A 115343-nucleotide genomic window follows, 5' to 3' on the forward strand; every position below is an offset into this window, starting at 1 on the left:
TTAAGTTTTGACCTGTCCAAGCAAAAACTTGGCTTTGTCTTTTTTTAAATCATCGATTTTAAAATTTGGATTTTACAATCCGATTTACCTCGCGCGTTCTTATTTGCATGTGTTAAATAAGAATTTTTGAAAATTTATTTTAGAATTTTCAGGGTTGTTTTACTGTTCAATTATCAAGGTTCAAGGTCTTTGTCCGACCTTTGTAACTAACAACTCGTTGTTAGTTTTTACTGACTTGCTGTTTGCATCAGCGATATATATCTTATCACTTTGTTTTCAGCTTGTCAAGAACTTTTTTATTTTATTTTTTGAAGTTTTTCAAAAAATAAAACTTAGAAATCTTTAAGATTTCCTGCTTTCGCATCCAATAAGAAAACTCTTGCTTCCAAGCTTTGTTCTCTCATCGCTTTATGCGACAGCGATTTTTATCTTACAACATCTTTTCGACATTGTCAAGAACTTTTTTTATTTCATTTTGCTTTGAAACAAAACTGAAATAGTTTTTTATTATCTAATCTCTCGATTGCGACAACGTATTAAATGATATCATATACTCAACTTCATGTCAAGAACTTTTTTCTTTTAATTTGATTGAACATATAATAATATAGTCTTTGCTATCTGCACGAGCTCTCACTTTCCAGTCGTCTCCTGTGCGACAGCGAAGACTATATTATCACACCATATATGCTATGTCAAGTTTATTTTGCAATTTATTTTTATTTTTGGTAACAGTTCAGCCACTATTTTTTATTTGCCAGTTATACTTATACATATAATAACTTTTATTTCTCTACTACTGCCTTATACTGCTCATCTGATACAGGTTCACACCACTCATTTGAACAATCTTCCCCAGCTACCTCTACTGCCAGATGTGAGAACCATTCATCATGTGCTGCACCATGCCAATGTTTTACCTCCGGCGGAATATTAACGCAATCGCCCGGTTTCATTTCTATTGCTTCTTTTCCTTCTTCCTGATAATATCCACGTCCTGCAACGCATACAAGTATCTGTCCACCGCCATTCTTCGCATGATGAATATGCCAGTTATTTCTGCATCCCGGCTCAAATGTCACATTAAATATTCCCACCTGCTCTTTTGATACAGGTGCAAGATAGCTTTTTCCTATAAAATATTTTGCAAACGCATCGTTTGGCTCACCGATAGGAAATACCATTGATTTAGCATGTGCTCTCATAGCTTCTTCCTCATATGGCAAATCACCTTCATTTACAGCCCATACTTCTTTTGCCAGATTAAATACAGCCCATGCATTAGGCCATCCTGCGTAAAATGCAGTATGGGTAATTATTGCAGCTATTTCTTTTTGTGTCACTCCATGAGCTTTTGCATTTTCAAGATGGAATTTAAGTGATGAATCAGTAATCCCCTGTGACATCAATGCTACAACTGTTATAATACTTCTTGTCTTAACATCTATATCTGTATTGTTCCAATTTTCACCGAAAAGAATATCATCATTAAAATGTGCAAATTGAGGTGCAAATTCTCCAAGTGCATTTCTGCCCGCTGTCTGTACAATTTTAGCCATAGTAAATATCCTCCTATATTGTTTTAAACAATTATATTGTCTTTAACCAGTTCTCTATTTCCTGCTTGTTTGCGTTATTAAGTAATTTTCCTTCAACTATATCAGCATTAGGCGCAGACGGTTTAAGTTCACTTACCGTATTTCCAAATCCACTTCCACCTGATGTTGCAAATAAAGTAATCTTTTTGCCTGAAAAATCATATACCTCTAAAAATGTGTTTATAATAGTAGGCGCAACATACCACCAAATCGGAAAACCAAGTATAATTTCATCATAGTCTGACATTTCTATATCTTTTGTAATAATCTCAGGTCTGAACTTTTTATCTTTCATTTCCACACTGCTTCTTGAATTTTTATCCATCCAGTTTAAGTCAGCCTTTGTATATGCCTGTTTAGGCTTAATCTCATAAAGTTCATATCCTGAAACCTCTGAAATCATCTCAGCGACTTTTTTTGTCACACCACTCGCACTAAAATATGCAACTAATTTTTTTGCCATTAATCACACCTCCTAAATTTTAATATAATCTCTAAGTTTTCTGCTTTATAGATATTTAACTTCTATAAAACAAATGCACAGAATATTTTCTTAATATACCCTGTGCATCTATTATATTATTTTTTATTTTTGTATGTCTAATACTTATATTACATTATTTTCTATGCTTAAAAAGCATATATGTATATTTTTGACAAGTTGCTGCGCATAATACAAATAGTCAACTTATTTCCGATCATATCATTTTTCAAAAGCATTTATTTCTTCAATAAACTTATTGACTGCTCTTGAATAAGGAATGTTTCTGCGCCATGCCAGCACTGTACTCGAATTTATCTCGGGATAAAGTTTCTTTTGTACAAGCAGTTCCCTGCTCCAATATCTTGCTGCTCCCTCTATCGATACCGGATAGCCAAGTCCATGCAATGCCATAACACCCGCATTTGTTCCGAGATTGCTTGTAAATGCCACATGAAGTTTGTCTACATCTTTCCCAAACCAGTTTGCAAGTTCACTCTGAACACCTGCACGCTCCGGCAAAATAAGAGGAACATCCAGCAAATCGTTTTTTGTTATGTATTCTTTTTTGGCAAGCTCATCACCCGGTCTTACTCCCACTACCCAATGGTCACTGTCCTGAATACGAATATATTCCAAACCTTCTGTATTAATCGGCTCCATAAATAATCCTATATCTACCAGCCCTTTATTCATCATCTCCTGTATAATGTCCGCCGTGCCCGTATGTATCGCAATCTGAACCATAGGATACTTTTTCCTATACCTCCCGCATATCTCAGCCATCGTCTCAACAGCCGCAAATTCACCACACCCAATGGTTATTTTGCCCTCTACCACATCATTGCTGCCTTTGAATTCATCTATTATCTTATCTTCAAGGTCTATTATCTCCAAAGCTCGCCTTTTAAGCAGGATTCCCTCATCTGTAAGGGTAATAGTGCGCCCGCCCCTGTCAAAAAGAACCGTCCCCAATTCACCTTCAAGAGCTGCAAGCTGTCTTGAAAGCGTAGGCTGTGTTATATGCAGTTGTGCAGCAGCTCTTGTAAAGCTCTGTTCTTTAGCCACTGTCAAAAAATAATGTAATACTCTTAAATCCATACGCGCTTACCTTTATTCATTGTTTTGTTTTTCATTCACTTTACATAATGATAATAAATATCTCACATATGTTTTCTCGTATCTTTTCACATATAACTTTATACTTATATTTTAATATAAATATTATTAACAACATTATTTTCATTGTTTTATTCAATTATAAACAGCTAAAAAGAACTATTTACTTTTTTGCTATATCTCCCTTTTATATACTCAAATCCATATACAAACAATATAATCAAAGATATCCACTGTGCTGTTGATACTCCCCCATATATTCCCCTTATTTTATCTCCACGCAAAAATTCATCAGCAAAACGAATAACAGCATATATTACAAGATAAATTCTTAATAAATCTATGTCCCTATTTTTTTTGCTCAATATAAAAAGCACGATAAAAAGAATAAACTCTGCCATTGATTCTATAATCTGTACAGGTATCCTGGCAAATTCTATCGTACCAATAACTATCGGTGTAGATAATTTTTTTCCATAACAACAACCTGCCAAAAAACAGCCTATTCTTCCAAATGCATGAAATAATGGCATTGCTGGAACTGATATTTCAAATACCTTTTTTCTCATATCTGCATCATTTCTTGTCAAAAACATCAACGTAAATATAACGCCAAACAATCCTCCATAAAACACAAAGCCACTCTGCGGAATAAGTAATATCATATTTTCTATCGAAAAATGTTTTATCAGCCATGGTATCTGTGTTATTGCAAAAAGGACTTTGCTTCCGACTACTCCACCTATCATACACAATAAAAACATTTTAATAAAATCAGTAAAAAGTATTTCATATTTATCAATGCGCGAAAATATAAAACACACTGCAAAGAAACCGCCAATCAATGCCATAACCATATATGACGGTAATATTATATGAATATATGGATACATATTAATCTACTCCCATTAAATATTCTAATTCGTATATGGTATCTATATTTGTTCTATTATCGCCGCTACATCCAATACCAACACAACCATTAGAACAGCCTATACTAATTTCTTTTATATTACTTTCGTCTTTTGTATGTCCAAAAACCATTACAGTGTGTTTTTCATTATTATTTTTACTTTTCACACAAGCACTATAACAACTCTTTTTAGTTTGGCTGCAACCTATACATCCAAAACAACCACCACCGTAATATCTTACATCACACGCTTTCATACTCATATAATTATCCGCCTTTTTGTCATCTTTACTTGATATACATTTTATAGACTGCGCCCAAAGAGGAAAATTACAGCCCCTTCCCGATGTCAAAATTCCACCACAACCTGGAATTGATATTCCAGAAATCTTTTCTTCATTACTGCATTTTATTTTTTCACATGAATTTCCGCCACAACCAAAACAGCCACCACAGCCTGTCAGACAAAACATTGCCATCAATGTCACAAACATTAATGTAATAATAAAAAGTTGCTCAATTTTTGATTTTTCATTTAATTTTTTCATCTTTAACTCCTCAATCATACATAATTACATTTTAAGATATATCAATTATACTTATTCTGTCTGAATAAGTCTTATGCTGTCAGCATAAAAGCGCAAAAAAGCTGACAGCCAATCAATTATCACTGGCTGTCAGCTTTTTTATATTATATTAGATGATGATTTTAAATTTTAATCGTCTAATTCAGTTGTTGTTGAAAATACAAGTTCTCCGTCATTGTCTGACTGGAGCATTGAGCCTGTTTCATCTTCCGCAGGCTCTGCCTCTCTCTCAACCGGCTTAGCTTTTTCTTTTGCCTTTTCTTTGGCTTCCTGCTCTGCCTCTTCCTGTTTGGCTCTGTTGCGTTCCTCAATCATTTTCTCTGCTGACTCATCGCAATCAAGCTTAACTTCACGGTAGCACTTCATTCCTGTTCCTGCAGGTATAAGTTTACCAAGGATAACATTTTCTTTAAGTCCAACGAGTGGGTCAATCTTACCCTTGATAGCGGCATCTGTAAGAACCTTAGTTGTCTCCTGGAATGATGCTGCTGAGAGGAATGAGTTTGTTGCAAGTGATGCTTTTGTAATACCAAGCATACACTGCTGTCCTGTAGGAGCTTCTTTTCCTTCTTCTGTAAGTCTCTCAACTTCATCCTCAAATTCAAGTGCATCTACCATTACACCCGGTAAGAATTCAGAATCTCCTGCTGTCTCGATACGAATCTTCTTGAGCATCTGACGAACGATAACCTCGATATGCTTATCGTTGATTTCAACACCCTGAAGACGATAAACTCTCTGTACTTCACGAATCATGTAATCCTGAACGGCACGAACACCCTTTATTGCAAGGATGTCATGTGGGTTTACACTACCTTCTGTAAGTTCATCACCTGCTTCGAGAATTTCACCTTCTGTTACTTTTATACGAGAACCGTAAGGTATAAGATATGCTCTCTCATCCTTCAATTCATCATTTGTTATTACAACTTCACGTTTTTTCTTTGTATCACGGATAGAAACTCTACCGCCAATCTCTGCAATAATTGCAAGTCCCTTTGGCTTACGAGCCTCGAAAAGCTCCTCGACACGAGGAAGACCCTGTGTGATATCATCTCCGGCTACACCACCACTATGGAAAGTACGCATAGTAAGCTGTGTACCAGGCTCACCGATTGACTGTGCTGCTATGATACCTACTGCTTCACCTACCTGAACAGGCTCACCTGTTGCAAGGTTGGCACCGTAACACTTAGCACAAACACCGACATGTGATTTACATGTAAGTATTGTACGGATTTTAACTTTTGCTTTTGCTCTGTTTTCAGCAATTTCTTTACGCTGGCATACAAGTGCTGCACGCTTTGGTGTAATCATATGGTTTGCTTTTACAATAAGCTCTCCATCATCACTGTATATATCTTCGCAGGCAAAACGTCCTGTAATTCTCTCCTGAAGTTCCTCGATTACATCTTTTCCGTCTGTAACCGCTGAAATCTCCATACCGGAAATTTCTTTTCTGTTTGTACAGCAGTCGATTTCACGGATAATAAGATCCTGTGATACATCGACAAGACGACGTGTAAGGTATCCTGAATCGGCTGTACGAAGGGCTGTATCTGACATACCTTTTCTGGCACCATGTGCAGAAATGAAGTACTCCAATACGTCAAGTCCTTCACGGAAGTTTGACTTGATAGGAAGTTCGATAGTACGTCCTGATGTATCCGCCATAAGTCCACGCATACCGGCAAGCTGTTTAATCTGCTTATCAGAACCACGGGCTCCGGAATCCGCCATCATGAAGATATTGTTGTATGCATCAAGTCCTGTAAGAAGGGCTTTTGTAATCTCATCATCGGCCTGCTGCCAAACTTTAATAACACCTTTATATCTCTCTTCCTCAGTAAGGAAACCACGGCGATATTTACGTGCTATCTGCTCTACTGTCTTTTCAGCCTCGGCAAGGATTGTCTTTTTCTCTTCCGGCACTGTCATGTCAGAAATAGAAACTGTCATTGCTGCACGAGTTGAATATTTATAACCAATTGCCTTAATGGCATCCATTGTCTCTGCCGTACCTGTTGCACCGTGTGCATTGATACATTTTTCAAGAATCTGTTTAAGCTGTTTCTTTCCTACATGGAAATCAACTTCAAGTTTAAGGAAGTTTGCAGGGTCACTTCTGTCTACAAATCCCATATCCTGCGGAAGAATTTCGTTAAAAATAAATCTTCCAAGTGTTGAACAGATAATTCTTGACTCTGTTTCTCCCTGAGCATTTATGCCTGTTCTGCGGACATTTATTCTCTCATGGAGACAGATTTCATGATTTTCGTAAGCTGTAATAGCTTCCTCTATAGATTTGTAAAATCTATAATATCTCTCCGGATGCTTATCTGCATCAGGATCATCTATATCTGCCGGCTTTGTTCTTGAAAGTTCCGGACGCTCCTGTGTAAGATAATAGATACCAAGTACCATATCCTGTGAAGGAACGGCTACCACACCACCGTCTGAAGGTTTCAGAAGGTTGTTTGGTGATAAAAGAAGGAAGCGGCACTCTGCCTGTGCTTCAACAGAAAGTGGAAGATGAACAGCCATCTGGTCACCGTCGAAATCGGCGTTGAACGCTGTACAAACGAGTGGATGAAGCTTAATAGCTTTACCCTCGACAAGTATAGGCTCAAATGCCTGAATACCAAGTCTGTGAAGTGTAGGGGCACGGTTAAGCATAACAGGATGCTCACGAATTACTTCTTCAAGTACATCCCAAACCTCTGTCTGAAGTTTCTCAACCATCTTCTTAGCCTGTTTGATGTTGTGTGCTGTTCCGTTGGCAACAAGTTCTTTCATAACGAATGGTTTGAAGAGCTCGATAGCCATCTCTTTTGGAAGACCACACTGATAAATCTTAAGTTCAGGTCCTACTACGATAACTGAACGTCCTGAATAGTCAACACGCTTACCGAGAAGGTTCTGACGGAAACGTCCCTGCTTACCTTTAAGCATATCTGAAAGGGATTTGAGCGGTCTGTTTCCAGGTCCTGTAACAGGACGTCCACGACGACCGTTGTCTATAAGAGCATCTACTGCTTCCTGAAGCATTCTCTTCTCGTTTCTTACGATAATATCAGGTGCTCCAAGTTCAAGAAGTCTCTTAAGACGGTTATTTCTATTTATAATACGACGATAAAGGTCGTTCATATCAGATGTTGCAAAACGTCCACCATCAAGCTGTACCATAGGACGAAGATCCGGTGGGATAACAGGAATAACCGTAAGAATCATCCACTCCGGTTTGTTTCCTGACTCTCTGAATGACTCGATAACTTCAAGTCTCTTGATGATACGTGCACGTTTCTGACCTGATGCGTTTTCAAGTTCCGCTTTAAGTGTTACGGACTCTTCCTCGAGGTCAATGTTCATGAGAAGTTCCATAATGGACTCTGCACCCATTCCTGCACGGAATGCATTACCGTATTTTGCTTTTGCTTCCTGATATTCAGCTTCCGATAAAATCTGTTTCTGCTGAATTCCTATATCAGGAGCTGTCTCAAGTACGATATATGACGCAAAATACAATACTCTCTCGAGGTTCTTTGGTGATACGTCAAGGATAAGTCCCATACGGCTTGGGATACCCTTGAAATACCAGATGTGTGACACAGGAGCTGCAAGTTCAATGTGTCCCATACGCTCACGACGAACGCTTGACTTTGTAACTTCAACACCACACTTATCACAAACTACACCCTTATAACGGATTTTCTTGTACTTACCACAATGACACTCCCAGTCCTTGCTAGGTCCAAAAATCTTTTCACAGAAAAGACCATCTTTTTCCGGTTTTAAGGTTCTATAATTTATTGTCTCAGGCTTCTTAACTTCACCACGCGACCACTCTCTGATCTTTTCAGGTGAAGCAAGACCAATCTTAATAGCATCATAAGTGATGTGCTTTTCTGCTTTATTAGTCTCTGACATAGTAACCTCCTTAGTCATCAAATACTGAATCTGTATCAACCATAGTTGCACCAAATGCATCTTCAAGTTCATCAGGAGTTCCCTCGATATAACCTGCTGATGCGTATGACTCACCATTGTCAAATGCGTCATATGTTTCATCATCATCAGTAAGTGATTTGATTGAATCATTTTCAGATTCGTCAACATCCTCACCAAGTTTTACTTCGTTGCCGTCCTCATCAAGTACAGTAACATCGAGAGCAAGTGCCTGTAATTCTTTAAGGAGAACCTTAAATGACTCAGGTATACCAGGCTCTGAAATATTGTCACCCTTAATGATAGCTTCGTAAGTCTTAACACGACCGATAACATCATCGGATTTAACAGTAAGAATTTCCTGAAGTGTATGTGCTGCTCCATATGCCTCGAGTGCCCAAACCTCCATCTCACCGAAACGCTGTCCACCGAACTGGGCTTTACCACCAAGTGGCTGCTGTGTTACTAATGAGTAAGGACCTGTTGAACGTGCATGAATCTTATCATCAACAAGATGATGGAGTTTGAGATAGTGCATGAAACCGATTGTAACAGCACCGTCAAAATACTCACCTGTACGACCATCACGAAGTCGAACTTTTCCGTCTCTGTTGATTGGAACACCTCTCCACTGAGCACGATATGCTTCATTTTCAACAAGATACTCCATAACATCAGGTGAAAGAATATCTTTATATTTATCCTCAAAAGGAACAATTTCCTTTAAGCGTGCAACCTCATTCTCGTCACCGTTTTCCTCTGCCTTTGCAAGCTGCTCGGCAAGTTCTTTCTGGTTAAGCGGTGTATTTGCATAATCATTTGCAAGTTCAAGAGTATCCATAATGTCTTTCTCGTTTGCACCGTCAAATACAGGTGTTGATACATTGAAGCCGAGAACTTTCGCTGCAAGACTTAAATGAATTTCGAGGACCTGACCGATATTCATTCGAGAAGGCACACCCAATGGATTAAGCACGATGTCAAGAGGACGGCCATTTGGAAGGAATGGCATATCTTCAACAGGGAGTACTCTTGAAACGACACCCTTGTTACCATGACGACCGGCCATCTTATCTCCAACCTGAATCTTACGTTTCTGTGCAATATATATGCGAACTGACTGATTTACTCCCGGTGGAAGTTCATCGCCGTTTTCTCTTGTAAATACTTTGGCATCAACGATAATACCGAACTCTCCATGAGGAACTTTAAGTGAAGTATCTCTTACCTCACGAGCCTTTTCTCCGAAGATTGCACGAAGAAGTCTTTCCTCTGCTGTAAGCTCTGTCTCTCCCTTAGGAGTAACTTTACCTACAAGGATATCTCCGGCACGAACCTCTGCACCAATACGGATAATTCCACGCTCATCAAGATTTTTAAGTGCATCATCACCTACACCCGGAACATCACGCGTAATTTCCTCGGCACCAAGCTTAGTATCTCTTGCTTCTGCCTCATACTCATTTATATGAACTGATGTGTATACATCTTCTTTTACAAGTCTTTCACTAAGAAGAACGGCATCCTCGTAATTGTAACCTTCCCATGTCATGAAACCGATAAGAGGGTTCTTACCGAGTGCTATCTCACCACCACATGTTGAAGGTCCGTCTGCGATAACCTGTCCTTTCTTAATCTCATCACCTTTTCTTACGATAGGCTTCTGATTCATGCTTGTTCCCTGATTGCTTCGCTGGAACTTAGAAAGTTTATATCTGTGGACATTTCCTGTTGCCGGTTTAATAATAACCTCATTTGATGCTGAACGCTCAACGATACCATCTTCCTCTGCTACAACACAGTTTCCTGAATCGACAGCAGCTTTCATTTCCATACCAGTACCAACTGCAGGTGCTTCAGTTATGAGAAGCGGAACTGCCTGACGCTGCATGTTTGAACCCATCAACGCTCTGTTGGCATCATCGTTCTGAAGGAACGGAATCATGGCTGTGGCTACTGAGAATACCATCTTAGGAGATACGTCCATAAGATCTATCTTACTCTTTGCAAACTCTGATGTTTCCTCACGGAAACGACCTGAAACATTGTTTCTTACAAAATGTCCATCCTCATCAAGCTGTTCGTTAGCCTGTGCAACTATATATTTGTCTTCTTCGTCAGCCGAGAGATATACAACCTCATCAGTTACGATAGGATTTGCCGGGTCAGTCTTGTCGAGTTTACGATAAGGTGCCTCGATAAATCCATATTCATTTATTCTCGCATAAGATGCAAGCGAGTTGATAAGACCGATATTTGGTCCTTCAGGTGTCTCTACAGGACACATACGGCCATAATGTGTATAATGTACATCTCGAACCTCGAATCCGGCTCTGTCTCGTGAAAGACCACCAGGTCCTAAGGCTGATAATCTTCTCTTGTGAGTAAGCTCACTAAGAGGATTGTTCTGATCCATGAACTGCGACAACTGCGAACTTCCAAAGAACTCCTTAACTGCAGCAGTTACAGGTTTGATATTTATAAGTGACTGTGCAGTAATGCTGTTGATGTCCTGTGTTGACATTCTCTCACGCACAACTCTTTCCATTCTTGAAAGTCCGATACGGTACTGGTTCTGTAAAAGCTCACCAACCGCACGAATACGACGATTTCCCAAGTGGTCGATATCGTCATCTGTTCCTACGCCATACTCAAGATGCATGTTGTAGTTGATAGAAGCAAAAATATCTTCTTTTGTGATATGCTTAGGAACAAGTTCAGCAATATTAAATCTGATAAGTTCCTTGATTTCTTCTATATCATCATTCTCGTCAAGAATCTGCTTTAAGAGTGGATAATAAACACTCTCATGTACTTCAACTTCAGCCGGGTCAACGTCCGGAAGATATGCTTTAAGGTCAACCATAAGGTTTGAAAGCACCTTTGTGACTTTCTCTTCTTTTTCAACCATTACATAAGGAACTGCTGCGTTCTGAAGTTCAGTTGCAAGTTCTTCTGTGATAGTTGTGCCGGCTTCATATACTTCGCCTGTTGCAGGGCTTACAGCATCCTCTGCAAGCTTGCAGCCTGTAATACGATTCTTAAAATGAAGTTTCTTATTAAACTTATATCTTCCTACCTTTGCAAGATCATATCTCTTAGGGTCAAAGAACATACCGTTTAATAAGTTTTCAGCACTGTCTACTGACAATGGCTCGCCCGGACGGAGTTTCTTATATAATTCAAGAAGACCATCCTGATAATTCTCTGTAGTATCTTTTTCAATACTTGCAAGAATCTTTGGCTCATCACCGAAAAGTTCTTTAATCTGCTCATTACTTCCAAGACCCATAGCTCTAAGGAATACAGTGATAGGAACTTTTCTGTTTCTATCTACACGAACATAAAATACATCATTGGAGTCAGTCTCGTATTCCAGCCATGCACCACGATTTGGAATTACAGTTGATGAATAAAGTTCCTTACCGAATTTATCATGTCCGATTGCATAATAAATACCCGGTGAACGAACCAACTGGCTAACTATAACTCGTTCAGCACCATTGATTACAAAGGTACCTGTCGCAGTCATCAAAGGAAGATCTCCCATAAAGATCTCATGCTCTTTAATTTCTTCTGTTTCCTTATTGTGTAACCTTACTTTCACCTTCAAAGGTGCTGCGTATGTTGCATCCCTTTCCTTACACTGATCGATGTCATACTTTGTCTCATCCCTGCATAAAACAAAATCTACAAATTCGAGACTGAGATGACCACCAAAATCAGAGATAGGCGAAATATCTCGGAAAACTTCTTTTAGTCCTTCGTCCAAGAACCACTGATAAGAATTAGTCTGTACCTCAATGAGATTTGGCATCTCCAGCACTTCCTGCTGTTTGGCATAACTCATTCTAACACCGTTACCTACTTTTACTGGGCGTATCCTGTTTTTCTCCATCGATGTTCACTCCTTAATTTTTTAGAGTATTTTGCAGTCTGACTATTTTTTTCATTAAGGACTTTTCTTTTTTAACGAACTGTGATATAATAAATAAGAAAAGTATAGTCAGCCACAATAGTGCATTTTTCATGTTAGCATTAAAGGACTGACTTGTCAAGAAATATTTTGAATTTTTGTTAAAATATGTATTTTATCAGAAGTATTGTTATTTGACAATACTTTTTTTATTTTTCATTCTCTGAATGTGAGTGTTATTGTAACTCCTTTTCCCACACTTCCCCTTATCGCCACGGCTCCGCCATGCCTCTGCATCACTTTTTTTACTATGGCAAGTCCTACTCCGCTGCCCTCAAACTCACTGCTACTGTGCAGTCTCTGAAACACATTAAAAAGTTTATCTGAATACTCTTCATCAAAGCCCGCACCATTGTCCGTTACCGAAATGCGCTTAAAAGGTTTGTCATATTCCATAGAGACACTTATAACCGCCGTATTACATTTCCTTGTATACTTTAAAGCATTACTAAGTATATTTTTTACAACCATGCGAATGAGGACCTCGTCTCCCGATATGGTTCCAAGCTCCCCATGAAAATAATTTATTTTTCTGTCTTTTTCCAATTTTTCAAGTTCTTCATACTCTGTGTCAAATATCTCATCCATATCAAGCTGCTGCATGTTCATTTTCGCATTGCACATTCTCGAAAACTCAAGCAGCCTTTTTATCATTGTATCAAGTTCACCGGCTTTTGTTGAAATCATATCTGATATTTTTATAACTTCTTCCTTGTTTTCATTTATAATCTCATCGTTAAGCGCATCTATCAGCATTCCTATAACCTGTAACGGCGAACGAAGGTCATGAGATACCGCACTGCAAAACATATTCAATTCTTCATTTGCATTTGTAAGCATTTTATTTTGTTGGTGTATTTTCAAATGAACCTGTACCCTCGCCAGATATTCTTCTCTTATATAAGGTTTGCAAATATAATCACTGCACCCCGCCTCAAAGCCTTTGCGTATAACTTCCGGGCTTTTTTCCGTTGTTAAAAATATAACTGGAATCTCCTTTGTATCCGGATTATTCTTTATTTTCCCACAAACCGTTATTCCGTCTATGTCTTCCATTTTTATATCAAGAACTATTAAATCAGGTTTTCTGGTTTCAAGAAAATTGAGTGCCCTTTTTCCGGATGTTGCAACATACACACGGTATCCGGCACTTTTTAATATTTCTCCTGCAAATCTTATCTGATCAGGCTGATCATCTACTATCAATATTTCTGCCACCCTCATAAAACTCTCCATATCTGAGTGCTTTGCCGCCACTCACTTTTAGCTTGTCATCATTTTCTGAACTTCTTCTTTCTCTGCATCTGCAGTCCTGTTTTTGTAAATTATCTCTCCCTTTTCCATAACATACAGATACGATGTATTTTCCATGACAAAGTCAAGATACTGTTCCACAAGCAAAACAGTTATGTGTTTCCACTCGTTTACTTTTTTTATCGCAACTCCTATGTCATGAATTATTGAAGGCTGTATTCCTTCTGTAGGTTCGTCAAGTATAAGTATTTTAGGTTCTGCTGCCAGTGCTCTCGCAATCGCAAGCTGCTGTTGCTGGCCTCCTGACAAATCGCCGCCTTTTCTTTTCGCAAATTCAGGAATTATTGGGAAAAGTTCATATATGTAATCAGAAATTTTTCCTTTTCCGCCTAACGGCTGTAATCCCATCTCAAGATTTTCCTGAACCGTCATATACGGAAATATATCCCTACCCTGTGGAACATATCCGATTCCCTTTTTTACCCTTTCATACGTCGGCATCTTTATAATATCATTTCCATCAAATATAATACTTCCACCGGTAGTTTTTATCAATCCCATAATACTTTTAAGCGTTGTACTTTTTCCAACACCGTTACGTCCTATCAATCCTACAATCTCCCCATCAGGAACAGATAATGAAAGCTCATTGAGCACACAGCTCTCTCCATAATAAGAATTTATATTCTGAATTTCTAACATACAACACCTCACATTTCCGGCTCGCCGCCTCTTCCAAGATACACCGACTGTACCGTCTTGTCGGCAAGTACACTGTCTATGTCACCCTCCATAAGCACTTTTCCTTCATGTAAAACAGTGACCACATCCGCCGTCTGCTTTACAAACTCCATATCATGCTCGATAACTATTACGGTGCAGTCTTTTTTTATTTCTTTAAGTATTTCCCCTGTCTTAAATGTTTCGGGTTTTCCCATTCCTGCTGCCGGTTCATCCAGCATAATTATCTCCGGTTTCTGCACAAGCTGCATACCTATCTCAAGCCACTGTTTCTGTCCATGTGCAAGAGCACCCGCACGAAGCTTTGCAGAGTCCTTAAGTCCTATTCTCTCAAGGATTTCATATATCCATTCCATCTCAGCTTTCGAGGGCTTACAAAAAATACAATCCCATATTCCCTTGTGTCCCTTTAAAGACAGTATCATGTTTTCTTCTACAGTCAGATTTACAAAAACTGACGGAACCTGAAACTTTCTTCCTACACCCGCATGTACAATTTTATATTCCTTCATTTTTGTGAGTTTCATGCTGTCACCATTTTTCGGATAAAAAATCACACTTCCCTGTGTAGGTCTTGTTTTTGCACAAATTATATCAAGCAGAGTTGTTTTACCTGCTCCATTTGGTCCGATAAAAAAATGAATACTGTTTCTTTTTACATTTGCATTGACATCTGTAAGTGCATAAAATCCATCAAAACATACTGAAATATTTTTTATTACTAATGCATTATCATTTACCATAATATTCCCCATTTCTGTGCGTATTTTCCGATTTCAATTAGTTTGTACCTGTCACTTTTTCACCCTTTTTCTTCAACAGTGCAGGTATGTGTTCTCTGATAACACCGACAATTCCGCCTTTAAAGAATATAATAGTAAGACAGAATATAGCTCCTATAATGTACTGCCATATCTCAACAAGACTTCCTGAGCTTAAATTGTATTCACAAAGATTTATCAAAAATGCTCCTATAACAGCTCCTATGATTGACGCTCTTCCGCCTACCGCAACCCAGATAACCATCGTGATTGAATATGCAATTGTCATCTGCGACGGTGTGATACTTCCGTTAAAATTAACAAATACAGCTCCTGCAATTCCTGCAAATACAGCAGACACAACATATATAAATGTCTTAAATTTGCTTACTTTGTAACCTGAAAAATAAGTTCTGTTTTCACCGTCACGAATTGCTATAAGAATTTTTCCAAACTTACTGTTTACAAGATATTTTGAAATTACATATATAACAACGAGTATAGCTACAGCCAGATAAAACAACATCTGCATATTATCTGCGTTTGCTTTTCCTTTAATGCTTCCAAAAATTGATTTTATTTCTGTTATTCCGACATTTCCATTTGTATATGGTGATAAAGCAATGAACATTGAATATGCCGCCCATGTTATCGCCTGCGATATAATCGAAAAATATACGCCCTTAACACGGCTTTTAAAAATAAAATATCCTATTATTCCGGCAACCACACCCGGCACAACTATTACAAGCACCAAAGACATTCCCAAAGGCTTACACATCTGCCATATAAGCGGAAGTTTTTTAAGACCCCCTACATGCATGAAGTCTGTAATATTTCCTCCCGTTTCCTGAAGTTTAAGATACATTGCCATGACATATGCACCAAGCCCGAAGTACAAACCGTGTCCGAGGCTTAGAATGCCTGTGTAGCCCCATATAAGGTCAAGGCCTATTGCAACGATTGAAAAAGCAATACATTTTCCAAGGAATAACACTGTCGAAGTATTCTGGATTATTCCTGCTCCGGATAAAATAGGAGTTAATGCCAATGCAATTACAATCAATATAAAACAAAGATTATCACCATGTTTTGTTATAATTTTCATACAAACCTCCTATTCATCCAATCCTCTGCTTTTTACAACGAAAAATCCCTGCGGTCTTTTCTGTAAAAATACGATAACAACAAGTAATACAATCGCCTTAGCTATTGTTGCTGATGTATATTTTTCAGTAAATATACTGCAAAATCCTATTACTGATGAGCCGAGTACGGTTCCTGCCAGTTTTCCTACTCCGCCAAGAACAATTGCCATAAATGAATTTACGATATAACTCTGACCTACTGTCGAATCGATGGAACCAAGAAGTGCAACCGAACATCCGGCTATACCGGCAAGTCCCGAACCGATACTGAAAGTAATTGTGTCCACTCTTTTTGAATTGATTCCCATGCACTGTGCCATAGGTCTGTTCTGCATTACTGCACGCATCTTTTTTCCAAATCCTGAACGATACATTATAAAATAAATAATCAGCAGGCAGACAAGAACCATTGTGATAATAAATATACGATTGTAAGAAAATGTACATCCTCCGATTTTTAAGCCGCCCTCCAAAAATGCCGGAACGTTTACGTTTACACCCTGTGTTCCGAATATGCTTCTCGCAGCCTGCTGCAAGATGAGACTTATTCCATATGTCGCAAGGAGACTGTCAATTTCACGACCATACAATCTTGATACTATAAGACGCTCCATTATGCTGCCAAGCAAAAATGTCACGCCAAATGCTGCCGGAATTGAAATTATATAATATATTCCCTGCATGGATGCCGGAACAATCCCGGCAACCACATTCTGAACAACATATGTTGTATACGCACCTATCATCACAAATTCACCATGCGCCATATTTATTATTTTCATCTGTCCAAATGTGATTGCCAGTCCTAAGGATGTCAATAAAATTATGGAACTGAGACTTAAACCGTTAAATAATGTAGTAATAAACTGCTCCATATTTTAACCCCCTGATTGTTTTTTCTTTTACTCTAAAGGCTGAATACCTGCTTTTACTGCCCAGTCATATGATTTCAAATATGGGTCCGGTTTTACAGGTTTGTCAGTTGCATAAATCTCGTTGATAAGACCTTTTTCATCCACTTCACCGATTCTGACAGGTTTTGTAAGATGCTGGTTGTCTCCGTCAATAGTTACTGTTCCCTCAGGAGCATCAAAGCTTATTTCTCCTGTATGTATTGCGTCAAGTACATCATCCACCTCAAAACTGTTTGCTTTCTCACAAGCTGCCTTCCAGAGATAAACTGCGTCATATCCTGCTTCTGCCGGGTCAGATGTCACTCTGTCCTCACCGTATTTCTTCTTGTAATTTGCAACAAACTCTTTATTTTTCTCTGTGTCTGTTGTCTGATAATAATTCCATGAAACCATGTGTCCCTTTAAGATGTCAGCACCAATTGTTGCAACTTCTTCTTCTGCAATTGAAAATGACATTGTCGGATAATCTTTGCTTGTATAATTCTTTTCTGACATCTGTTTGAAGAATGAGACATTTCCTGTACCGTTCAATGTATTGATAATAATATCAGGCTTTGCAGACTCAATTTTTGCAATTATTGAAGCAAAATCCGTCTGCTCCATGTCAGCATATTCCTCGCCGACAACCTTGCCACCTGCTGCCTTAACCTGAGCTTCGATTATCATGTTTGCTGTTCTTGGGAATACATAATCTGAACCCATAAGGAAGAATTTCTTATATCCCTTTTTGATAAGATACTCGATAGCCGGTACTATCTGCTGGTTTGGTGCAGCACCGCAATATACTATGTTGCTTGATGATTCCATTCCTTCATACTGAACCGGATACCAGAGAAGATTATCATAGTCTTCAAAGACAGATTTTACTGCTTTTCTTGAAGATGAAGTCCAGCAGCCAAATACTGTCGCAACGCCTTCACTGTCAACAAGTTTTTCTGCCTTTGTCGCAAATGTTGACGGTTCTGATGCACCATCTTCTTCTACATATTTAATCTTTTTGCCAAGTACACCGCCTGACGCATTGATTTCTTCTATAGCCATAACTTCTGCATCCCTAACCGACTTTTCACTGATTGCCATTGAGCCTGTAAGTGAATGTAAAATTCCTACTTTTACAGTGTCCGAATCTGAACCGCTGTCTGAAGATTTGCTTCCTCCGCAGCCTGTAGCACTCAAAATCAATGTTGCTCCTGTTAACACCGCTATTACTCTTTTCATTATTTTCTTCTTCATAGTCTGTCCTCCATTTCTGTACTGCTTTTCAGTTGTTTCCAATAAATCAAAAAAGAAGCCATATTTATTGATAAATATTGACTCCTTTGTCATTGTTTTAATGCACATATCATTTTAATTTAAGTACATCCTCTCCATATTTAATTTTCAGATAATCGATTATTACCTCGACACATCTTTCTCTTCCTATACGATAACTGTTTAATGTCATATCGTAAAGAACCGGATTTGTCCAATCCTCACCGCCTGAATAATACTTATAATAATCTGCACGATACCTGTCAGTCTGATAAATCATTTTGTTTGCTTCATCCTCTGTGACATCAAGCAAATCTACAACACTCTTTACGCAGGCTTTTCTCGGTGCTTCAATGTAAACACTGACTACATTTCCATAATCTTTCAAGATATGATTTGCACATTTTCCAATAATAATACATGATTGCCTGTTGGCAACATTCTTAATTATCTGTGCCTGGTAATTAAAAAGATTTACATCTGAGACAAATCCCTCCTCAGACGGCCCCACTATACTTGCGGAAGGTATTCCCGAAAGTTTTCTAAGAAAGCTGCTGCCTCTTAGTCTCTCATCCACTTCAACAAATTTGTTTTTATTTATTCCGCTTAGTTCAGATGCCATTTTCAAAATCTGGTCATCATAACACGGAATCCCCAAACGTTTTGAAAGTTCACGACCAATAACTCGTCCGCCGCTTCCATAACCTCTCGCAATTGTTATCACAAAATTTTTCACCTTTTACACCTCCTCATACTCTCAAAAACCTGTTTACCTTTGCCTTGCATATATACTAGCACAGGCTATAAATGAGCAAAACATGAAAAACAAGGTATTTTCCATAAAAAAGAAGTTATACTCCATATTTTTTAGGCGTAACTCCCATTGTCTCCGTAAAAATTCTGCTGAAATAATCGGGTGTCGAATATCCAAGTCTCTCACTCAGTTCATAAACTTTAATATTAGAATTGCATAAAAGATAACCTGCATACTCCATTTTTGTAATAGTCTGGATTTGTTTAAATGTAATATTGAACTTATTTTTGCACATCTTTCCGAAATAATCTTTGCTAAGTTCCATATACTCTGCCACATCTTCCATTGTTTTATTTTCAGTAACATATTTCATGATATATTCTAAAACCCTGCCAAGAAATATTTCATCTTCAATCTCTCCGCCATCAGCTACAATATGCTGTTTTATTTTTTCGAGCATGTCACTTTTCTGCGAATCTCCCTCAAACTGTTTTTTTGCACGCACAAGTGCATCCCCAAGTTCTTTTTCTTTCAACGGTTTCACAATAAAATCTGCCGCTCCGTATATCATTGCCTGTCTTGCATATTCAAACTCATCATATGAACTTAATATTATGGTATATATGTCAATTTTTTTCTCTGACATTTTTTTTAGAAGACCGATTCCATCAAGTACAGGCATTCTTATGTCTGTAACAACCATGTCAAACTCATCATTTTCAAGCATTTCCAATGCCTCTTTTCCATTTGATGCTATTTTTCTTATGCAAAAATCATTTTCACTCCATATTTTCATTTTCTTATAAACATAATGAAGTGCCATATCATCCTCTACCAATAAAATTTTATACATGTCAAGCCTCCAAAATTTCATTCATTTTTTCAAAATCATATTGCAACGCAGCATCCTGCAAATTCAAAAACTTATCCCTGTCCATATTTTTTGCAAACAATGTTTCATATTTCAAAAACATATCAACAGCCTGCATGTCATATTCACTGCTCATTTTTTTTATGTATGTTACAAGATTGTCAAAATCAATTTTTTCATTATTTTCTTCATCAGGCTGTTTATATTCTTTTATGTATTGCTCAAGTTCAAATCTTGTTTTTTTCCACAAAGCATCAAATTTTTCAAAATCAACCTGTTTTCCCGTTTTTAACTTCTGCTCTATATCAACAAGTTCTTCATACATTAAAGTCATGCACAAATTTCCTGTCATCCCTTTAAGGTCATGTATTATTCCTCTCGCATTTCCATAATTCCCATTTGATATATGTATTCTCATATAATCAACATTTTTGCTCTGTTTTTTCACAAAACTGTCTGCAAGTTCCCATAGTAATTTGCTGTTGTTATTCATATTTTTTAAACACTCGCTGACATTAAAATATAAAGAATTATTTTTACTGTTATTTTCATTTTCAACCGTTTCTTCATTCTTTAGATTTATTCCCGCATATTTTTCAATTACCTTTCTCATATCATACGGTTTAAAAGGCTTGATAACGTATTCCTGCATTCCCGATTTTTTTATTTTCTCGAAAACATCCTGTGCGGCATCGGCTGTCAGTGCAATAATGGCGGTATTATCACATATATGATTTTTCCTAATAAATTCTGCCACCTCATAACCATCCATTTCCGGCATTCTAAGGTCAAGCAGTATCAAATCCACTCCCTGTTTTTCAACAAATCTTACAGCAGATTTTCCCGAATCAGCCGTATAAACAGTAAGCCCAAAACTCTCAAGAATTTCCTTCTCAACAGCAAGATTTATTTCCGAATCATCTACAAGCAGTACATTAAATTTAAGTTCTTCCTCAATATCATTTTCTCTATCTGTATGCAAATCATTATTTTTCTTCTCTTCTTTTGAAATCTTCGCCGGTACACGAAAATAAAATCTTGAGCCCTCGCCTTTCTTTGATTCGAGATTGAGTGTCTGAGTATTTCCACTGTACAATTCAATCAATTGTTTTGATATTGCAAGTCCCAGTCCTGTTCCTCCATACTTCCTGTTTATTGACACATCATCCTGTACAAACGGTTCAAAAATTTCTTTCTTTTTCTCATCAGAAATTCCTATTCCGGTGTCTCTTACTTCATAATAGAGCACACAACTGTCATCGTTCCAATCCTCTACCCTCTGTTCTATTGTAACTGAACCTTTCTCGGTAAATTTAACTGCATTTCCTACTAAATTCATCAATATCTGATGAAGTCTTGCCGAATCCCCCACAACCATTTCAGGTATATCCTGTTTTATATCTATGTTTAATTTTATGTTTTTACGGCTCGCTTCATTTTCCATAACGACATAAACACGCTTCAAAAGTTCAATCGGAGAAAATGAGATTTCCTCAAATTCTATTTTTTCATTTTCTATTTTAGAAAAATCCAAAACTCCGTTTATCAGTTCAAGCAAATCTTCTGATGCAACCAATATACTGTTGCAATATTTTTCCTGCTTTGAGGAAAGCGTTCCTTTTCTCAGCAAATATATGTACCCAATAATAGCATTTAGCGGCGTTCTAAGTTCATGACTCATCCTTGCCATAAATTCACTCTTTGCCTTATTTGCTTCTATTGCCTCCTCTTTTGCTTTTTTCATTTCCGTCCATGCATCATGACTTTTTTTCATTTCCAATGCCAAAACATTTGCCATCCTGTTATATATTCTTCCAAATTCTCTAAGCTCCAGCGCCCCTTTAGGACGTATTCTCAATATCAGGTTTTCAGACAGAGTATTCAATTCGTTATCTTTTGTGTTTTTTTCTCTGTTTTTAAGCTGATTTGTGTAACTGTTAAGCGGCTTCACATAGTTTTTATATAATATTGTAAGAATAAATGCCACAAGCACGCCCGCTGCAATAAGACAGCCAACCAATACCACAAGCGCATTTCTGCACCCTTTTACCGCCGCTTTCACTTCATCATCCAGCCGGTGATTTAACCTCTTATTAAACAATTCAATCGGAGACATAATTCTTGATTTTATAACATCATAATTTTGATTGTACAACAGCTCTACAGCCATTTTTCTTTTTTCCTGACTGTTTAAATTCTCATATTTCTGTGGAATCTGATATTTAAGCACATATCTTATATATTCCCTTAACCTCCTATGGCTGCAAAAATCTTTTTCTGTTTTATTCTCCGCTTCAAGTACAAGCCGCATTGAACACGCTTCTGTTTTTATAAGCTCATCCGAATATTTTTTTGCACTTTTTAAATTTCTCTTTTCCTTTTTCTGTAAGTCCGCTTCTTTCAACTGCCCGATAACTTTATCTCTGGTTCTGCTTACCCTTACCTCGTACCAGTAATTATATAGATGAGATATATCCCCTGTCACGGCATATTTTCTTGCCTCATTCGTCAGAAAATCCGAAGTCTCTGCAAGATCATTACTCAACTTTGTAAATTTATATCTGTTATTTTGTGCCATAGATTCATTCTGTGTACATTCATTCATATATCTATAGCCGCAAATCACAATAGCACATACTGTTATAAACAATGTAACCGATACAATCATTATTTTTCTGTTGTCCCATACTCTCAAATATCTCATTTGTTTTTCCTTCCAGACAAATTCTAAATATAATTTATAATCATCAATTTTTAATTTGTTATCAGTAATTTTTAATTTGTGATTAGTACTTGTTTAAACATAATACTGCAACAAAAAAGAGACAAAGAAGCTTTTGTAAAATCAGACTTCTTTGTCTCTTTTATTTTTATATTTATGATATAAGGTTCAAAAAATATTTTAACATTTATATCATGTTTATTTGTATATTTTTGAAGCAATATTCTTTACTTTCACCGGTCCGAACTCTCTGCTGTCCTTGCTGTCTGCCCTGTTGTCACCCATGACGAAATACTCATCCTCTTCAAGTTTTATCGGTTTTTCGGCTACACCCGCATAGCCCATTTTATCTTTACGGTAATTTTCTTTGAGAATTTTTCCATTTATATAGATATCCTCACCTTTAACCTGAATTGTCTCACCCGGCAATGCAATTATTCTTTTTATATAATACTCATCTTTAGAACTCTGTGCCAATTTCTTATTTTTTGACATTGCTATCAACTGGTTTACAAGTCTCTGCGTATATTCAACAATATCCTCTTTGTGCTTATGACCATACGGATATATCGTCACTACATCAAAGCGTTTGGGCTTTTGGAAATTATATATAATCTTATTTGCTATAATATTTTCGCCGTCATAGAAATTATCATCCATTGAATGACCGTCTACCACCGTACGCTGTGCCGCATAAGTATTTACCACATAAGAACCTGTAAGTGATATTGCAATAAGCAGTATCAATGAAATCGCTGTTTTCAGTAAAACTTTCATAATCTTCTTCATAATATTTCCCACCTTCTGTTTTATTATAAAAATCAATACAATTAAAAAATCATAAGCATAATATCACGTTTTGCTTCATCGCATCTTATCATAACATTCTTATAATATAATGTAAAGAAATCAACGCTCATCCATTATTTTTTACGCATTATCACATTCAGCCATTTCTCACTGTCTCTGCCTGCTCTCACATCTGATGTTATCCATTGTTCTTCTGTTTCTATTCCATGTATGTTCTTAATAAATTTTCCAAAAGCCTCCTCTGTCATATCATTAAAATATCTTCCGTTTCGCTCTCCTGAAAAATTTCCATATTTAAACGATGCATATATAATTCCGTTTGCTTTCAATGCAGCAGCCATTTTATTCATAACATTTTCAAGCTCATCCGATGTCAGGTGAAGTATTGATGAACACGCCCATATTCCATCATATTTTTCCTTTGCGCTAAGTTCGGTAAACATCATATTTTTTACTGTAATCCCTGTATATTCACTCGCACGCCTGCAAAGTTCTTTAGAACCGTCAACTGCATCAACCTTGTACCCATGTTCCAAGAAATATTTTGTATCTCTTCCCGAACCGCACCCAAAATCCAGAATAAAATCACCTTTTCCCAATTTATCCGCAAATCTTTTCTGTGTCGCTTCAAAGTCCACCTGCAAGGTGCTCGCCACAAATTTATCTGCATTTAAATTATAATAATCAAGAGTATTTTTAACATTATTTTTCTCTTTCACACAGTCAAAATGAAAGCTTTCGAGAATTTCGTTTGAAGCCGTTCTGTCAATTATCTGTTTTATAAGAGTTTCCAGTTTAGAATTTTTAGTATAATCTGCCGGTACAAAATATTTTATTCTGTTTTCTTCAAGCATATTAAATACTTTTGTTTTGTCTTTCGTTTTTTCATCATACACTCCGATGGAATGACCACCGTTTATATTTACAAGTTTCATACATGGAATGTCTGTCTCACTGTCACCGATATAAACCATATTGCGAAAAGGTACCCTGTACTCATTTGGTTTAAAATAATCATTTACTCTTGAATCATTTACATCAAGTATTCCTTTTTCTATTCTAAATAAAAACTGAGTCTTGTTCGTATAATTGACGACCTGCGCCGGCCATACGGCAACACCGCTTTTGTCAAAATAAAATGAGCTTGCATATATTTTTTTGAATTTACCGGCAACTTTTGTACCCTCAATCATTTCTTTTAAACCTGAAGATATTATGTAATGTTCAACAGTTACACCTTTCTTTTCACCATACTCATTTATTCTGTCAAACCATGTTGCAACACCCGGGAACAGCTTTACTTTCGCACCGTCACTATGTAATGTCTCTTTTGTAAAAAGAACCTTTCCTCTTGACTTTTCTGCCATAAGAAACATATATGCAAGATTTCTGTCCATCTCGTTTTCTTCCGAAAGTTCATTTGACTCTCTCCAAAAATCATCAACTTCGTAATCTATTGACTGAATATATCCCTGTGCCTGCATATCATCAGGTGATAATGTTTTATCAAAATCGTAGCATATCGCTAAAACCGGATATTCTGTTTCATTCTCCTTTGTCATAAACAATTCTCCTTCTCTGATTTTATACCCAACTTTATTTCAAATACTCCCCTAACATCGCAAACACCAATTTTTTTATTTTCTCCGCAACCCCCAAACAAATATCCCGATTCATCCCTGCCTGCACACCGACATTTACAAGTTCTTTCATTCCGGGATTGCGTCCATTCCCGTCAACCATTGTTGTATGCTCTCCATAATATGTGTTGCTAAATGTCAGATCATAAGCAGGACTTAATCTCCAACTATCATTTATATCATCATATAAAAATGTAAAATTTTTGGAATGATCATCTCTATTATGTGCAAATACATTAAAGCACATACGACGATACATGTTTTCAATGTCTTCTTTATTATCATTAGTTATTATTTTTGTAAGCTTCATAAGACTATGATAATCAAGACTCGGCTGTTCAAAGTCTATTTCAAGCAATGCCGCCGCTGTCACCATATGAATATGCCTTGTTTTTCCATTTATCTGCTGCCTGTCAAATCGTTTTGTTCCAAAATATCCCTTACATTTTGATGATTCAAATAATTTTGTTTCGCTCATTTCAATTCCACATTTTTTTGCACAGATAGAATAATCGTACTCCATTTTTCCTGATTCTTTTTTATCAACATGTGCAGGAAATTTTATAATCCAATATGAATCATCTATTTTCGTCATAATCTTAGGTCTTGCTCCACCACTTGTTCCACCAAGTCGATACAACTCGTCAAGTTTTTCTGAATACTCTGTATTTAAAATTTTCCGGCACTGGCTTTCCAGTTCATCAAGATCATCTGTTTTACTGTCTATTGTCATTTCTAATTGTGGTTCATAAGTTAGCGCGCCCATTCCCGAACTACCTACAATTGCTAATCTGTCAAGCAATGTATATTCATACACTTCCTTTCCTCTTTGTTTCAAAAGCTGTTTTTCTGTTAGAAATCTCAGCTATTGTTCCAACCAGTCTTTCATCATATAAAACATTTATTTTTTTATTTCCTCTCATTTATAACCTCCTCAATATTTCTATATGGCACCTGTGTAAATGCATTTCTCAGTTCATCAGCAATTCCAAGTGCCATAGAAATCTTTGTGAGATTTATCAACGAAATCTGTCCCTTTGTTTCAAATCTTTTTATAGATCCATAACTTACATTACTCATCGTCGCAAGCTTCTGTTGAGAAATTGACCTGCGTTTTCTAATATTTCTTACTCTTTCTGCAAGCTTCATATCAAGTTCCTCTGCCGTTTCCCAAACAAGACCTTCCATAATAATCTTCCCCCAAAAACAAATATAGATAATATATTATGCAAAATCGCTTATTTTATCCACTTTTAGATAATATATTATCTATTATAACACTGTCAAGCGGATATTCGCAATCCGCTTTGCTGCTTGCTCATAACACGATTACTCTGAAAACCTGTTCCACTGCAAGCTCCATATTTTTAATTGCATTTTCTTTTTTCATTGCTTCTTCAAGCGTAGTCACTCCCCGGACTATCGGAAAAAATGCATCTATCCCGTTTTCGTTACAGATTGCTGCATCAGCAGATATACTTCCGGCAAAAGCAATCACCTTTTTGTCGTATTTTTTTGCAAGTCCTGCTACACCTATAGGTGCTTTTCCCATAACAGTCTGGCTGTCAAGCTGTCCTTCACCTGTTATGACTATATCTGAATTTTTAATTTTATCTTCCATATCTGTAAGCTGCATTACAAGCTCTGCCCCGGGTGTAAGTTCTGCATTTAAATATGAAAGCAATGCAAAACCAAGACCTCCTGCTGCACCTGCTCCCGGAATATCTTCACACGACACACCGAGTTTTTCTTTTGTCTTATCTGCAAAATGTTTCATATCATTATCTATAAGCGGCTTCATTTCATCGGTCACGCCTTTCTGCGCACCAAATATATATGTGGCTCCTTTTTCACCATAAAGAGGATTATCAACATCACAAGCAACCTGAAATTTGATTTTTGATATCAAAGGATTTACTTTATCAGCAATAATCATCTCTACTTTTCCCAATGCCGCTACACCTTTCCCAACATCTTTTCTGTTTTTGTCCAGAAATTGATATCCAAATGCCTGAAGCATTCCAATACCACCATCGTTTGTCGCACTTCCGCCTATTCCGATAATAACTTTCTCACATCCTCTTTTTGCTGCATCCAGAATCATCTCTCCAACTCCGTATGTAGTTGCCATCATCGGTTTTTTTTCATTTACAAGTGTGAGTCCCGCTGCCGAAGCCATCTCCATAACTGCTGTTCTGCTCTCTTCAAGCCATCCATAATAGCAACTGACCGTTTCGCCTAAAGGTCCGGTAACCTCAAGTTCAATCTTTTCGCCACTCATGCCTTCTATAAGTGCATCCGTTGTCCCCTCACCGCCATCTGCAAGCGGACATACTACTGCTTCTGCATCAGGAACAGCTTTTAAAATTCCTTTTTTTGCTGCATTTCCTGCCTGCATGGAAGTCATGCTTCCTTTAAATGAATCTATCGAAATCAGTATATTCATATTTTCCCTTCTTTATCAATGTGTTTACCTCTCATATTACACAGCACAAAAGCCTCTCATGTTTTTATTCTACCACAATGAGAAGCTTTTGTATTACTATATATTATATTTAGTGAACTCAAAAACAGTACACCACCGTTTTCATCGGTGATGTACTGCAATACTTTCTTTATTCTGCTACTGATATCTCTATGGGCGAGGATAACGTTTTGTCAACTTATATGTTCCTTTTAATGCCTTATCATATTTTTTTCCTGATACGGTAACAACAATTTTTTTCTTATAAACCTTAATTGTCAAACCTTTTTTCTTTGAATAATATTTATCCTTTCCCTGTTTCATAAGCTCACCACTGTATGCGTTATATGCATATGGAATATTTATTTTGAAATTTCCTACATTCTTTCCTTCTGGAGATGAATACTGATTTAAGATAAATTCTGCTCCATCACTTTTGCGATATTCTCCTGAAAAATAAATACTCTTTGCACTTGTCTTTGCAACACCAAATACAGCTACACACATTGCCATAATAAGTGTTATTGATAAAATTCTTCTTACTGTTTTCATTTTAATTCTCCCTTACTAATTTTTATTTATATCATCTATATAACAAACTGTATTTTAGCACTATACTTAATAAATGTCATATGCTGTCAGCATAAAGCTATAAATTTATTGCTGTACCAATAGTCGCCTCACACACATTCATACTTAACCCTTCTTACTTTTTAACTCAAATCATTCTCAATATAAAATTGATAAAATCTTAAATGTAAAAAACTTGCACATATCTTTTTTTAACACTATACTTAAACTAAATGATGCAAGGGGCAAAATACCTTTTGATCCAAACATCGCCAAATATTTATATAACAAACCGTAAAGGAGGTAACAGACATGGCTGCCAGCATGAAAGATTTTGAAAAGGAACTTGAAAGTTCTTTTAAGGTAATAAAAGAAGGTGACATTTTAGATGTAACTGTAATCGGTATTTCAGAAACTGAGCTGACTGTCGATTTAAACTATTATACGGAGGGGATTATTCCTCTTGAAGAATGCAGCGACGATCCTGCATTTTCAATCAAAAATGACTGCAATATCGGCGATACGATTCGCGCAATGGTTATTGATGCAGAGGGTGATAATGGAGCTGTCATATTATCTAAAAAAGCTGCTCACAATCTACTTGTATGGGACGAACTTAAAAATGATATGGCAAACCGTACTGTTTTTTCCGTTAAAATAACAGAAGCAAACTCAGGTGGTGTAACCGGTTTTGTAAAAGGTGTCAAAGCGTTTATCCCTGCTTCAAAAATCGGACTTGATTATGTAGATGATACTGAAAGTTATGTCGGTATGACCTTAAATGCAATTATTATCACTGCTGATGCAACTGAAAAAAGACTTGTTCTGTCAGCAAAAGAAATCGCAAGAGAAAATGCCGCTCTTGAACATTCACAGAAAGTTTCAAAACTCGCTGTCGGCGAAACTGTTTCAGGAAAAATCGTGCGTATGGAATCTTACGGTGTATTTATCGAAATAGGCGAGGAACTTATCGGACTTTGTCATATTTCACAGATTACAAATAAATTTATCAAATCCCCAAAAGAAATTGTCAAGCTCGGTGATATTGTATCCGCTAAAATAATCGCTCTTGATGGTGACAGAATATCACTCAGCATGAAAGCACTTGAAGATGATATTCCTGATGATGAAGAAGATACATACGAAATTCCTGATGAGTTTCGTGCAGATAAGGAAGAAGAAAAAGATGAAAGTCCTTTTGCAAAACTGCTTAAAGGAATTAAATTATAATTACCTATTATAAAAATGCATAGGAAAGAAACTTTATGACAACTGATGCTGCTTATAAAATTCTCGGTTTAAATCACAATGCTGATAAAAATACGCTCAAAAAAAGATACATATAACACTAAAAAACAATACAGCTATAATTCATTTAACAGCTCACGTAAAAAGAAAACTGCCTGGAATGCCAAAATAAATTCAAACGCATATACTGAACGCACTATATATCATTCAAAGATGACAGGCTGTATTATATAATAATTCCACTATTAGAACAAAAACGTGCACAGGTTAAAATTGAAATTTCTCAAAATCAGAATAGCTCAAATACAAAAAGAATAAACAAATATAAAAATTGATGAGCTGCTTAACATATTTTTAAATGCATAATGTCAATTACAGCCAAAAAGTATCTGCCTGCTGCTAACGGCTAACAGTACGAATTGCCATATTTTAAGCATTTTTATATATGCTGTTACGCTCATCAAATTTTTCTAATTTTAATTGATTTTATTCATGTCCCTCCGGAATATCTTTTATAACTGTGCGCCATATTCTTATAAGAAATGCTGTCGATACGATAAAAGACATTATCTCAGCAATAGGAAACGACCACCATACCATATGAAGCCCACCGAACTTTGCGAGCAGATATGCAGCAGGTATAAGAACCACAAGCTGACGCATAATCGATACAACCATGCTGAATATTGCTTTTCCAAGTGCTTGAAATACAGTACCGACGATAATACAGTACCATGCGATAAGATAATGTACGCCGATTGTCCTAAGTGCAGGTATACCAATCTTAAGCAAATCATCAGATGCACTAAACATTCCAAGCAAAACCTGTGGAATACTCTCAAAAAGAACAAAACCGATAAATGTAAGACAAAATGCAACAAAAAGACTGAGCTTTATCGTTTTTGTCATACGCTTACGCTGTCTAGCCCCGTAATTATAAGCAATTATAGGTGTGATTCCATTATTTAACCCAAATACAGGCATAAAGAAAAAGCTCTGTAATTTAAAGTAAACACCAAATACCGCTGTAGCTGTCGATGAAAATTCAATAAGTATTCTGTTCATGCAATAAGTCATTATTGAACCTATTGACTGCATTATTATTGAAGGAATACCCACCGCATAAATCGTTCCGATAATCTTTAAATCCGGTCTGAATCCTTTAAATTCAAACTTAACCTCATGATTAAACTTATGATTGCATGTTCCCGCAACAATACCCGCAACACACTGACCGATTACTGTTGCCACTGCTGCACCTGTCACTCCCATTTTAGGGAAACCAAACATACCAAAAATCAAAATTGGATCTAATATAATATTTGTCAATGCACCACTAAGCTGTGATATCATACTAAAAATAGTTCTTCCTGTCGATGTAAGAAGTCTCTCAAAAAAGACCTGTGTAAATATTCCAAATGAGAAAATCATAACTGTGCTTAGATAATCAACACCCATCGTCATAATTTCAGCATCTGCACTCCCTACCTGACTTCTATAAAAAGGCTTAACTATAGTAAAACCGAGTATAAGAAATACTATATAGCTAAATGCATAAATAAAAGCAGCATTTGTTGCAGTTTTATTTGCTTTCTTGAAATTCTTCTCCCCAAGAGACTTAGACAAAAGTGCATTCATACCAACACCTGTACCGGTGCCTACTGCGATAAGAAGCGTCTGCAACGGAAACGCAAGCGAAACTGCCGTCAGCGCATTCTCAGATAGTTTTGCAACAAATATACTGTCAACAATGTTGTATAACGCCTGAACCAGCATCGAAACCATCATCGGCAGCGACATATTAAAAACAAGTTTTCCAATTGACATAGTTCCCATTTTATTTTCCTGAACCGGAACTGAATTTTGTTGATTATCCATTTTTATCTCCCTCCGTGTAATTCAATAATTTAATCTTATTATATCATTTATAATGATTAAAAGCTATTTATGCCGTACAGTTTCATATAATAGCACGAAAAGAAGAATATATGCAACATGCTTAATTTCTGTCTGTATTTTTGCGAATAAAATAATTCTATAATTAATGAATCAAACTGTATTGTGCAATTTGCTTCTTTCTATTCCCATATTTTATGAAAAATAAACAAGAAAAATGGTGTATAAATGCTACAAAGCACGATAAAATCGTGCTTTGCAAACTTTCTTAATATAATAAAAACTACAAGCTCTCAACAAATCTCATAAATGCTTCCTGACCTTCTTTTGTGCGCTTATAAACTCCTGCACATTCAAGCACCTTGACAAATACCTTACTTATTTCATTGTGAATTATTTCCATAATATTTTCTGAAGTGATTGTATAATTTCCAATCCATTCGTCTACCCAGTCGGCATGTTTTTCAAGTGTCTCATCTGCACGAATATCTTTGTGATTTAAAATCGCTTCTGCCAAGTCACTCATTTCTTTTTTCAATCTTGCTGGAAGTACCGCAAGCCCCATTACTTCGATAAGTCCGATATTTTCCTTTTTAATATGATGAAGATCGGCAGATGGATGATACATTCCCCATGGTGCTTCTTTAGTCGTAATGTTGTTACGCAAAACAAGATCAAGTTCGTATTTGCCATCACGCATACGGGCAATCGGTGTAATTGTGTTGTGCGGCACTCCATCCGTTTCACTAAAAATAAAAGCATCTTTATCTGTATATGCTCTCCAGCTTGTAAGAATGTGGTCTGCTGCCTCCACAATCTTTTCCGCATTTTCACCCTGTAAACGAATTACTGACATAGGCCATTTCACGATTCCTGCTGTTATGTCTTCAAATCCCGGAAGTTTAAAAGTTTTGTCATAACCGGCTTTTGCCATTGCAAATGTGTAACCGCCACCCTGAAAATGGTCGTGACTTAAAATAGAACCTCCAACTATAGGTAAATCTGCATTTGAACCAGCCATATAATGCGGAAACTGTCTTACAAAATCAAGTATTTTCCTAAATACTGCTCTATCTATCTTCATTGGTGTATGCTCTGCATTAAATATAATGCAATGCTCATTATAATAAACATATGGTGAATATTGTAAGAAATACTGCTGTCCATCTAATGTAACAGGCATAACTCTGTGATTTTGTCTTGCAGGATGCGAGAAATGTCCGGCATAACCCTCATTTTCCTTACATAAAAGACATGCCGGATAGCCTGATTTTTTAGCTTTTCCTGCTTTTGCAATGTCTCTTGGGTCTTTCTCAGGTTTTGAGAGATTTATAGTAATATCAATCTCTCCATATTCCGTATCAGTTACCCATTTCTCGTCCTTTGCAATTCTGTCTTTTCTTATGTAATTGGTTGCCTGACTGAAATTATAATAAAAATCTGTTGCTTCCTTTGGCGAAACATCATATTTTTCTTTGAATTTCTTTCTCACAATACTTGGTGCCGGAGTAATACAACCCATTATCTTTGTATCAAATAAATCTTTTGCTGTGATTGTATCTTCCTTCATAATTCCTTTCTCAAAGGCATATGTCATCATGTCTTCAAGAATTTCATGAACCGGTCTGAACGATGTAACTTTATCAACCTCGCTGTATTCCATTACATCAAATAATTCTAAAAGTCTATTTGTAACATAAATTTCATCACATTCTTCAATCAAGCCATTTTCTTTTCCGTATAAAACAAGTTCACTGATATATTTTGTAATCACTTTTTTTACCTCACTGTTGTTTTTTCTATATTTACTCTCATTTATTATCCAATAATTTTATATATGTTTTATCTTCTTAATTTAATCAATGACTTTCATTCCACCATATTTGCGAATTTTAAGAACACTGCATGCTCCCTTTCCAAATACCTTATCCATTTTTTCAAGATATTCTGGCACCGCTTCATTTTTAACAAACGCCTGAATAGTTCCGGCAAATCCGCCGCCATGTACACGGCATACTCCGTTTCCACCCTCAAGCACGCTGTCACTTATAGCAAGAGCAAGTGACACATTCTGATGTTTAATATCATTTACGGTATAGACATTTTGGAGGTATTTATATGATGAATCCCCCGACTCCTTGACAAGACTCAGGAATTTATCAATTTGTTCTGCTTTAAGAGCACCTGTTTCTTTGCCGACACGCTTATTCTCATTTATAAAATGAATTGCACGAAGCACTGCACGGTCACCGCACTTTTCTCTGAGCTTTGCTATATTTTCAAGAATATCTTCCATTGAAACTTCAAGAAGAACTTCTTTTCCAAAATAAGCTGCAACTTCCTTCATTTCCTGCGGAACTGCTGCATAATCTGCTGTTAAATCTGCATGCGAACCTTTTGTATCTGTGATACATAAACTGTATCCATATTTATTCATATCAAACTCAACTTTTTCAACAACAGGCTCTTTTGGATTTGCAAAATTTACATGAACAAGACTTCCTACCGAACACGCCATCTGATCCATAAGACCGCAAGGTTTTCCAAAGTACACATTCTCCGCATACTGACCGATAATGGCTATTGTAACGGCATCCATCTTTCCTTCATTATAAAGATATGAAATAATAGTACCTACGACTGTCTCAAAAGCAGCGGATGAAGATAATCCTGCTCCAATCAGCACATCACTTGTAATGTATGCCTTAAATCCACCAACATTGAAGCCATGATCCTTTGCACCTTTAAGCACACCTTTTATCAAAGCTTTTGTAGTCTCCTGTTCACTTTCATTATAAGAAAGATTGCTGACATCAATAACAATCTCTTTATATGTACCTGAAATGAGATGTATCATATTGTCATCAGTTTTTCTTGTAATTGCAATAGCGTCAAGATTGATAGACGCCGCAAGAATTTCACCATGCTGGTGATCTGTATGGTTTCCTCCAACCTCACTTCTTCCAGGAGCACTATAAATAGCTGCCTCTCCCTCACCGTAAAGTTTTTCAAACTTTTCAATTGCCTTAATATAACGCTCTGTCTGATATTTAATCTTGCTCTCATCAACATAAATATCTGACAATAAGTCTTTATAATCACCTTTTTTTAATGCTTCTTTTAATTCACTTGTCTTTTTCATGCACAAAATCCTCCTAAATTTATCTGCCAATTAACAAAAATTCTTATATATTAACACTCTGCCTTATTTAAGTCTAATATAATACCTGTTTACTAAAATGTCAAGAATTGTTTACTATTATTTTTACTAAATGTTTACTGTATTTTTTATAAATAATCTCGACAATCTTTGCTTATTGTGTTACCATATGTTTAGTAAACATTTGTGTATTTAAACAGATACAATTTTGGTTACTGTTGTTACTGTCCACACTTACTGTGCGACCAGCAGCCAATTTTCTTTTTTACAACTGAACTTATAAAAACTAATTTAACGAAGAAAGAGGACGTTATATGGCAACAATTCGTGATATAGCAAAGAAAGCAGGCGTTTCTCCCGGTGCCGTTTCAAGAATATTAAACAACGATAATACACTTCATGTCTCAGCCGAAACACGAAAAAAAGTGTTGAATACGGCAAAAAATTTAAATTATAAAAAGCTTCCAAGAGCAAATACCCCCGCCGCAAAAAACACCTTTACAATGGGTATAGTTTTATGGTTTTCAGCCGAAGAAGAATTAAAAGACAACTATTATCTCAAAGCAAGACAGGGTGTAGAAGATTTCTGTGAAAAAAATAATATAAATGTACTCCGTGTATTTCCCGGAGACTCCGAAAACTTTTCAAAATTAAACGATGTTGACGGACTTATATGTATAGGTAAATTCAGCCGTGAAGAAATCAAAAATTTCATTGATATATGTAACAATATTGTATTCCTCGATATGGCTGTAGACGAATTTAACATCACCTCCTTATCAATGGATTTTGAACACGCTGTTTACAGCGCACTTGATTATCTTACAGGGCTTGGTCACAAAAAAATTGCATTCTTAGGCGGAAAAGAATATGTCGGAAATCATGAACTTATAACAGATGCCCGCACAACTGCCTATAAAAAATATATGAATCACAGAAAAATGGATTATAAACCTTATTTTAAAGAAGAAAGTTTTACCTTTGAATCCGGTTGCAATATGATGAATCAACTTTTTAATGAAAATAATATTCCAACTGCCGTATTTGCGGCAAATGATGTTATTGCACTCGGAGCAATGAAAGCAATTCGCGAAAATAATTTTAAAATTCCTAACGATATATCCGTTATAGGTTTTAACGACGAAGAAACAAGTGCCTACATTGAGCCTCCGCTTACAACCATACACGCTCCGGCATACGATATGGGGCAACATGGTGCAAACCTTGTGTACGTCGCTTCAAATCTCAGCATAAAAACACCGCTTAAGGCTAAAATACCGTGTGAACTTGTGGTAAGAGAAAGCTGTAGGAAAAATATTGGAAGATAGTTCATGAAAAATAAAAAATCTGAAAACACTTTTAAAATAATAGATTTTCAAAAACACTCAGACAGTTTTATCTAAATGCTCTGAGTGTTTTCATTCTTACTAGATATTTTATTTTTACTTCTTATTAAGTTCGTTTTTAATCTTTTTTGTATCCTTATATGTAGCATAATTTAAAGCTGCATTTAACTTTGCAAGAGTATTAGCTTTAGTAGTTTCATCTTTAATCTTCTTTGTATATTCCAGTTGTTCCTCAGCAATTTCATTTGTCATTTTTGAAAGATCCAGCATAGCACTCTGCTTTTGTTCCATTCTGTCCCTATATTGTAATGTATCATATAAATTCTGTTACGGTTCCGAACCACAAAGGACATGATTTAACAATTGGAGTTCTTAAAAGTATCGAAAAAGTAACAGGACTGTCTCTTCGGAGATAGTCCTGTTACTTTTTTATTTTAAAATCCAGACATTCTTACTTTACTGCAGCCAATATCCACTTCTGACAGTCACCGCCCCAGAAATTCCACTGATTTATGTTTCCGCCTGAATCCCTGCTCCAGTCATACACATCAAGACCTGATTTACAGCTTGATGCCTTTGACAATACTGCATATGTTCCATCTGACTGTTTGCTTAATTTAAACAACTGATTTGTCCCTTTGTTCAGACTGTACTGTACAATGTTGGTTCCGTCCGCAGCACTTCCCATTGCCACATCAAGTGCCTTTGTATAATTTGATGCTCCTGTAAGTATATAGCAATATCCGTCACCATTTGATACTATCTTATATTTCTGTGATGCAAATCCATTATATGCCCACTGCTGGATATTCGCATGGTCTGCCGAACTTCCGTCTGCCACATCTAAATATTTGCCTGAAAACTTGTTTCTTATATAAAATATTCCCTCCGTCTTGCTTACTTTAACTGAATTTTTTGTTCCCCATATCGTCTGATTATTTTTTCCTATCAATGAGAATGTCATAACTTCATTGTGGCTCGGTGTTTCATCCTTCTGCTTGAAAAATACACCTTTATACATCACACCGTCTATAACCATCTGACAATAATATGTTCCTTTAATATAACTCCAGCTTCCCGTCACATCCCCGGTGATTTTTCCGTTGGAATTTAATTTTATTTTCTGTGTTGTGAGCATTCCGACATTTTTTGTTGAAGCATCTTTTCCATGATTTACAAATTCATATTCTCCAAGCATATCTGATGCTGAATAACCTGTTTTTGAAATCGTACTTCCGAGATACTCATAAACTGCCGTAACCGGCCAGTTATCCTGATTTAAAAACTGCTGGTGTACTCTCACTTCATGGGACTCATTTCCGCTGTCAAATCTGGTGTGATAAACAAGGTATCTCTGATTGTCCGTGTCAATAAATGCTGAGTTGTGACCGGCTGATTTGTAACCCTGCATTATCGGGGTAAAGTTATAATTTCCCATAACTTTTATTCCACGGTCTGCCTGATTTGTTCCTGCTGAAAATACTGCTGAATTTCCTGCGGCATCAACATAATTTCCATTGATTGTCTTTGAACGGTACATTCTCATATGGTAGCCGCCGTCTGCCCCAAGCCATCCATATGTTACATAGAGATAATAATAACCGCTCTCTGCATCGTACTGAATGTAAGGTGCTTCGCCTGATTTTTTATATCCGCCTGCTATTTTCTTACCAAAATATCCGTCTGTGTTACCACTTGTAGTTTTTGGATATTTCGGCTGACCGGTAGCCGCGTCAAGCTCAAGAATACAAATTCCTCCTGACCATGAACCATATGTCATCCATAGTTTTCCATTTGCGTCAAATAAAATACACGGATCTATCGCATTTGGATAAAGACTGCTATTATATGCTCCATTTGATGAGAACCAGTTTCCAACTTTCTCAACTTTTCCGTTATTTATCAATTTTGGAATATTGGTATTGTTATAGTTTGTATTAACAGTCTTTGTACCAAGGTCAGATGTTGTCGTAACCTTAACATCTCCCTTTGTAAATCCAGAATAAACAACTGTATCTACATAAGAGAACGGACCTGTCGCAGACTTCGATACCCCATATCCTATACATGAACGCACAGCCGTTGATGATGTGCAATAATAAATCATGTACGCACCCTTACTTCCGTCTTTCCATACATAATTTTTATTGTATATGACATCAGGTGCCCAGACACCGTATCCGCCCTTGCAATCGGAGTCATTGTAACCTGCCCACTGGAATGATGATGCAAGCGACTGTTCAAGAGATTCATTTTTTGAAGCTTTTGTGCTTCCACTGTTTTTAACAGCCGTTACAATTTCCCATTTCTGACAGTCACCGCCCCAATAGTTCCATTCATTTATATTTCCACCTGCTGATTTGCTCCAGTCATATACATCAAGACCTGATTTACAATCACTTGCTTTTGTCAAAATCGCATATGTTCCGTCTGCATTCTGAACAATGCGGTATTTTTGCATTTCTCCGCCCCAATAACTCCACTGCATAATGTTAGTGCCGTCTTTTGATGAACCACCGTCAACATCGACACACTTTTTATAGCTTGTCGCACCCGTAAGAATATAATAATAACCATCACCGGTAGAGACAAATTTAAACTTCTGTGCATCAGAACCGTTGTAAGACCACTGACGGATATTTGCTCCATCTTGTGCTGAGCCATTTTCAATATCAAGGTACAATCCGCTAAACTTATTTTTGATATAATAAATACCCTCGACATTTTCACTCGCATACAAAGATTTGTTTGTATATCCCTGAGTTCCCATAGCAGACCAGTTTCTCAAATCCTTTGATGATGCCTGTGCCATGTGTGAACCATAAATGTTGTAAGAACCTGTCGATGAATCATAAAAAATTGATGGGTCATGCACGGAAATTCTCGTTGTGCTTGAAGCAGCTGATGAACTTGCCGCCGCATTGGCATCAGCAGGTACAGCCGTCATACCGGATATGCACATTGCTGCTGCCATAAGTACAGTTGTGATTTTTTTAAGTCTCATTTTCATACTCTCCTTTAGATTTGCCAAGCGAATATTCGTGGTACACTCCGCTCTTTGCCTGATAGTGTTAAATACTAAGCCTCCAGAAACTCTCCCATACCCTATTAGATACTTTGCATAAATAATTCTAAATTATTTTATATTTTATGTTGATTATATCAGCATTATTTCATTTTTAAAATACAAAAAAGCAAAAAATGCATATAATTTTTAATTATTATACAACTTTTTTGCTTATTTTTACTATTTATTAAATTTGTTCTGTTTTATCTAAAACAAAAGCATTGCGAAAGTGCATATAAAAATACAGATAACTATAGTCAAGCGGATATTTGCAATACACATTCACTGCCTGCTCATAACATTACCATCTGCTATCGCAGCATATCAGTAGGGGTACAAGTCCCTTACCTGATAAGTCAAAAAAATCGCCACTTATATAACTCAATCAATCTCCAAAAGACTAATCCTTTAGAATCGATACATACAAGTGACGATTTCTTTATTTATGCCGCTTAATATCAATATTTATTTTCGATTAATTTACTCCGCAATAATATCCTTTACTACCTCACCTGCAATAATAAGACCTGCTACGGCTGGCACAAATGCCATACTTCCCGGTACTGCTCGTCTCTGCAGGCATGTACGCTGTACTCCCGGAGGACATATGCAATTGTTCTTGCAATTATCATTTTCATCTTCAATAGGTGTCATCGGTTTTTCTTCCGAATAAACAACTTTAAGCTTTTTCACGCCGCGTTTTTTAAGTTCACGACGCATTACTTTTGCGAGTGGGCACACTTTTGTCTTATAAATATCAGCCACTTTAAATGCGCTTGCATCCATTTTATTGCCTGCTCCCATACAGCTTATTATCGGAGTTCCTGTTTCCTGACATTTCATAACAAGTGAAATTTTTGCCGTCACAGTATCTACCGCATCTACAACATAATCATATTCCTCAAACGGAAATGTGTCTGCATTTTCAGGCAGTAAAAATGTCTTATAAACATTGACTGTAACCTTTGGATTTATTTCTAATATGCGTTCACGCATAATGTCTACCTTGTCTTTTCCCACTGTTTTTCTTGTCGCAATAAGCTGACGGTTCAAGTTTGTAAGACACACTTTATCATCATCTATCAAATCTATCTGTTCAACTCCGCTTCTGACAAGTGCATCAACCGTATAACCTCCGACTCCGCCTATACCAAACACAGCAACTCTTGATTTGTGAAGTTTTTCAATCCCTTCTTTTCCTATTAACAATTCTGAACGTGAAAATTGATTTTGCATTTAGACCTCCGTATCGTATCCACTAGCAGATTTCTGCTCCTGCCGGCATTTTCTTTTCAGGTGTCATAAGCGACAGATTTCCTTCTGCATCTTCTGCGCAAAGCAACATTCCCTCTGATAATACTCCTGCAAGTTTAGCCGGTTTAAGGTTTACAAGTACCATTACCTTTTTGCCAACCATCTCTTCTGCAGAGTAATGCTTTTTAATTCCTGATACGATTTGTTTTACTTCACTTCCGATTTTTACCTGTGAGCAGAGAAGTTTCTTTGACTTCTTAACTTCCTCACATGCGATTATCTCTCCTACCTGGAACTGCATTTTCTCAAAATCATCAAATGTAATTTCAGGTTTTGCTTCTATGTCTATTACTTCCTCATCTGACTCTGCTTCTTCTGCTGCACCGGCGGCCGCTTTCTGCGCTGCCTGAATTTCCTCAGCTTTTGCAAGCACTTCTTTTACGTCCAATCTCATAAAGAGAATTTCAGGTGCATCTGTTACCTTTGTTCCTGATTCATAAAGACCGAATTTATCCATATCTTCAAGTGTACGCTCTGTTGTGTTGAGCTGTTTTAAAATCTTCTCTGTTGTGTCAGGCATAAATGATTTCAAAAGACTTGCACCGATAGTAATACTCTCAATAAGGTTGTAAAGAACTGTTGAAAGTCTGTCTTTCTTTGACTCATCTTTGCCCAGTACCCAAGGCTCTGTCTCGTCGATATATTTGTTACATCTCTTAAAGATTGCAAATACTTCTGTAATTGCATCTGCAACACGAAGCTTATCCATTTTTTCTTCAACTTTCTTTGGTACGGAAAGTACGAATGACTTAAGGTCATCATCAACGCTTTCAGCAGCTCCTTTATCCTCTGCAACTCCGCCAAGATACTTGTTTGTCATTGAAATTGTTCTATTTACAAGGTTTCCAAGTGTGTTTGCAAGGTCTGAGTTCATACGCTCAACCATGAGTTCCCATGTGATTACACCATCATTTTCAAATGGCATCTCATGAAGTACAAAGTAACGAACAGCATCTACTCCGAACATATCTACGAGGTCGTCTGCATAAATTACGTTTCCTTTTGACTTACTCATCTTACCCTCTCCCTGAAGAAGCCAAGGGTGACCAAATACCTGCTTTGGAAGTGGAAGCCCAAGTGCCATAAGCATGATTGGCCAATAAATTGTATGGAATCTAAGAATATCTTTACCTATAAGATGAAGGTCTGCAGGCCAGAATTTTTCAAAAAGGTCTGTTCCTGTTTCACTTGTATCGTTGTTTCCGTCAACATCGTATCCAAGTCCTGTGATATAGTTGCTGAGCGCATCAACCCATACATATACAACATGACCCGGGTCAAAGTCTACAGGAATGCCCCATTTAAATGAAGTACGTGATACACACAAATCCTGAAGTCCCGGAAGAAGGAAGTTATTCATCATCTCGTTTTTGCGTGATTCAGGCTGGATAAATTCAGGATGTGTCTTTATATGCTCAATAAGTCTGTCTGCATAATTGCTGAGTTTAAGGAAATATGCTTCCTCTTTTGCCGGCTGACATTCTCTTCCACAGTCAGGACACTTTCCATCTACAAGCTGTGATGATGTAAAGAATGATTCACAAGGTGTACAGTACATTCCTTCATAATATCCCTTGTAGATGTCTCCCTGCTCATATAACTTTTTAAATATTTTCTGAACCTGCTTCTCATGGTATTCGTCAGTTGTTCTGATAAATTTATCATATGAAGTATTCATTAAATCCCAAATTGATTTAATCTGTCCTGATACATCATCTACAAATTTCTTTGGTGTTATACCTGCTTCATCAGCTTTTATCTCAATCTTCTGTCCATGCTCATCTGTTCCTGTCTGAAAACGGACATCATATCCCTGCTGTCTTTTAAATCTTACAATACTGTCTGCAAGAACTGCCTCATATGTGTTTCCAATATGCGGTTTACCTGATGTATAAGCAATCGCTGTTGTTAAATAAAATTTCTTTTTCTCTGCCATTTTGAACCTCCTATAAAATAAAAAAGCCTTTAAGAACATCATAAAATATTCTTAAAGGCGATTATACCGCGTTACCACTTTAATTCATCCGCACTTCAGAATGCGAACCTCAACCACTGCCATCACAGTGCCACGCTTTAACGGGCGTACCCGGTACCTCCTACTTTTATCGTTACTATACTATCACTATATTTACGCCTCATCTGCGGCATAAATATAAGATTATGTTCAGAGTGTACAGCTCCAAGACCATCTTCTGCTACATTCCATATGCCCTTTCTCAGCAACGGGTTACTTCCATATATAATGTACTAAGCAACTCTGCGGGTTCTCTGTAATACTTTCTGTAACATACTTTTCTTTTCACAGCCTTTTTCATTCATAGATAAATGTATTTTAATATGTGGGTTGGTATTTGTCAACTGTTAATGTAGCAGTTACAGTTCCACTTTAAGGACTTTGCTATTGATGACACATTTCTTTCGCTGTCCTCATTCTCATAAAGTGCCATAAGTACCTGCAGCTTTAACATTTCGTTTTTTCTCAAAATAACATTGATTGATGTGCTTTTTTTATCAAAAAGAATTTCTATACCGACAAATTTATACTTGCCGCAATCTCTGTCTGACCTTCCGGACTCTCTCCGGCAGAAAGCTCGATCTGCTCTGTGGCAAGCTTTGATGTATCCACAAGCGTCTGTGACATATCCATACTTAATGATGCTCCCTGAACCTGCGACATCATTATCCCAAAATCACCTCCACCTCGTTTCCATATTTCAATCTTTTCTTTAAGATATGTGATATCTGCGTCCATCAGCTTGCTGTTTTCTTCTCCTCTGTGAGCCTGTTTCTCTCTTTTTTCCTGCTTTCTTATTTCGTCTTCTATTTTTCTTAATTCTTTCTGCTGCTCTGCTCTTATCTTTTCATCCGGAATTTTGACAACCGTTTCTTTCTTTGATGAAATATACTTGTCATCATCTTTTCTATTCATGACTTCCTGTTTTATATGTGCAAGTTTCTTTTTTGCAATAGTTATCATTCTTTTTGCATGTGAGATTGCAATGTTTAATTCATCCGCATCATAATTGCCGCTTGCAGCTTTTCTCCTGAGTGCCGACAGATTTGAATTTGCACTTGCAACGGCATTACTTGCCTGTGATACGCTTTTAGCCCCCTGAATACTTGAAGATACTTTTTTATAGCTGTAATTTAAAACTTTTTTCGTCTTTGTCTCTGTTTTTGCAGCGTTTTTCTGAGCCTCTTTCATTCGCTCAAGCATATCTTTTAATCCTTCAAGCTGTTTTTGAAACTTTTCATATTCTTCTTCCTTTTTCGTCTTTTGTGAGCTTTTATCACCTGACGCACTGTCGTCCTCAATCTCTATATTGCTGTCATCACTCAGTTGGAGAATAACACCATCATCTTTTGTCTTATAGGTATTTGCAATACCATTGTCAGACTTAACAGAAATTCCGATACCATTTTTCGTCGTAATATCGGCGTATGTACTGACTGCATCATCCGAAACCTCACCGGATTTTGAGTAATTCTGCTTGCCGGACACCTGCTTACTTCCCCTTGTCTGAACATTATCTTTCTGTAAAGCTTTGTCCTTCTTTGTTTTTCTGTTTATATGATTTTGTCCTGTTTGAAACAGTGCATTATTTATACCTACTGCCATAAAACTCCCTCCTTGTTCTTAGACATCTAACACTTTTAACACTATGTTTTTAGCTCCTTTTTCTATATATCGGCAGTAAATACAAAACTTCTCAACATCATTCAACAACAATTCCACCATATTTCCACCTGTTTTCCACATGATTTTTGCAAGTTATCCACAAGTTATCCACAAATTGTGCATAAATGGTTTGATTGAGCGGTGAATGTATTAACGCAGAAATTGACTTTATTAAACAACAGTGTTAAAATCTCTTTGAACAAATGTTCTTGAAGGAGATTACTAATGAAACGCAACACAAACATTTTAAAAATTGTCACTTATTCTTTTTATATTATTATCACATTTGTAATTTTAATATTTATCCTTTATTATAGTAAAAATAAAGAAGTAAAATTTATTCTCAGTTCCATCGGTATCTGGTTTTGTTTTTTTCTTTTCTGCGTCTACAAAATATGCAAAGCACGAAAATATGTAGGATTTTTTGAAAAAGGCATATATGATGCTGTAGATTTTGATGATATGGACGGTTTTGAGTTTGAAGAACTTACTTGCGACATTCTTGTTGCCAATGGTTTTGAAATTGCCGAGAGTACCCAAAACAGTGGTGATTTCGGTGTGGATGTTATTGCTCAAAGAGACGGTATTATATATGCAATACAATGTAAAAGATACAATGGTCCTGTCGGAATTGACGCTGTACAGCAAGTTTATGCCGGACGTGATTTTTATGAATGTAATGTTGCTGTCGTTCTTACAAACAGTTACTTTTCAAAAGCCGCACAGAGGCTTGCTGACAAAATCGGTGTGGTTTTATGGGACAGAGAAATGTTTAAGGAATTATTATAAATGGAGATTTTGATTTATGAACACCATTAAAATATCAGTCAGAAATCTTGTTGAATTTATATTAAGAAGTGGTAATCTCACTACATCATCAGGGCTTAAAGACCCCGATGCAATGCAGGAGGGTGCACGTATACACAAAAAAATTCAACGTAAGATGAAATCAGGTTATCAGGCTGAAGTTGCGCTGTCAATTACTGTTCCAATCAGTTATGACGACATCAATTTTGAAATATGCGTCGAGGGGCGTGCCGACGGTATTTTCACAAACGAAACCGGTTATAATATTGATGAAATAAAAGGTGTTTACAGGGAACTTGCATCCATTGAAAATCCCATTGAAGTTCACAGAGCACAGGCTCTTTGTTATGGTTATATATGGGCATGCGAACACAGTCTTGAAGGTATCGGTATACAGATGACTTATTGCCATATCCCAACCGAAGAAATCAAACGCTTTAATGAATATATTGATTTTAAGACACTTGAAAAATGGTTTTATGAGCTTTTACATGAATATGCAAAGTGGGCGTCATGGGAGCTCAAATGGCATGAAAAAAGAAACATTTCAATAAAAAATATTGAATTTCCTTTTGAATACCGTCCCGGCCAAAACACTCTTGTAAAAGGTGTTTATCAGACAATTCTTAGAAAAAAAAGACTTTATATAGAAGCTCCGACAGGTGTCGGAAAAACAATCTCAACTATCTTTCCGGCTGTCAAGGCAATGGGCGAAGAACTCAGCGAAAAACTGTTTTACCTCACAGCAAAAACGATAACCCGCACAGTGGCACAGGACGCATTTAATATTCTTTTGGATAACGGCGTACATCTCAAATATGTAACTATTACAGCAAAAGAAAAAATATGTATTCTTGATAAACCTACATGCAATCCCGGTTCGTGCCCGAGAGCACTGGGACACTTTGACAGAGTAAATGATGCTGTTTTTGACGTCATAACTCATGAAGAACATATAACAAGGGAAATTGTATCAACATATGCCGAAAAGCACAATGTCTGTCCTTTTGAAATGTGTCTTGATATATCCACATGGGTTGATGCTGTCATTGGTGATTACAATTACGCTTTTGACCCAAATGCATGTCTAAAGCGTTTTTTTGGTACGGACACAACATCAAACAACTATATTTTTCTTATAGATGAAGCCCACAATCTTGTTGACAGAGCCAGAGAAATGTACTCGGCTGCTCTCATAAAGGAGGATTTTCTTTCAATAAAAAAACTTACAAAATTTATGAGCAAAAAAATTACAAATGCCATTGAGCGCTGCAACAAATCGCTTCTTGCTCTCAAACGTGACTGTGATGTTCTTACCGAATGGCAGCTTATAGATATTGAAGATTTTGTTATCAGACTTATGCAGCTTGCAAATTATCTCGACGAATATCTGCAGGACTCCCGCAATAATAAGCATGGTTCAAACAATGTAAAAGGACAGATAAATTTAATGGAATTTGATGGCGTGAATAATTCTGAACTTGTTCCTGATACAAGAGAGAAAATACTTGATTTTTATTTTTCAGTAAGGGCATTTCTAAATACATATGAACTGCTTGACGATAAGTATATTATTTATTCTGATTACTCAGAAGATGGAAATTTCAGACTACGTCTTCAATGTATGGACCCCTCCACCAATCTTGACAGCTACTTAAAAAAAGGAAGATGCAGTATTTTCTTTTCAGCAACATTTCTTCCTATTAAATATTATATGGAACAGCTTGCCGGAGGAACAGATGATTATGCGGTCTATGCTCCGTCTCCATTTTCTCCTGAAAACAGACTTATAATGATTGGTCGGGATGTCAGTACAAAATACACAAGGAGAGGTCCGGCAGAGTACAAAAAAATTGCCGGTTATATTACTGATTTTATATCTGCAAAAATGGGAAATTATCTTATATTTTTCTCATCATACAAAATGATTGATGATGTACTTCAATTTGTTGAAGAAAATTTAGATTTTGAACCTGACATTTACATTCAGTCATCTTCGATGAACGAACAACAGCGTGAAGAATTTTTGAACAATTTCAAAGAAAATCCCACCAAAACAACTCTCGGCTTTTGTGTTATGGGAGGTATATTCGGTGAGGGAATTGATTTAAAAGAAAACAGACTTATAGGCGCAATTATCGTTGGAACCGGACTTCCAATGGTCTGCAATGAAAATGAACTTTTCAAGGACTATTTCGACAGAGAAGATAAACCCGGTTTTGACTATTCGTACCGCTACCCCGGTATGAACAAAGTTTTACAATCAGCCGGACGAGTCATAAGAACCGATACCGACAGGGGTGCAATCCTTTTGCTTGATGAAAGATTTACGCAGGCATCATATCAAAAATTGTTTCCTAAGGAATGGTACCCGTATGAAGTTGTCACGAAGAATAGTATGAGAAAACGTGTAGAGGAATTTTGGAAAGATTAATGCTACAGTCTGACCGAACATCATAAAAGTGGATATTATATAATAGATTATTAAAATTTATTCAAAAAAGCTGATTCATACTTAGAACCAGCTTTTTTGAATTTTAATATACATTTGACATTAATATACGTTTTAAACACCCATAATTACGAACGATAATCTCCGTTAATCTTAACATAATCATAAGTAAGGTCACATCCCCATGCTTTCGCACTGGCTTCTCCCTGACCAAGATTAACGTCTATAAATATTTCGTCTTTTGCAAGAAGTTTTGCTGCTTCATCCTCTGAAAACTCAACTCCTGCTCCATTCTCACATACTTTCACACTGCCAACTTCTGAGCGAAGTGATACACTGACTTTTGAAATATCAAATTCTGCTTCTGCATATCCGATGGCACAAAGAATTCTTCCCCAGTTTGCATCTTCTCCAAACATTGCACATTTGAATAACGGGCTTCTGATAACACTTTTTGCTACAATTATTGCTGTTTCCATGTCAGGTGCACCACAGCAGGTACACTCAAGCAGCTTTGAAGCACCCTCACCATCTGCTGCAAGCATTTTCGTCATGTTTGACATTACAATATAAAGAGCTTTCTTGAACTTTTCGTAGTTTTCATCTTCAGCTACAATCTCTTTATTTCCTGCAAGTCCGTTTGCCATGACACTTACCATATCATTTGTAGATGTATCTCCGTCTATGCTGAGGCAGTTATATGTAATCTTGACTATTTCGCTAAGTGCTTTCTGAACCATTTCCGATGAAATAGCTGTATCTGTTGTCACAAAATTGAGCGTTGTCGCCATATTCGGATGAATCATTCCACTTCCTTTTGCCATACCGCCGAGATGACAAACTTTTCCATCAATCTCAAACTCCACAGCAACTTCCTTGCGAACAGTATCTGTTGTCATAATCGCATCTGCTGCCGCTGTATGACCGTCTGCTGTCATTCCGTCAACAAGCTGCTGCATATAATCTTCAAAAGGTTTTACTGAAAGTCTCTGTCCTATAACTCCTGTTGAAGCAACTATTACTTCCTCAGGCTTAATTCCTATTGCGTCTGCAAGAAGCTCAGAAACTTTCTCTGCAATCTCCTCACCGTCAGCATTACATGTATTTGCGTTTTTTGAATTGACAATAACTGCTTTTGCTTTGCCGCCGCTCTTTTCAAGATGCTTTTTAGTAACAATTATCGGTGCACCTTTTACTTTATTCTGAGTATAAACACCTGCCGCATTACACTCTTTTTCACTGTACACAACACCAAGGTCAAACTTTTCCTTAACCGGATTTATACCGCAGTTAAGTCCGTTTGCGACAAAACCTTTAGCAGCACATACTCCACCTTCAATATATTTATATCCGTCAAAAATCTCTTTAGTCATTATGAGCCTCCTGTTTTTCTGCATTATTAAACATCTTAACTCTTTTTTGAGATTTTAACAATACTTACTTTTTATACTTATTTTTGTTTTGCACTTTTTAAGTTTACATTTATTGTAACTTTACCGTTTTTTTCGAGTTTATCAAGTTCATCCTTTGTTAAGTCCACCTGTTTTCCGTCTACATAATATGTTACACTTCCATCGGCATATGCTGTGCATGAAGCTGAATTACCCGTTGCATTTCCGTTTTCTTCGGCATCATTTATTTCAACTACAACTTTTGAGTCTTTATTTTTTTCAGGTGTCTCGCTTACGTCCTTCTCGTCTGATTTTACCTGTGCTTTATTATTAGCAGTTCTTTCTACTTTACCGGATTTCTTTGTTTCATCATCTGCAACGGACTGTTTTTTTGCCGATACCTGCTCCGTTTTTATCTCTCCGTTACTATTTGCTTCTGTGAAAGCTTGTGCAATACCGTTCTGTGAAAATACTGTCACGGCTCCTGCAAGTATAATTGCTGCTCCTAACGCTCCGATTGTTGTTGTTTTCTTAAATTTCATAATAGCCACTATCCTTTCTTTTACTGCATTCTTTCCAAAACCGTTGGCAAAGAATGATAATCTACACTGTTTTTCCGCAAGGTTCAAAAGCACCATTGCATATTCTTTCCTGAAATCTTCACCGCATCTCAATATCACCCGCTCATCACAAGCCATTTCAATATCACGGTTCATAAAAATATACATCAGCCATACAAGAGGATTGAACCAATGAATACAAACTGCAAAAATCACCGCCAGTTTCCAAATGTTATCCGCATATTTTATATGAATACTTTCATGCATCAACACGTATTTTATTTCATTGTCTTGACCAGAAGACAACCCGTCCGATTTTTTCAATCTCATAAATATTTTTGGAAATATTATCTCCGGATGTATAATTCCAAATGTTATCGGTGTCGCTGTCATATCAGAAACATAAAGTTTTACATGTTTCGGCAAAATTTTCATCTGCCTGATATTCTGCTCAAGTTCCTCCTGTAATGGTAATGCAGCTTTAAACTTTTTGTACTCCCTATAATATGAAACTGCAAAAAACACAATTAAAACAACTGCCACAAGTCCCCACCCTGTCAACACTAAATTTATATTATTATTTTCAGAATACAGATTTTGCGGCTTCGACATCACTGATGTCCCTGCTGCATAATATATCCCGGACTTATTTTCACTCCTAAAAAGCCCACCCAAAATATTTTTTGCTCCTCTGACCACTCCAATGAAAGGCTTTGCAATACCAATTGTTATCGGAAGATTAACCGGTATTATCAAACGAAGTAAAACAATTTTCCACATTGTAACGATAAATCTTTTTGAAAAATAATTCCCGACAGCTTTTTCTAAAATAATCGTAAGTATAATAAGCACTCCTGCCGAAACACTCATGTCTATAAGCATTTAAACACCTCACTTCATTTGATTTACCATATCTTTCAACTGCTCCAGTTCTTCTGCCGTCAATCTGTCCTCAGACAACATTGCCGCAAAAAAATTCTTTTTTGACCCTTCAAACATACGGTCTATAAGTTCCTCTGTCTCATATTCCTGTGCATCTTTCTTTGAAATAAGTGCTCTGCATCTGAATTTCGGTTCAATTCTTTCAACAGCGCCTTTTTCAATACATTTTTTAATAACTGTATATGTGGTATTTCTATTCCACCCTATTTCTTCTTTTAAAATTTTTGCTATCTGTCCTGCTGTCAATTCACCCTCTTTCCATAAAATCTCCATAACTTTCAGTTCTGAATCATAAAGCTTTATTCCCATGGTAATTCCTCCCTGTGTTTTCGGTTTATAAAAAATGACTATTGCAATAGTTATTACGTTTTTATACTATCACGATAGTCATTTTTAGTCAATATTATTTTTGTGTTAATTCTGTGAACAGTTGTGCACAACTGTTTATATTATTATTTCTTATACTTCCCGACCAGCCATTTACCCTGACCACTCAAATCATTACCGGTAAATCCGCTTGTCTTTTTGCATGACGCTTTTAAAAGCGATGCGCTTTCAGGCTTATTACTAAGGCTCCAGCAAACATATCCCATATTATAACTGTTCATAAGCTTAATCCATTTATTAGCACTTGAAAAATCATATTTTCCGTTTCCGCTTGAATCGCATGTACCAAACTCTGTACAGATTACAGGCAGCCCGTTTTTATGTGCTGTTTTAAGTTTATCCCTATAACTGTCCCCATGTGTTGCCGCATAAAAATGTATTGAATACATAATGTTTTTGTATCCTTTTATCGGACTTTTTGCCGCAATATCAACATCTTGCGACCAATTTGGAGTTCCTACAATTATAATGCCGTTTTTATCATTTTTTCTTATAACAGGAATTACCTTTTTTGCATATTTTTTAATATCAGACCAGGTTGTCCCTCCATTTGGCTCATTGCATATCTCATAGAGCACATTTTGATAGGATGCATATTTTTTTGACATTTGAGCAAAAAATTTTTTAGCCTTTTCCTGATATTTTAAAGGTGTCCGGTCATTTAAAACATGCCAGTCTATTATCACATACAAACCAAGTTTTTTTGCGGCTTTTACACCGGTATCTATGGTATCAAGCAGCTTTTTGCGGCTTGATACATCAGTCACACAATATCCGTTGTAATCCTGCGTGTACATTGCAAGCCTTACCGTGTTTACTTTCCATTTGTCACGCAATGTTTTAAATGTTTTCTCAGTAATGTACGGATATCCGACATCCCAGTTTATTCCATGTGAACTGACACCTTTTAATCTGACTGTCTTTCCGTTTTTGTCTGCTATATTTGTTCCCTTAACTTTCAATCTGCCATGTTTTTGTACATATGCCGCTGCTTTACAATATTCAGAATTAAATGACAAAGACTGAACACTTACTGTTCCCATTGCAATTATTAAAAACAGACTTATAATTTTTTTTAATAATTTATGCCGTATCTTCTCCATATAATCATCCTTTTCTCCATTTCATGCTTTTAAATCGTTACTTTTTTCTCAATCTTTTTATTTTTTCTTTCCGAACAAAATCCTTACCGAATTGAGTACACATATCATTGCCACACCGGAATCGGCAAATACTGCCATCCACATTGAAGCAATTCCCGCAAATCCAAGAATCATTACAAGTGCCTTGATTACAAGTGCACCTATTACATTCTGCATTGCAATTGCTTTTGTTTTCTTCGCAATCTTTATACTCTCAGGTATAGCCGAAAGTCTTGAATTCATAAACACAACATCTGCCGCTTCAATTGCTGCATCTGCTCCACTTCCCATTGCTGCTCCTACATCAGCTCCGGCAAGAACAGGGGCATCATTTATTCCATCGCCGACAAACATAACAGCACCTTTTTCCTCACGGATTTTTGAAAGGTTATTAAGTTTATCCTGTGGAAGCTGTTTTGCATAACAAATATCTATTCCTGCCTCTTTAGCTACCATCTCAGCATTCTTTTTTGCATCACCTGTAAGCATTGCCGTCCAAAGTCCATATCTCTTTATGTCACTTATTGCCTGTTTAGAGTCTGATTTTATCTTATCATTGATAACTATATAACCAATGTATTTTTCATTAAATGCAAGCAATACTTCTGTTCCATAAATTTCTTTAGCTTTACTTGGAACTTCTATTCCTTTCATTGTCAGAAGCTCAATATTTCCACATAAAAGCATTCCATCATCCAGCGTAACTTCCATTCCTTTTCCGGAAATTTCTTTTATATCTTTTACCTCAGGTATTTCAAGTCTTCTTTTCTTCACCTCTTCCATAATACTTGTTGCGATTGGATGTGTCGAACGGCTCTCTGCCGCACCCGCAAAAGCAAGTATTCTGTCCTCGGCATAATTTCCATCACTTACTATCTGTGCTACCTTGAAATTTCCCTCTGTTACTGTTCCTGTTTTATCCATAACAACTGCTTTTACTTCAGCAAGTGACTCAAGTGAAACTCCGCCTTTAAACAAAATTCCTTTTTTGGAACCTGCTCCTATTCCCGCAAAGAATGCAAGTGGTACACTTAAAACAAGAGCACACGGACAGCTTATAACAAGGAAAGTAAGTGCTGTATATACCCAGTAATGCCAGTTTCCTGTTATAAGTGACGGTATAACTGCTGTAGCCAAAGCAGCAAATACAACGATAGGTGTATAAATTCTCGCAAATTTACTTATAAATCTGTCAATCTTAGGTTTCGATGCCGCCGCATTTTCAACTGCTTCAAGAATACGGCTTACCATCGACTCTTCCAAAAGCTTTTCAACTTTTACATATATAAGACCCGACATGTTTACGCAACCTGAAACAACTTCACTTCCCTCTTTTACTCCTACCGGAACAGGCTCACCTGTCACCGCAGAAGTATCAATACGGCTGTCTCCTTTAACAACAACTCCGTCAAGTGGTATTCTGTCACCCGGTCGTACTTCTATAATGTCTCCAATCTCTATTTCTTCAGGGTCAAGTTCTATTACATTATCCCCATCTATATACCTTACAACCTCAGGACGCATATCAACTGCTTCCATAATCTGTTTACGGCTTTTTCCAACCGCAATATCCTCAAAAAGTTCACCGATTTCATAAAACAGCATAACGCCTACTGCTTCCGGATATTCACCTGTAGCAAATGCACCAATGGTAGCAATGCTCATAAGGAAGTTTTCATCAAATAATTTACCTCGAAAAAGATTTTTAACAGCTTTTAAAACAACTTCACCGCCAAGTATAATATATGATACAACAAAAAGTTCTATATACACAGCCGGTATAACATTAAGATATTTCTGACAGACAACACCACCTATAAAAACAAATGCACCGATCGCAATTTTTATAAGTTCCACTTTGACATCATCGTCGCCTCCATCTTCATCCGCTTCAACCGATGTCTTTTTTTCACTGCTGTATTCTTCAATAACAGTTCCGGGTTCCATCTTATCTGCTATTTCTCTAAGTTTTGGAAGTACCTCATCCGGGTTTTTCGCCTCCACCAAAAGCTGGCTGGTCGCAAATGTCAATGTAACCGCCACATCCGGCAGTTCATTCATCTTTCTCTCAACTTTTGCCGCACAATTTGGGCAATCAATACCCTCTATACGATATTTTTTCTTAGTCACCCCATCAAGATGTTTGTGGTGGTGATGTTCATGTCCTTCATGTTCTCCGTGGCAGCAACAGTCACCATCACAGCAATCTTCGTCATCATGATGATGGTGGTGGTGCTCATGTTCCTCATGCTCTCCGTGACAGCAACAGTCGTCATCACAACTATCTTCATCGTCATGGTGATGGTGAGTTTTCTTTTTTCCACTGTGTTTCTTTGCCTTTGAAATCTCTTCTATCACAGTGCCCGGTTCCATCTTATCTGCTATCTCTCTAAGTTTCGGAAGTACCTCATCCGGATTTTCTGCTTCCACCAAAAGCTGGCTTGTTGCAAATGTCAATGTAACACTGACATCCGGAAGGTCATTCATCTTTTTCTCAACTTTGGCTGCACAATTCGCACAGTCAATACCTTCTATATGATATTTCTTCTTCATAATAAGAGGTCTCCTTGTCTTTTAATTTATTTTAGTCAGTGTTCATATGAACAATTATTCATATGTTGTATTCAATATATCATAATTATATTTAAAAGGCAAGTATAAATAATATAAAAACAGCAATGAGGAATAAATAATTCGTCGCTTTTTTCGTCGCTTTTCAAACGAAAAAAGCGACGAATTATTTTAATCTGTACAACTTGCCTTTTGTTTTCCCATTATCGATGAGTTTATCAAGTACTATTAATTCTTTTAATAATTCCTTTGTTCTAGTATCCTTTAGTCCAATATTATCGGCTATTTCAGCCGTTTTATGCCACTCGCCATCATTCAATAATTTTAGAATTTTATCATATTGTCCTATCTTTTTCTTTGATAATTTTTTCGTCGCTTTTTCATAGCTATCTGGCAGCAAAACTTCATCATCAGCTTCCAAAAACGCCGGATGGATTGGAATTCTTATTCTCATAGCTCGTCTATCTTCATCCGTAAAGAACTCCGCTCTTGGTGAGCCATTCTTCTCAAGTTCTTCCTGTATTGTTGGTATGCCAGAAGAATGTCCCTCTGATAAATCCAGTTCTTTTAAAAACTCTCCAAGTCGTCTATTTCTATAATATCTCGAAACAAATCTCTTTCCCTCAGCTATCGTTTTTTCTGAAATAGATCTGTCTATCCCCGGAAAATTCATAATATTTATGCAATCCGGCTCTATCTCTATAGTTACTGGTTCAAAGGACATATAATCTCTGTGATAAAAAGCATTTACCACAGCCTCCTCTATTGCCTGATATGGATAATTGAATATCCTTAATGCCTCCATCTGATTTGGTACTTTAATTACCTTTTCTCGAATAATCAAATTACGAAATCTTTCCATTGTTGCCTGAATCATCTGAGGCACCGAACCTGTAATATTAGGGAAATCTTCACTAATACTTGGATTTTCAATGCTTCCTTTAGGAAAAGAGGTCATCTGTACATAAGTATATCCAAAGAATTTTTCTGGATGCTCACAGAACATCATAATTGCCACATTCTGAATATATCTGAGTTCTGGAGGACCAACCAATAGCTGCATATCATTAAGTATTTCCTCAACACCACGTTCCCTTACCTGTTTAGCAAGCTTACTACCAGTTTTTCTCAAATGATCTTCTAACAGCACCGGTGAAATATCCTCAAATGTTGCCTTATGGTTTGCTCTGCAATCAAACGGGGTTTGATCTGACATATTAATCAGTTCTCGCTCCTGTTCACTATTTGCCTTAACAGAACTTGTCTGATAACGAATATAATAATTGTACTTCTTTTCTTTCTTACTTGTTACATGCTCTGGTGATTTATAAGGTCGCTGCTGTCCTGTTCTGACAACAATTACAAAAATCCATTTTCTATCCACTTCTGCTGGTATCCCCTGTGGAAAGTAGGGTGGAGAAATCAAATTATTGTACCCCAACATATCTTTCTGTATTGAATCCAACATATATTCAGGTAAACCTTTTACCGGACGCTTGGCAACACCATTTTCTTCCTCAACGCCTACAACAATATAACCGCCGCCATCATTATTATAATCATTTGCGAATGCACAGACACTATGGTAGATATCGTCAGGATTCCACCCAGTCTTAAACTCTATTCGGTCTGATTCTAATTTTCTTTTGTTTAATAAATCCTCTACATCCATTTCAAGTTCCATAGTGTCATCTCCATTCCTATCTATGATTTTTGTTCCTTTTTTGTTTAATTCTCAATTGGGGAAATTCAGAATTATATCTTTCTATTGCAATCATAAGGTCATTTTCCATATCTGAATTCCATAACTTTAGTTCTGAAAGTATAGCTGTTCGGTACAATTCCACATACTTTCTAATATAAAATCCACACTGTCCACCCGTTAATATGTCCTCTTTTATTTTTACATGAAGCATTTTATTTCTCGTATTAACAGTTTTCTTTAAGATTTTCAGAACATCATCTCCATCAAAAATTCGTAGTCCATATACACGAATAACCGATTCTATCTTATCTCTCAAACTTGGTCTATTTTGTGTTGAGATTTTGAATCCAAAATCACATTTAGGACACCTAGCGTTTCTCTGCCTAGACTGCTGTGAACAATTAATTTGAACTTTTTGCAAATATTCAAGATGTTCTGATAATGGTTCAAATATCTCTGCAAACAATGCCAATCTCAAATCAGCAGTCATTCCATTGCCAAAGCCAATATAATAAAACATTTGATTCATACTGAGTAATTTTTTATTAAAACGCTCCCATGCACAAAATCCTCTTTTATATATTGTATCATTCATAGGTTGACTAAATTTTGTATAAGCTTTTTCTCCCTCACAATACGACAGCATGCTTTTTCTCATCTCTGCAGTAATATCTAAGTTGTCAATTTCATATTTTTGCATTTTAAAAAAACGTCCATCAAAAAGACATTCATATCTTAAAATTTTGCAAAGCAATTCATGCGCTTTACTCAAAAGTATAGGAGTTGACATTGTTATAATTATACTTTTTCGATTCATTACAGTCATAATTTCCACATTAAATTTTATTTTTTCACGCTGTAATGCCCACTCTCGCTGAATGTTATATGAAAGCAATCCTTCTGTTTCGTATCGGCCTATATATTTTAATTCTTTACAATACCTCTTTTCAAAAATTGTTTCCATTTATTATTTTCCTATCTGTAATTGCAGTTCTTGAAAACTCTCTAAGGCACTCTGCAAGTTCTCGATAATATCTGATGCCAGCACATCTGGCTCCGGTAAATTATCGAGATCTGCAAGAGATTTATCTTTAATCCAGAAAATATCCAAGCTCGTTTTATCTCTTTCAAGTATCTCCTGAACATCATAGCAACGGAAACGACCATCTGGATTTTCTTCAGACCATGTTTCTGTACGCTCATAGCGATTTTCTGGATTATAACATTTAACGAAATCATCAAGATTCGAATCCGTCATCGGATGCTGTTTCAATGTAAAATGCACATTTGTACGGAAATCATATATCCAGATTTTCTTTGTTTGCATTTCTGCACTAGCCGGACGCTTATCAAAAAAGATTACATTAGCCTTTACACCTTGCTTGTAGAAGATTCCGGTTGGCAATCTTAAAATTGTATGCAAGTCCGTAGTCTCCAGTAATTTCTTACGGACGATTTGACCCACTCCGCCTTCAAACAGTACGTTATCCGGAACTACCACAGCGGCTTTTCCGGTTGCCTTCAAAATCGTATTAATATGCTGTACAAAATTCAACTGCTTATTGGATCCAGTCGTCCAAAAATCCTGACGGTTATAAACCAGATCTTCATCTTCCTGCTTTCCCTCTTCATTGGTAAAAGTAATGGAAGATTTCTTTCCAAATGGAGGATTAGTTAATACATAATCCACACGATAACTTGGGTCAGTCAAGAGTGCATCTCCTTGAACAATCGGCACTTTTCCGTAAATATCTCCAATATTATGAAGATATAAGTTCATTAATGCAGTTTTATATGTTGCAGACACAATTTCATTACCATAGAAGGTTTCATTCTTCAAGAATTCCTTTTGCTCTCTGTCCAACGAATAGTTCTCCGGATCTGCCAAAAATGCCTGTGCCGCTAAGAAAAATCCCCCTGAGCCACAACAGGGATCTGCGATGGTCTTCATCGGCTCAGGGCGAACACATTTTACCATTGCTCTGATCAGTGGACGTGGAGTAAAATACTGGCCTGCTCCGCTCTTAATATCTTCTGCATTTTTCTGTAATAATCCCTCATAAATTTCGCCTTTTACATCTGAAGACATGGCAACCCATTTTTCTTTATCAATCATCTGTACAACTCTGTAAAGAATCGCTGCATTACTAATTTTATTTGTTGCTCCCTTGAAGATTTTTCCAAGAATTCCTCCCTGCTCTCCAAGTTTTTCAAGTATGGATTTATATTTTTCTTCCAGTTCTGCACCTTTCAACGAACTCATATCAGACCATGTACAATCTGACGGAATACCAGTATCTCTCTTGTAAGGTGGCTTAGAATACTCTTCTGCCATCTTCAAAAATATTAAATATGTGATTTGTTCCAAATAGTCACCATAGGATACACCATCATCTCTCAATGGACCACACATTCCCCAAACCTTTGAAACTATTGTTGATGTCTGTTCACTCATTTAATTTAATCCTCCTTCAAAGGCTTTTTTTAGTATGCTTTGACGCATGGCTTCAGCTTGTGAAAGTGCTGTGTCTACGGTTTGCTCGATACTATCACAAACAGACATGCGTGATTCGATTTCAGAAACAACTTCATCCGCTACCTCATCCGATACAATTGGAACTAGCGTATTTCTAATATCGTCTAATCCTAATCCTAACTTTCCACCTCCTCTTTTATTACGTAGTAATTCTTTTTGTCCATAATCACTTTTTAGATACCACGCCATGAATTCTCCTTGATGACTGTTTACAAAACGCACTACTGCTATATGTTGATTAATATAGGCTTCTTCAACATCTTCGGGCACCAATGCAATACTGCCCAAATCAGCCGTAATAGATATTAAAACATCGTTCCCCTGCAACCGGCTTCTTTTTCCTTCAACTCCTTCTGGTAAAAGCACACGCTGAATTGCATTGTTTTTCAATTTAATTTTATCTCTTGTCAAGTCTGTAATTCGAATAAATCGAACACCTTTTTCATTATAATATTTTGCCCATCCACGTGAACCGCTTGTTACTAAAGAAGATACTTCTTGTATTGATTTTCTTTCATTCATTGATGCAAATACCATTTTCAACACTGCCTGCCGATATACAGTCAGCTGTTCTTTAATAATTTGCAATGTCTCCACACCTTTATCCAACTCAGAAAACAATTCCTCGATGCGTGAGACAATACGATTCTGCTCTTCAATTGACACATCCGGTATTTTTATATGTTTCATTTGTCCTTGAGTTAGCTTTAATCTCGTTGTTCCAGAAACATATCCACTATAATTAAAATAATTCAAATAGTAGCATAAAAATTTATTATTTGTTTTTGATTTTAAAACATGAGCATGGTTATTAACCCAAGTTTTTCCCGAAATAATATATGCCTTTTTTGCAAATGTATTTAGGAATGGAGCACCATCTTCTCCCAACAAAACATATTCCCCATCTGTAATATAATCGTCTATGTAGCCGACTTGACCAGTTGCACCATAATATGGATATAAACTATCTTTTTTCTTACCCTCTATTCGCCTTGCTCTATCTTTATTATTAATTGGTTTACGTTGAGTATCACATATCTCAACAGCCTCTTCAAAAGGTACATAATTCCACATTGTACATTCTCCTTACGCCACCAATTCCTCATTCATTTCTTGTAATATTTCTTCATAACTATCCCCGAAAGCATCATAAAATCCCAACAGTCCACCTTTCCGATCAAACGGTGTCAGATCCAGATCTTCCGGCAAGATACTGAGCGAAGTTGCAATATGATCTTTGATCAAGCGTAGCCACTCCATCTGTTCTTCCGTGAAATGTATAGCACCAGCATTTCTCCGCAACGTCCATTGCATGAAGTTATAATTCACCTTGTCTGCAAATGGCGTCAGATTATCTATATATCCCATTTCAAAGCGAATGATGGAAATCAAATCTGTCAGCTGTGCTATTGTTCCTCTCTTCACTTTATCAGACTTCTTAATAGCATAACAATCCCACAGTCGTTCCACAGTAATTCCCTTTGATTTAAGTTTCTCATATAAGGCTTTCAGCTGTTCTATTGCCATAGGTCTGTTTTTATAAGTTTCATCATAGATAATTCGCAATGCCACAATCTCATCCTTGTTTTCTTCAATGAACTCATGGAATGTCTTAATCACACGCTCTGCTGTTTCTTCCTGCTGAGTATCAAAACCAGCAAAGATTACAGAATCAATGTTTACATTGTCAATAATCTGATCATGATTACGCCTTACATTCTCTATGTATTCACGTACATCTGGATTATGGAACGGTGCTACTGCTTGCTTTATTAGTTCCTTTTGGGCTTCTTTTCTCTCCTCTTCGTCAGGCTCTTCAACACTGGTTTTGAACTGTGCCCTTTTTTCTATCACATCTTCATCAAAGGCGTTCAAAAGTCTTTCCGCGACAGTTCCTGCCGGAGTACCCACTTTCTCTTCAAATTGCTTTCTCTCTGCTGGTGTCATCTGACTATTTAACCGAATCACACGGTTTGCAAGAGAAGTCAATATTTTCTCATCCTTAGCTCCTAAAGCAACATTCATCATCAATTCTTTCATGCTAACTGATGGCTTACTCTCTAACGGTCTGGTATCTGATTTTCTTGATTTAGTGACACCAACTGCATCCACAATAACAAAATGGTCCTTATTTTCTGTTGCAGATGGAGTCACCTTCTGAAGTTCGTCTTTACTTAGTGTTCTGGTTCCTCGGCCTTTCATCTGCTCAAAATAATTCTTGCTACGCACATCACGCATGAAAATCAAACATTCAATCGGCTTAACATCTGTACCGGTTGCTATCATATCAACGGTAACTGCGATTCTAGGATTATAATCATTTCTAAAAGAGCTAAGTACAGATTCAGAATTATCTACAGAATAGGTAATCTTTCTGCAAAAATCGTTTCCTTCCCCAAACTCTTCTCTCACTATCTGAACAATGTCATCTGCATGACTATCTGTCTTTGCAAAAATCAATGTCTTAGGAACTTCTTTTCTTCTTGAAAACAATTTCGTATAAAGATTTTCCTTATATGCCTTAATGACCGTCCGAATCTGACTTGGATTTACAATATCTCGATCTAGCTGTGTGGGCTGATAATGTATATCCTCGTCTAGCTGCTTCCACCTCTTGGCTCTTGATAATCGGTCTCTATATTCAATTAATTGTTTCATCAAATGTCCACCATTTTTTCCAACATTTGTTTCAATCAAGAAAATATCCTCTCCAACATTTACACCATCCACAATGGCCTGTTCTCTCGGATATTCACTAACTATATTTTCATCAAAGAACGCAAATGTCCTATTGTCCGGTGTCGCAGTCAAGCCCACAATAAATGCATCAAAATAAGACAAAACCTGACTCCACACATTGTAAATGGATCTATGACATTCATCTACGATGATTACATCAAAGAATTCCGGAGGATATTTCTCGTTGTAAACCACCTCTTTCGGTGCCTTACTTTCAGCTGTCGTCAATTCTGCAAAAGAAGTTTCTTCCGCAGATTCATCCAGTTCTTCGCCCTTCAAAATGGAATACATTCTTTGTATTGTACTGATACATATCTGTACATCGCTTGGAATATATGAGCTTGTCAATCTTCTTACACCGTAAATCTGTGAAAAAGATCTTGGATCATCTGTCGGAGTATAGGCAAGAAATTCTCTCTCTGCCTGTTCACCCAATCCCTTGGTATCCACCAAAAATAAAATCCGATTGATTTTTCCATATTTGAGCAATCTATATGATGCAGTTATAGCTGTAAATGTTTTCCCTGCACCAGTAGCCATCTGTACTAATGCCTTTGGTCTGTTATCAGCAAACGACTCTTCCAATTTTTTTATGGCATTTATCTGACATTTACGAAAACCTGTTTCGTCCAAAACTGGAAAATGCTTCATATTATTACGAATCGTATCTGGTTGTTTCAGTAACTCACGAAGTGTCTCTGGACGATGAAATGAAAAAACTGTTCTTGACCTATATTTCATGTCCTTATAATCTGTAAATCTAATCAATTTATCTGTCGCTTCATATACAAAGCGGATAAAATAATCTACCCTAACCCATTTAAAGGTACTATGGGCGTACCTTCCGGACTGAATCTCTACATCTGTGATTGATTGACCAGCTTCTTCTCTCTTAACCTCTACTACACCTGCTGGCTGACCGTCAATAAACAATGCATAATCTACCTCTCCAGTACTTGTAGGGAATTCTCTCACAGCAACACCTAAAGACACAGCAAGGTTCAGGCGATTCATATCTTGTATAACCCATCCTGCCTGACATAACTTTTCATCAATTATAAGACGTGCTTTTTCTTCTGGTGTCATATCAATCTTCCCCCCTTGTCTAAAAACTCCATATAAAAATACATACAGAGTTTTTTCTTTCTATGTTCACTCTTCTACATGTTCTATTCCCTGACTGAGTATCGTAAAAACATGTTCATCCGCAAGTGTATAAAGAACTGTCTTTCCTTCCTTTCTGAACTTGACAAGCCTGTTCTGCTTCAATATGCGAAGCTGATGAGAGATTGCACTTTGAGTCATATTAAGAATAGAAGCTATATCATACACACACATTTCATTCTCAAACAGAACGTAGAGAATTTTTATTCTGGTCGAATCACCAAAAACTTTAAACAAATCCGCAAGGTCGTACAGTTCGCTTTCCTCCGGCATCTTATTCTCAATTTCCTCAGCGGTTTCTTCATTAATCGTCATATATGTTGTCTTTTCTTCCATATCAAAACTCCATTCATCCAAAAATACTAATACACCACGCCCGGCATAATAAGTCATTGATACGTTACTCTAATCTTTCCAGTGCCTCATTAGGGATTTCCTGTGAACTTCTTATGTCAAGAATGCTCTCTGTTTCTGTAAGTGCATTCTGATACCACATAACAGCTTCTGAAATATTCCCCACGCTTTCATAATACATTCCAAGCTCACAGCAAATCTCTGCACAAGATGAAGTGGCTGCATCTTTAAGTGCACATTCCATAAATGAGACTATATCACCTTTTACTCTATAACATCTTGCAAGCACACAAAAAGCTTCTTTTACCTCATCTATGGTTCTTCCATCTTCTTCAAGAGTCCTCTTAAATAAATTTTCCGATTTCATAAAATCATCATCACCTCCGGAACGGAAAAGCTCCATTGCATACATATGATGCAGTTTCTTTGAAAGTCTTTTTCCATCTGCGGCAATTCTCTCAAATGCCGCAAAATCTCTCGGTGCATGATTTGTGAGTGGTCTGTGCTCAATCACAATATCACTGTCGTAAACTACCGGGTCTACTCTCAATGTCTCATGTATCTGGTCTATCCAAGAAAATGTTCTAAGTCTTTTATATAATTTGGGTCTGTATTCCTCCTCAAAATTGTACACCGTACTCAAACCGGCAGGTGTATGGTAAAGCATTTGTACGATTTCTATTTCAGGCAGCATGATCTTTTTTAATTGGCAAAGTTTATCTCTGTTTTCGGCATCAAGATATTCATCTGCATCTGCCGTATATATATAATCTCCTGTGGCTTTTGATGCCGCAAAATTTCTTGCATCTGCAAAATCATTACACCATTTATAATCAAATATTTTATCGGTATATTTCCTTGCAATTTCCTTTGTCTTGTCGGTCGATCCCGTATCTACTATAATTATCTCGTCCATTATGTCATGCAGGCTGTCGAGACACCTTGATAAGACTGCCTCCTCGTCTTTTACAATCATACATAAACTAAAACTTACCATATCTCTCCTCGTTTCGTACTATTTGACTTTGAACATATAATGCGTTGTGCCCAGAAAGTAACTTACCATCAAATGATGCCACGGATCGCTCCATTGATGTGAAAGTTTCACAATTAATTCACAGTATCATCCCCGCCTACATCATCAGGTATCGAATCATCATCTCCACCTACATCATCAGGCTGTGAATCATCCCCATCATCACCTGAGTCTCCAACATCTGTATTATCATTATTATCTGCCGGTTTCTTTGTAGGGGCTGCCTCCGTATCTTTGTCCGTATTATTTTCACTGTCATTGTCCGGTGCCTCCGTCGGATTTGTATTATCCATTGCATCAGGATCCATTGTAGGTACTGCCGTCACGGTTGTATTTCCGTCTGAATTATAATCACTGCTATAATCCTGACCCGATGAACCGCTGCTATTCTGTCCCTCATAACTTTCAAATTCTTTATTTTCAAGCCCCTGATGTATATCAGACATAAACTCACGCCAAATCCTGAGTGGATAAGTATTTCCATACAAATCATAAAGCGTCTTAGGATTATCATAGCCTACCCATACTGTAGTTGTATAGTATGGTGTATATCCACAGAACCATCCGTCTTTTTTATCACTCGTTGTTCCTGTCTTTCCTGCACACGACATATTGTCAAGTGCATTTCCCCTTGCAGTTCCACTTACAAGTACGCCCTGCAGAATACTTGTCATCATTCTGGCTGCATTCTGTTTGTAAACATGTTTTTCCTTCCGGTTTTTCTTGTTGTTTACTATGGTTTTTCCTTCAGAATCAGTAATCTTGCTTATACATGTCGGCTCTCTGAACACACCATCATTTTCAATAGCTGCAAATGCTGATGCCATTTCAACAGTTGTAACACCATTCGTAAGTCCACCAAGCGATGCCGCCGGATAATAATCTGAATCTACTATCTTTGCAAATCCCATTTTAATAGGATAAGACAGTCCAACCTCAGGTGTAAGCTCCTGAAATAATTTCCACGCAATTACATTTTTTGATTTTTCAACCGCATATCTGAGCGAAATTTTTCCTGCATAACTTCCGTCTGCATTGTGCGGTCCACCATTGAAATAAGTATCATCAACTATACTGTCAGGGGTGTATCCTCTCTCAAGCTGAGGTGTGTAAACAGCAACCGGCTTAAAACAGCTTCCCGGCTGTCTGTAACTCTGATATGCCCTGTTTAATGTGTAACCTGTAATATTTTTCTGTTTTCTTCCTCCTACGATAGCTACAACAAGACCATTTGAATTATCTATACATGTAGCCGCTCCCTGCAATTTATAAATTTTATCTTTCTTTGTTTTTTCTTTAAATCCTGCAAGCTGGTCATCAACCGCTTTCTGCAACTTCTTCTGTTTCTTCTTATTTAAAGATGTATAAATACGATACCCTCCGGTATACAATGAATTATGGCAATCATCGTACAATTCATCATATTCTTTTTCGTATTGTTTCTGTTCTTCCGTGCTGTCAAATTTATATTTAAACTCGAAGCCTCTCGCCTGCATAAGTGACTTTGTCGCACAACTGATTGCATATGTTGTCATATAATTCTGCGTTTTAAGTGCCTGTGCAGGATTTAAAATTACCTCTTCATAATTTGCATCACTATATTCAGCAGCAGTAATACAGTCTGCATCAAGCATCTGTTTTAAAATACGGCTTTTTCTTTTCAAAGTATTTTTATAATGTTCTAACGGATTATACAAACTTGGTCTGTTTGGTATAGAACACAAAAATGCTGCTTCTGCAAGATCAAGGTCTTTGGCAGATTTATTAAAATACCCTTTACTTGCCGCTTCTATTCCATAATATCCATTTGCAAAATAAATATTATTTATATAGAACTCAAGAATCTGGTCTTTTGTATACTTCTTCTCCAAGTCCAATGCAATAAATATTTCTCTTACTTTTCTTTCATACGACCGTTCATTTGAAAGAAAAACATTCTTTGCAAGCTGCTGTGTTATGGTACTTCCACCTCTTGAAATATCCTGATGCCTCAACTTGCTCTCAACAAGCATAACAGCTGCCTTTGCAGTTGATAAAAAGTTTACTCCTTCATGTTTGTAAAAATCTCTATCCTCTGTGACAACCATCGCATCTTTAACCGACTGCGGAATTTCATCAAATGTCAGATAATAAGAATCCTTGTCACCTTTCAGCTTTGCTATCATTGATTTGTTTGAAGCATAAATAATACTCGTCTCAGATGCTCTAAATGTATCTGATGTTGAATTTTCCACTATATCCGTAGCTTCCATCTTCCATTTTAAAAGGTCATCACCGAATTTAAAATAAATTACTACAAGTGCCGCTAATATAGCTAACAGGCAAATCAACATAAATATCTTAAAGCCAAACCAAAACTTTTTATGTCTCTTATGCTTTCTAATCTTCTTTTCCTGTTTTTTCGCCTGCTTAGGCGTGAGTGTACCGGTACCATTCGCACGCTGGGCAGTTCTCATATTTTGTGAAGTTCTGCTATTTCTGTTTCCGGCAGCATTTCCCGATGCTGTGGCATTTCTTGTCTGTCTTTCTCGAACAATAATATCATCGGGATTAAACACTCTCGTGCTGTCTCCCCTTGTATTTCTATTTGACATATATTAACCTCCCAATTAAAGCTATGATAACATATTTACATCAATAATGCACCTTTTCAGCATTTTCTTAATAAAATCTTTATGTGATGCAAGGGTTAAAATATCTTTTTACCCCAACATCTTTATATTCCTGTATAAAATATTTTTTCACGGCAACACTTCAGATAAGACATGTCAAATATAAAAAACGGAGAATAACATGAACAAAATAAAATTATCAAAAATCATACTTATTATTGCCATATATTCAGTAGCATTTACACTTTTATTTATGAGTATAAAAAGCTATCAGACATATTTAAATACTTATAAAAGTTGTAAATCAGCCTCAAATACCAATATTTCTTCAACAAAAAAGATTAAAAACGCAAACTGTATCAACATAAACAAATTTTCAACAACTGTTTTCAACAATGAAACAATACAAAAAAATCCTTACAAAACTTTGTCGCAGAGTAACCCGAAAATCCAAAAAAATATTGCCGGACATGTACTAAGACTACACGTTATTGCAAACAGTGACAGTGACGATGACCAGAAACTTAAAATTAAAGTTCGCGACAGCATCCTCTCAGAACTTCAAACCGGTCTTTCGGGCATATCTTCGGCGGCACAGGCAAAGCAATATGTCTCCTCCAAATTTGAAAATATTAAACAATCCGCCGATTATACTATTCACGAAAACGGCTATTCTTATTCAGCAAAAGTTTTTATACAAAACAGATATTTTCCCACAAAAACATATGGTGACCTCACATTCCCGGCAGGATATTATGATGCATTATGTGTTGAAATAGGTAAAGCTGATGGGCATAACTGGTGGTGCGTCCTGTTCCCAAGTTTATGTTTTGAGGACGCCACAACCGCCACTGTACCAAAAGAATCAAAAGAAAAACTCAAAAGCGAACTCACAAACGAGGAATATAATTCACTCAACAAATCAACCACACCTAAAACCGACACAGCAAATAATTCTAAAATTCAAATCCGAAGCGGTATATATGATTTATTTCATTAAAACCGCATATCAAAACAAATTAGCAAAATATGTTTGATAATCGACAACTATTGTGTTTCTTTATTACCATGTGCTATACTGTTATATACTGATGTTGGGGTCAAAAGGTATTTTGACCCTTGCAAAATGCGGCTTGACACCACACGCGTTGATATTAATGAAGAAAACGATAAAATAGAGATTTCCATTGATTATGGACTTGATATGAATTACAGTCATGTATCAGATTGTACAATAAACATGATTATAGAGTAATTAGACTAAGATTTATTTTTTATGGCTGAACTGTTACTAATGTAAAACTGTATCGTAATATTTAAATGATGTAATGGGCAAAAAACTTTTGACCATTACATCATTTACATTAGGAACATTTTGTAATCATTTCAACCTTACATATATTTATGGCATATCCGCCATTTTGACTCTTAAATGAAACATATTCTTTCTTATTTAAATTCACCTACTTTGATTTCACTTATCATATCACGTAAATGTTCTGCTTCGTTGTTCATTTCCTGGCTTGCCGCAGCACACTCCTCAGAAGTTGCTGAATTACTTTGTACAACGTCATTAATCTGCTCTATTCCTTCATTAATCTGCTCTATCTCTGATGTCTGGTCTGCAAGCGTATCTGCGATACCTGATACCTCTTCAGTAATCACTTTAGAATTTTTCGCAATTTCCTCAAGCTGTTTTGCCGTCTCTTCAGCAAGTAACATTCCCTTTCCAACAGCATTAACAGATGTTTTAATTAAAGCAGCTGATTCTTTTACTGCCTGTGAACTCTGTTCTGCTAACTGGTTTACCTGATTTGCTACAACTGCAAATCCCTTTCCGGCCTCCCCTGCTCTTGCTGCCTCAATAGAAGCATTTAATGCAAGAAGATTTGTCTGTGATGCAATATCATTGATTGTTTCAATAATTTTATCTATCTGCATTGATGCTTCTTTAATTTCAAGCATAGACTTAACCATATCTTGCATCTTTGTATCATTTTCTAATATTTCGTTTCCAAGTAACACTACTTTTGAACTTATTTCACTTGCCGCCTGTGAATTATTTCTTACCTCTTCTGCAACATTCTCAACTGTAGCAGTCAATTCTTCTACTGAAGCCGCCTGATTTGTAGCTCCATCTGCCAATTCCGTTGCACCTGATGACACCTGTTCTGCACCACCTGATACCTGATTTGAAGCCTGCTGTATTCCTTTTACTATATTAGCCATACTTGCTTCAAAATCCATAAATGAATGTAAGATTCCGACAAAATCACCTTTCCATTCCACATTAGGCTTAACGTCAAAATTCCCTTCTGAAAACAGCTTCATTGCACGGTCTATATCATCCACATATGAACCTAAAATACGAATGGATTTACGCATACTATGTGCCAATCGCCCAATTTCATCTTCCGAACGGTAATCTAATGTACTATGTAAATTTCCTTCTGTTAATTCCTTTGCAACATCCTCAATGGCATGCAACGGCTCCAAAATGCTGACAAGAATGTCATTACCTGTTTTTCTTGAAATCACATATGCCACAACAAAAAAGAAAATAATAAAAACAATTCCTAAAACAGCATATACTATAGTATTTTGTACTGCCTTAGCACTGACCACATCTGTAATCTCATCTAATTCCAAAGCAATATTTACCAATTTATTCAATGCCGGCGTACATTTATTAAGAATATCATCCACACCCTGCTGTTGATTTCCTGATTTAATCTCTTCTATTATGGATGAAGTAAGTTTTTTCCAATCAGATAACGCTGTTGCATATTCTGTATACTTTTCTTCCGAAACAACACCTTTGTTTTTTATTATTTTAATTTGAGAATCAACATCTTCAAGAAATCTTGCTATAGTTTTTTCATAACCATCATAAGAGGATGTATCATCATTCAATGCCATTTCTCTTACATTTCTTGCTGCAGCATTTACATCCACTCTGCACATTTTGACTGCTATATCTGAAGCATTAATTATCCCAACATAATTTATAACACTTGAAAGAAGCATACCTATTGCTATGATAGAAAGCAGCCCTGAAATAACCATTAGTATAATTACTTTTTTGTATCCGTATTTTATTCTCTCTCGTAACTGCATACTTTCAATCTTCTTTTTAACAAATTTTGTGTACATAATTCACAGATTCCTTTCTTCTATTATTTTTTCTAAGAGATTAGATCAGCGTTACTTCAATAATTCTTGCATATTTGTGTCCATAAATGGTATAATTGTATCAATAATTTTAGGAGGTTCATACTATGAAATCTATTGATTATAATTATATTGCCATTATGATAAACAGTTTTTCCGGAGTTCCTATACGTATTTATAAAGATAATAAACTGGCTTTTTATTATTCCTCCGTTAATCTTATTAAAGATCCAATTTCGATATATCAGTCAGATATTTTTAAGCTTTCTGATCATATCGGTTATTTTTTTACAGCACATTTTAGTTACTATGGCATTGTCAACTCCAACGAATATAAGATTGTAATCGGCCCGACAAGACAAGTTGCTGATTCCACATCAGAACTGTTGGAACTGGCATGTCAATTGGATATAGCAAAAGATGACATTGAAAGTTTCATAATTGCCATGCAGGGAATCAATCATATATCATTGGAGCATCTTATGCAGCTTCTGTGCTTTTTAAATTACATACTAAACAATGAGAAATATTCACTTCAGGATATTTTGATTAATAATTCCTTACAGGAACATTTTAAAGAATCAATGAACTGCCATGAAGCTTACAAGATTTTTTTCAATGATTTTTCTGAACAGGATATAACGATTCATAACACTTATGATATGGAGCAAAATTTAATGAATATGATTCAAAAAGGAGATTATATCTCTTTGTCAGAACTACTTGAAAATTCATCAGTACTCAATATTGGTATAATGGCTGACAACCAGCTCCGCCAATTAAAAAATATATTTATTGTCATTGCTACACTTGCTTCACGTTCAGCTATAAAAGGCGGAATGCTTCCTGACTATGCTTTTAAACTAAGTGATAACTATATTCTTAAATGTGAATTGTTAAATGATTATCACAAGATTAATAACCTTAGGCATTTTATGATTATGGATTTTGCAAAACGCGTCAATCAATTACATAAAGGTGCTCCGGCATCAAAGCTAATTTCCGATGTATCTAACTACATCAACCGCCATATGTCAGAGCCAATTACTGTTGAGGCTATGGCAAAAGAATTTTTTATGAGCAGATCCTATCTTTCAAAACGTTTTAAAGCAGAAAGCAATATCACTCTTACCGATTTTATACTTAACAAAAAAACGGAAGAGGCAAAACACCTCCTCCTTTACACTAATAAATCTTTAACTGCCATCAGTCTTTGTCTTGGATTTTCTTCGCCAGGACATTTTTCCCGTGTTTTTCGTAAATATGCAGCCATTTCACCCAATGAATATCGCAAAAAACACATAAACGGATACAATACATAGCAGTTTTTCATCTAAATTACTTTTTTTCGCTAATTATTGTACCAAGTTTTTCATACATCTTCAAAAGCATAGCATCCGTAATTCCTACCGGATTATTTTTTAAATTCGGATGCCTGCTCAATCTGCCGAGGCGAGAGCCGTCCATGAGACGGAAAGTTTATATCAATCTTTGCGTTAAATAGCCATAGCAAAATATGTTTGATAATCGACAACTATTGTATTTCTTTATTACCATGTGCTATACTGTTATATACTGATGTTGGGGTCAAAAGGTATTTTGACCCTTGCTAATGCCACGGATTGCTTCATACAATTACAGTTATAATGAAACGGAGATTTTTATGAATAATAATGTACTTGTTACCGTACATGGTTTACAACATGAAATAGATGATAAGGAAGGCATACAGACAAAACAGACAGGCAACTACCGCCTTGTTGCAGGAAAACATGTTATTTCTTATAAAGAATATTTTAAAGATGAAAATACCGGAAAAGATGCTATTATATCAAATCTTCTTAAAATTTCAGACGATACCGTAACCCTCACTAAAAGAGGTGCTACAAATACAGAAATGACTTTTAAAAAAGGAAAAACACACACTGCTTTCTATGAGACTCCTTTTGGCTCAATGCAAATGCGGCTTGATACTACACGTGTTGATATCAATGAAGAAAACGACAAAATAGAGATTTCTATTGATTATGGACTTGATATGAATTACAGTCATGTATCAGATTGTACAATAAACATGATTATTGAGTCGCTAGATTAAAAGGTTTTCATACATAACTACAACAAAAAAAGACAGAAGAAATTCAAATCTTCTGTCTTTTTATATCTTATGAGTATATATACTCTGCTCTTATTTTTCTTTTGAAAACTTATTTTTAATCTTCTGTGAAAATTTCACTTTCCTTGGCTTTGCTTCAAGGTTTGTCCTAAGTCCCTGAACTTTTGTAATATAAATTCCGCTTACTGTCGCACGAACTGATTTTTTAACAGGTATAAGTTCAAAAATCTTTTCATCACAGATAAGTGTCATAATCTTTGGTCCGACCTTAGCTTTTACAATCGGCACTTTCTGACCTCTGAGGTACTTAGGTGTCTGGTCTATAACAAGCTGCGGAAGACCCGATTCTTTAAGTTTCATACGCTTTTTATCAACTACTAACAACGATACGCTCTGCGCCGCTGCCTCTATCTCTTTTTGTGTGTTTTCCTGACGTGTCTGCAGCTTTTTGCCATATATACTAAGAGCGACAAGTGCAGCTATCAGCAAAACGATAATTACAATCATAACTACGACCCACACTTTTACACCAAGCACAGGTACCAAAACAAATTCATTGTTCATAAAATGTAACCTCTTTCTGCATAAATTCTTTTTAATAAAATTTTATCTTTTTGAGTATAACATATTTTTAGGTATTGTGCAAAAAAAGTTTATGTTTATAATTACAATATCTATCTGTTGGCTTTCACTTTTTCGCCGATTATTTCTCTCACTTTTTCACCAACATGTTTTTTCTCTGCTCTTTCCATATCATCCATATAAATCGGCTCACAATACTCTATAGTTACATGTGCGCTGTGAATCCAAGGAAGATGTTTTTCAAATACTTCATCCGTATTGTTTATGGCAACCGGAATTATAGGACATTTTGCTTTGTCTGCAAGCTTGAAGCTGGCTTCATGAAATTCAAGCAGTTCCTCGCCCTTATTTCTTGTTCCTTCCGGTGCAATATATATAGATGTTCCGTTTTTCAAAAGTTCAATTCCCTGAAGAATGGTCTTCATTCCCTCTTTTATATTTTCTCTGTCGAGGAATAAACAGTTCATCTGTTTCATCCACCACGAAATCATCGGTACCTTTTCAATCTCTTTTTTTGAGATGAATGCTGTCGGCATAGGTGCTGTTGTGTATCCAACTAAGATGTCAAAAAAACCTCTGTGATTGTAGGCATATAATGCCGCCCCGTCTCTCACAATATTTTCTTTTCCCTTAACCGTCAGTCTGACACCCGACAGGAACAGTATTGCCTTAAAACCGCCTTTTACACATACCTGTGCAACAACCTCTTTCTTTCTCTCATCAAACTTTCCGATTATCCACAGCACAAGAGCCATCGGAATAGTGAATATCGTATACAATATCAAAAAAATCGCAACTAATACAAGTCTCATAGCTAATCCTCATTTCCTTTTTCTTTAAGTAAAAGTTCCCATATTTTATTCAAAATATTAAATATAAAGAACTTTTACGTCACTGTCCACTCTTATAGTGCAGCTGACAACAATTTTTCCAATAAATAAGTTTATCATGTGAGACTGATGATTGCAATAAATCACAAATATTTTTCATTTTACTTTTTTGATGTACACTATTACACTAAATACCGCTATTATAGCTATGCCTGTCGCAAATATAATATATTTTGCTGCATAAAACCTCAAAAAACGGAAAGTTTTTAACCAAGTTTTACGATTTCATAGTTTCCGCAATTCTTAAAAGCATAATTCCATATTCTTAAATTATTCTTCGCATACACTTTTATATTTTTATTTCCGCAAAATGCTCCTACCGGTATTTCTTCGATATTATCATTTAATACTATGGACTTTATTGAAAAGTTTTGAACTGTTGCGTCCGATAATGAGTTAAAAGCGTTCTCACATATATACTTTACATTATTGGGAATTGTTATTTCAACGTTTTCACTCTCTCCTATATAACCGCACAATCCTCCATCTTCAAGAATCACCATGTTATCTTTTATCGTAACACATCCTATTCTTTCCAATTCAGCCGCCAGCGATTTTCTCCAGAGCTGCTTTGAATTCCAAAATAACTTTACGCAGTCCTCATCAATATAGTTCGTATTTAACTCAATCTGAATATCCGTATATTTCTGCTGTCTTTTACCTGCATAAACAGAAATATTATCATCTGTTGAGAGTGTCTTAAATGTTGATGGGAATGTTATTTTTCTCAACTGTCCGCAGCCGTTATAGCCTCTATACACCGCTTTCGAATTGACATAACGGTATGAAGCATAGCTGTAACTGCTTACTCTTACTTCCTCACATCCCTCTGCAATTTTTACCTCGCTTTTTCCGTAAGGTATTGCTACGAGTGTCTTTCCATCTTTTGTATATATACATCCGTCTATGCTTTTATACTTTGAATCTGTTGATAAAACTTCAAAATTTTTGCAGTCTCCTATATCTGTCAATCCATCAGCATTAAAATCAGTTGAAAACTTAACTTTATTTACAATATTTGAGTTTCCTTCTCCCAACAACAACGTACAAACAAGATTTTCTTTATTTTTTTTGACACCTATTGAATTAAAGTGTCCCGGCATTGTAACTTCCTGTAACTTCTTACAATTCTGAAGTACCGCTTGTCCTATAGACTCAGTTGTTTTAGGTATAGTTATCTTTTTTACTCCGGTATTAAAGAATGCCCTCGCTCCAATAACTCTTACGGTAGAAGCTATTGTTATATTCGATGCCTTACTGCAATCTTTAAAAGCATCTTCCGGTATGCTTGTGACACCTTTTTTTACAACTATTTTTTTAATTTTCTTTTTCTGTGCCGCTTTTGGTGCGGCATATGATAACATGTCTCCATCCCCTGAAACCGTGAATACTCCGTTTTTTAATTTTGAACTTATTTGCTTTGCCGATGCTGTCTTAGGCATCAAAAAATTTAAGCTGCAAAACAACCCCGTCAATATTCCAAACATTATAATTATATTTCTTATTTTTACACTTTTTTTATTATATTTTTTTATACTCATAACAGCCTCCATTTCCGCACACATAACCATTATTTTATATGCGTCTGTATACATAAAAAACAAAATTAACCATCAGTCATATAATCTTTTTTAATACATAATTATTTCATAATTCTGATATGTCCCAAATACCTTTTCTGCCATCAAAATATTATTTCCTTTCACATACACTTTTGTATTTGAAACTTTACTATCCGGCGAATAATCTGCATTAAAAGCGTTATTTTCTATCTTCTGTACACTACTGCTAAGTATTACCGACCTCGTATAATAATCTTTAAATGCCTGCATTCCAATTGTTTTTACATTATCCGGTATAAGCAGATTTTGAAGCACTGTGCTTGTTCCCTCGGGTGCATCATTCAAAATATAAGTGCAAAGATAGCCGTCAGCAAGCATCATCATATGTTCATCTTTTTCATTTAATTTTGCAAATTCTCTTCTGAACAATTCGTCTTTCAATGAATTTTTCCAATATTCATTTGATATCCACAATCTCTGTATTGACTCATTATCAAGATAATCTGAATTCAATGTCACTTTTATATCTTTACATTCATAATAGTCCTCACGTCTTTCATCATTATAATCAAACTTTTTGTCATATTGGTCTTCTATTACACTTGAAACCGACTTCGGAAATACAATTTCACTTAAAAATTTGTGCGAAAAATCAATAAGCTCATGGCTGTAACTTCCCATAGAAACTGTGGTGCATTTGTCTGATATAACAGCTTTTTTTCTTCCAAGCGGTATCCTCACAAGTGTTTTTCCGTCTTTTGTATAAATCATTCCGTCAATACTCTTGAATCTTGAATCCTTCTGTGAAATCTCATAATTTTCACATGCTCCAACTCTAGGTAAAATGTCTGTATTTAATGCTGTTGTAAACTTAACTTTTTTTAGCGGCTGCGATGAAACATAATCGCCTTTCAGATAAAACAACCCTGTTATGTAATCTTTTCTCGGATTTATCTTAATCACGTCAATGTCACCGGGCATTGTCACTGTCTCAAGTTTAGTACAGCCATCGCATACACCTGAGCCAAGCTTTTTAACAGACTTAGGAATAGTGATGCTCTTTATTCCTGTATTTGCAAACGCATGAATTCCTATTCTCTTAACTGTAGATGCTATTTTTATACTGGTAACTTTCTTACAGTCCTTAAATACATCTCTCGGAAGTGATTCAACACCTTCTTTAACTACAATTTTCTTAATGTTATTCTTTTTGTACGCTGTCCGGCTGACTGTATCCCACATCGCACCTTTTCCTTTTACGGTAAGAACACCATTTTTCAGGCTCATATTCACGCCGCCTTCTGCCTGTTTCGATTTTTTCTGTGCCGCCGCTGCGCCTTGTGGTTTAACAAATATAACAACTGCTGTCACCGCCGCTAAAATTAATGTTATAACTCTCATAACAAAGTTTTTGTCCGTAATACTGCGTCCTAAATTATTTTTATTATTGTATACTCCCATAGACTTTCCCTCCTAAAATAATTTTATTATACTAAAAACTCCTCTTATATTATAAGACATTTTTTGTATGTAAATGTTGCAAAAAAATTTAAATTTGTTTAGTATAAGTAAGATATTAAATACGATTGTACTACAAAAAACGAGGTATTATATGACTTTAGATTACTATAGAATTTTCTTTTATGTTGCAAGATACAAAAGTTTTTCAAAAGCCGCTGAAGCTTTAAATAATAACCAGCCAAATATTACACGATATATGAATATACTTGAGAGTGAACTCGGATGTAAATTACTTATCCGCTCCCATAAAGGAGTCAAACTCACTCCTGAAGGAAAACAGCTTTATGACCATGTGGCTGTTGCGATGGCTCAGCTCACTACAGGCGAAAACGAACTTATACGAAACAAAAGTCTCGAAACGGGTATGGTTTCAATCGGTGTCAGCGAAACTGCATTAAGACTTTATCTACTGCCCAAACTGGAAAAATTCCACAAGCAATACCCTCATGTAAGACTTAGGATTTCAAATCATTCTGCGCCACAGGCAGTTTCGGCTCTCGAAAAAGGTCTTGTTGATTTTGCTGTTATCACAACTCCTGTTGAATATAAAAAACCACTGCATATGACTACTCTTTACCCTTTTAAAGAAGTGCTCATCTGCGGTAGAGATTTTAATGAAATCGCACAAAAAAGACAAAGCCTGCACGACCTTTTAAATATCCCGTTTATTTCACTTACTGACGGAACCGCTACCCACGACTCACATCACCAATACTTTTTTGACAATCATCTTAAATTTACACCCGATATCGAAGCTGCAACTACAGACCAAATAATTCCAATGGTAAAACACAATCTTGGAATCGGTTTCTGCCCTGAGGAACTTGCAAGACCTTTCATTGAAACCGGTGATATTCTTCAGATACCGCTTATTGAACATGAACCTGAAAGAGAGATATGTCTTATTCAGGATATGAGCCGTGGTACAAGTATCGCCGTATCAAAACTGATAAATATGCTTGTTGAAAATTAAATCTGGACAGTTCATGACTAAAAAAGAGATGTCTCCCTCAATGCAATCATATCATTGTTCAGGATAACATCTCTTTTTATTTATTCATATTTATGTTATTTTGTCCACCTATTTATTATCTTTTGGCACTTGCTGCCTTGATACGAGCCATTGCTCTTGCAAGAGAAGCTCTAGAATGATAGTATTCATGAATACTCTGCTTCTGGCGCATCTGCTCTTCCGCTCTCTCCTTCGCCTCTTGAGCTCTGGCTATATCTATTTCCTCCGGACGCTCTGCTGTTTCTACAAGCAAAGTTACACGGTTATTCATTATCTCAACAAGTCCCATTCCCACAACAGCTTCCTGCCACTCATTCTCACCTTCCGGTTTAAAACGCATATCACCACGGTTAATGGCAATTACCATGTTTTCATGATGAGCAAGAATTTCTTTTTCTCCGTCAAATTCAGGTACTACTATAGATTCGCATCTTCCTGAGAAAAATATTCTGTTTGCAGATATAACTTTTAAATAAAACGAATTAGCCATATTCCCTCATTTCCGGTTATAGTCATTTATGCACAGCCTGACAGAAAGTGTCCGGCATACAAATGAACAGTAACTTAATACTTCTGTTTACTCTGCGTCCTTCATAGTTTCTGCTTTCTTGCGGACATCATCAATTGTTCCGACATTGAAGAAAGCATTTTCCGGGTACTCATCCATCTCTCCGGAAAGAATTGCCTTAAATCCACGGATTGTCTCTTCAATTGGTACATAAACACCTTTAATGCCTGTAAAGTTCTCAGCTACATGGAATGGCTGTGAAAGGAATTTCTGTATCTTTCTTGCTCTGAATACTACTGTTTTATCCTCGTCTGCAAGTTCTTCCATACCGAGAATTGCGATGATATCCTGCAATTCTTTGTACTTCTGCAAAATTCCCTGAACCTCTCTGGCTACATTGTAATGTTCCTCGCCTACTATATCAGCTTCAAGTATTCTTGATGATGACTCAAGAGGATCAACCGCCGGATAAATACCTTGCTCTACAATCTTTCTTGACAATACTGTTGTCGCATCAAGATGTGCAAATGTTGTTGCAGGTGCCGGGTCTGTAAGGTCATCGGCAGGTACATATACCGCCTGTACTGATGTTACGGAACCGTTCTTTGTTGATGCGATTCTTTCCTGAAGTTCACCCATCTCAGTTGCAAGTGTTGGCTGATAACCTACGGCTGAAGGCATACGACCAAGAAGTGCTGATACCTCTGAACCTGCCTGTGTAAAACGGAAAATGTTATCAATGAATAAAAGCACATCTTTCTGTTTTTCATCTCTGAAATACTCAGCCATTGTAAGTCCTGTCTCAGCAACACGCATACGTGCTCCAGGTGGCTCATTCATCTGACCGAACACTAAGGCAGTCTTTTTAAGAACACCTGATTCTCTCATCTCAGTCCAGAGGTCATTACCCTCACGCGAACGCTCACCGACACCGGTAAATATTGAATATCCGCCGTGCTCAGTAGCAATATTTCTGATAAGCTCCTGAATAAGTACTGTCTTACCTACACCGGCACCACCGAAAAGACCGATTTTTCCACCTTTTGCATATGGTGCGAGAAGGTCTATTACCTTGATACCTGTCTCAAGTATCTGCTCAGCAGGATTTTGTTCCTCAAATGTAGGCGGTTCTCTGTGAATCTCCCAATTAGCCTCGCCCTCAGGCTGTTTATCTCCGTCAATCGTCTGTCCAAGTACATTAAAAAGACGACCAAGAGTATCTTCACCAACTGGAACTTTAATTCCGCTTCCTGTTGCAACAACTTCCATATCCCTGCAAAGACCTTCACTGGCTGCCAGCATGATACAGCGTACAATGTGATTTCCTATGTGCTGTGCAACTTCCATAACGCATTTTTTATCGCCATTCATTACTTCCAATGCATCTCTGATTGCCGGCAGGTCATCATTTTCAAATTCAACATCCACAACAGGTCCTGAAACCTGTACGATTTTTCCTGTATTCATCTCTGCCTCCCAATTTATCTCTTCTTTTTGCGTTTCTGTGCCTTCGCTCCCGCTATTACTTCCGTTATCTCCTGCGTAATAGCTGCCTGTCTGGCACGATTATATAAAATATCCAATTCATGCAACATATCCTTTGCACTGTTTGTCGCATTTTCCATAGCCATCATTCGTGCATTCTGCTCACATGAAAATGCCTCGACAAGTGCACCATATACGAAACCTACCAGATAATCCGGAACTATTCTGTCCATAACCGCTTCTGCTGATGGAACAAGTGCAAGTTCCTCTCTCGGCGCATCTACCGGAATATGCAGAGAAGTAAAATCTGCTCTTTTAAGAGGAAGAAGCTGCTTTATCTCTACTTCCTCTGCAACGGCGTTTACCATGGCGGTATAAATAATATATATCTCATCAAGTTTACCCTCATGGTACTGCTCTAAAAGTTCTCCTGATATGTTTCTTGCTCTGTTAAGAGAAGGATTCTGAACAGTATAATGAAACTGTTTATCAATATGTACACCCTGCTGTTCAAAATAATGTCTGCCAAGTTCTCCTAGAACAAACAATTTGTTGTTCGGATGAGACTGAAGATGCTCGTAGGCTGCTTTCATGATATTGTGGTTGTAAGAACCGGCAAGTCCCTTATCTGCCGTAACTACAATATAACCTACCCGCTTTTCCTCAGGTTTTTTGGCTACAGATGAATCGGATTCAAAATATATATCTTCAAATTCAGGCAAATGTCTCAAAATACGACTCATCTCTGACTGCAAAGCAAAGAAATACGGCTCTGTGTCGGCAAGCATTTTCTTTGACTTCTTGAGTTTAGAAGTGGAAATCATATACATGGCATTTGTGATTTTTAATGTGTCCTGAATGCTTCGCATTCTATCCTGAATCTCTTTAATATTTGCCATAAATACTCCTCCGGTTCTACTTAGACATTTCCTTTCCTAACTCAACGATTTTCTTTATCATCTCGTCAGAAATCACTTTCTTATCATCTATCTCTCTACCAATCTCAGGATGTTTTGTATCAAATTCTGCCAAAATATCCATCTGAAGTTTCTTTACATTCTTCTTTCCTGCTTTGTCAAATACGCCTGCATTTGCAAGACAAAGCGTGATAACCTGCTCATGAAGGCTGAGCTGGCTGCAAAGCGGCTGTTTAAGCAACTCCATAAGTGCTTCACCATGGTCAAGCTGCGCTTTTGTTGCACTGTCAAGGTCTGATGAAAACTGTGTAAACACTTCCATCTCTCTGTACTGTGCAAGGTCGATACGAATACTTCCCGCAACCTTCTTCATTGCCTTTGTCTGTGCCGCACCACCTACACGGGATACTGACAATCCGACATTTACGGCAGGACGCATACCCGAGAAGAAAAGATTACTCTCAAGGAATATCTGTCCGTCTGTGATAGAAATTACGTTTGTAGGAATGTAAGCCGATACATCTCCTGCCTGTGTCTCAATAATCGGAAGCGCTGTTATTGAACCTCCGCCAAGTTCATCACTAAGTCTGCTTGATCTCTCAAGAAGTCTTGAATGAAGATAGAATACATCACCCGGATAAGCCTCTCGTCCCGGTGAACGCTCAAGCAAAAGTGAGATTGCTCTGTATGCAACCGCATGTTTTGAAAGGTCATCATAAACTATCAAAACATCTTTTCCCTTATGCATAAAATACTCCGCAAGTGCTGTTCCTGCATATGGAGCGATATACTGTAATGATGCCGGATCACTTGCAGTAGATGAAACTACGATAGAATAATCCATTGCATCATGTTTCTTTAACGTATTTACAATCTTTGCAACTGTTGAAGCTTTCTGTCCTATTGCGACATATACGCAGATAACATCTTTGCCTCTCTGGTTGATTATAGTATCTGTTGCAATTGAAGTCTTACCTGTCTGTCTGTCACCGATGATAAGCTCACGCTGTCCTCTTCCTATAGGGAACATAGAGTCAATCGAAAGAATACCTGTCTCAAGCGGTGTATCAACCGATTTTCTGTCTACAATACTTGGTGCTTCCTGCTCAACAGGGAAATAATCATCTTCCTTTATATCTCCCTCACCGTCGATAGGCTCACCCAATGCATTTACAACTCTGCCGAGGAATGCATCTCCGACAGGGATACCTGCCTTTTTCTTTGTTCTTACAACTTTTGTTCCCTCTTTGATGCCGAGGTCGCTGCCAAAAAGAATACATCCGATTTCATTCTGTCTTATATCCTGAACCATTCCCTTGACACCGTTTTCAAAAGTTACGATTTCACCATACATTGCATGGTCTATACCATAAATTGTTGCGATTCCGTCACCGACCCATATAACCTCTCCGGTCTCTCTTGCCGAATCGTCCCAATCAAAATCTTCTATCTCTTTTTTAATTATAGATATGATATCTGTTGCGCTAATAGCTCCCAACAAATTCACCTCCCAGTCATTTTTCGTTCCAGCTGGCTTAACCGCCATGTGAAACTCTTATCATATTCTTCCATCTTTGTCTTAACCACATATCCGCCGAGTAAAGAATCATCCACCTTTTCAGATATTTCAATGGTATATCCCGGATACTTCTTTTCCAAATCATCACGAATACCTTTGATTTCATCCTGCGACATTTTCTTTGCACTGGTAACTACAGCACGAAGAATATGATTTTTTTCATCCCAGTAATCATAGTAAGCCTTGAAAATATCACTCAGTTCGCAGGCATTACCAACTTTGCACATTTCCTTTACAAAGTTTGTCACAACGGACGAAAGTTTTGCTCTCTGAAAAATCTCATCTACCACTTTTTCCTTTTTGTCCAAACTTACAATAGGACATTCTAAAACTTCTTTAAAAACCGGAGTAAGTGACAGAATATTTTCAGCATTTTTTATATCATCTTTGTCTGTCGACAAATCGTACAAAACCTTTGCACTATTTACTGCTGTCTGCGTCACGGCTATCACCTGTCTCTAAAATTTTTCTTGCTGCGACAACGGCGAGTTTTGCAATCTCAGCCTGTGTTGCCTGCATTGCTTTTTCATGCTGAGCCTCAATGTCTCTCTTAGCTTTCTCTTTCAAACGCTCTGTCTCAACTCTTATATCCTCCATTTGGGAATTATAAGCCTCGTCAGCACGCTCTTTAGCATCAGCTAATATCTGGTCAGCCTCCGTCTTTGCTGTCTTAATCTTGTCGTGATATTCTTTTTTAAGTTTAGCAGCCTCGTCCTCTGCATTCTTTGCACTCTCGAACTGGTCATTTATCATTTTCTCGCGCGCATTGATAACATTCATAACAGGCTGGAATAAGAACTTTTTAAATATCGCATATATGACAAGCAAGTTTACAACTGTCCATAAAATATTCCATGGGTTTATACTTAACATATATTGTCCTTCTTTCAACAATCATTACTGTTCACACTTATTGTGCGAACAGTAATTAACAATCCACTAAAAAAACTTCGTCTATATCAACAATTATCTTCCTGACTTTCAACTCCGTCTATTATTTCAAAAGTAAGATAATAAGAAGTGCGATAACGAAACCGTAAATAGCTGTTGCCTCTGCAAGGGCACAACCTAAAAGAAGTGAGCTGCTGATTTTTCCTGATGCTTCAGGCTGTCTTGCGATAGCGTCTACTGCTGAAGATGTTGCCTTGCCGATTCCAAGACCTGCTCCGATACCTGTTAAAACTGCGATTCCTGCTCCGATTGCTACTAATAATGTTGTTGACATAATGTTAATCTCCTTTTCTCTCTCTTTAAATCTCTTGAATTTTTTAATATGTATTCTGTTTTCCAAAAATCTTAGTCCGTCTCTGTTGCCTCTTTTATAAACAATGCAGTTAAGAATACAAAGACATATGCCTGTATAAGACCGTCAAATATATCAAAGTACATACTGCAAAACGCCGGTAATACTGCCGGAACTACAAGTTTCAGAAGCTCCATGACTACGAATGAACCAAGTACATTTCCAAATAGTCGCATACACAATGAAAGTGGCCTTATAAATATTTCCAATATATTTATTGGCAATATGATAGGCATTGGTTCAGCAAAACTTTTAAGCCATCCCTTAGTACCTTTCTGACGAATACCTGAAACTTCAATCAGAATAATACTCATCAATGCGAGTGCTATGGTGACATTCATATCTTTTGTCGGTGGTTTAAATCCCAAAAGACCTATAAGGTTTGCTATTCCTATATAAATAGCCACCGATGCAAGATACGGTATGTATGCAGTACCGTTTTCACCGACTGTACCCTTAAAGAAGTTGTACAATCCACTTACCGCTGTTTCCAAAACAAGCTGTTTACGACTGGGATTTTCTATACTCAGGTTTTTGACAAGCAGAACACAAAGTACAAGAACTGCGAGCATAATAATCCATGTAACGACTACCGACTCATAAACAGGTATGCCGCCGAATATCGGAATTTTAAACACTGTTTCACAGTTCAGTTCTTCCATCAGACTCTCTACCAGAGTATCCACAATATTCACCTCCATCACTTTTTTCGACTGCTATTATAACTACAGCAATTCTGATATGTAAAAAGTATTTTTGACATATCGGTTATACAAATTTGACATATTAAATTTTGTTAAAATATGCTATTATTACCATGTATTAAATTTTTATAAACTTGGCTTAAACATTGAAATTAAATGGATTGAGCAAGTTTAATCTGTTAATTTTACGACAATGAATACACGAAAAATTCTAGATTAAAAGGAGAGCATTTATGGAAAATATTTTTACAAAAAAAGCGCCTGCAAAAATAAATCTTACACTTGACGTGACAGGAAAACTTGAAAACGGGTATCATACTTTATCAATGATAATGCAGAGTATAGATGTATGTGACGAATTATCATTTGAAAAGACAACAGATGAACAAATTATTTTTACAATGAATAAAGAACTTCCCGACAAAATACCGTCAGAAAAAAACTTAGTATATAAAGCCGCAAAACTCATGAAAGATACTTTTGAAATAAAAGGCGGATTTAAGATACATCTCACAAAAAACATTCCTGCCGCCGCAGGGCTTGCCGGAGGAAGCTCTGACTGTGCCGCAACACTCATCGGCATAAACGAATTATGTGAAATCGGTCTTGACACTGAAAAACTCTGCGAAATCGGAGTTAAACTCGGTGCTGATGTGCCTTTCTGCATAAAAAAAGGAACTATGCTTGCCGAGGGAATAGGCGAAATACTCACACCACTCACTCCGCTTCAATGTGTTCCGGTACTGCTTATCAAACCTGACATCTCGATAAGCACCCCATATGTATATAAACATCTCAACCTAGAAGAACTTGATTATCATCCTGACAACAAAGCCATGATTTCATATATAGATAAAAAATCCGTCAAAGACATAGCCGCTTCACTCTCAAATGTACTTGAGACGGTTACCATTCCTGAAAACCCTGTTATAGATGAACTTAAACATTATCTTCTCGAAAACGGTGCTATCGGTTCACTGATGAGTGGAAGCGGGCCGACAACATTTGGAATATTTGAAGATATGGAAACAGCTAAAAAAGCATATGATAAAGCAAAAATTGATTACCCCGGTTTTGACGTAGTATTGTGTCGAACCATGTAACACGAAATTATTGAACATTTTGTAAACTTTCCTATATAAATATGGTACACGGTGAAAAACAGATAGCAACGGAACAATCCATGGCATTAACTTTTTTATTATATTCATAAACACGCACAAACCACTAATAATATCAGCAGCACTGACGATATACTTATTAGAAAATATTGTTTCAATGGAATGAACGCACAATCAGAAAAAGGAGGTTCTTACTATGAGTTTAGACGCAATTTCATCAACATTAAATACATACAGCAAAGTTGATACAAAAAAAACTGACGATACAAAACAGAAAGAGGCTGTTGCTTCATCTTTAACAAAAGATACATCTTCCGCAGACAAAACAACATCTGACAACGACACCAAAAATAATGGCGTTGTATTTGACAAAAGCGAGAGCACAAAAAATGACAGCACAAATCAGATTTACAATAAGGATGCCATTATATCAAAGTTAAAAGCAGACCAGCAGTCACGCCTTGAATCTATGCAAAGTCTTGTAGAAAAACTTTTGAACAAACAGAAGGGTACTTTTGACCTTGCAAGCCTTATGAAAAAAGATGATGTTTCAGGACTTAATCTCTCAGCTACATTTGAGGAAGCTGCAAAAAATGCAGACCCTGACACTATCAAAGCCGCACAGGAGAGTATCTCTGAAGACGGCTACTGGGGCGTAAACAAAACATCAGACAGACTTGTAAGCATGGCTATCGCTCTTTCCGGTGGCGATACTTCAAAAGCCGATGAAATGATGGCTGCAATCCAGAAAGGTTATGACAGAGCAACTTCTGCATGGGGCAAAGAACTCCCTGATATCTGCAAAGATACACTCGAAGCTACAAAACAGAAGATGGATGACTGGAAAAACGGCAAAACAACAGCAAAAGATTATTCAGATATTCAGTAAACAGTTATAACTTTATTGTTCACGCCTGCGTGCAGCCGGCAATATTATTATTTTCTATATTTTAAATCACAAAGGGCAAAGGTGTCTGTAACAAAGATTATCTTTGTCCTTTTTATTATCACATTAAAAGAGGGGTAAAATGACAAACAAATTAAAAATTTTAACAGAGTTTCTTATGCTATCTATCGGTTCTGTCATAGCGGCTTTCGCCATTGAAGAATTTCTTGTACCAAACACAATTCTCGACGGAGGCATTATCGGTATCGGTATCATGATAAACAATCTCACAAAACTGCCATTAAGTATGCTGACCATAATATTAAATATCCCTTTTCTGCTTATAGGCTTACATAAACTTGGCAAGATATTTATTATAAAAGCGGCATACTGCATGATTATATTTTCACTTTTTGTATCATTATTTGCACCATGGGCAAATGCAACCGAAGAAACATTCCTCGCCGTATGCTATGGCGGCGTTATCCTCGGTGTCGGAGTCGGAATTATCATAAGATTTGGCGGATGCCTTGACGGAACCGAAACCGTAGCAATCATTCTGAACAGAAAATTCGGTCTTGCCGTAGGACAGATGGTTCTTATAATGAACCTTGTAATATATTCCGTGGCAGGTATTCTTTTCGGTCCTGACAGAGCGATGTACAGCCTTTTGACGTATTTCATTACATCAAAGGTACTCGATGTCGTTGAAAACGGTGTAAACCAAGCCAAAGCAGCTACTATCATCACCAACGATGCCAAAGAAATATCCGACAAGATATATCAAAATCTCGGAAGAACAGTAACCATCATGGAAGGCGAAGGTCTTGTAAGCGGTAAAAAAGTTGTACTTTACTGCGTGCTGACACGCTTTGAAATAAGAGAACTGACCAATATAATAAACTCTGTTGATACATCAGCTTTTGTCTCAATAACAGATGTATCTGAAATAATAGGAAATCACATCAAGAAAACATCGAAAAAATAATGCAATCTCTGCGTCAAATGTCCACACTATATTTGACTTTAGATAACACAATGTCTTATAATACAGTCATTGCAAACAAAAAGGAGGACACATATGAAATTATCAAAAAAAATAGTATCATTACTTACTGTTACTGCATTAGTGACAAGTCTTACAGCCTGTGGAAGCTCAAGTGAAAAATCAGGCTCAGAAAGTTCAGACAAAAAAACTTATAAAATCGGTATATGCCAGCTCGTTGAACATGAAGCATTGGATGCTGCAACAAAGGGATTTAAAAAAGCTCTCACTGACAAACTCGGTGAAGGTAATGTTGAATTTGATGAACAGAATGCACAGGGCGAATCTACAAACTGTTCTACTATCTGTAACGGTTTTGTTACAAACGGTGTAGACCTCATCATGGCAAATGCAACAGGTGCTTTACAGGCTGCTGTTTCAGCAACAAATGAAATTCCTATCGTTGGTACTTCTGTTACTGATTACGGTACAGCACTCAACATAAAAGACTGGAACGGAACTTCCGGTACAAATGTAACCGGAACTGCCGACCTTGCTCCTATTGATGAACAGGAAGATATGATTCTTACCATTAAACCTGATGTAAAGAAAGTAGGTATTCTCTACTGTTCATCAGAGGCTAACTCAGCTTATCAGGCTAAACTTATGGAAGAAGAACTCAAAAAAGATAACATTGAATACAAAGAATACACAGCATCAGATTCTAATGAAATCCAGTCTGTTACTCAGACAGCATGTTCTGAAGTTGATACTATATATATTCCAACAGACAACACAATGGCTTCTAGTATTGAAACTGTTAAAAACGTAGTTGTTCCTGCCGGAATTCCTGTATTTGCAGGCGAAAAAGGAATCTGTGCAGCCGGAGTTGCCGCTCTTTCAATCAGCTACTACAACCTCGGATACCAGACAGGTGAGATGGCATACAAAATCCTTAAAGAAGGTGCTGACCCCGGAACAATGGCTATCGAGACAGATAAAAAGCCTACAAAACTCTACAATAAAGAAAACTGTGATACTTTAGGAATTAAAATTCCTGAAGGCTACACTGAAATAAATGATGCCAAATAATTTATATTTTTTATAAGTAACAATTCAGCCATAAAAAACACTCGATTATACAAGAACTTGCTCTTGATATTATCGAGTGTTTTTTTCGGCGGAATAGGCTTTCATTTTCTATTCTTCCTGCAATGCCATCATCATTGCCGGTATTATCTGTTTTTTTCTTGATACGGTATTTTTAAGAATTATAGTATCAACATCTTTTGGCAAATGAAATGCCTCCAGTGCAAGCTCCTTTGCACCGCTTCCATAGTACAAAAGCTCTGTACTCGCCTGCAATATATCCGTAAGCATGAAGAAAAGCATTGAAACCTCATGGTCTGCCATAGCTTTCTGCATATAAGGCGTAAGCTTTTCCTTTATTGCTTCAAGTTCCTTGCTTGTCATAGCTGTTATCTGACCGACACCAAACGTCTGCTCTCCTACAACAAATTTCTTAAAATCCTGATAGAATATTTCCTCAGGCGACTTAGATGAAAGGTCACTTCCCGCCGCAAACATCTCCATGGCATACTCATGTGTTTTAATTCCGGCTATACCGGCAAGCTCCTCTGCTGCAAGCCTGTCCGTTTCGGTACAGGTAGGCGAACGGTAAACAAGTGTATCTGACAAAATGGCTGAACATAAAAGCCCTGCTATATCAGGCGTTACATTTATATTATTTTCCTTATACATCTGATATATGATCGTCGCTGTACAGCCAAGCGGCTGATTTCTGAAAAATACCGGACTCATCGTCTCAATACTTCCAATGCGATGATGGTCTATTATCTCTAAGAGTTCTGCATCCTCTATGCCGTCTACCGCCTGCGATGGTTCATTGTGGTCTACAAGTATCAGTTTTTTCTTTCTTGCTCCCAAAAGTCTTCGCCTTGAAATCATGCCGAAATATTTTCCGTTCCAATCCAATATAGGGAAATCTCTGTATCTTTTTTTCGCCATGACATCACGAATATCATCGAGAAACTCACCGAGTCCAAAAGTTATAAGATTTTCACTCTTCATGAAAAATCTAATTGGAATACTCTGATTGATGAGACGTGAAGCAGTAAATGTATCATATGGAGTTTTTATTATGAAACATCCCTTATCCTGTGCAAGCTTTGTAATTGTAAATGAAACCGGTGCACCGTCACATACTATAATGCATTTTGCTCCCATCTCAATTGCACAAAGCTGAGACTCATATCTGTTTCCGAGAATTACTATGTCACCCTTTTCAATATAGCTTTCCATAAGGTCAGGGTTTGCAGCTGCAATAAGACACTTTCCTGTCTTTATCATCTCGTCAGAATCACCCGATATCATCTCTCCGCCAAGTGTTTCTACTATATTTCTAAATGGTGTCTGTGCATTTGCAATAATACGGCTGTCATAAACATCCATGTATGACTTTGCAATATCCTCTATCGTGATAAGTCCTTTTAAATACTGCGACTCGTCTACTATAGGAAGTGTCTGCAACGCATCTTCCCTCATAAGTTCCCATGCTTTTTTCAGTGATATATCTTCTCCTACACCCTTTACACGCCCTACATCAATATCAATGACCTGTGGTCTTACATCATTCATATAGTCAGGTGGTAACACACCAAATTTTTTTAGAACAAATCTTGTTTCGGCATTTATCTGACCGGCTCTTTTAGCAACATAATTTTCACCGGTTATCTCTCTTTTAAGTCTCGCATATGCGATTGCAGAACATATTGAATCCGTGTCCGGGTTTATATGTCCTATAACATTAACTACTTTTTCTGAACTAAGCGGCATAAGCTTAATCTGCCTCCTTCATAATTAATTCAAATCCTCTGCCGTATATCTGCTTATGTCAATTACATACTTGAACTTCTTCGCAAGTGCAGGTGCAAATCTGAACATCTGATCAAGTGTATTTCCCTCATCCGCAAGAATAACTATGAAATCACCGTAAAATTCATCCATAAGTTCAAATATTTTTGTAATTGTAGGGAAAAACAAATCTGCTGCATCATCAACGAGAAGACAGCTTCCTTTAAGCTGTTCCTTACATTTGTCAAAATCCATCTGATTTAACTGTTTTGCCTTAATACACCCAATTCTTCCCTTGCTTAAAAATCCGTTTTGTTTTAAAACTTTTACTATCTTCTTTGATACCGCAACTATCCTTTCCGTATCTTCACCAATAAGTACAAAATGTGACGGATCCTTCTCGGCATTTATTAAGGTTAAAACATCTTTAAATGTCTTGTGTAATGCTCTCGTTGTAGGTAACTCTTCCTCTGGTGTTGAATATTCTGCCATATCTGTATCCTCCTTTGACCATACACTATTTATCCCAAACAATTTTGCTGCCTTTTCTAACTTTATTTCTGTCTCAGATTTCTCCCCAACGTTATCTGAAATATCTGTATTTTTTTCTGAAATATCTGTAATCTTTTCCGGTATATCTGCAACTTTTTGCTCAAGTGTATTTTCAGTGCTATTTAAGTTTGGATTCTCTTTTTCTTTATCTTCCTCCACTGGCTGTGCCGGCTGCTTTACTTCATTGGTTTCTGTTTCTTTTACTGCCTCAATTACACTTCCGATAGGCTTTGTGTGCCCCCAGTCATCAGCCACAGCATCAATAATACGTCTTTTCTTTCCGCTAAATATATTGCCTGTTATATCTTTCAAATCATTCTTTATTTCCTCTATGTCAGAAGGTGCCATTGCATCTTCTCTTGAAATTACAGAATTATCCTCCAATATATCCGGCTGTTTTGTATCAGATATATCACTTTGCGGCTCTTCATTTACCTTTACGGAATGTACCTTAAGCTGTTCTCTCTTTTCCGCTTCATATATTGCTGATATTTCCTTTGAAAGGTCAAGCGTAATACCTGTGCCGGATTGTGAATAATGAGTATACTGCGGCTCTTTTTTTGCTTTAACAGGCTTTGGTTCAGGCTTTTGCTCAGCTTTAGGTTCCTGTTTAGGCTCAGGCTGCGTTTGCGTTTGAGAATGTTTCCAGATACCTGACAGCTTTTGCAGTCCGTCTATCGCTTTTCTCGCCATCTCTGCACCGTCAAAATCTTCTGCATCATCTTCAAAGTCTTCATCTAATGTATCTTCTGAATCAGTTATGCTTAAATCAGGTTCGTCTTCATCAATATCATCATTATAATCTGCAGACTCATCACTTTTATGTGCCTGTTCTCCGACAATATCATTCTCTGTTTGGTCACTCATCTTCAAAAGCTCATCGACAGCCTCGTCTCTTGCATAACTTGTTTCTTCCTGCTCATCCAAATCGTCAAAACTTTCGTCTGCATTTTCGTCGTCTTCATAATTTAATTTTATTGCATTTTTCACTTTGCTGCCTATGTTTTTATCATGCCTTTTCATTTCACTCTCTGACTCCACGTATTCCGTAAGATCTGGCAGAGAGCCTGTATCTTCAGGGTTTGGTATATCCTTTTCTATCGTATAATCCCTGTCATCAATATATGCAAACTGTTCATCATCATCAATGCTTGCAATAAGGCGTTTTGCCCTTTCAACTATTTCTCCCCTTCCAAACCAAAGCTTTATGTCCTCACATTCGCTCCTGCACTCGTCAAAACGTCCTGCTTTGAAATAAAGCTTTGCAAGTTCATAAGCCCACTCTTCTATATATTCTTCCTCTTTAAGTGACTCTAATATTCCTATAAGCTGTCCGATAGATGCCCCTGACGCTTTGTCAATGCGATATCTTAAGATAAGTGCATCCCTCTGGCTTGAATTCATCGCCACAAATTCCTGATAATATCCTTCTGCCTCATCTAATGCATTTGTACGGATGGCAAGATATATAAGTCTGTATAAAACTCTCCTTGTGCGGCTCTTTTTGTATATTCTTAAATATGTATTTTTTGCCGCGTCAAACTGTTCTGTCTTTGTATAAACCTCTGCAATTGCACTCAAATCACTTATTCCTTTTACCTGGCGCATATCGAGAGTCTTTACTACTGCAAGTGCTTTTTTATATTTACGAACCTCTATCAGATGATGTATCTGCGCAATTCTTATTGTTAATTCATACTGTCTCATCTTTACCTCCATACATTAGAAATATATCGTAATATAACTCATCTTTTCTGTCTTTCCTCGTTTGAAATTTTTCCCGAAGTCCCCACGCTCTGTCATCAAGTTCACAGATAAGCACTCCCTCTTTTCCTGAAATCTGTCCCAGTATATTTCCTATAGAATCGACTGCCATGCTGTCACCGCTGTATAAGATACCATCATGCTCTCCAACGCAATTTACCCCTGCAACATATGACTGTGTTTCAATCGCTCTTGCCCGAAGAAGTGTCTGCCAATGTATATTTCTGCTCTGAGGCCAGTTTGCAATGACAAACATAACATCAGATTTCTTTGCTGCAGCCTGAAATATCTCAGGAAATCTAAGGTCATAACATACAAAAAGACTTACCGTATGCTCCTTAAACGGAAAGGAAACTATCTTGTCCCCGCCGTCATAAACATCACTTTCCCCGCCATATGTAAACGGATGAATTTTCTCATACTCGGCAATAAGTTTTCCTGTATTATCCACAACCGAAAAAACATTTTTTCCTTTCTCTCCCTCTTTTTCAGGCAGTGCCGCCCATCCAAAACCTATGGCAATATCATATTTTTCAGACAACTCACACATCTTTTTCACTGTATCGGATGCGTGTCTTTTTTCACCTGTCTTTAAAAGATTCATAGAAAAACCTGTAAAACTCATCTCCGGGAAAATAATTATATCCGCATTTTGTAAAGCTGCATCACATATCATTTTTTCTGCCTTTGCGACAGACGCTTTTTTATCTTCCCATACCATGTCAATCTGTCCAAGTGCAACTCTCATACGGTTCCTCCCATCAATTTGTCTTTAATTATAGATAACTACTGTGCACTCATATGACTATTATAACTAATGCTCACTTATAAAACAAGTGTACAAGTATACTTGTATACTAACACCAATTATCAAAGTGACAACAGCCTTGTTTGTATGGTACAATTATATATGATACAAATCATATATAAAAAACGAATGTCGTAAAATCTATATTTTTGCTTCTATATTTTATTTAATAAAAACAGAAGCATGCTAAAACTTATTTCAGGAGGATAATATTTATGAAAATTCAATCAGTTACAGATGAAGCATTTAAACCTTACGGTCGTATTGTTGACGGATACGACTACAAACTTCTTTTAGAAAAACTCGAAAGTGAGACAGACAAACCTGCTGACGGAGTTATCTATGAGCCTACTTGTGAAGCTCTTGAAAATACCCCTGCTTTTGTACAGCTCCGTGACAATTGCTACGGTGGAATGCCAATCGAAATCGGATACTGCAACGGTACAAACACAAAGTTAAACTGCTATGAATACCACAGAGACAGTGAAATTGATATTGCCGCTGATGACGCAATTCTTCTCGTCGCTAAACTTCAGGATGTTGAAAACGGCATTATTGATTCAAGCAAAACAGAAGCTTTCCTCTGTCCTAAAGGAACAGCCGTTGAACTTTATTCTACAACACTTCACTATGCTCCTTGCAGTGCAAAGAAAGGTGAAGGCTTTAGAGTAGCTATTGTTCTTCCAAAATACACAAACTTTGATATGCCTGAAATAACAAAAGCCAATTCTGAGGATGCTCTCCTTTGGGCTAAAAACAAATGGCTTATTGCGCATAAAGATACATCAGAAGCTAAAGCCGGTGCACATATCGGACTTACAGGCGAAAATATCGACATAGCAGATTTAATTTAATAAATGGAGAAATAATTAAATTATGAATTTACCCGAGAAATTTATTGAACGAATGAAGTCTATGCTCAGTCCTGAAGAATTTGAATTGTTTAATGCAAGCTATTCAGATGAAAAATCATACGGACTCCGCATAAATCCATTAAAAATAAAGTCTCAGGATGCATTACCCTTCTTTTTAAGCCCTGTTCCCTGGGCCAAAGAAGGGTTTTATGCTGTCCCTGACGAGAAACCCGGCCGCCATGTTCTGCATGAAGCAGGTGCCTATTACATTCAGGAACCAAGTGCAATGTCCGTTGCTGCTCTCTCAGATGCAAAGCCCGGTGATATAGTATGCGACCTCTGCGCTGCCCCCGGCGGAAAATCCACCCAGCTTGCCGGTATGCTTGATGGAAACGGCTTACTTGTATCAAATGAAATTTTTGGCCAGCGAGCCAAAATACTCTCACAAAACATTGAAAGACTTGGCATTTCAAATGCTGTTGTCTGTAATGAAACTCCTGAAAACATGGCGAAATATTTTCCGGCTTTCTTTGATAAAATAATCGTAGATGCGCCTTGTTCCGGTGAGGGGATGTTTAGAAAAGATGATGTTGCCATTGAAGAATGGACATCCGAAAATGTTGCTTTATGTGCACAAAGACAGCGTTCAATCCTGTCACAGGCACAGAACATGCTCAAACCTGACGGTGTCATTGTCTATTCAACATGTACTTTTGCTCCCGCTGAAAATGAGGAAATTTTGGTCTGGTTTTTACGGGAATACCCTGATTTTTGTGTTGAAGACTATCACGATATTCTTGAAATTGATATTTCAAACGGAAATCCTGACTTTGTTTCAGAAGAATTTAAACCATTGACCGATGACGAAAAAACGGCAATTAAAGGTTCACTCAGATTATGGCCGCATAAAATAAAAGGCGAAGGTCATTTTGCAGTAAGATTAAGGAAAAACGGCGGTGAAACAGCCACTCAAAAAAAGAAAAAGAAATCATCCGGCAAAAATATTTTGTCTAAAAGCGAAAGAAAACAGCTAGTTGAATTTCTTACTGAATTTATAAATGATACAGACTTATATTCAGACAAAAGATATGAATATTTTGGTGATGAACTTTACCTGATTCCCGACAAAATGCCTGAACTTAAAGGAATTAAACTTCTCAGACCGGGACTTCACATAGCCACAAGAAAGAAAAACCGTTTTGAACCGGCACATGCTTTTGCAAAATATCTCAAACCGACCGATGTAAAATATTCTTTTGAATGTTCAGATGAACAGGCAGAAAAATATCTGCACGGTGACGTTATACAGATAACCGACAACTCGCTAAACAATGCAAAGGGATTTGTTTTAGTATGCTTTAAAGGTTTAAGTCTTGGCTGGGGCAAAATCACAAACAACACCATCAAAAATCACTATCCTAAAGGACTTAGGATTAATTATTAAACACCTATAAATATCAGAATATTTTTATTTATTGATATTAATTTTAAATTACAGCTATAACAGCAAATGCAGCAGGTTTAACCTACTGCATTTGCTGTCTCATAAGCTTTTTTATAACTTAAAACTCTATTTACATATGTCTTGCAGAATGAAGGCACTCCGCCATATTTCTTGACCGCACCGCTTCCTGCATTGTACGCCGCAAGAGCAAGTCTTACATCGCCGTTAAATTTCTTTAAATGCGCCGCAATCAGCTTTGCACCACCCATAATATTCTGTTCTGCATCATACGGATTTGTAACACCAAGTTCTTTTGCCGTAGATGGCATCAACTGCATAACTCCGATAGCTCCCGCACTTGAAACATCATTCGGGTTAAAGTTTGACTCTGCCTTTGCAACGGCTTTAAGTAAGCTCTCAGATACACCGTATTTTTTTGCCGCCTTTTTGAATATACTGTCATACTTTGTCTTTTTCATCGCATCTGCTGTATTTGTATCCGATGTCTTGTTTGTCTTAGATGTCTTGTCATCTGCAACATCAACATACACATATGTCTCACCTGTCGACGCATTTTTATATAAAATTTTTCCTGCTGTTGAATCACTATCTGATGATTTATTTACAGTCGTATCTGCATTTGAACTGTCTGACTTAGCTGATTCTTTAGCAGCCTTTGAAGCAGATGTATTCTCTGCTTTTTTCTTCTGGCTGCTAAGCACCGTACTAAAACTTTTTATGCTTGTATGTTTCTGTATTCCGTCATTTTTCAATTCTGCCAATGGCTTTATTTTCAATCCCTGAACACCACTAATCATTTTTCTCCCCCTTGTTCTCCATTCCTCAAATCATCTAAGTTTTGTCCCAAATCATGAAATAGATTGCTTAGTGTGATATCATTATCTGCTTTTCCTATTTTTGTACTCCTGACAGACGCCCCCTCTATATCCGCATCCATCACCTGTATATAGCTTGTCTTTTCTATGACTTCTGCCTGAGACACTCTCTTTATATCCGGATTTTTATAGACCATGTCCGAAACTTGCTCTTTCAAATGTGCCTCTTTACACGATATGGTTTTCGCTTTCTTTCCTTTTACAGGCTTTCTAAACAAATAACCACCCCCGTCTTAAATCTACTTGTTGAAAGTCATTCATAAAATTCAAAGCTCAAATTTAAAGCTATACATAGTTATGATAACACATTAGATTGCCGTTGAATAGTGGTTTGTGGAATAAAAATTTCCCTATCCACAAAAAAGAGCTGCCGATTACTCGACAACTCTTTTTTAATATCAGTTTATCTGTTGCTTTACAACCAATAAACATTATTTTGCGTCATAAACATATACTCCTGTGACTGTAGGTCTTCCGCTGAATGTCAAGCTAATCCATGGTGTTGCTGCATTTGCAATAACTCCGGCATCATTAATCTTGATTGCCTTTCCGTTGAAGTCCTTCAAATCAATGTCTAATATATCATTAAATGATGGAGTTCCGGCTGTTCCCAACTGGATATGTCCTACATTATCCTCACCCTTGTCATTGAAGTTTGCAGGATCTAAAGTTTCGTCTGCAAATTTCACTACTAAGTAAGGATTTGTATACTTTGTATAATCCAACTTGATAAACATCTGGTATCCTGTCGCATCAAACTGAACCTCTGTAGTATCTCCGTCTACTGTAGGAATGCATTTTGATACAGGTACAAAATCTTCTGCTTTAGAACCTGTTGAAGGATTTGCACTGTAACGGTCTGAACCAACGGCAGAATCTCCACCATTCTTATACCAGATACCTTCCCAGCTCCAAACAGGTGAAGTACTTGGTATATCTGTTACAACTTTAGATACATCAATCTTTCCTGTAACATTCTTAATATCTGTATTACCACTTGCATAAACACCTTCCGCATTTACATTTGTAGCATTCCAGAATTCTCCTAAATCTCTAAATTTAAGATTTCCGTTTGAACGGTCAAAGAACTGACCTGTTTCCCACATTACAGGTACAATATGGTACTGTCTGCACATTGTAAATGTATCTTCAAACCATTTACTAACACTACCTGTAACTGTCATCGGACTGCAAACTCCACATTCACCTAAAATAACAGCGTAACCGTCATCACTGAATTTTTTCAATGGTGAAAGTTCTTCTCTTAAATTAGCCTGATCACCATATGTATAAGAGCCACTGCCACCGTCACCACAGAAATCCCATGGGGTATAGTAATGTAAAGATACAAATAAACGATTCTTTCCATTGCAAGTCAAATCTGTTGGCATCTTAAATGGATTTTCTACTGTATATTTTTCTTTAACTCCATCGCCATCTTTATCCTCACTGTATGTAATTTCATTACAGGTATTTTTAATATTTGTATCAATGCCTGCTATCAACAGATGTCTGTATGCGTTGTTTCCTCCTGTTTTACGGATAATGTCTACAAATTTCTGGTTGATTTTATTTGTAGTCTTATACTGTTCCATAAGTGTCAAGTTTCCGGCCTGGGTATAATCTTTCGTATACTTTCCGCCTGACCACTTAGAGAGTTCGCTTTCGCTAGTTGTCTTAGAATATCCGGTATAGATACTGATTTTGTCATTTAATCTCTCACCTAATTCTTCATTTGCGCTCTCTAAAATAAGATGGTCAGAATAGTTTTTGAATCGGTTAGCAATCTGTGTCCAGTATCTTTCATAACGCTTCCAAGCATTGGCACGTACTGTTTCATTTGCAACTTTGTTTCCTGCTGCATCTTTTGTAGCCGCACCAAACTGACCCCACCACTGATTATCCCAGTGGTCATTGATAATAACATACATTCCCTGATTTAATGCCCAGTTTGTCAACTGCTCAACACGGGCAAGAAGTTTAGAATCAATTGTGTATGTTCCGTCATCCTTGTCACCGTTTGACCAGGCTACAGGAATACGCACTGTATTGATACCATAAGAATGAAGCTTCTCAAAATATTTTTCTGTAATCTCAGGCTGACCCCATGCTTTATCATAAGCAGTTTCATCTGTTCCTGCAATTACATCAAGTTTTGAGCCAACACCATAAACGGCTTCTTCAGTATTACCAAGGTTGATACCTGTTCCCATCTCGTACTGCTGTAAATACTGAGCACTGAGATCTCTTCTCATTGAACCGTTATCTTTTTTAGTAATCTTCTTTGTGCCGCCCTTTGGAGTAAAGCTGACAGCCTTATCACTTATGTTTGACTTGTCATTATACTTCATCTGTAATGTGACATTGTCTTTATTTGCAAAGCCTGTTACAACTTCTTTACTGCCATGACTAATGCCATCTGTCTCACTGCTTGTCTTGTACGCTTCCTCTTTTTCTACTGCTTTTACAGGATACAAAGTATCATAAACTGTTACTTTACACTTGAATGTCTTTGATTTTACTTTTTTCTTTCCTGTCTCAGTATACTTAACAACACATTTAACTGTTGCTTTTCCTTCAAGCACACCTTTCACAACACCCTTATTTGTAACAGTTGCTACACTCTTATCAGATGAAGAAAAACTTTTTGATTTAAGTTTACCATTCTTCACTGTAACTTTTAATGTCTGAGTCTTTCCGTGCTTTACCTTAACACTTGTCTTGCTTATTTTGACAACAGTTTTCTTTGCTGCCTGTGCTGTCGTCTTAGCACTCTGGTTGACACTTACACCTGTAACAACTAATGAAGCTATGAGAGATAATGACACTAAAGTTTTTCTGATATTTTTTCTCACAGTTATAGTCCGCCTTTCTAGTCTACTTTATTTTACTTTCTTATATCCTGATTTTTTAATCTGCTCAACTGTATATTTCTTGTTTGCAGCTTTTCCTGATACTTTAATTGTCTTTTTGCAGCCCTTAAATGCATTTTTGCTTACCTTAACTTTCTGATTAACAACAAGCTTAGTAATATTTTTGCAATTTAAGAATGCACTTGAACCGATTTTCTTTGTAGCTTTTGATAATGTAACTGACTGTAATTTTGTACATCCGCTAAATGCTTTAGAACCAATTGAAGCTGTAGCTTTGCCCGTTGCAAACGTCTTTAAGCTTGTGCAGCCTGCAAATGCGCTTGAACCAATACTCTTTATTACACTGTTCAACTTAACTGTTGTAAGATTCTTGCAGCCATTGAAAGTATTTGATGGAATTGACTTAATGTTAGCTGCTTTTGTTAAATCTACTGATTTTATGCTGCTTGCTTTAAATGCACCACTCTTAAGTCCTGTAACTTTATATGTTGCATTTGTAATTTTTGTCTCATTTACAGTATCCGGTAATTCAATTTCACTCTTTGCTTTTCCTTCTGCTGAAAGTCCTGTAAGCTGTACTTTTCCTTCTGTAGTTGAAGATGCCGGCTGAGTTACCTGATATGTAAAATCACCCTCTGAGAACTTCATTCCCATAGTTCCGGCTAAAGGAAGTTTTGACCAGTCACCACCGCTAATCTTGTATGAGATTTCGATGCTTGATGTAGGTAATACTTCTAATTTGTCATTTGCATTAAAAATTTCTGAAGCATCTGTTCCGTCTGCCGGTGCATAATTGTCTGCAATCATAAACTGATATCCGTCTTTTGCATCTGACTTATTAGGAGCTTCTTTTAATGTTCTTACAACCTTGCCATCAACCTTTAATGTGACGTCTGTTAATTTAACACCCTTGTTTGTCAATGGCACATCCACTGTAACATAAAGCATATTAAATGTTGTAGCTTTTGTTTCAGTACCCTTTTTAGAAATATTTTTCTTATTAACAAGGTCTATTCCTGAAATAGATGTTGTATACTCGCCTTCTGCTGACATAACCGGATTTACACTTGTAACATCTGTAGCTTCAACTTCTGCCTTATCAACCGGAAGCATTGCCTGTGTCTCATATTTATATGTCTTGTTTGTCAAGCCGTTTGAACTTAAAACAGGGTCACGGTAAGCATATGGTCCATCTGTCTGGAATCCTACATATGCTGTATATCCGTATGTTACTCCTGATACGTCTGCCTGATCATCTTCTGCTGCTGATGCAACATTGCCGACTGTTCCTGCACCAAGTGTTATGAGCATTGCAGCTGATAATGTTGTTGACATTAACTTTGAAAATAATTTTCTCATAATATTTGTTCCTCCTTTATATTGAACAAAGTTACCTATAAATTTTAAATAAAAATCCCAAGGCAAACTGCCCTGGAATTTTTATATTGACTCAATAATCTTCATTTTATTAAATAAAATTTCAAATTTTGATATAAAAAGCTATTTTTAAACCCAGTCAATTATTATTTAACTTTAACTGTAACTACTGCTTTCTTCTTTGCAGCTTTTACAGTAATCTTTGCAGTTCCTTTCTTAACACCCTTTACAGAAACTACAATCTTTCCTGCCTTAACAGTAGTCTTAACTACTTTTGCTACTTTCTTGTTGCTTGTTGTAGCTGTAACCTTATCTGTAGTCTTTTTCTTGCTGCTTGCAGCTGTTACTTTAACTGTTACATCAGCTTTCTTGCCTTTCTTTACAGAAACTGTCTTCTTTGCAGCTTTAAGTGATTTAACTGCATTCTTTGTTGTAGAAGGCTTTGTTGTTGGAGCTGGTGTTGGATCTGCTGGTGCAGGTGTTGGCTCAGCAGGCTTATTTGCTGGCTCATAATCCGGCTGAGTTGTATCAATGTTAATTAAAGATGAGTCTGTTCCTTCTGCATCCCAATCTCTAGCTGTGTCTCTAAGACCGATTGTAAACTGTACTTTAATCTCATAGAATGATGAAGGGAAGTTTGCCGGAACTTCAAAACCTGCTCCTACACCATCATTTCCCCATGTATTCCATAACTGGATACGACAGTCTTTGTCACCACCATAAACTACAGGCATATTTACAACTTTACCGTCAACCCATACAGTAACATCTTTAAATGTAACATAAGCTGCAATGTCCTTAAGATCAGCAATTGTCAATGCACAATAAGCCTGAGGATCTTCCTGAACTTCTTCCCATGTAGAAGATACTGTGTATGTTCCGGCACCTTTTATATCAGCCTTAACATTTGTACAATCATCGTTTCCACACCATCCGTTAGCCTGTGAGTCAAGCTGTGCTGTACCTACTAAATCAGCATCTGTAGGTGATCCTGCCGGTGCCGGTGTTGCAATTGCACCTGGTGTTGATGTATCTGCTGAAGCATCTTTTGCTTTTACCTCAAATGTTACTTTAATCTTATCTCCTGTTTTTATAGGAGCTACTTTATCTGTCTTGAAATCAATATCGGCATTCCAAGCATTGTGGATAACCATACGGGCACCGTCCCAGTCAGAAGGGGTAACATTCCAAGGAATGATGTCTCCATCATTAATCTGAATGCTCTTACCAACAACTTCAAAGTTATCAATACCTGTCTCTGCTACTGCTGCACTGTACTCTTTAGAAGTACCAAGAACTACAGCTGTACCATTGTCTGATTTAAACAAATCAGCAAGGTCTTTTGTTGCTTCTCCTGTAAGAGTATACTCACCAAAATCTTTAACCTCTACTGTATCACTTGCTGCACCTGCCCAGTCGGCAAATGTTCCAAAGCTCCATAACTCCGCCTTAAAGTTTGGCTTTGTATCTGCTGCTGATGACTTTGTCAAATTAATGCCTGCTCCTGCTGTGATTGCTAATGCAGCAGACATAACGATAGACAAAATTTTCTTTGTCTGTTTTCTCATTTTCAAATTCCTCCTTATCAATTAAAATTATTGAGTCTTTGTATATAAACAAATGCTATAACATATTTACCGAAACTTTGTTATTTAATAAAAGTCCCCATCACACCTTCATTTATATACATATATTTAAACATTAGATAATATATCAAATGTTTATATCTTTTTCAACTATGTTGCACAATTTCTACAAATATTATTTTGACATTTTGTAACACTTTGCACAACACTTCACTAAATACTAAACACATTAAAACATTAGAAATATGTAAGCGTAACCTTTGTAACTTTATTCTCCTAAATTATAAACCGTAATGCTTGTGACTACCGGAGCATTTCCAAATGTAAAATACATATATTTTCTTTCTGTGTCTGTCTGTAAAGTATTTAATATGCTTCCCGGAATTGAAACATATTTACCATTCCAAGCTTCATAATCCAAAGTAACCGTATCCTTAATAGAACCATTTATTTTCTTTGTTGTCGCAAATTGTACTTCTCCTACTGCATCTGCAGTATCTTCTTTGAATGTACAATATACAACAGGGTTTTTATATTTTGACCAATCAAGTTTTAAGAAAGATTGATACCCCCAATCGTTGAAAGTTATCTGCTCATTCTCACTAACACTCTCAGTCTTGATAAACTGCTCTATACCTGATGATGTTACAAGATTTCCATCTAATCCGATATTGCTTCCATCATTTTTCTTCCATTCACCTTTCCACTGGAATACCTGTTTTGCACTTTCAGGCAATGTTGTATAGTAATTTACATCTGCCTTCACAAAACCTGTATTGGAATTTATATTTGTGTCTCCACTGGCTCCTGTAATAGAATTATACATTTCTGCAACATCTTTAAACTGCATAACACATGCTTCACGGTCAAAGTATGTGCCCGGCGTATCCCACAAGAGAGGAATACAGCCATTCTTAGCTGCTATCTCCATAGTGTCCTGAAGCCATTTAGTTACACCATCCTGTAAAGGATTGCATACACCAAACTCTCCAACTATCACACCATATCCCTGATCTGTAAACTTCTTTAATTTAGCAAACTGTTTTTCTGTCGCTTCCTTGTCTTTTTCAGTGTATGTGGCACCGCTCATGCCATCTCCACAGAATTCCCACGGGTTATAATAGTGTACTGATACGCTAAGCTTTGTGTTGCCATTTCCTTCTACTGTATCTGTCGGCATCACATAGTTGCTACTTAATGTATTATTGATGTCTGTTCCAAATCCGGCAATCAAAAGATGACGATATTCATTATTTCCACCGGACTTTCTTACAACATTGACAAATGTCTGATTTATCTTGTTTGCTGTTTCGTAACACTCCTCAAGTGTCAATGTTCCTTTCAGATAATTTCCGTCATAAGTCTCTGTTTTCGGATTTATCGCTGTATTCAAACCTAGGTTTGCATCATTTATATGATTTGTAAGTTCCTCGTTGGCTGATTCAAAAATCAAATGGTCTGAATAATTTTTAAAACGCTCTGAAATCTGCGTCCAAATCGCCTCATACTTTTTCCATGCCTTTGCTCTGATAGTATCATCACTCGAGCCAAACATTCCCCACCATCCATAATCATAATGGTCATTGATAATTACATACATACCATTGTTCAATGCATAGTTTACAATTTCTTCTACCCTTCCAAGCATCTTATCGCTGATAGTATAATTTCCGTCTTTAGATATCATATTTGACCATGCTACCGGAATACGAATTGTATTAAATCCATAACTATGTACACTGTCTATATACTTCTGTGTAGTTATCGGTGCACTCCATGCCTGTTCAAAATCTGTAGCTTCTTTAAAGTTATCAATCTCGTCTATTGCCTTTGTAGCCTCCATAGTATTTCCAAGATTGATACCGGTTCCCATCTCGTTTTTGATAAGATACTGTGTCGATAAATCTTTACGCATCTCACCATTGTCTTTGACTGTCATGCTGTCCGATGTTCCCCCGGCAATAGAAACAGTCCTCTCAGGTCCGATATTTGATTTATCATTCCATTTTACAGTGAACTTCTCATCTGCAGAACTGACTGCACTGACTTTGACCTTTGTCTGAATGGTCTTTGTCTGATATGTTTTCTTGCCTGCAGCTTTGTACTGTACTTTGCAGGTAACAACTGTGTTTCCCGCTTTCACACCTGTAACAATTCCCTTTGCCGAAACTGTTGCAATTTTCTTATTCTTTGAAGTCCATACAAGCTTTTTAACTTTACTTATATTCTTTTTTGTAATCTGGCTCTTTAAAGATAAAGTTTTCTTTTCTTTAACTGTATAAGAACTTTTCTTAAATTTTAATGTAACTTTTTTGCTTGCCGCCTGTGCTGACTGCCTGGTAACATTTCCAGCCAAAACACTGCTAAATGCCATAACTGCCACTAATGCCAATGACAATAATCTGTTTGAATAAGATTTCCTCATACCTTGCTCTCTCCTCTCATTTCATCACTAACATTCATAGTATGTACATATTTTATTACAATCTTCTTAACATTTATATCCTAATTTTTAGATATATTGTACATGTTTTTTAGTATATTTTTATGTCATTTTAATGTATATTTACAAAAGATTTTATTTTTTTCATGGGATTTCCAGTAGATTAAAAAAATGTACCAAAAAAGAGCGTGTCTACAGACACGCTCTTTTTACCAGGCTTTTGTTTTGTCAAATCGCTTTCAGCTTTAATTTACTTCAACCCGGTCAATTATTTTACAACCACACTAACTTTTACAGATTTCTTACCATATTTGATTGTAGCAGTTGTCTTTCCTTTTTTAAGTCCTTTTACACTATATGTAATCTGACCCTTAGCAGTTTTCTTAACTGTTACTTTTGCAATCTTCTTATTCTTTACAGTAATCTTAATCTTATTTGTCTTAACTTTCTTAGTTACTTTTGCAAGTGCAACTGAATATTTAACTGTCTTATTCTTTTTAACATTTGCACTCTTTGCAACTGTTACTTTTATTGTAGCTTTCTTAGTACCTGCTTTAAGAGTTACTGTAGCTGTAGAACCCATAGTTGCTGTAGATTTAGCAGAAATTGTAACTGTCTTTTTAGTCTTGTTAACCTTAACTGTTACAGCCTTGTTGCTGCTTGAAACTTTAACTGTCGCATTTGATGTGTACTTAACTGTTGTTGTTTTTCCAGGTGCAACTGAAACAGCTTTTTTTGCAACTGTTACTTTTACTGCTGGTGTGTTTGTTGGTGCTGGTGTTTCTGTAACTGCTGGTGCACTTGTCACTTCCGGTGTCTCTGTAACTGCCGGTGCACTTGTTATTGCTGGTGCGCTTGTAATAGCCGGTGCACTTGTTACTGCCGAACCGCTGGCTACTGTTGTGTTTGTTGTAGTGTCTGCTGCTGCACTTTTTGTTCCCTCAAAACTTGCACCTGTAATAACCAATGCTGCTGAAAGAGCTAATGAAAGCGCTTTTTTTGTTCCCTGTGTTAATCTCATTAACTTATCCTCCTCTCCCTATATATAGGGGATATTTTTTATAAGGAAAAATAGTTTAGTTTTTACTAAAACTCAGCTATAATTTCCTATAACAAATTACATATTAACAGAACAGAAACGCTAATGGTATCGTTAATCTGCATAATATTTCACCGTTTTTCTCTTTTTTTATATGCATTTCGTATCCTATACAACCATTTTCACAAGATTTCCAGAAAATAAGCTTCATTTTATATCATTCTAAACAAAAAACAATTTTATTTTTATAAAACCGAATTTTGACATATAATTGCCTTAAACTATAAATTCTGTCATATTTTTCCTATACTCAATAGGAAGATTCTCCATCTGAAGTTTCTTATTTTCTCTTTCTTTTATTGCAATGCTATCGAAAAAAACTCTCCATAACTCAGAATATTCTTCCTTCGTTTCATGAAGCTCACATATCTTTTCCTCTTCATCTCTTGTCAGCAAACGTACTTCCCATCTTCCTGAAACATCATGAAATACCGCTTTATGGTGCCTTGCATCATATATTATAAACCATTCATTATTAAACCTGTCAGCAAAATGATTTGCAATATGTGCTGCTATGTCATTCTTTGGTTCTATCACAGCAAGCAAAAGCGGCGGTTTGTGAACAACTTCTTTAAACCGAAGTATCTCTATATATCTATGTGCCTCATTTTGAACACTTCTCACAAGAGTAAACATGTCCGAAACTTCCTGAAACTGAACTGCCATAACGACTTTTTCACCTATTGTAAATCCATATGTTATAAATTGATATATAATATCTCCCCTGCGTGAATCATCGCTTACAATAGCTTTCATAACATACTCATATACTTCATTTGATATTTTTTCCTTTACGGCACTGAGAACAGCATTCATCTTTTTTTCAGAACTTTCTACATCTACATACTCTGCAAACAGTTCCATACTATACATATATCTGTCCGACTGTGGCTGGATGCGTATATATTTATGTCCATAACCGGATATTCCCGCTTCATATATAGCACTGAATACCCCCACCTCATCATCCGAGCATCTGTATATGCGAATATTCTTTTCTTCCATATCCTGTTTTTTCCCTCCCTTTTTACAATTTCAATAACACATGCCAAACATCCTCGCCGTAGCCCGTTACGCCTGCGTTTTTTGACATGCACTCTCATAATCGCATTTTTGACAAATATATCAAAAAGTTAATTTTCACCGAAAGTCATTGATACAGCACACTAGCCAAGCGAAAAATCATCAAACAACGTAAGCTGCTTATATGTTATATCCTGTCCGAAACCTTTCATAATATCGCCTTCATTTGCCACGAGATTTCTCGTAATATAATCCTCATCCACTTTCAAAAAGTTGTACATCATCTTTCCATTGCATGTTATAAAAAACACTGCACGCTTTAAGACAACTCCTATCTTCTTTAAAGTATCAAAATCAAGCTGTCCCGTTTTTCTAGCTCTGACTATGCGCCCTGCTGATTTAACACCAATTCCCGGAACTCTAAGAAGCGTATCATAATCTGCCGTATTTATCTCGACAGGAAAATCTTCTAAATGTCCAAGTGCCCAATCACATTTCGGGTCAAGATATGTGTTAAAAAACGGTCTTTTTTCAGACAGCAGTTCATTAGCTTCAAATCCGTAATACCTGAGAAGCCAATCCGCCTGATATAACCTATGCTCTCTGCGAAGCGGCGGGTCTTTCTCCAATGCCGGAAGTGTACTGTCATTATTTACATTTATGAATGCAGAATAAAATACTCTTTTTAAATCAAATTTCTTGTACAAAGCCTCAGATACAGATATAATTTCAAAATCACTCTCACCTGTAGCTCCTATAATCATCTGTGTACTCTGACCCGCCGGAACAAACCCCCTGTTTGTTTCGGCTTTATTCCACATAGTAAGTGCACCGCCTCTGTCCGGTACCTCAGGCAGAATATTGGTATTTTTCTGAAAATCTGTTTTCTGCTTTGGCAATATGGATACCTGCATTCTATCTGCTTTCTCATATTCTCCTCCAACAAACTCTAACTGTCCCCTATCCTTTTTCAGCAGACTATAATCCTTTTTTGTCAGAGCATCATCCATATGGCGTCCCAGCCTCTTCGATGTATGCCAATACGCACTCCTGTTTCCGCCTTTCATGCCAAGTTTTTCCATACTCTCTGCCATTCCGAGCTGAATCTGTCTCATAGGTGTCAATATATTTTTTCTTGATTTATTTGGAGCCAGTTCTTTTAATCCAGCCTCTGTCGGAAGTTCAAGATTTACACTCATCCTGTCAGCATACCACCCCGCAAGTTCTACAAGTTCCTGCGAAGCACCCGGAATAGCTTTGCAATGTATATAACCATTAAATCTATGAACCACTCTTAAATCATGCAAAGTCTTACATATCAGTTCCATAGTATAATCAGGTGAATATAAAATACCTGAACTCAAAAATAAACCTTCTATATAATTTCTGCGATAAAACTCCATGGTGAGACGGCAGACTTCTTCCGGTGTAAATGAAGTTCTCGGTACATCATTTGATACACGGTTTATACAGTATTTGCAATTGTAGATACATTCATTCGTAAAAAGTATCTTGAGTAAAGATATGCATCTTCCATCAGCTGCAAAACTGTGACAAATTCCACATGATACAGCATTTCCCAGCTCGCCTTTTACTCCGTCACGATGTACTCCGCTTGATGTACACGCCACATCATATTTAGCCGCATCTGATAAAATCTGTAATTTTTTCATAAGACTCATATCATTTTCCAGTACCATTGCTCCACCCCTCTTCCGAACTTTTGTTCCAAACGTTTGTTTTATTCTAACATCTTATTTTTTCAAAGTCAACATCTAATTCTTTACATCTTTTTGACACAGCATACAAATATACTGTAGTATATAATCGTTACCGTTTATACTGACAGCGAATAATTAATAATTGATTTTTGTTATAACGGTAACATAAAATTCAAACTACGGAGGACACACATGAAAAAGAAATTTTTATCAAAATTACTGATATGTTCATTGATTATGCAATCAGTCTTTTTATTTTCAGATACAACATATTTTTTAAACAACACACACGTTTCTGCCGCTATTACAGGCAAAAGCCCATTTACAAGTTCAACCTACACCCACAACGACATTTTTAAAAACTATAATATCTACAATGGAATAGATGTTTCAAAATATAATGGCGACATAAATTGGGATAAAGTAAAAAAGGACGGTGTCGATTTTGTCATTGTCCGTGTCGGTTACAGAGGATACGGAAAATCCGGTACTTTATGTACCGATCCTAATTATAAAGCTAACATCGAAGGTGCTCTGGCTGCCGGAATTAAAGTCGGTGTTTATTATTTCACCGAAGCTCTTACAACCGATGAAGCACGCGAAGAAGCCGAATTTTGCATAAGTAAAATAAAGGATTATAATATAACACTTCCTGTTGCTATCGATTATGAATACCCAACTGACGGCAAAAATCCTATCGGAAGAATGTATAATGCGAAATTAACCAAAGCAGAAGCAACGGCAAATGTAAAGGCTTTTTGTGCTGCCGTAAAAAAAGCCGGATATACCCCTCTTGTATATGCAAACAAAAGTGATTTATCAAGTCTAATAAACGGCAAAACAATCGGAAACACTTATAAAGTATGGCTTGCAAACTATACCACAAAGACAACATACGCAAACAGCTATGAATACTGGCAGTATACAAGCAGCGGAAAAGTGAACGGCATAACAGGAAAAGTCGATTGCAACTTTTGGTATACCAAAAAAAGTATAGATACAGCAGAAGCTACCTCATCACCTGTCATAACCCCAACTAATACACCAAAGCCTACTGCTAAACCGACTACTAAGCCTACTGTTAAGCCGACCGCTAAACCGACCGTAAAGCCTACTGTTAAACCGACTGCCAAGCCTACCGTTAAACCCACAACAACTCCTGCTTCGACTACAAAAATAAGTGCTCCAAAACCATTTAAGGCTGTTTCAACATCAAAATCAATTACGCTCAAATGGACTGCTCCGAAAAATGCAACCGGATTTGAAATATACAGAAAAGATTTTTATGATGGAAAATACAAGAAAGTCAAAACAATAAACAATGTAAAAACGCAAAAATACGTTGATAGCAACGTCGAAAATTACCACGAATATTATTATAAAATAAGAAGTGTAAATTCAAAGTCAGCAAAAAAACTGTACAGCAATTATCTTTCACTTACGGTTTCTGCCATGCAGCACAAAGCAGCCATAACAACATCTTCTTTGAAACTTTTAAAGAAGCCTTCTGCTCAGGCAGATACACTTAAAACACTTCCCAAAAAATTCATACTTGAATATACGGGCAAAACCACTTATAAAAATAATACGACATTTTTACATATGTACTATTATACAAAAAACAAAAAATACAATTGCTGGCTGCCGGCTGATTCAAAGTTAAAATATTATAAAGGTGGAACAGCTAAAACTTCAACTAAACTGCTTAAAGAAGCAAAATCTATTACAAATGCAATAGTTAATGTTCCGTCAGGCTCATACGTGGCTGTTCTCAGCACCAAAAAAGTCGGATTGCTAAGTTTTTATAAAGTAAGATATTCCGACTCAAGTAAATCATATGTCGGATATGTAACTGCCAAACATATAGTTTTACAATAATTTTGATACAAAAAAGCAGCAGAAAACATTATTAACAATTTGTTTTCTACTGCTTTTTAAATTAAACTTTATTATTTATAATCAAACTTAAATACTGTAACGGACATTGGCGGAAGATTAAATTCTATAGAATAATCTTTTCTTTCGCATTCAATTTTTTCCGCTTTTATTGTCTTTTTAATGTTTGCTCCTGTTCCTCCGAACTTTTCATCATCAGACGATAAAACTTTCACATAATCTCCTGCACACGGCACTCCTGTACGATATTTCTCATATGATACCGGTGTAAAGTTACACACAAATAATAACTGATTTTTTGCAGAACTTCCACGCCGCACAAAGCTCACTGTACTCATGTCGGCATTGTCGCAGCTCATCCACTCAAAACCAATAGGCTCACAGTCATTCACATACATTGCATCATATTTTTCATAAAGTTTATTGAGCTCTCTGACATACGCCTGCATCTTCTGGTGCATATCATAATCAAGAAGTTCCCAGTCAAGACTGCGTTTTTCACTCCACTCTCTAAACTGTGCAAATTCCTGTCCCATAAAAAGAAGCTTCTTTCCCGGATGACCGTACATAAATCCATACGCTGTACGAAGATTGGCAAATTTCTCCTCGTATTCACCGGGCATTTTCTCTATCATTGAACATTTTCCATGAACAACCTCGTCATGAGAAAGTACCTGAATAAAGTTCTCACTATATGCATATTGCATGCTGAAAGTCAATTTGCCGTGATTATTTGCTCTGAAATAAGGGTCAAGCTTCATATACTCAAGGAAATCATTCATCCATCCCATATTCCATTTAAATAAAAATCCAAGACCGTTCATTGAAACCGGTGATGTAACACCTGCCCACGCAGTTGACTCCTCAGCTATTATCTCGGTTCCCGGACATTGTTTCTCAAACTGTTCATTCATATGTCTGAAAAGATTTATGGCGTCGTAATTTTCATTGCCGCCTTTTTCATTTGGAAGCCACTCTCCATCATCTTTTCCATAATCAAGATATAACATCGATGCAACCGCATCAACTCTAAGTCCGTCAACATGAAACTCCTTGAGCCAGAAAAGTCCATTTGCAACAAGGAAATTCTCAACCTCTCTCTTGCCATAATTGAAGATGTAAGTGCCCCAATGAGGGTGCTCGCCCCTTCTCGGATCAGGATGTTCATAAAGAGGCTGTCCGTCAAATCTTCCAAGACCATGTTCATCTTTAGGAAAATGCGCCGGTACCCAGTCAAGAATTACATGAATGCCTTTTTCATGCATATAATCAACAAAATACATAAAATCTTTAGGTGTTCCGTATCTTCTTGTAGGTGCATAATATCCGGTCACCTGATATCCCCATGAACCGTCAAACGGATGCTCTGCTATACCCATAAGCTCAACATGGGTATAGCCCATCTTTTTAACATACTCCGCAAGCATAGGTGCCATTTCACGATAAGTATAAAATCCATCTTCCGTTCCGTCATCCTTTTTACGCCACGAACCGATATGAACTTCATATATTGCCATAGGCTCTCTGCGAAGCTCGTCCCTGTCTTTCTTTTCACGCTCACGCATCCACTTTGTATCATTCCATTTGAAGCCACTTATATCCGCAACAACAGATGCATTTGCAGGGCGAAGTTCTGAACAATTCGCATACGGGTCTGATTTCATAAGAACTTCACCTGTTCTTGTAAGTATCTGATATTTATAAATTGCCCCGGGCTCAACCCCAGGAATAAACAATTCATAAACACCCGAAACCTGAAGTGTTCTCATAAGATGAATTCTTCCATCCCACATATTGAAACTTCCTGCTACACTTACCGCTCTTGCATGAGGTGCCCATACTGCAAAATATGTGCCTTTTACGCCATTTATAGTCATAGGATGCGCACCTAATTTTTTATATATTTCGTAATGTTTGCCCTCTGCAAAATAATATAAATCCTCATCACCAATCTGTGGTTCAAAACAATATGGATCTACATATTCAATAATATCATTTTCAGAATACTGAACTTTCACTTTGTATGGAGCTCTGTAATTCTTTCTTGGAATATATTTTCCAAAAAATCCTGAACTCTCACCTATTTCTTCTAATTCAAGTTCATTTTTTCCCGACATATCAGTTATAAAAACTCTCTCAGCTTCAGGTCTGTATATAGTAAAAACCTGACCTCTGCCAAAGCTGTGCAATCCCAGTAAATTATGCGGTGCATTATGTCTGCCCTCAAGCAGTTCATCATATTCAACCCAGTTTATCCACTGGTCCATCTTTTCCTGCATACGCTTTCCCCCAAATCTTTTTTAGGAAAAGCGGACATTTTGTACCCACTCTTCCTTTAATAATTTGATGCCAAGGTCAAAATCCCTTTTGACCCCTGCATCATAATTTTGATTGATAATTAAAATGTGCTTAAATCAAATCGTCAACAGCTTTTGCCATCTGCTCAGATTTTTTATCTGCATCTTCAAGAGATGTTCCGACAACACCATAGTAGAATTTAATCTTTGGCTCTGTTCCTGAAGGTCTTACACACATCCATACATTATCTTCCATATCAAAATAAAGTACATTTGACTTTGGAAGGCCTGTAGGTTTAACCTCACCTGTTGCAAGGTCAGTAATAGTATCTGCCTGATAATCCCTAAATGAAAGTACCTTGTGTCCATCAATTTCCTTAGGCGGATTCTTGCGAAGGTCTGACATGATTTCCTGAATTTTTGCAAGTCCCTCAATACCTTTCATGGTAACTGCTTTTACGCCATCCTTGCAATATCCGTATCTCTCATACATTGCAATCATTGCATCCCAGAGTGTCATATTCTTTGTCTTATAGTAAGCTGCTGCCTCACAAAGAGCCATAGTTGCAACGATAGCATCCTTATCTCTTGCATGAGTACCGATAAGGCATCCGTAACTCTCCTCAAATCCAAACAGATATGTACCTTTACCTGTTGTCTCAAAATTAAGTATCTGCTGTCCTATATATTTAAATCCTGTAAGAACTTCTATAAGCTCTACTCCATAATATTTAGCAATCTCATCTGCAAGATTTGATGTAACAATTGTCTTGATAAGTTTTCCGTCATCAGGAAGTCCCTTTGTTTCCTTAATCTGAGAAATCTCATAATCAGCAAGAAGGCAGCCTGACATATTTCCGGTAAGTGTAATGTACTCACCTGACTTTGTATCTTTTACATAAACACCAAGTCTGTCTGCATCCGGGTCAGTTGCAAGAACGAGGTCCGCATCTTTTTCTTTTGCGAGTTTAAGTGCAAGTTCAAATGCTTCTGCTGCCTCAGGATTCGGATAACTTACAGTTGGGAAATCTCCGTCCGGAAGTTCCTGTTCAGGCACAACATAAACATTTTTAAATCCAAGTTCTTCAAGAACACGTCTTGCCGGAATGTTTCCTGTACCGTGAAGAGGTGTATAAACAATTTTAAGCTTGTCTCCCATCTCTTTAATGCTGTCCCAATGGATAACCTGTTTTTTAAGCTCTTCAATATATTTATCATCTATATCCTTGCCAATCTGCTGATATAATCCCTGTTTAACAGCATCTTCCTTAGCCATTGTCTTAACTGTGTTGTAATCCGTAACAGCTTTAACTTCATCCATAATACCTGTATCATGAGGCGGTGTAATCTGAGCACCATCTTCCCAGTACACTTTATAGCCATTATACTCAGGCGGATTGTGACTTGCTGTAACATTTATTCCTGCAACACATTTAAGCTCTCTTACCGCATATGAAAGTTCTGGTGTAGGTCTGAGTGATTCAAATACATATGCCTTGATTCCATTTGCCGCAAGACAAAGTGCAGCTTCATCTGCAAATTCAGGTGACATATGACGTGAGTCATATGCTATAGCAACTCCCTGCGACTGCTTGCCCGCTTTTATAATATAATTAGCAAGTCCCTGTGTAGCCTTGCGTACTGTATAGATGTTCATACGGTTTGTACCGGCACCGATAACACCTCTAAGTCCGGCTGTACCAAACTCAAGGTCCTGATAAAAACGTTCCTTAATTTCGTTGTCATCATCTGCTATAGCTTTAAGTTCAGCTTTTGTCTCCTCATCAAAGTAAGGGTTTGAAAGCCATGACTCATAAATCTCTTTGTAATCCATCTTGTATATCCTCCTATTTCTGCTCATTTTATATTTATTTATCAGCATCCTCAATCAAATCCGAAAATGAAAGTTTTGCATTCTTATCATCATCCAGAATATCAATTGAGTAGCTTTTTGTCTCATAACCTGTCTTGCTCAAAGTAATCGTCTGTGAGCCTATAACTTTTGTAAACTTGCAGGGAACAATTCCCTTATAAACATTGTCCAGATAAACCTCTGCGCCCTCCGGTGCAGTTACTGATATGGTATGTTTACTATCAATTTTTCTTGTCTGGCTTTTTGCTGTTGCCGTCGGTGCTGCCGTGGCTGCCGCTGTACTCTCAGGAGACTGTGTAGCTGCCGATGCAGTATCTTCTTTCGGCTCAAGACTTATATTTATGGTCTTGTCCGCCTCTGCAACAGTAAGCCGTCCGGTATAAGTATTATAGCCATTTAAACTTGCCGTAACAGAATATGTTCCATAATTTAAAGAAATTGGTTTGCTGTAATCAATTCTTGTTCCGTTTATAAACAAGTCTGCACCCTGCGGGTCAACATTGAAACGTACACTTCCGACATTCTTCACGCTTTTTCTGTAATCACTAAAATCAAGCGTACTCTCCTTGTCCTCTTTCACCGTGACAGTCTTACTTGCTTTTGCCGCACCCTTGCTTATCGTGATACGATATGTTCCACAGCTGACTGTTATAAGCATATTTTTTGTAACAGGCAATATTATATCATCATCAATATTTATCATACCGCCCAAAAAATCACTGTAATTTAACAAATGTATATAACCGTGTCCCTCCGTTCTCACAACAGAGTACACTTTGTATCCTACTCCGCGTACCGTAAGTTTGTCCTTATCACTGAGTTCCAGCATATCTATCTTTTTATCATCAATAGAGCCAAAATATGTCTGTTCGGAATACTGATAAAGCTCTCCTGCAACTTCCATTGAACACTCCTCAGTATCAAAAGTAAACTTATCTACATCACTGTATTCCCACGCATCATCCGGCACTTTCATGGAGACAACTCTTGCGTC

General features: G+C 36.9%; 88 protein-coding genes and 1 pseudogene (1 of these 89 running past the window's edge). 16 read left to right on the forward strand and 73 right to left on the reverse strand.

The features are described from left to right. Window positions 1-785: 785 nt before the first annotated feature. The 23 genes and pseudogenes from ACZLXV_RS00005 to ACZLXV_RS00115 form a co-directional block, all read right to left on the reverse strand. On the reverse strand, window positions 786-1559 hold the full coding sequence (locus tag ACZLXV_RS00005; RefSeq protein ID WP_022223538.1) for a carboxymuconolactone decarboxylase family protein: 774 nt from the start codon (window positions 1557-1559) through the stop codon (window positions 786-788). Window positions 1560-1590: 31 nt separating this feature from the next. Next, entirely contained in the window at window positions 1591-2061 is a 471-nt protein-coding gene (locus ACZLXV_RS00010; protein ID WP_022223537.1) for a flavodoxin, read from the reverse strand. Window positions 2062-2301: 240 nt separating this feature from the next. Further along, the gene (locus ACZLXV_RS00015; RefSeq protein WP_022223536.1) at window positions 2302-3180 is read right to left on the reverse strand and encodes a LysR family transcriptional regulator; all 879 of its coding nucleotides are present in this window, start codon (window positions 3178-3180) and stop codon (window positions 2302-2304) included. A gap of 167 nt (window positions 3181-3347) precedes the next feature. Further along, on the reverse strand, window positions 3348-4091 hold the full coding sequence (locus tag ACZLXV_RS00020) for a prolipoprotein diacylglyceryl transferase (protein WP_022223535.1): 744 nt from the start codon (window positions 4089-4091) through the stop codon (window positions 3348-3350). A gap of 1 nt (window position 4092) precedes the next feature. After that, a complete protein-coding gene (locus ACZLXV_RS00025; RefSeq protein WP_482382100.1) occupies window positions 4093-4659 on the reverse strand; it encodes a hypothetical protein in 567 nt (188 codons plus the stop codon). Between the two features lie 168 nt (window positions 4660-4827). Further along, window positions 4828-8625, reverse strand: coding sequence for a DNA-directed RNA polymerase subunit beta' (gene rpoC, locus ACZLXV_RS00030; protein ID WP_482382101.1), 3798 nt, complete (start codon window positions 8623-8625; stop codon window positions 4828-4830). Between the two features lie 10 nt (window positions 8626-8635). Further along, window positions 8636-12541 (reverse strand): DNA-directed RNA polymerase subunit beta, encoded by a 3906-nt coding sequence (rpoB, locus tag ACZLXV_RS00035; RefSeq protein ID WP_022225423.1) that lies wholly within the window; start codon window positions 12539-12541, stop codon window positions 8636-8638. A gap of 234 nt (window positions 12542-12775) precedes the next feature. Continuing rightward, window positions 12776-13843 carry a response regulator gene (locus tag ACZLXV_RS00040; protein ID WP_482382102.1) on the reverse strand — a complete coding sequence of 356 codons (1068 nt, stop codon included), beginning with the start codon at window positions 13841-13843 and terminating at the stop codon, window positions 12776-12778. 39 nt (window positions 13844-13882) lie between these two features. Further along, window positions 13883-14575, reverse strand: a complete 693-nt coding sequence (urtE, locus tag ACZLXV_RS00045; RefSeq protein WP_482382103.1) for an urea ABC transporter ATP-binding subunit UrtE — start codon at window positions 14573-14575, stop codon at window positions 13883-13885. A gap of 8 nt (window positions 14576-14583) precedes the next feature. Then, complete coding sequence (gene urtD, locus ACZLXV_RS00050; RefSeq protein WP_482382104.1) at window positions 14584-15357, reverse strand: urea ABC transporter ATP-binding protein UrtD; 774 nt, start codon at window positions 15355-15357, stop codon at window positions 14584-14586. A gap of 37 nt (window positions 15358-15394) precedes the next feature. After that, on the reverse strand, window positions 15395-16483 hold the full coding sequence (urtC, locus tag ACZLXV_RS00055; RefSeq protein WP_022225427.1) for an urea ABC transporter permease subunit UrtC: 1089 nt from the start codon (window positions 16481-16483) through the stop codon (window positions 15395-15397). A gap of 9 nt (window positions 16484-16492) precedes the next feature. Beyond that, window positions 16493-17398 (reverse strand): urea ABC transporter permease subunit UrtB, encoded by a 906-nt coding sequence (urtB, locus tag ACZLXV_RS00060; RefSeq protein WP_022225428.1) that lies wholly within the window; start codon window positions 17396-17398, stop codon window positions 16493-16495. A gap of 27 nt (window positions 17399-17425) precedes the next feature. Next, entirely contained in the window at window positions 17426-18670 is a 1245-nt protein-coding gene (gene urtA / locus ACZLXV_RS00065) for an urea ABC transporter substrate-binding protein (protein WP_022225429.1), read from the reverse strand. Window positions 18671-18779: 109 nt separating this feature from the next. Then, window positions 18780-19424: a cytidylate kinase-like family protein gene (locus ACZLXV_RS00070; RefSeq protein WP_367336477.1), complete on the reverse strand. Its 645-nt coding sequence runs from the start codon at window positions 19422-19424 to the stop codon at window positions 18780-18782. Window positions 19425-19539: 115 nt separating this feature from the next. Further along, window positions 19540-20295 (reverse strand): response regulator transcription factor, encoded by a 756-nt coding sequence (locus ACZLXV_RS00075; protein ID WP_482382105.1) that lies wholly within the window; start codon window positions 20293-20295, stop codon window positions 19540-19542. 1 nt (window position 20296) lies between these two features. Further along, window positions 20297-23017, reverse strand: a complete 2721-nt coding sequence (locus ACZLXV_RS00080; protein WP_022225433.1) for a response regulator — start codon at window positions 23015-23017, stop codon at window positions 20297-20299. Between the two features lie 216 nt (window positions 23018-23233). Then, window positions 23234-23824 (reverse strand): signal peptidase I, encoded by a 591-nt coding sequence (gene lepB, locus ACZLXV_RS00085; RefSeq protein WP_022225434.1) that lies wholly within the window; start codon window positions 23822-23824, stop codon window positions 23234-23236. Window positions 23825-23958: 134 nt separating this feature from the next. Next, a complete protein-coding gene (locus ACZLXV_RS00090) occupies window positions 23959-24591 on the reverse strand; it encodes a class I SAM-dependent methyltransferase (protein WP_482382215.1) in 633 nt (210 codons plus the stop codon). 195 nt (window positions 24592-24786) lie between these two features. Then, a pseudogene (locus tag ACZLXV_RS00095) lies at window positions 24787-25407 on the reverse strand (HAD family hydrolase); the annotation flags it as partial. A gap of 34 nt (window positions 25408-25441) precedes the next feature. Next, the gene (locus tag ACZLXV_RS00100; RefSeq protein ID WP_022225436.1) at window positions 25442-26302 is read right to left on the reverse strand and encodes a type II toxin-antitoxin system HipA family toxin; all 861 of its coding nucleotides are present in this window, start codon (window positions 26300-26302) and stop codon (window positions 25442-25444) included. A 92-nt stretch (window positions 26303-26394) separates the two neighbouring features. Further along, window positions 26395-26673 (reverse strand): helix-turn-helix domain-containing protein, encoded by a 279-nt coding sequence (locus ACZLXV_RS00105; RefSeq protein ID WP_022225438.1) that lies wholly within the window; start codon window positions 26671-26673, stop codon window positions 26395-26397. Between the two features lie 130 nt (window positions 26674-26803). Then, a complete protein-coding gene (locus ACZLXV_RS00110; protein ID WP_482382106.1) occupies window positions 26804-27931 on the reverse strand; it encodes a glycerate kinase family protein in 1128 nt (375 codons plus the stop codon). Between the two features lie 189 nt (window positions 27932-28120). After that, a complete protein-coding gene (locus ACZLXV_RS00115; RefSeq protein WP_482382107.1) occupies window positions 28121-28501 on the reverse strand; it encodes a hypothetical protein in 381 nt (126 codons plus the stop codon). A 330-nt stretch (window positions 28502-28831) separates the two neighbouring features. Between ACZLXV_RS00115 and ACZLXV_RS00120 the strand changes: the two genes are divergently transcribed. Further along, on the forward strand, window positions 28832-29749 hold the full coding sequence (locus tag ACZLXV_RS00120; RefSeq protein WP_482382108.1) for a S1 RNA-binding domain-containing protein: 918 nt from the start codon (window positions 28832-28834) through the stop codon (window positions 29747-29749). Between the two features lie 504 nt (window positions 29750-30253). Here ACZLXV_RS00120 and ACZLXV_RS00125 read toward each other — a convergent pair. From ACZLXV_RS00125 to ACZLXV_RS00135, 3 genes are all read right to left on the reverse strand, one after another. Next, the gene (locus tag ACZLXV_RS00125) at window positions 30254-31645 is read right to left on the reverse strand and encodes an MATE family efflux transporter (protein WP_482382109.1); all 1392 of its coding nucleotides are present in this window, start codon (window positions 31643-31645) and stop codon (window positions 30254-30256) included. A gap of 301 nt (window positions 31646-31946) precedes the next feature. Then, window positions 31947-33437 carry a UDP-glucose--hexose-1-phosphate uridylyltransferase gene (gene galT, locus ACZLXV_RS00130; RefSeq protein WP_482382110.1) on the reverse strand — a complete coding sequence of 497 codons (1491 nt, stop codon included), beginning with the start codon at window positions 33435-33437 and terminating at the stop codon, window positions 31947-31949. An 81-nt stretch (window positions 33438-33518) separates the two neighbouring features. Then, window positions 33519-34805, reverse strand: a complete 1287-nt coding sequence (locus tag ACZLXV_RS00135) for a galactokinase (RefSeq protein WP_482382111.1) — start codon at window positions 34803-34805, stop codon at window positions 33519-33521. Window positions 34806-35137: 332 nt separating this feature from the next. On the opposite strand from ACZLXV_RS00135, the gene ACZLXV_RS00140 reads away from it, so the two are divergent. Beyond that, entirely contained in the window at window positions 35138-36151 is a 1014-nt protein-coding gene (locus tag ACZLXV_RS00140) for a LacI family DNA-binding transcriptional regulator (RefSeq protein ID WP_482382112.1), read from the forward strand. A 114-nt stretch (window positions 36152-36265) separates the two neighbouring features. Here the strand turns inward: ACZLXV_RS00140 and ACZLXV_RS00145 are convergent, their stop codons facing one another. The 6 genes from ACZLXV_RS00145 to ACZLXV_RS00170 all read right to left on the reverse strand — a co-directional run bounded on the left by ACZLXV_RS00145 (window position 36266) and on the right by ACZLXV_RS00170 (window position 44169). Next, complete coding sequence (locus ACZLXV_RS00145) at window positions 36266-36460, reverse strand: hypothetical protein (protein ID WP_022225446.1); 195 nt, start codon at window positions 36458-36460, stop codon at window positions 36266-36268. A gap of 160 nt (window positions 36461-36620) precedes the next feature. Next, window positions 36621-39173, reverse strand: coding sequence for an RICIN domain-containing protein (locus ACZLXV_RS00150; RefSeq protein WP_482382113.1), 2553 nt, complete (start codon window positions 39171-39173; stop codon window positions 36621-36623). 543 nt (window positions 39174-39716) lie between these two features. Continuing rightward, window positions 39717-40472 carry a tRNA threonylcarbamoyladenosine dehydratase gene (locus ACZLXV_RS00155; RefSeq protein ID WP_482382114.1) on the reverse strand — a complete coding sequence of 252 codons (756 nt, stop codon included), beginning with the start codon at window positions 40470-40472 and terminating at the stop codon, window positions 39717-39719. A 22-nt stretch (window positions 40473-40494) separates the two neighbouring features. Beyond that, entirely contained in the window at window positions 40495-42486 is a 1992-nt protein-coding gene (metG, locus tag ACZLXV_RS00160; protein WP_482382115.1) for a methionine--tRNA ligase, read from the reverse strand. Between the two features lie 137 nt (window positions 42487-42623). Further along, on the reverse strand, window positions 42624-42773 hold the full coding sequence (locus ACZLXV_RS00165) for a hypothetical protein (RefSeq protein WP_367335629.1): 150 nt from the start codon (window positions 42771-42773) through the stop codon (window positions 42624-42626). A 301-nt stretch (window positions 42774-43074) separates the two neighbouring features. Then, window positions 43075-44169 (reverse strand): hypothetical protein, encoded by a 1095-nt coding sequence (locus ACZLXV_RS00170; RefSeq protein WP_482382116.1) that lies wholly within the window; start codon window positions 44167-44169, stop codon window positions 43075-43077. A gap of 285 nt (window positions 44170-44454) precedes the next feature. On the opposite strand from ACZLXV_RS00170, the gene ACZLXV_RS00175 reads away from it, so the two are divergent. Both ACZLXV_RS00175 and ACZLXV_RS00180 read left to right on the forward strand, forming a co-directional pair. After that, window positions 44455-45018, forward strand: a complete 564-nt coding sequence (locus ACZLXV_RS00175; protein ID WP_482382117.1) for a restriction endonuclease — start codon at window positions 44455-44457, stop codon at window positions 45016-45018. A gap of 16 nt (window positions 45019-45034) precedes the next feature. After that, a complete protein-coding gene (locus ACZLXV_RS00180; RefSeq protein WP_482382118.1) occupies window positions 45035-47470 on the forward strand; it encodes an ATP-dependent DNA helicase in 2436 nt (811 codons plus the stop codon). A gap of 146 nt (window positions 47471-47616) precedes the next feature. On the opposite strand, the gene argJ is transcribed toward ACZLXV_RS00180, so the two are convergent. The 13 genes from argJ to ACZLXV_RS00245 form a co-directional block, all read right to left on the reverse strand. After that, the gene (argJ, locus tag ACZLXV_RS00185; RefSeq protein ID WP_482382119.1) at window positions 47617-48861 is read right to left on the reverse strand and encodes a bifunctional glutamate N-acetyltransferase/amino-acid acetyltransferase ArgJ; all 1245 of its coding nucleotides are present in this window, start codon (window positions 48859-48861) and stop codon (window positions 47617-47619) included. Window positions 48862-48938: 77 nt separating this feature from the next. After that, the gene (locus tag ACZLXV_RS00190; protein ID WP_482382120.1) at window positions 48939-50321 is read right to left on the reverse strand and encodes a M56 family metallopeptidase; all 1383 of its coding nucleotides are present in this window, start codon (window positions 50319-50321) and stop codon (window positions 48939-48941) included. Window positions 50322-50330: 9 nt separating this feature from the next. Further along, window positions 50331-50690 (reverse strand): BlaI/MecI/CopY family transcriptional regulator, encoded by a 360-nt coding sequence (locus ACZLXV_RS00195; protein ID WP_482382121.1) that lies wholly within the window; start codon window positions 50688-50690, stop codon window positions 50331-50333. Between the two features lie 143 nt (window positions 50691-50833). Continuing rightward, the gene (locus ACZLXV_RS00200) at window positions 50834-51871 is read right to left on the reverse strand and encodes a glycoside hydrolase family 5 protein (protein WP_482382122.1); all 1038 of its coding nucleotides are present in this window, start codon (window positions 51869-51871) and stop codon (window positions 50834-50836) included. Between the two features lie 57 nt (window positions 51872-51928). Next, window positions 51929-54463 carry a heavy metal translocating P-type ATPase gene (locus ACZLXV_RS00205; protein ID WP_482382123.1) on the reverse strand — a complete coding sequence of 845 codons (2535 nt, stop codon included), beginning with the start codon at window positions 54461-54463 and terminating at the stop codon, window positions 51929-51931. 184 nt (window positions 54464-54647) lie between these two features. Beyond that, complete coding sequence (locus tag ACZLXV_RS00210; protein WP_482382124.1) at window positions 54648-56165, reverse strand: RNA/DNA-binding domain-containing protein; 1518 nt, start codon at window positions 56163-56165, stop codon at window positions 54648-54650. A gap of 16 nt (window positions 56166-56181) precedes the next feature. Continuing rightward, the gene (locus tag ACZLXV_RS00215) at window positions 56182-57150 is read right to left on the reverse strand and encodes a hypothetical protein (RefSeq protein ID WP_482382125.1); all 969 of its coding nucleotides are present in this window, start codon (window positions 57148-57150) and stop codon (window positions 56182-56184) included. A 3-nt stretch (window positions 57151-57153) separates the two neighbouring features. Then, window positions 57154-58641: a class I SAM-dependent DNA methyltransferase gene (locus tag ACZLXV_RS00220; RefSeq protein WP_482382126.1), complete on the reverse strand. Its 1488-nt coding sequence runs from the start codon at window positions 58639-58641 to the stop codon at window positions 57154-57156. Next, the gene (locus ACZLXV_RS00225; protein ID WP_482382127.1) at window positions 58642-59796 is read right to left on the reverse strand and encodes a restriction endonuclease subunit S; all 1155 of its coding nucleotides are present in this window, start codon (window positions 59794-59796) and stop codon (window positions 58642-58644) included. A gap of 12 nt (window positions 59797-59808) precedes the next feature. Continuing rightward, complete coding sequence (locus ACZLXV_RS00230) at window positions 59809-62547, reverse strand: type I restriction endonuclease subunit R (protein WP_482382128.1); 2739 nt, start codon at window positions 62545-62547, stop codon at window positions 59809-59811. A 66-nt stretch (window positions 62548-62613) separates the two neighbouring features. Further along, window positions 62614-62940 carry an ArsR/SmtB family transcription factor gene (locus ACZLXV_RS00235; RefSeq protein WP_367336416.1) on the reverse strand — a complete coding sequence of 109 codons (327 nt, stop codon included), beginning with the start codon at window positions 62938-62940 and terminating at the stop codon, window positions 62614-62616. A gap of 85 nt (window positions 62941-63025) precedes the next feature. Continuing rightward, window positions 63026-63976, reverse strand: coding sequence for a glycosyltransferase (locus tag ACZLXV_RS00240; protein WP_482382129.1), 951 nt, complete (start codon window positions 63974-63976; stop codon window positions 63026-63028). A 113-nt stretch (window positions 63977-64089) separates the two neighbouring features. Then, window positions 64090-66609: a transglycosylase domain-containing protein gene (locus tag ACZLXV_RS00245; protein ID WP_482382130.1), complete on the reverse strand. Its 2520-nt coding sequence runs from the start codon at window positions 66607-66609 to the stop codon at window positions 64090-64092. A gap of 199 nt (window positions 66610-66808) precedes the next feature. Between ACZLXV_RS00245 and spoIIR the strand changes: the two genes are divergently transcribed. Then, window positions 66809-67627: a stage II sporulation protein R gene (gene spoIIR, locus ACZLXV_RS00250; protein ID WP_482382131.1), complete on the forward strand. Its 819-nt coding sequence runs from the start codon at window positions 66809-66811 to the stop codon at window positions 67625-67627. Window positions 67628-67753: 126 nt separating this feature from the next. Next, window positions 67754-67882, forward strand: a complete 129-nt coding sequence (locus ACZLXV_RS00255) for a DUF1934 family protein (protein WP_482382132.1) — start codon at window positions 67754-67756, stop codon at window positions 67880-67882. Window positions 67883-68076: 194 nt separating this feature from the next. Here the strand turns inward: ACZLXV_RS00255 and ACZLXV_RS00260 are convergent, their stop codons facing one another. Beyond that, entirely contained in the window at window positions 68077-69780 is a 1704-nt protein-coding gene (locus tag ACZLXV_RS00260) for a methyl-accepting chemotaxis protein (protein ID WP_482382133.1), read from the reverse strand. 125 nt (window positions 69781-69905) lie between these two features. On the opposite strand from ACZLXV_RS00260, the gene ACZLXV_RS00265 reads away from it, so the two are divergent. Further along, complete coding sequence (locus ACZLXV_RS00265; protein WP_482382134.1) at window positions 69906-71120, forward strand: helix-turn-helix domain-containing protein; 1215 nt, start codon at window positions 69906-69908, stop codon at window positions 71118-71120. Window positions 71121-71461: 341 nt separating this feature from the next. Next, window positions 71462-71896, forward strand: a complete 435-nt coding sequence (locus tag ACZLXV_RS00270) for a YwiB family protein (RefSeq protein WP_367336411.1) — start codon at window positions 71462-71464, stop codon at window positions 71894-71896. Between the two features lie 90 nt (window positions 71897-71986). Here ACZLXV_RS00270 and ACZLXV_RS00275 read toward each other — a convergent pair whose 3' ends face one another. The 4 genes from ACZLXV_RS00275 to ACZLXV_RS00290 form a co-directional block, all read right to left on the reverse strand. Next, window positions 71987-72478 carry a hypothetical protein gene (locus tag ACZLXV_RS00275; protein ID WP_022225464.1) on the reverse strand — a complete coding sequence of 164 codons (492 nt, stop codon included), beginning with the start codon at window positions 72476-72478 and terminating at the stop codon, window positions 71987-71989. 110 nt (window positions 72479-72588) lie between these two features. Then, window positions 72589-73308: a lysophospholipid acyltransferase family protein gene (locus tag ACZLXV_RS00280; RefSeq protein ID WP_482382135.1), complete on the reverse strand. Its 720-nt coding sequence runs from the start codon at window positions 73306-73308 to the stop codon at window positions 72589-72591. 284 nt (window positions 73309-73592) lie between these two features. Further along, window positions 73593-74927: a leucine-rich repeat domain-containing protein gene (locus ACZLXV_RS00285; protein ID WP_482382136.1), complete on the reverse strand. Its 1335-nt coding sequence runs from the start codon at window positions 74925-74927 to the stop codon at window positions 73593-73595. Window positions 74928-75017: 90 nt separating this feature from the next. Continuing rightward, window positions 75018-76409, reverse strand: coding sequence for a leucine-rich repeat domain-containing protein (locus ACZLXV_RS00290; protein ID WP_482382137.1), 1392 nt, complete (start codon window positions 76407-76409; stop codon window positions 75018-75020). Window positions 76410-76560: 151 nt separating this feature from the next. Between ACZLXV_RS00290 and ACZLXV_RS00295 the strand changes: the two genes are divergently transcribed. Further along, entirely contained in the window at window positions 76561-77442 is an 882-nt protein-coding gene (locus ACZLXV_RS00295) for a LysR family transcriptional regulator (RefSeq protein ID WP_022224263.1), read from the forward strand. A 115-nt stretch (window positions 77443-77557) separates the two neighbouring features. On the opposite strand, the gene atpC is transcribed toward ACZLXV_RS00295, so the two are convergent. The 8 genes from atpC to ACZLXV_RS00335 all read right to left on the reverse strand — a co-directional run bounded on the left by atpC (window position 77558) and on the right by ACZLXV_RS00335 (window position 83959). Further along, entirely contained in the window at window positions 77558-77971 is a 414-nt protein-coding gene (gene atpC, locus ACZLXV_RS00300) for an ATP synthase F1 subunit epsilon (RefSeq protein ID WP_367336405.1), read from the reverse strand. Window positions 77972-78058: 87 nt separating this feature from the next. Next, window positions 78059-79456, reverse strand: a complete 1398-nt coding sequence (gene atpD, locus ACZLXV_RS00305; RefSeq protein ID WP_367336404.1) for a F0F1 ATP synthase subunit beta — start codon at window positions 79454-79456, stop codon at window positions 78059-78061. 14 nt (window positions 79457-79470) lie between these two features. Continuing rightward, window positions 79471-80373 carry an ATP synthase F1 subunit gamma gene (gene atpG, locus ACZLXV_RS00310; RefSeq protein ID WP_482382138.1) on the reverse strand — a complete coding sequence of 301 codons (903 nt, stop codon included), beginning with the start codon at window positions 80371-80373 and terminating at the stop codon, window positions 79471-79473. A gap of 16 nt (window positions 80374-80389) precedes the next feature. Then, window positions 80390-81937 carry a F0F1 ATP synthase subunit alpha gene (gene atpA / locus ACZLXV_RS00315; protein WP_482382139.1) on the reverse strand — a complete coding sequence of 516 codons (1548 nt, stop codon included), beginning with the start codon at window positions 81935-81937 and terminating at the stop codon, window positions 80390-80392. Then, window positions 81895-82413, reverse strand: a complete 519-nt coding sequence (gene atpH, locus ACZLXV_RS00320) for an ATP synthase F1 subunit delta (RefSeq protein ID WP_482382140.1) — start codon at window positions 82411-82413, stop codon at window positions 81895-81897. Before atpH ends, atpA begins: the two co-directional genes overlap by 43 nt. Then, complete coding sequence (atpF, locus tag ACZLXV_RS00325; protein WP_482382141.1) at window positions 82391-82843, reverse strand: F0F1 ATP synthase subunit B; 453 nt, start codon at window positions 82841-82843, stop codon at window positions 82391-82393. The genes atpH and atpF overlap by 23 nt, the downstream gene beginning before the upstream one ends. A 121-nt stretch (window positions 82844-82964) precedes the next feature. Continuing rightward, window positions 82965-83195: an ATP synthase F0 subunit C gene (gene atpE, locus ACZLXV_RS00330; RefSeq protein WP_022224257.1), complete on the reverse strand. Its 231-nt coding sequence runs from the start codon at window positions 83193-83195 to the stop codon at window positions 82965-82967. Between the two features lie 71 nt (window positions 83196-83266). Next, window positions 83267-83959: a F0F1 ATP synthase subunit A gene (locus tag ACZLXV_RS00335; protein WP_022224256.1), complete on the reverse strand. Its 693-nt coding sequence runs from the start codon at window positions 83957-83959 to the stop codon at window positions 83267-83269. 251 nt (window positions 83960-84210) lie between these two features. Here ACZLXV_RS00335 and ispE point away from each other — a divergent pair, with 251 nt between their 5' ends. The 4 genes from ispE (at window position 84211) to ACZLXV_RS00355 (ending at window position 88061) form a co-directional block, all read left to right on the forward strand. Then, the gene (ispE, locus tag ACZLXV_RS00340) at window positions 84211-85080 is read left to right on the forward strand and encodes a 4-(cytidine 5'-diphospho)-2-C-methyl-D-erythritol kinase (protein WP_022224255.1); all 870 of its coding nucleotides are present in this window, start codon (window positions 84211-84213) and stop codon (window positions 85078-85080) included. Window positions 85081-85294: 214 nt separating this feature from the next. Further along, window positions 85295-85987, forward strand: coding sequence for a hypothetical protein (locus ACZLXV_RS00345; protein ID WP_482382142.1), 693 nt, complete (start codon window positions 85295-85297; stop codon window positions 85985-85987). Window positions 85988-86126: 139 nt separating this feature from the next. Continuing rightward, the gene (locus tag ACZLXV_RS00350) at window positions 86127-86972 is read left to right on the forward strand and encodes a YitT family protein (RefSeq protein ID WP_482382143.1); all 846 of its coding nucleotides are present in this window, start codon (window positions 86127-86129) and stop codon (window positions 86970-86972) included. 93 nt (window positions 86973-87065) lie between these two features. Then, window positions 87066-88061 (forward strand): ABC transporter substrate-binding protein, encoded by a 996-nt coding sequence (locus ACZLXV_RS00355; protein WP_022224253.1) that lies wholly within the window; start codon window positions 87066-87068, stop codon window positions 88059-88061. A 108-nt stretch (window positions 88062-88169) separates the two neighbouring features. On the opposite strand, the gene ACZLXV_RS00360 is transcribed toward ACZLXV_RS00355, so the two are convergent. From ACZLXV_RS00360 to ACZLXV_RS00370, 3 genes are read right to left on the reverse strand one after another with little or no spacing between them, the layout of a single operon-like run. Continuing rightward, window positions 88170-89825, reverse strand: coding sequence for a putative manganese-dependent inorganic diphosphatase (locus tag ACZLXV_RS00360; RefSeq protein WP_482382144.1), 1656 nt, complete (start codon window positions 89823-89825; stop codon window positions 88170-88172). 24 nt (window positions 89826-89849) lie between these two features. After that, window positions 89850-92102, reverse strand: a complete 2253-nt coding sequence (locus ACZLXV_RS00365; RefSeq protein ID WP_482382145.1) for a tetratricopeptide repeat protein — start codon at window positions 92100-92102, stop codon at window positions 89850-89852. Then, window positions 92089-92907: a nitrilase-related carbon-nitrogen hydrolase gene (locus ACZLXV_RS00370; protein WP_482382146.1), complete on the reverse strand. Its 819-nt coding sequence runs from the start codon at window positions 92905-92907 to the stop codon at window positions 92089-92091. Before ACZLXV_RS00370 ends, ACZLXV_RS00365 begins: the two co-directional genes overlap by 14 nt. Window positions 92908-93182: 275 nt before the next feature. Here ACZLXV_RS00370 and ACZLXV_RS00375 point away from each other — a divergent pair, with 275 nt between their 5' ends. After that, entirely contained in the window at window positions 93183-93821 is a 639-nt protein-coding gene (locus tag ACZLXV_RS00375) for a DUF4867 family protein (protein ID WP_482382147.1), read from the forward strand. 22 nt (window positions 93822-93843) lie between these two features. Next, on the forward strand, window positions 93844-95265 hold the full coding sequence (locus tag ACZLXV_RS00380) for an RsmF rRNA methyltransferase first C-terminal domain-containing protein (protein WP_482382148.1): 1422 nt from the start codon (window positions 93844-93846) through the stop codon (window positions 95263-95265). A gap of 77 nt (window positions 95266-95342) precedes the next feature. Here ACZLXV_RS00380 and ACZLXV_RS00385 read toward each other — a convergent pair whose 3' ends face one another. From ACZLXV_RS00385 to ACZLXV_RS00425, 9 genes are all read right to left on the reverse strand, one after another. Continuing rightward, entirely contained in the window at window positions 95343-96083 is a 741-nt protein-coding gene (locus ACZLXV_RS00385) for a lytic transglycosylase domain-containing protein (RefSeq protein ID WP_482382149.1), read from the reverse strand. Continuing rightward, window positions 96080-96379, reverse strand: a complete 300-nt coding sequence (locus tag ACZLXV_RS00390) for a hypothetical protein (RefSeq protein WP_482382150.1) — start codon at window positions 96377-96379, stop codon at window positions 96080-96082. The genes ACZLXV_RS00385 and ACZLXV_RS00390 overlap by 4 nt, the downstream gene beginning before the upstream one ends. Window positions 96380-96592: 213 nt before the next feature. After that, a complete protein-coding gene (locus tag ACZLXV_RS00395; protein ID WP_482382151.1) occupies window positions 96593-99016 on the reverse strand; it encodes a cellulase family glycosylhydrolase in 2424 nt (807 codons plus the stop codon). Window positions 99017-99043: 27 nt separating this feature from the next. Then, the gene (locus ACZLXV_RS00400) at window positions 99044-100393 is read right to left on the reverse strand and encodes a leucine-rich repeat domain-containing protein (RefSeq protein ID WP_482382152.1); all 1350 of its coding nucleotides are present in this window, start codon (window positions 100391-100393) and stop codon (window positions 99044-99046) included. A gap of 164 nt (window positions 100394-100557) precedes the next feature. Beyond that, window positions 100558-101979, reverse strand: a complete 1422-nt coding sequence (locus ACZLXV_RS00405) for a hypothetical protein (RefSeq protein WP_482382153.1) — start codon at window positions 101977-101979, stop codon at window positions 100558-100560. A gap of 286 nt (window positions 101980-102265) precedes the next feature. Then, entirely contained in the window at window positions 102266-104422 is a 2157-nt protein-coding gene (locus ACZLXV_RS00410) for a cellulase family glycosylhydrolase (protein ID WP_482382154.1), read from the reverse strand. A gap of 286 nt (window positions 104423-104708) precedes the next feature. After that, the gene (locus tag ACZLXV_RS00415) at window positions 104709-105461 is read right to left on the reverse strand and encodes a hypothetical protein (RefSeq protein WP_482382155.1); all 753 of its coding nucleotides are present in this window, start codon (window positions 105459-105461) and stop codon (window positions 104709-104711) included. Between the two features lie 294 nt (window positions 105462-105755). Further along, window positions 105756-106544, reverse strand: a complete 789-nt coding sequence (locus ACZLXV_RS00420) for a TIGR03915 family putative DNA repair protein (RefSeq protein ID WP_482382156.1) — start codon at window positions 106542-106544, stop codon at window positions 105756-105758. A gap of 161 nt (window positions 106545-106705) precedes the next feature. After that, window positions 106706-108262 carry a putative DNA modification/repair radical SAM protein gene (locus tag ACZLXV_RS00425; protein WP_482382157.1) on the reverse strand — a complete coding sequence of 519 codons (1557 nt, stop codon included), beginning with the start codon at window positions 108260-108262 and terminating at the stop codon, window positions 106706-106708. A gap of 213 nt (window positions 108263-108475) precedes the next feature. On the opposite strand from ACZLXV_RS00425, the gene ACZLXV_RS00430 reads away from it, so the two are divergent. After that, window positions 108476-110161 (forward strand): GH25 family lysozyme, encoded by a 1686-nt coding sequence (locus tag ACZLXV_RS00430; protein WP_482382158.1) that lies wholly within the window; start codon window positions 108476-108478, stop codon window positions 110159-110161. A gap of 71 nt (window positions 110162-110232) precedes the next feature. Here ACZLXV_RS00430 and glgB read toward each other — a convergent pair whose 3' ends face one another. The 3 genes from glgB to ACZLXV_RS00445 form a co-directional block, all read right to left on the reverse strand. Further along, complete coding sequence (gene glgB, locus ACZLXV_RS00435; RefSeq protein WP_482382159.1) at window positions 110233-112458, reverse strand: 1,4-alpha-glucan branching protein GlgB; 2226 nt, start codon at window positions 112456-112458, stop codon at window positions 110233-110235. A gap of 130 nt (window positions 112459-112588) precedes the next feature. Next, window positions 112589-114310, reverse strand: coding sequence for a phospho-sugar mutase (locus tag ACZLXV_RS00440; RefSeq protein WP_022225356.1), 1722 nt, complete (start codon window positions 114308-114310; stop codon window positions 112589-112591). A 34-nt stretch (window positions 114311-114344) separates the two neighbouring features. Then, on the reverse strand, window positions 114345-115343 hold the 3' portion of the coding sequence (locus tag ACZLXV_RS00445) for a PEGA domain-containing protein (RefSeq protein ID WP_482382160.1). It continues 327 nt past the right edge of the window; the window shows 999 of its 1326 coding nt (coding positions 328-1326); the start codon falls outside the window, past its right edge; the stop codon is at window positions 114345-114347.

The sequence above is a fragment of the Butyribacter sp. genome, assembly GCF_056818865.1.

Coding starts and splice junctions, on each gene's coding strand:
- ACZLXV_RS00005 (WP_022223538.1), bottom strand. CDS start 1,559: ATGGCTAAAATTGTACAGACAGCGGGCAGAAATGCACTTGGAGAATTT.
- ACZLXV_RS00010 (WP_022223537.1), bottom strand. CDS start 2,061: ATGGCAAAAAAATTAGTTGCATATTTTAGTGCGAGTGGTGTGACAAAA.
- ACZLXV_RS00015 (WP_022223536.1), bottom strand. CDS start 3,180: ATGGATTTAAGAGTATTACATTATTTTTTGACAGTGGCTAAAGAACAG.
- ACZLXV_RS00020 (WP_022223535.1), bottom strand. CDS start 4,091: ATGTATCCATATATTCATATAATATTACCGTCATATATGGTTATGGCA.
- ACZLXV_RS00025 (WP_482382100.1), bottom strand. CDS start 4,659: ATGAAAAAATTAAATGAAAAATCAAAAATTGAGCAACTTTTTATTATT.
- rpoC (WP_482382101.1), bottom strand. CDS start 8,625: ATGTCAGAGACTAATAAAGCAGAAAAGCACATCACTTATGATGCTATT.
- rpoB (WP_022225423.1), bottom strand. CDS start 12,541: ATGGAGAAAAACAGGATACGCCCAGTAAAAGTAGGTAACGGTGTTAGA.
- ACZLXV_RS00040 (WP_482382102.1), bottom strand. CDS start 13,843: ATGAGGGTGGCAGAAATATTGATAGTAGATGATCAGCCTGATCAGATA.
- urtE (WP_482382103.1), bottom strand. CDS start 14,575: ATGTTAGAAATTCAGAATATAAATTCTTATTATGGAGAGAGCTGTGTG.
- urtD (WP_482382104.1), bottom strand. CDS start 15,357: ATGGTAAATGATAATGCATTAGTAATAAAAAATATTTCAGTATGTTTT.
- urtC (WP_022225427.1), bottom strand. CDS start 16,483: ATGAAAATTATAACAAAACATGGTGATAATCTTTGTTTTATATTGATT.
- urtB (WP_022225428.1), bottom strand. CDS start 17,398: ATGGAGCAGTTTATTACTACATTATTTAACGGTTTAAGTCTCAGTTCC.
- urtA (WP_022225429.1), bottom strand. CDS start 18,670: ATGAAGAAGAAAATAATGAAAAGAGTAATAGCGGTGTTAACAGGAGCA.
- ACZLXV_RS00075 (WP_482382105.1), bottom strand. CDS start 20,295: ATGTATAAAATTTTATTGGTAGAGGATGATATGGCACTTCATTATGTT.
- ACZLXV_RS00080 (WP_022225433.1), bottom strand. CDS start 23,017: ATGAGATATTTGAGAGTATGGGACAACAGAAAAATAATGATTGTATCG.
- lepB (WP_022225434.1), bottom strand. CDS start 23,824: ATGAAGAAGATTATGAAAGTTTTACTGAAAACAGCGATTTCATTGATA.
- ACZLXV_RS00105 (WP_022225438.1), bottom strand. CDS start 26,673: ATGGAAGGTCTTGTTTGGGAAACGGCAGAGGAACTTGATATGAAGCTT.
- ACZLXV_RS00110 (WP_482382106.1), bottom strand. CDS start 27,931: ATGAATATACTGATTTCGATAGATTCATTTAAAGGAAGCATGACTTCC.
- ACZLXV_RS00115 (WP_482382107.1), bottom strand. CDS start 28,501: ATGAAAACAGTAAGAAGAATTTTATCAATAACACTTATTATGGCAATG.
- ACZLXV_RS00120 (WP_482382108.1), top strand. CDS start 28,832: ATGGCTGCCAGCATGAAAGATTTTGAAAAGGAACTTGAAAGTTCTTTT.
- ACZLXV_RS00125 (WP_482382109.1), bottom strand. CDS start 31,645: ATGGATAATCAACAAAATTCAGTTCCGGTTCAGGAAAATAAAATGGGA.
- ACZLXV_RS00135 (WP_482382111.1), bottom strand. CDS start 34,805: ATGAAAAAGACAAGTGAATTAAAAGAAGCATTAAAAAAAGGTGATTAT.
- ACZLXV_RS00140 (WP_482382112.1), top strand. CDS start 35,138: ATGGCAACAATTCGTGATATAGCAAAGAAAGCAGGCGTTTCTCCCGGT.
- ACZLXV_RS00145 (WP_022225446.1), bottom strand. CDS start 36,460: ATGGAACAAAAGCAGAGTGCTATGCTGGATCTTTCAAAAATGACAAAT.
- ACZLXV_RS00150 (WP_482382113.1), bottom strand. CDS start 39,173: ATGAGACTTAAAAAAATCACAACTGTACTTATGGCAGCAGCAATGTGC.
- ACZLXV_RS00155 (WP_482382114.1), bottom strand. CDS start 40,472: ATGCAAAATCAATTTTCACGTTCAGAATTGTTAATAGGAAAAGAAGGG.
- metG (WP_482382115.1), bottom strand. CDS start 42,486: ATGGCAGAGAAAAAGAAATTTTATTTAACAACAGCGATTGCTTATACA.
- ACZLXV_RS00170 (WP_482382116.1), bottom strand. CDS start 44,169: ATGGCAGTAGGTATAAATAATGCACTGTTTCAAACAGGACAAAATCAT.
- ACZLXV_RS00175 (WP_482382117.1), top strand. CDS start 44,455: ATGAAACGCAACACAAACATTTTAAAAATTGTCACTTATTCTTTTTAT.
- ACZLXV_RS00180 (WP_482382118.1), top strand. CDS start 45,035: ATGAACACCATTAAAATATCAGTCAGAAATCTTGTTGAATTTATATTA.
- argJ (WP_482382119.1), bottom strand. CDS start 48,861: ATGACTAAAGAGATTTTTGACGGATATAAATATATTGAAGGTGGAGTA.
- ACZLXV_RS00190 (WP_482382120.1), bottom strand. CDS start 50,321: ATGCTTATAGACATGAGTGTTTCGGCAGGAGTGCTTATTATACTTACG.
- ACZLXV_RS00195 (WP_482382121.1), bottom strand. CDS start 50,690: ATGGGAATAAAGCTTTATGATTCAGAACTGAAAGTTATGGAGATTTTA.
- ACZLXV_RS00200 (WP_482382122.1), bottom strand. CDS start 51,871: ATGGAGAAGATACGGCATAAATTATTAAAAAAAATTATAAGTCTGTTT.
- ACZLXV_RS00205 (WP_482382123.1), bottom strand. CDS start 54,463: ATGAAGAAGAAATATCATATAGAAGGTATTGACTGTGCGAATTGTGCA.
- ACZLXV_RS00210 (WP_482382124.1), bottom strand. CDS start 56,165: ATGGAACTTGAAATGGATGTAGAGGATTTATTAAACAAAAGAAAATTA.
- ACZLXV_RS00215 (WP_482382125.1), bottom strand. CDS start 57,150: ATGGAAACAATTTTTGAAAAGAGGTATTGTAAAGAATTAAAATATATA.
- ACZLXV_RS00220 (WP_482382126.1), bottom strand. CDS start 58,641: ATGAGTGAACAGACATCAACAATAGTTTCAAAGGTTTGGGGAATGTGT.
- ACZLXV_RS00225 (WP_482382127.1), bottom strand. CDS start 59,796: ATGTGGAATTATGTACCTTTTGAAGAGGCTGTTGAGATATGTGATACT.
- ACZLXV_RS00230 (WP_482382128.1), bottom strand. CDS start 62,547: ATGACACCAGAAGAAAAAGCACGTCTTATAATTGATGAAAAGTTATGT.
- ACZLXV_RS00235 (WP_367336416.1), bottom strand. CDS start 62,940: ATGACGATTAATGAAGAAACCGCTGAGGAAATTGAGAATAAGATGCCG.
- ACZLXV_RS00240 (WP_482382129.1), bottom strand. CDS start 63,976: ATGGTAAGTTTTAGTTTATGTATGATTGTAAAAGACGAGGAGGCAGTC.
- ACZLXV_RS00245 (WP_482382130.1), bottom strand. CDS start 66,609: ATGTCAAATAGAAATACAAGGGGAGACAGCACGAGAGTGTTTAATCCC.
- spoIIR (WP_482382131.1), top strand. CDS start 66,809: ATGAACAAAATAAAATTATCAAAAATCATACTTATTATTGCCATATAT.
- ACZLXV_RS00255 (WP_482382132.1), top strand. CDS start 67,754: ATGCGGCTTGACACCACACGCGTTGATATTAATGAAGAAAACGATAAA.
- ACZLXV_RS00260 (WP_482382133.1), bottom strand. CDS start 69,780: ATGTACACAAAATTTGTTAAAAAGAAGATTGAAAGTATGCAGTTACGA.
- ACZLXV_RS00265 (WP_482382134.1), top strand. CDS start 69,906: ATGAAATCTATTGATTATAATTATATTGCCATTATGATAAACAGTTTT.
- ACZLXV_RS00270 (WP_367336411.1), top strand. CDS start 71,462: ATGAATAATAATGTACTTGTTACCGTACATGGTTTACAACATGAAATA.
- ACZLXV_RS00275 (WP_022225464.1), bottom strand. CDS start 72,478: ATGAACAATGAATTTGTTTTGGTACCTGTGCTTGGTGTAAAAGTGTGG.
- ACZLXV_RS00280 (WP_482382135.1), bottom strand. CDS start 73,308: ATGAGACTTGTATTAGTTGCGATTTTTTTGATATTGTATACGATATTC.
- ACZLXV_RS00285 (WP_482382136.1), bottom strand. CDS start 74,927: ATGAGTATAAAAAAATATAATAAAAAAAGTGTAAAAATAAGAAATATA.
- ACZLXV_RS00290 (WP_482382137.1), bottom strand. CDS start 76,409: ATGGGAGTATACAATAATAAAAATAATTTAGGACGCAGTATTACGGAC.
- ACZLXV_RS00295 (WP_022224263.1), top strand. CDS start 76,561: ATGACTTTAGATTACTATAGAATTTTCTTTTATGTTGCAAGATACAAA.
- atpC (WP_367336405.1), bottom strand. CDS start 77,971: ATGGCTAATTCGTTTTATTTAAAAGTTATATCTGCAAACAGAATATTT.
- atpD (WP_367336404.1), bottom strand. CDS start 79,456: ATGAATACAGGAAAAATCGTACAGGTTTCAGGACCTGTTGTGGATGTT.
- atpG (WP_482382138.1), bottom strand. CDS start 80,373: ATGGCAAATATTAAAGAGATTCAGGATAGAATGCGAAGCATTCAGGAC.
- atpA (WP_482382139.1), bottom strand. CDS start 81,937: ATGGCGGTTAAGCCAGCTGGAACGAAAAATGACTGGGAGGTGAATTTG.
- atpF (WP_482382141.1), bottom strand. CDS start 82,843: ATGTTAAGTATAAACCCATGGAATATTTTATGGACAGTTGTAAACTTG.
- atpE (WP_022224257.1), bottom strand. CDS start 83,195: ATGTCAACAACATTATTAGTAGCAATCGGAGCAGGAATCGCAGTTTTA.
- ispE (WP_022224255.1), top strand. CDS start 84,211: ATGGAAAATATTTTTACAAAAAAAGCGCCTGCAAAAATAAATCTTACA.
- ACZLXV_RS00345 (WP_482382142.1), top strand. CDS start 85,295: ATGAGTTTAGACGCAATTTCATCAACATTAAATACATACAGCAAAGTT.
- ACZLXV_RS00350 (WP_482382143.1), top strand. CDS start 86,127: ATGACAAACAAATTAAAAATTTTAACAGAGTTTCTTATGCTATCTATC.
- ACZLXV_RS00355 (WP_022224253.1), top strand. CDS start 87,066: ATGAAATTATCAAAAAAAATAGTATCATTACTTACTGTTACTGCATTA.
- ACZLXV_RS00360 (WP_482382144.1), bottom strand. CDS start 89,825: ATGCCGCTTAGTTCAGAAAAAGTAGTTAATGTTATAGGACATATAAAC.
- ACZLXV_RS00365 (WP_482382145.1), bottom strand. CDS start 92,102: ATGAGACAGTATGAATTAACAATAAGAATTGCGCAGATACATCATCTG.
- ACZLXV_RS00370 (WP_482382146.1), bottom strand. CDS start 92,907: ATGAGAGTTGCACTTGGACAGATTGACATGGTATGGGAAGATAAAAAA.
- ACZLXV_RS00375 (WP_482382147.1), top strand. CDS start 93,183: ATGAAAATTCAATCAGTTACAGATGAAGCATTTAAACCTTACGGTCGT.
- ACZLXV_RS00380 (WP_482382148.1), top strand. CDS start 93,844: ATGAATTTACCCGAGAAATTTATTGAACGAATGAAGTCTATGCTCAGT.
- ACZLXV_RS00385 (WP_482382149.1), bottom strand. CDS start 96,083: ATGATTAGTGGTGTTCAGGGATTGAAAATAAAGCCATTGGCAGAATTG.
- ACZLXV_RS00400 (WP_482382152.1), bottom strand. CDS start 100,393: ATGAGAAAATTATTTTCAAAGTTAATGTCAACAACATTATCAGCTGCA.
- ACZLXV_RS00405 (WP_482382153.1), bottom strand. CDS start 101,979: ATGAGAAAACAGACAAAGAAAATTTTGTCTATCGTTATGTCTGCTGCA.
- ACZLXV_RS00410 (WP_482382154.1), bottom strand. CDS start 104,422: ATGAGGAAATCTTATTCAAACAGATTATTGTCATTGGCATTAGTGGCA.
- ACZLXV_RS00415 (WP_482382155.1), bottom strand. CDS start 105,461: ATGAGATTAACACAGGGAACAAAAAAAGCGCTTTCATTAGCTCTTTCA.
- ACZLXV_RS00420 (WP_482382156.1), bottom strand. CDS start 106,544: ATGGAAGAAAAGAATATTCGCATATACAGATGCTCGGATGATGAGGTG.
- ACZLXV_RS00425 (WP_482382157.1), bottom strand. CDS start 108,262: ATGGTACTGGAAAATGATATGAGTCTTATGAAAAAATTACAGATTTTA.
- ACZLXV_RS00430 (WP_482382158.1), top strand. CDS start 108,476: ATGAAAAAGAAATTTTTATCAAAATTACTGATATGTTCATTGATTATG.
- glgB (WP_482382159.1), bottom strand. CDS start 112,458: ATGCAGGAAAAGATGGACCAGTGGATAAACTGGGTTGAATATGATGAA.
- ACZLXV_RS00440 (WP_022225356.1), bottom strand. CDS start 114,310: ATGGATTACAAAGAGATTTATGAGTCATGGCTTTCAAACCCTTACTTT.